Source organism: Lysinibacillus sp. UBA5994 (genome assembly GCF_002429725.1).
GTDB classification, from domain to species: Bacteria; Bacillota; Bacilli; order Bacillales_A; family Planococcaceae; genus Lysinibacillus; species Lysinibacillus capsici.
This window is the reverse complement of sequence record NZ_DJAU01000041.1, coordinates 1-99,327: the sequence shown is the minus strand read 5'-3', so window position 1 is coordinate 99,327 and position 99,327 is coordinate 1. Positions and strand designations below refer to the sequence as shown.

Sequence of the window (99,327 nt, the reverse complement as noted above, 5' to 3'; positions counted from 1 at the left end):
TAAATTAGAAGAAGAATTAGTAAAATTAGAAACTGAAACACGAAAAGAAATCGTTGAACGCATTAAAATAGCACGTGATTTTGGAGATCTTTCTGAAAACGCTGAGTACGATTCTGCTAAAGAAGAACAAGCCTTTTTAGAAGGTCGTATTTCAACATTAAAATCAATGATTCGCAATGCAGTGATTATTTCTGAAGACGAGACAGATAACAGTGTAGTATCACTAGGGAAAACGGTTACATTCGTAGAAATCATCAATGGTAAGCCATCAACAGATGAAGAATCTTATACAATCGTTGGTTCTGCTGAGGCAGATCCTATGGAATTCCGTATTTCGAATGAATCACCGATTGCAAAAGGTCTACTTGGTCGTGCTGAAGGTGAAGAGGTTGTCGTTCAAACACCTGGCGGCGAAATGAAAGTGAAAATTGTCTCAATTAAATAATATGTATATGTACAAGCAGTTAGCCTTTGGCTGACTGCTTGTACCATTTTTAGCGTGATAACTCTGTAGTAAAATAGTGAGTAGAATTATTTTGCAAGTGCTGTCGAACTTGATAGAATATTGCCTAGAGAGGGGGAGACATTATGAGTGAACGACAAACTCGAAGTGGTCGTCATTTGCAGCCATCTCGTAATAAAAAGCTAGATAAACTATTGAATGTTCTAATTGGTGTTGTGGTTGTACTCATTATTATCACAGCAACCTATGTGTTTAAATGGCAAGATGATGCAGATCAAGCAGTGAAAGAAGAACCCGTTCAAGAAGAACAGAGCGGTGATGATGAAAAAGAAGTAGAAAAAGAACCGACGGATGAAGAAAAAGAAGATCTTGCTGTAGAAGAAGATAAACCTTCAGAAGAAGAATCAGAACCTGAGACATCCCAGGAAGAACAAGGCACAGCAGAAGAATCAGCATCAGATAATCCTATTGTTGAGAAGGTCATCACGAATAAAAATTGGCAACCAACACCTACAACTCAAACAGGTCAGCATGTGTCTTCATATGACGACACGTCTGTAGACTGGGCTGAGAAAGTAGCAACAGTATCTACTGTGACAGGTATTGACCAAAGCAATATGATCATCTGGCGTATGCAAAATAATGGTGGTCCTAATTCATCCATTGCAACTGTTTCGACCAATGATAAATCTCAAATGTATCGTGTAAGCATGGAATGGGTTGATAATGAAGGGTGGAAGCCTGTGAAGCTAGAGCAACTAAATACATTAGAAGGCGCCTATTGACGAAAATCACTCTTTTGATTATTTTTAATAGAGTTGATAAAAGAAGGGAAGTAACAGTACATGAAAATTGCAGTAATTGGCGCAATGGAAGAGGAAGTGGAGCTTCTAAGAGCAGCATTAGACGATGCACATAGCACAACGATTGCAGGTAGTGAGTATACAACAGGAACTTTTGAAGGCAAGGAAGTCGTATTATTAAAAAGCGGTATTGGTAAAGTAAATGCTGCTATGTCTACGACAATTCTTTTACATGAGTTTAAACCAGATGTTGTCATTAATACAGGCTCTGCAGGTGGATATGATGAAGCTCTTGAGGTAGGCGCTGTCGTTATTTCTGATGAAGTTCGTCACCACGATGTGGATGTCACAATCTTTGGCTATGAAATTGGACAAATGGCTGGTATGCCAGCAGCATATAAATCAGATGAGAAATTGATGAAGGTAGCTGAGGAGGCTGTAAAGGCAGTTGGAGAGCACCAGTATGGCGTTGGTTTAATTTGCTCTGGGGATGCTTTTATGAATGATCCTGAACGTGTAGAGGCTGTTCGTCGCCATTTCCCTCAAATGAAAGCAGTAGAGATGGAAGCGGCTGCAGTTGCACAAGTTTGTTATCAATTTGCTACACCTTTTGTAGTCATTCGTGCATTATCAGATATTGCAGGTAAAGAATCGAATATTAGCTTTGATGAATTTTTACCAGTTGCTGCAAAACATTCGACACAAGTCGTATTAAAAGCAATTTCCTCACTATAAACTACACAGAATGGTCAAAATGTGTGGTTTATTCTGTGAGAAAAATCACAGTTGATACAAAAAACAAATGCTACACTGACATTAATAAATCTCTTCATAATAGAATGGGAGGCATTCATGATGTTATTTTTAACAGCAGGTGTAGTCATTATTACAACTTTAATAGGTACGTTGATTTCAGCAGAACTCTCTGAATCAGCACACTAGTATGACGGGAAAGCTCCTTTGCGACATAGTCATGTCGCAAAGGAGTTTTTTATATGCCATGAAATAGGCATCTTCCGCCATTGAAGGATTGAATTTTTTTCATAACCATTTTACAATATATTATTCAATAGTTTTTTGGTCTCGTTTATATAGTTGATAGAGTTTAATAAGTGCCCGTTTTTCAATGCGAGATACATAGCTACGTGAAATATTTAAGCGTGCTGCAATTTCCTTTTGCGTAAGTGCATCCTGTTGATTTAAGCCATAACGGAGTGTCACAATTTCGAGCTCACGTTCATCGAGCATATGCAAATAGTGGTATAGTTGTGCTACATGCTCTTTATGCTCTAGCTTCTCTGTGGCACTTTCTTCATCACACTGAAGTAAATCGCGAATTTGCAGTGCGTTCCCATCTTTATCAGTTCCAATCGGCTCAAATAGCGAAACGTCTTTTTGCACTTTCTTTTGGGTGCGTAGATGCATTAAAATCTCATTTTCAATGCAACGAGCTGCATATGTGGCAAGTCTAGTTTTTTTATCAGGGGTATAGCTCTCAACGGCTTTCATTAGTCCAATTGTTCCAATAGAAATATAATCATCGAGTTGCTCATGTTTTGGATGGAATTTTTTAACGACATGTGCGACAAGCCTCATATTACGTTCTATTAGATCAAGACGCGCTTGCTCATCGCCACCTAAAAATCGTTCAATACAAGCAGCTTCCTCTTCTTTTGAAAAGGGTTTATGGAATGTTTGCCCCTTTAAATAGCCAAGCAACGCAGGGATTTCAAGCCATAACTGCAACATCGATGTAAAAATTCCGCTCATTGAATGATTTCATCCTTTCCCCATTTTTCGACAGTATATGTTTAAAAGCCGTGGGAAATGAAAAAAGTGCAACAGCAAATGTGCTGTTACACTTTTTTTAACGTAAATGTACTAATCATGAGTAAAGCTAAAATGGGGAAAAGGAAAAGATAAAATGCCGGATGGAACGTATAAGCTGCGAAATACGTTAAAGTTAAGAACGTACCTGCGGCTGTAATTGGTAAACCTGTGAAATAACCGTTCGCTTCGCTAATATTGAAGCGAGCTAAACGCATCGCGCCACAGACGATAAATAATACGGCCATCATCATGCCGACAAAACCAAAATCAACTAGAACAACTTCATACATTAATAATGCAGGCGCCACACCAAATGATATAATATCACTCATAGAATCTAATTGTTTACCTAATTCTGACACTTGTCCGAGCGCTCTCGCTACCTTACCATCGTAGCGATCAAGAAGAGCTGCTATAAAGATAAACAAGACACTATAGCTATAGTATTCATGTAGAGTGGCCATAATAGCCGCGCCTCCAAAGGACATATTACTAATTGTTATGAAGTTAGCTGCGTGCGATTTCATTTTCTTAACCGTGGTATCCACCAACTTGTGATAAAAAAACAAGGGGGATCACTCCTTTGCACTTAAGATATTGTACCATTATACTTCGAATGCGAAAAAATTGACAGTCTAAATTAATGGATAGGGGTTTTACTGTATGAAAGAAAAACTATATCAACGCTTGATAGAACTAACGAATGGTAAGCAATCTTCCCATCTTTTGCAGACAATAGCAAAAGCGAAGTGGAGTAAACGTATAATACCAAGCTACATGAAGTTATACGATATTAACCTTGAAGAAGTTTCAAAAAAACAACAACAATTTTCATGTTTACATGATTTTTTTACAAGAGAACTTATTGAAGAAGCTCGACCTATTGAAAAAAATCCAACTGTCTATGCCAGCCCAGTGGACGCAAAAGTGGAATCCTTTGGACGTATTGAATGGGATATGACATTTCTTGTGAAGGGTAAGCCTTATGCATTACAAGATTTACTCGGCAATACAGAACGAGCTGCACAATATGCAGACGGACATTTTATTGTTTTTTATTTAAGTCCTGCTGATTACCATCGTATCCATAGCCCGATAGATGGAGAAGTCTTACGACAATATACACTTGGTCAGAAATCTTATCCTGTGAATCAGTTAGGTCTTACATACGGTAAAAAACCAATTTCTCATAATTATCGTTTAGTGACTGAGCTGAAAGCAGCAAATAATCAGCATGTTGCATTTATCAAAGTAGGTGCAACCTTTGTGAATTCCATTGTACTTACCAATACAACAACGAAATGGCAGAAAGGGCAGGAAGTTGGTTATTTCTCATTTGGTTCCACTGTTGTGATGCTGTTTGAAAAGGATACAATTAAATTTACGGATAATGTTGTAAAAGGAAGCCCAATTCGAATGGGTGAAGCCTTTGCAAATATGCTATAATGGTCGAATAATACGTTAAGATTAGGGGTCGCTATTTTGTATAATTTTTTATTACCGAACGAATTTGTGACGAATATTTTTGAAATTACGCCGGAAAAGTTACAAGAATTAGGGATTAGAGGAATCATTACGGATTTAGATAATACGCTTGTTGAATGGGATCGTCCAGATGCAACAGAAGAGCTAATCATTTGGTTACGCATTATGAAAGAATCAGGTATTCGTGTTATTATTGCGTCAAATAACAAGGAAGCTCGTGTAAAGCATTTTGCTGAGCCGTTAGGTATCCCTTATATTCACAAGGCGAAAAAGCCACTTCGTAATGCTTTTTATAATGCACTGATTCAACTAGGCTTACGTCCAAATGAAGTAGTAATGGTAGGAGATCAACTCCTTACGGATGTAATGGGCGCAAATCGCTTAGGCTTACACACAGTGCTCGTGAAGCCTGTTGCACAATCAGATGGGCTTGTAACAAAATTGAATCGTTTCATTGAACGTCGCGTATTTAATGATTTGAAACGAAAAGGAATTATAACTTGGGAGGAACAAGAATGATTGAAATGCCAAATTGTATTGGCTGTGGTACAACAATTCAAACAGAAGATAAAACAGCAGTTGGGTATGCACCCCCATCATCATTAGAAAAGGATGTGGTCATTTGCCAGCGTTGCTTCCGTTTGAAAAATTACAATGAAATTCAACCAGTATCGTTAACAGATGACGATTTTTTACGTATTTTAAATGGTCTTGGCACACAGCAAGGCTTAATCGTAAAAATTGTTGATATATTTGATTTTAATGGAAGCTGGCTACCAGGGCTTCATCGTTTTGTAGGGAAGAATCCTGTCCTATTGATTGCCAACAAAGCTGATTTATTACCAAAGTCTGTGAAGCCAAAAAAAGTTATCAACTGGCTGAAACGTGAAGCAAAGGCTCTTGGACTACAGCCTGTCGATGTCCTATTAGTCAGTGCCCATAAAGGCAAAGGGATGGCAGAAGCAATGGAAGCCATCGATGAATATCGTAAAGGACAAAATGTATATGTTGTTGGCTGTACAAATGTTGGAAAATCTACGTTCATTAACCGAATTATTAAGCAGGCAACAGGTGAGGGTGAAGTGATTACAACCTCACATTTCCCAGGTACTACTTTAGACATGATTGATATTCCATTGGATGATGGTAGTGCATTATATGATACGCCAGGTATTATTAATCATCATCAAATGGCTCATCATATTGATGCCAGTGAATTAAAATATATTATGCCGAAAAAAGAAATTAAGCCGAAAGTCTATCAACAAAATGCTGGGCAAACTCTATTTATTGGTGCATTAGCAAGATTTGATTTTATTCAGGGTGATCGTTCCGCCTTTACCATCCATGTGGCAAATGATTTACCAATCCATCGTACAAAGCTTGAGAAGGCCGATGCGTTATATGAAGAGCATAAAGGAGAATTATTGGCACCCCCAACTGCGGACTTTATCGACCAGTTACCGCCATTGGTTCGTCACGAATTTTCCATCAAAGAAGCGAAAACAGATGTAGTATTTTCTGGGCTTGGCTGGATTACCGTTCAACACGCGAATGTAGTAGTAGCAGCTTACGCACCAAAAGGTGTACAAGTTTCAATTCGTCCTTCGCTGATCTAAATGGAGGACATAGTAGAGAGAGGGACTAAAAATGAAGAAATGGTTTGCAGTTATGGGTGATCCAATTGAACATTCAAAATCACCTGCCATGCACAATGCTTGGTTTGAGGACATGTCAATTGATGCGACATATATTCCTTTACATGTAACGCCTGATCAATTAGAATCTGCTGTTGCTGGTTTGAAGACATTAGGGGCAAGTGGCTGGAACGTGACCATTCCTCATAAAACAGCAATCATTCCGTATCTAGACGAGCTAGATGAGCTGGCACAAAAAATGGGCGCAGTGAATACAGTGGTACGAACAACAGAAGGAAAGCTGAAAGGCTATAATACAGATGGTATTGGATTTGTTCGATCACTGGAAGAAGCCGTTGGGGTTTCTCATAAAGACAAGCCTGTATTACTTGTTGGTGCTGGAGGTGCTGCTCGAGGCATTGCCTTTGCTATGCAGCAACAAGGCTATCGTCATGTAACCATCGCCAATCGTACGGTGACGAATGCACAAATGATTATTGATGAAATGGGTATGGGACGTGCCATTTCATTACAACAAGCGGAAGAAACGCTAGCTGATTTCAGCATTATTGTGCAAATGACATCAGCTGGCCTTTCCACGGGCAATTTTTCAATGCCATTTTCATTAGATCGGCTGATGAAAGAAGCAATTGTTGCGGATATTGTGTATAATCCATTAATGACGCCTTTTTTACAAGCGGCTGAAGAAAAAGGAGCAACGATTGTCACTGGCTTAGGAATGTTTGTCCATCAAGGAGCCATCGCTTTTGAACACTGGTTAGGAAACTATCCAAATACAAATTCAATGATTGCGCAACTGAAGGCGCAATTAGGAGGAAACTAATTTTTATGTTAACAGGTAAACAAAAACGTTTTTTACGTGCAGAAGCACACCATTTAACACCTATTTTCCAAGTGGGAAAAGGTGGAGTTAATGATGAAATGACAAAGCAAATTCGCGAGGCATTAGAAGTACGTGAATTGATTAAAGTACGTATTTTAGATAACTGTGAAGAGGATAAACATGAAGTCGCAGAAGCATTAGCCACAGGCGCTCATGCGGAGCTTGTCCAATTAATCGGTCTGACAGTTGTTTTATATAAAGAGTCACGCAATCATAAAAAGATTGTATTACCAAAAGTAACGAAATAAGGTGAGACGATGAAAAGGGTCGGTTTACTTGGAGGTACATTTAACCCACCACATATGGGTCATCTTTTAATGGCAAATGAAGTATTTCATGCGCTAGAACTTGATGAAATCCGCTTTATGCCTAATGCCATCCCACCACATAAGCATGCACGTTTTGATGCTAGTAATGTTGAACGACTTGAAATGGTAAAACGTGCGATTCGTCCATTTCCTTATTTTTCAGTAGAGTCGTATGAGCTTGAGAAGGGTGGCGTATCCTATTCCTATGAGACACTTTCTGCATTGTGTAGAAGAGAGCCGAATGTGAAATTTTACTTTATCATCGGTGGCGATATGATTGATTCGCTACATACATGGCATTGTATAGATGATTTAGTGAAACTTGTTCAGTTTGTCGGAGTAAAGCGTCCAGGGACAGCCGCGGCAACAGAGTACCCTATACGTATGGTGGAAATACCTCAAATCGATTTATCGTCCACACTGATTCGTGAACGCCTGGCTACAGGAGGAACGGTGACATTTCTACTACCAGAAGCTGTAGAGACGTTCATACGAGAGGAAGGTCTTTATGGAACGCGAACAGTATTTAGCGGCGATTAAGCCAAGAATGCCTGAAAAACGTTATATTCATACAGTCGGAGTGATGGAAACGGCCATCAACCTAGCTCATAAATATGGCGAGGACGTAAAAAAAGCTGAAACAGCAGCTATCCTCCATGATATTGCTAAATATGCTGATATTGAGTGGATGGAGAATATCGTTCGTGATGAAAAATTAGATGAAAGACTAATTGGATGGGGTAGTGAATTACTACATGGTCCAGTAGGTGCATATATAGCACAAAGTGAGTTTGGTATCACAGACGAAGAGCTGTTGAATGCTATTCGTTTCCATACAACTGGGCGGGCTAATATGAGCCGTTTAGAAAAAATTATTTTTGTCGCAGATATGATTGAACCGAACCGTCGATTTGATGGAGTTGATCGTCTGCGCAAAAAAGCACAAAAAAATTTGGATAAGGCGATGAGTGCATGTGTACGCCATACTTTGGCATTTTTAATTGACACAAAGCAGCCGATTTATCCTTTATCTATAGAATGTTATAACGATATGATGAACAGAGAGGATAGTGAAGGATGACTTCAACTTTATTACAAGCAGCGTACAAAGCAATTGACGACAAACATGGTGAGGATATTGTCGTTTTAAATATGCAAGGAATTTCCCTTTTAGCAGATTATTTTATCATTGCTCATGGTAACTCAGATCGCCAAGTGCAAGCCATTGCACGCGAATTACAGGATGTAGCTGAACAACAAGGCTATGAAATTCGCCGTGTCGAAGGATTTGATGGAGCTCGTTGGGTACTAGTTGACCTAGGCGATGTTGTGGCACATGTATTCCATAAGGATGAGCGTGCTTATTATAATTTAGAGCGTCTTTGGGGCGATGCACCGCAACTAGACATGCCAGAGGCCTAACTAAGTGAGTTACGAACGCTTTGCTCATGTCTATGATGAGCTGCAAACGGATATTCCTTACAATCTTTATGTAGATTGGGTTGTACAGCATGCACCAAGCAGCCAGTACCCAAAACTGTTGGATATTGGTTGTGGCACTGGTGTACTTAGCTTGTTATTTGCAAAGTCTGGTTATCAAGTCAGTGGAATCGATTTATCAGAAGAGATGCTGTCCATTGCCGCAGAACGCTTTGCTGGTGCAGGCTACCATGCACCATTATACTGTATGTCTATGGTCGAACTAGATGGCTTTGAGGAAATCGATGTTGTCACAATCACAATTGATTCCTTGAATTATGTGGTAGAGGAGCACTCTGTTTATACGACATTAGAACGTATCTATACGGCGTTGCGTGATGGAGGTCAGCTGTTTTTTGATGTTCACTCGTTATTTAAAATGAATGAGATTTTTTTAGATGGTCCGTTCACGTATGATGATGGTGACATTAGTTATATATGGCATACGGAGCCTGCCGACTTTGAACATTCGGTTATTCATCAAATGACCTTTTATGTCCGAGTTGACGCAAGTGAATTATATGAGCGCTTTGATGAGGAGCACGTGCAACGTACTTACACTATCGAGCAGTATATGGCTTGGTTGCATGCCATCGGTTTTAGTCATGTGGAAATTACAGCAGACTTTACAGATGAGGCACCTGATGAGGAAAGTGAACGCATTTTTATTCGTGCGCTGAAATAAAGAAAAGGGAGCTACACTGTGTAATACGCAGTGTGGCTTTTTTGATGGATAGAAAAGCTAAAGTAGTGGATAGAAAGATTAAAGTAGCGGATAGAACACTTGAACAGGCGGATAAAGAGGCTAAATTGTCGGATAAAACTGGATATAACTAAGAGGATAGCTCTCTTCAACAGGTAAATTGAAACTCCTGATGTTTTTTTATCATTTTCAACCACCCATCCATAGTGTAAGATATATATAACTCCATATGATGACCTTTCGCAAGGAAAGGATGGTACTGTGCTACAATCTTTATGGCAAAAGTACAAAAAAAGTATGTTATTCCCCAGCATACTCGTCGTCAGTGGACTTTGTTACTTCTATTTTTCGAGTTCTGACTCTTCACCTCCCCAAGAAGAGCTCATCGAAACAATCCAACCTATTGAAGAAAAAAATTTGAGTGAATCTGCTGAGGAAGCGGTTATGCAGCAGGTATTTGTGGAAATAAAGGGTGCTGTAATGTATCCAGGCGTTTATGAACTTGAGCAAGACCAACGTATAAAAGATGTTGTACAGCTTGCTGGTGGCTATACAGAGAATGCTGACACACAATTTATCAATCATGCCCAAAAGGTACAGGATGAAATGGTAATCTATATTCCTATCATGGGCGAACAGCTAGAGGAAGGATCCTCTTCTTTGTTAACGTTACCTACTGAGACTAATAAGGAGCAAAAGATTAATATCAATAAAGCTGATGTAGCAACGTTAGCAACATTGCCAGGAATCGGTCCTTCTAAAGCACAAAGTATCCTTACGTATCGAGAGGAAAATGGGCAGTTTCAAACCATAGATGACTTAAAAAATGTTAGTGGTATTGGTGATAAAACATTTGAAAAGCTAAAGGATGCGATTACTGTAAAGTAATGCTTTTACAGGATGGTATATTGACGCCACTTTTCTAAAAGGGCTACACTATAGTAGAAAAGCAAGAGAAAGTTAATTAGTTAGACAATTTTTGGAGGTAGTCATATGGAGCGAATTACTTGGGATCAATTTTTTATGGCACAAAGCCATTTACTCGCATTACGTAGTACATGTACAAGATTAGCTGTAGGAGCAACTGTTGTACGGGACAAACGCATCATTGCAGGTGGTTATAACGGTTCCATTACAGGGGACGAGCATTGTATCGAAAAAGGGTGCTATGTGGTTGATAATCATTGCGTCCGTACCGTGCATGCTGAAATGAATGCCTTACTGCAATGTGCTAAATATGGAACACCTACAAAAGGTGCTGATTTGTATGTAACACATTTTCCATGTTTACCATGTACAAAATCTATCATTCAAGCTGGCATAGAACGTGTGTATTACGCAACAGATTATAAAAATAATCCATATGCACAGGAGTTATTTGCAAAAGCTGGAGTGGAAGTAGTTCATGTACCCTTTGATGAACGTAAAATTGATTTTTTACGAGATGACAAACTAGCTTTGTATACAGAAATGCTGCACGAGCTTCGCGAGAGTGGGGTATCTGCTGAAAAATTGCTCCCATATGAACAGAAGGTGAGTGCATTATTTGGCATCAAGCTTTAAAGCATAGATGGATTATGGTAGCTCTTGCTGTATTGATAGCTGCTATTGCAGTATACAAATCAGTATGGCTACTCATTTTTTTACTGCTACTAGTCCTGTGGCTCACCATAAAAGGTGAGTCACGTTTTCTTGCAATTTTTGTGCTAACTAGTGGTCTACTAACTTATTTTTTCCTTTCTATCAATCATCTGAGGGAACCTTCCCCTTTACCGTCAACCTTCCCTATAACTTGGTCAAGTGACTATAAAATAAACGGGCAAAAACTCCGTGGGTTTGCTACAACAACAAATGGCCAAAAACTTTACGTAGTTTATACCTTTTCCTCGGAACAAGAGAAAAATTTTTATGAAAATACCACATTAACTGGAATGACGTATTCTGCAAAAGGTGAACTCGTGACTCCCTCTCCATCTGCACATGCTTATGCCTTTTCCATGTCAAACTATTTAACGAGCAAAGGAGCAACAGGCGTTGTTGAAATCACGAATTGGCATTATGTAGGAAAACGAACCTCCATCTTCACTATTCTTGCCGAAGTAAGACACAAAATGAAAAAGCATATAGAGAGGACTTTTCCAAAATCACTTGTAGCAGAGGCTCAAGCACTTTTAATAGGGGTGCAAGATCAGATGGAGGATGAACTGCAGCGTGCCTATCAAAAGCTTGGTATTACCCATTTATTTGCGATTTCTGGGCTACATGTCGCGCTGATGTCTTGGCTCTTTTTTGAAGGATTACTTAGAATAAGAGTTCGCAAGGAAATGGCTACTGTCGTGCTATTGATCCTCTTACCGGTTTATGGAGTCATTGCAGGGGGAGCACCTTCCGTATGGCGTGCTGTTTCTGTAGTAGAATTGATGATGTTACTGCGCTTTTTTAAGTGGGTTCTTTCGATGGATGATGCATTAGCTATTAGCTTTATAGGCTTTGTTTTGCTTGAGCCAGGTGTTATTTTCCAAATTGGTTTCCAGCTATCCTATTTAGCAACCGCTAGTCTTCTTTATTCTGGTATTATTTTTAAGCAGACAAGAACTTGGCTAGGTCGTTCTTTTTTTATCACATTCGTGTGCCAACTGCTCGTTTACCCACTATTACTCCATCATTTTTATGAATTATCTTTATCCTCGTTTTTTGTCAATATTGTTTTTGTTCCACTGTTTTCCTTTATTATATTACCCTTTAACATGATTGCCTTTGTGCTATCTTATTTTTCTTTACCACTTGCTAATGTCCTATTTGCTGGCTATGAACCACTACGTAATTGGCTGACCGAAGTAATCTTTTATATGCAAGAGCTTCCTTGGCAATTATGGTCACCAGGCAAACCATCTATTTGGCTGAGCTGCGTGGCGATGTTAAGTGTTTTAGCAAGCTTCTATTATTTGGAAATAAAAAGATTCAGGAAAGCTATTTTGATCCTTGTCATCCCTGTTATTTGGATTCATTTGGCACCCATGTTGTATAACGAAACAAAGATTACCTTCTTAAATGTAGGGCAAGGAGATAGTATTGTCATTGAATTGCCTTTTAGACGGGCTGTCTATGTTATAGATACAGGTGGAGTATTGCGCTTTGAGCAGGCATCGTGGAAGAAAGCAGATAGTCCATATGAGGTAGGGAAGCAAGTCGTGGTCCCATTTTTAAAAGGCAAGGGTATACGAACTATCGATATTTTTATTGCTTCGCATGCAGACGCAGATCATATTGAAGGAGCAGAGGAAGTCTTACAAGAGATTAACATGAAGGAAATACACGTTACACCTGGTTCATTGAATGAGCCTTTAATGGATGATTTATTGCGAGAAGCAAATAAGCGACATATTCCTATTAAAGAAAAAATGAAGGGGACTTCGTGGCATGTAGGGGATACAGATTTTTATTACTTATGGCCTGATGACGCCTTGTATGAGGGAAATGATGATTCTCTTGTCCTGTACATGCAGCAAAAGGCGTTTACAGCGTTATTTACAGGGGATTTGGAGCAATATGGCGAACAACAGCTGATCAAGCGTTATGGACCTTTATTGGCCAATCTCACATTGCTGAAGGCAGGGCATCATGGGAGTAAGACATCAAGCACAGAAGAATTTGTCGAGCTGCTACAGCCCCAATTAACCGTTTTTAGTGCAGGTCTCCATAATCGTTATGGTCATCCACATGAAGAAGTAGTACAACGTTTTGTCAGTAGAGATTTAGTGACATGGACAACAGGGGTGAATGGATCAATCGAAATACGTATTCGTGATAATCGCTGGTCCGTTAGCGTAAATGAAAAGGGCCTTGTCCAATGACCAAGGCCCTTCTCCTGCATAAGTCCAATTACTGTGATACAAATTCTACTATAGTTGCAATAATAAACATAAGCGTGAAAACGCCAAATGATACACCGAAGCCAACACCAGAATCGATGGCATCGTTACGTCGACATTGTATGTTTTTTCCTTCAAATGGATTCATTGTTATCCCTCCAATTCTGTTATTTATTATAAGACAACATGGTCATAAAAGCTATATCGAAAAGGTGATTTCCCCGTCTGGCAAGGAATCGACACAATTCGGTCAAAGACACAAAGGACTATGAAATCATGTATACTAATAGTATTGCTAGATGGAGGGAAAATTATGATTTCAACGGTTTGGAATACAATAAAAAAAGGTGAGCTTGCACCAGTATATTTGCTTGTTGGTGAAGAAAGCTATTTTATAGATGAAACTATTAAACGTTTAAAAGAGGCAATGGGTCCAGAAGAAGATCTGGAGATGTCCACATTTGATTTAGAAGAAGTACCAGTAGATGCAGTCATGGATGAAGCAGATACCATTCCTTTTTTCTCAGAACGTAAGCTTATTATTGCTAAAAATGCTTCGTTTTTAAAGGCAACCGAGAAAGGGAAGGAAAAAATCGATCATGATGTGAAACGATTGGAAACATGGTTGTCGAATCCTTCTGATTTTTCCGTAACGGTTTTTATTGCTCCTTATGAAAAATTGGATGAGCGCAAAAAAGTGACTAAAATGATGAAAGAGCATGCATTATTTGTACAAGCAGAAACACCAAAAGAGCAGGATTTAGCCGTATGGATTCAAGGCATTGTCAAAACACAAGGTAATAGCATTACACAAGATGCTATTGAATTGCTTGTTACGATGGTCGGAGCCAACATGCTACAATTACAGATGGAAATTGACAAGCTAACCCTTTATTTAGGTGATGGTGGCGAAATTACAACTTCTTTAGTGGAGGATTTGGTGGCAAAAACATTAGAGCAAGATGCCTTTAAAATGCTTAACGCATATTTGGCAAATGACTCTGTCGGAGCCTTGTCTATCTATCATGATTTATTGCGACAAAAACAAGAACCTATTATGTTAGTGGGCTTGCTAGCATCCAATGTTCGTACCATGTCAAATGTTTTTTATTTATTGAAAAAAGGTTATCACCCTCAACAAATCGCTAAAAATTTAAAAATTCATCCGTATCGCGTCAAACTTATGATTGAGCAACGGCATCGGCCTTCAGAAGAAAATTTGCTACGGGCATTATATCAATTAGCAGAGGTTGATTTACAGCTAAAATCGTCTGGTGGAAATCGAGAGCGCTATCTAGAGCTATTTTTATTGCGCCAACTATAGGCAAAGAAAGCTGTCTAATAAGGGCAGCTTTTTTTGTTCTCTATAAAATTAAAAAGATCAGCTACTCCTAATAGAGTATCTGATCCTTTAAACAATTACGCTTTTTTAGCAAGGCGAGACTTTTTACGAGCCGCCGCGTTTTTGTGGATAAGTCCTTTTGAAGCTGCTTTATCTAATGATTTGAAAGCTGCTTGTAAAAGTTCTTGTTTGTTTTCAGCATTGTCAGCAACAGCGTTTTCAGCTTTTTTCACTGTAGTACGCATAGCAGATTTAGCTTGAGAATTAGCAATGTTAGCTTTTTCGTTAACTTTTACGCGTTTAATCGCAGATTTAATGTTTGGCATATATTTCACCTCCTAAATTAGGTACGAGATGATATCTTCTCATTGATTTCTTGTGTCAATACAACAAAAATCATTTTAACAAACGCTTGGCCAAATTGCAATAGATAAATGCAAAGAATATTTACTTGACAGTTTGAACAAACTACAGCTTGAGGTGAACTGTATGCAAAATTTTAATTGGCAACGAACAGATTTAATCGATGAATCAGAAGAGGTAGTTGTCCATCAGACCAAAGAGCAAAAAGAAAAGCTTGAACAATCAAGTGGCATTCAAATTGAAGATCGGAATGCTGGTAGAGTAAAAATTACAGATGTTCTTGTAGATGCTGAAGGGGAAAAGCAAATTGGTAAAAAAGAAGGGCAGTATATTACCCTTTCTGTCCCGACACTAACATTAGAAGATCAAGAAGGCTTTGCACAACTTGAAAAAGAATTGCTTGTAAATTTCAAAAAAATGCATGACGCACTTTCTTGGCAAGAAGACGATAAAATTTTAATAGTCGGTTTAGGAAATCGCACTATAACACCCGATGCAATAGGTCCCTATTTAATTGACCATTTGCATAGTTTAGATGTCATTGATGAAAAATTTGTCATGTATGCTCCTGGTGTAACAGGACAAACAGGCTACGAAACAGGTGAGTTTGTGGCTGCTATTGCTGAACGTTTGCAACCGAAATTAATCATTGTAGTAGATGCACTTGCTACAAGAGCGAGTAATCGACTCTGTAAAACGATTCAATTAACAGATACAGGCATACATCCAGGTTCAGGAGTAGGCAATCAACGGCAAGAGATTTCCTATGAGATGCTTGGCATTCCCGTAACAGCAATAGGGATCCCTACTGTAGTAGATGCACCTGTATTAATTGCGGATGCGGTAGAAACTATGCTACGTTCGATAGCTGCTCGTGTGGCTGAACGCAGTAAACCGTCATCAAAGCTTTCATTATCCTCATGGCAACCAGATATCAACAAGGAACTGGATATGACATTAGTACAACCTATATTTGGAGAATGGGCGACATGGACGAAAGAGGAGCGGCAGCAGCTGTTTGAGGAAACCTTCGCTGGCTCACACACACAACTGATGGTTACACCAAAAGAAGCAGACTATTGGATTGATCGCTATGCAAAATTAGTGGCTTCTATGCTAATGAATTGGGCAAGTGATTTATAAAATAATGAAGAAACAACGCAAAGAGTAGTCCTTCTAAAACACGCTTATTTATGCGTAAAACAAGAAATTTATTTTCGTTCTAATTAACATCCCCCCTCCATACGATATGGGGAGGAGGGTGTGACTTTGCTAAAAAAACTACAATGGTCATTTGGTATATTATTGTTCTTTTTCGTATTACCTGTCATTGCTGGGCAACTTCCGTTCAACAAGCAAGCATCGACTCCGATCAAACAATCAGAAGATAAGCAAGTCGTGTTTGCTGCTACCAATTTAGCTGAACAAAGTGTACTGGAACAAACGAAAGAACCTGAACCAGATCAAGCCCTAGACCCGGACCCATTTAAAGTGTTAGTGTTATTTACCCATACGCATGAAGCATATGAACCTATGGTGAAAGCAGTGAGTGGTAAGGTAGCGACTTCTCATGAAACGGTCAATATTATGAGCCTGAAGGATAAGATTGTGAATCATTTTAATGTAAATGGTTTAAAGACGGATGTTCTTGATGTAGATATTATGAAGAAATTACAAGAAGAAGGTAAAGGCTATCATGAATCTTATAATGTGATGAGGCCATATTTAAGTAAGCATTTAGAAACAAATAATTATGATTTAATAGTTGATTTACATCGTGACTCATTAAAACATGATCTTACAACGATCTCATATAATGGGGAAAATTATGCGAAAATCGCTATTGTTGTTGGGGCAGAACATGCTAATTACCGCTGGAATACAGCCTATGCTGAAAGTTTATCATCCACACTAAACGCCATTGTTCCGAAAATTTCCAAAGGTGTTATTTCTAAAAGTGGTGATGGGGTTGATGGGCGATACAATCAGGATTTAGCAAAGCAAATGATGATTATTGAGATTGGTGGAATTGGTAATACTGAGGAAGAGGTTAATCGTACGATTGCTGTAATTGGTAAGGCAATATCAAAAGCGTTTGTCAATGATTCAACAAAATAGACCAATCATATTAAAAAGTGGGACTCTTGTGGGCTCACTTTTTTAATATTGTATGATAATAAAATTTCCAGAAATAATTCTCATTAATTGTCTTTCCATTGCTCCATTCTTGTCTTATAATTTTCAAGTTGGCTCGCGAATTTCATGATAAAACGTTAAATGAAGGCATATGCAAATAAAGCAAACTTACTTTTGGAGTATATACCATTTTTGGGAATGCCTCTATAGCAAATATACATATGAATTTTTAGAAGACTAAAAATGATAACGTTTCATTTTTCTCTCAAACTTTTATCGTATTTCAATCGTCAAACATATAAGTGAATAAGCAAAAATAATAGAGAGGGGATGGTTATCAATCCAAAAGGTTCTATTACGTGACAACAGGTTTTATCTTGATGCAGAAGGGAATACCTTCAAAAAGCGATACTCCTTGTAGCATTTGGATGTAACTAACATCATTTAACCAAAGCCGTGTGCGGTTATTACAGATTGTGACAGCGCTTTTAGATTGACTTCTACTTTGTACAGCTAGAAAAAACCAACACATTATACCGAAACGAAATTGAGAGATTATTGAAGGAAGGAATAGTATGTCAGGCAAGTCATTAAATCATCGTTATATTCCTGGACTAGACGGGATTCGAGCATTGGCTGTATTAGCAGTTATTGCTTATCATTTTAACTTCAGTTGGGCTAGAGGTGGCTTTTTAGGAGTAGATATCTTCTTTGTATTATCGGGCTATTTAATCACCTCTACCATCTTACCTTTAAAGGGCAATCAATTAACAGTCAGCCTAAAGAAATTTTGGGTGGGACGATTTAGAAGGCTACTACCAGCTGCCTACGTTATGATTATTACATCATTTGTTTGGGCAATGCTCTTTCATAAAGAGCTTCTCCATACTTTGCGCGGGGATGCATTGTCCTCCATTTTTTATTCAAGTAATTGGTGGTTCATTTTTCATAAACTTTCTTATTTTGATAGTTTCGGTTCTCCATCACCTTTAAAAAACCTATGGTCATTAGCTATTGAAGAACAATTTTACTTGATTTGGCCATTGCTCTTAATGATTGGACTTTTTGTTGTTAAAAAACAAAATAAACTAGCAAATATCATCTTTTGTGGTGCCCTTTGTTCAGCATTCGTAATGGCATTACTCTATCAGCCAGGCGCTGATCCTAGTCGTGTTTATTATGGAACGGACACACGTTGTTTTGAATTATTAATAGGCTGTTGGCTAGCACTTGTTTGGCCAATGAAACGACTATCTTCTCAAAAATTATCAGCGAACCATGTGAAGAAACTAAATATTATGAGTTTCATTGCACTTACTATTTTTTTAGTAAGCATAGTGTATGTGGATGAATATCAATCCTTTCTTTATAGAGGAGGCATGTTTTTATTTTGCTTGAATGCTGCCGTTTTGATTGCATGTATTTCTCATCCGGTCAGCATACTAGGAAAAATATTAGCATGGAAGCCATTATGTTGGATAGGCTCTCGTTCCTACGGCATTTATCTATGGCATTATCCTGTCATGGTTTTAGGGACACCCATTCATGAAATTGGTAATCCTTCCTATTGGCGAATATTCCTGCAGCTTTTACTAATCCTGATGATTGCAGAGCTATCCTATCGCTTCATTGAGATGCCCATCCGGAAAGAAGGGTTCCGAGTCTATTGTCAAAAATATCTGATTTGTAATAAAAACAAGTGGGGAAGCCTTACTTTTCCACGAAAAATATCAACGGTTATGGTTCCTCTTTTTCTGTTTGTATTTTTCACAGGCATGACAGGTGTAGTGGGTGAAAGTCAGCAAAACCCATCTAAAACGCTGCCAACAACGATAAAAATTAATGGCGAAGAGCCTACAGCCAATCTGAACAAGCAGGACAAACAAGCTGAAGCCTCTACCGACAAGCCTTCTCAAAGTAAGGATGAGGGAGTAGAAGATGTTCAAAAGATAGAAACACCTAAGCAAGAAGAAAATAACACCATTATAGAGCCTGAAAAGGATGAGTTTTATCGTGGCATACTAGCCATTGGTGACTCCCTAATGATTGATATTGCACCGAGCTTACATAATATGTATCCGACTATTACAATCGATGGAAAAATAGGCCGTCAAGTTTCGCAAGCTGTAAAACTTGCACCAAATTATGCAAGTTTTAATCAACCTAATCATGCTGTCATTCTACAATTGGGGACAAATGGTTATTTTACGACTGACCAAATGGATGCACTCCTTGAAGCTTTTTCAAATGCCGATATTTATCTAGTGAATACACGTGTGCCGCGATCTTGGGAAGCAAAGGTGAATGAAGCTTTACTGCAAAAAGCACAGGAACATGAGCGAATAACACTAATTGACTGGCATGCAGCAGCAATCAATCACCCTGAATACTTTGCCCCTGACGGTGTACATTTAGAGAAAAAAGGGATAGAAGTTTTAACAAAGCTCATTCAACAAGCCTTAAATAAATAAAATAAAAAAGGTCAGTATACACAGTTTTGTCTGCGTAGCTGACTTTTTCTATATCTTAGAAAGGGAGCTATTTGCTCTACCTATATTTATTCTATTAGTTGTTCCTGTATGGTAAGCTTGATATTTGACCTGTCCTATTATATGGAAGATGGTGCGATGTCCATTCTTTCTTTTACTAATCATAGTTTAGGTTTAAAAAAATGGGATTGTGTTCACGCTTTTTAGCAATATGAATGATGATATCTTTTGGAGATAGCGTGCTTTTCTTGGTTGATCAGGCGAAGATTCATCCATCGAATCTCTCCTCATGTCGAGTAGACACATTTTCATTTCAACTGCTACACATCGAGTACTACTATAGCTGATTTGTCTGCATTTATATACTTAATACTGTAAAATTTAAAAACGACATGAAACACTGAAAGTATTGATATTATAGGCTTTCAAGTCTAGTTGCTGTTGTACTTTGCGTTATGTTCATAGTATAATTCATTATAGTTTAATTAGGAGTGGAAAAGATGAACCGAGAAGCACGTTTAAAACGACAAGAGAATATACGAAATTTCTCTATTATTGCACATATTGACCATGGGAAATCAACGCTTGCTGACCGTATTTTAGAGCAAACAAAATCTTTAACTTCCCGTGAGATGAAGGCACAGCTCCTCGACTCAATGGATTTAGAGCGTGAGCGAGGCATTACAATTAAGTTAAATGCAGTTCAATTAAAGTACGAAGCAAAAGACGGCGAAGTGTATACATTTCATTTAATCGACACACCAGGACACGTCGATTTCACATATGAAGTATCACGTAGTTTAGCTGCTTGTGAGGGTGCCATATTAGTTGTGGACGCAGCACAAGGTATTGAAGCACAAACACTAGCAAATGTTTACTTAGCACTTGACAATGATTTAGAAATTTTACCTGTAATCAATAAAATTGATTTACCTGCAGCTGACCCTGAACGTGTACGTCAAGAAGTAGAAGACGTTATTGGATTAGATGCATCTGAAGCAGTATTAGCGTCTGCGAAAGCAGGTATTGGTATCGAGGATATTTTAGAGCAAATCGTAGAGAAGGTACCAGCGCCAACTGGTGATCCAGATGCACCACTACAAGCTTTAATTTTTGACTCTGTTTACGATGCCTATAAAGGTGTTATCATTTCGATTCGTGTCATCAATGGTACTGTTAAGCCTGGCGATAAAATTCGCATGATGGCAACAGGTGCGGAATTCGAGGTTATTGAAGTTGGGGTACATACACCAAAAGTTGTGCCACAGGCTGAGTTAACAGTGGGTGATGTAGGTTACTTAACCGCATCTATCAAAAATGTAGGGGACACACGTGTAGGGGATACTGTAACCTATGCAAACCGTCCTGCAGCTGAGCCATTAGCTGGTTATCGTCGCTTAAACCCAATGGTCTACTGTGGTTTGTATCCAATCGATACAGCCAAATACAATGATTTACGTGAAGCGTTAGAAAAGCTAGAGTTAAATGATTCTGCTCTACAATATGAGCCAGAGACATCGCAAGCACTTGGTTTTGGTTTCCGCTGTGGATTCTTAGGATTACTACATATGGAAATTATTCAGGAGCGTATTGAGCGTGAATTTAATATCGACTTAATTACAACAGCACCTTCCGTAATTTACAATGTTCATATGACAGATGGTACTGAGCTGAAAGTCGATAATCCTTCCTTTATGCCAGACCCTCAAAAAATCGATCGTGTCGAGGAACCATATGTGAAAGCAACAATCATGGTACCAAATGATTATGTGGGAGCGGTTATGGAACTTTGTCAAATGAAGCGTGGTAATTTCATGACGATGGATTATATTGATACATCGCGTGTAAGTATTATTTATGAAATGCCATTATCAGAAATTGTCTATGATTTCTTTGACTATTTAAAATCAAATACAAAGGGCTATGCATCATTCGACTATGAACTTATTGGTTACCAGCCATCGAAATTAGTGAAAATGGATATTTTATTAAATGGTGAGCAAGTCGATGCCCTAAGCTTTATCGTACATCGTGACTTTGCCTACGATCGAGGTAAAATCATCGTAGAAAAATTAAAAGAATTAATCCCACGCCAACAATTTGAAGTACCAATTCAAGCAGCAGTTGGACAAAAAATCGTGGCGCGTTCAACAATTAAAGCCATCCGTAAAAACGTATTAGCGAAATGTTACGGGGGAGATATTTCCCGTAAACGAAAACTTCTTGATAAACAAAAAGAAGGTAAAAAACGTATGAAACAAGTAGGCTCAGTCGAAGTCCCTCAAGAGGCATTCATGGCTGTGCTGAAGATGGATGATTCGAAGTAATATTGATATAACAGGGTTTATAGGGGTTTTTAATAATTGATTGATTTTATATCAATTTGGGGGGGTTCCCCACCAATTCCCCACCATAAAAAATAAGTTAGAAATTCTTTTCTTATATATCTTGAGCAAATGAGTCAAAGATGTTCGCAGCATCTCTAGCCATTTTCTCAGTGAGGTGGACATAGCGATCTTCTGTTACAGTAGCTCGACTATGTCCTAATCTTTTTTGTCCTGTTTTAACAGGTGTACCATTTTAGATTAAAGTTGTAGCATGCGTGTGGCGTAAGGAATGATAGTTAAAACTAATATTTAACTTTTCGCTTATTTTTCTAGTANNTTTTTTTTACATACATAATCATGTTCAGAATCCTTTTGATAAAACTTACTATATTTTAAACGATTTTCTATTTGTGCTTTTTTAATACGTTTTAGCATTTCTGCGAGCATATTACCAAATGGAATTGTTCGATAACCAGCCTTTGATTTTGGAGGTCTAGGTTGCCATTGTGCTTTCCCATTTTCATCTTTAATACCAACTAATTGTTGTTCAACCTCCAATGTCATTTCTTCAAAATTTATGTGTTTCCATTCAAGTCCACAAACTCCTCCTACACGCAACCCGCAGTGGAAATGGAGATTTAAAAGGATTAGAAATTATCATTGCACAACGTAGCGCTTAACAGTAGGGGCCGGTTACCTTAATTGATAATGGTTTTTTTTTACAAACATAGAATCAAATTATGCAGTCCTACTTAATAAAAATACTGATGTTATCGATACAGTATATAATCAAAAAGAAAAGAAATTGAAATGGTTAAAAAGCAATTGGCAGTACCAAGGAGATATTAAGTAAAAAAGCACTACGGGAGATCCAGTATAAAGGTAATTCATATATAACATTACAACAATCCATGGTATAGTCACTGTGGATTGTTGTAATTTAGTTAATATAACTATTGCTAATAGTGTAAAGGGGTTTAAATTATGGCTTTATTAAAAGATTATAGTGATCAACCTAATTGTGAAGTTGAAATAAATTTAGTTTTAGTTAATGAATCTAGTGTGAAATTTAATATTCTATTTCGATCAGGTCATAGTTTTCCTGAAATAAGTTCTGAAATAGTTTGTATGAGAAGAGACTTTTTTAAATTATTAGAAGATCTAAGACAAATTGATACTAAACATCTAAGTATGTTAGAGGTCCATGATCCTGGTTTATGTATTTATCATATCCCACTATTTGGTTCTTATTATTACCCTGGAAATGGTTTTCTTCAAGTACCTGAACATGAAAGAGACGAATGGGAACCTTATTATAGACTAATTTTTGTGTTAGATGCAGGGGAGAGAAATAATCATAGTGCATCAGAAACTGGGCCTGCACTATGTTTAAAAGTGAAAATGGAGCAAATTAACGAATTTGTAGAGACCTTAATATCAGAGGCAAATAGATTTTGAGTTTATAATAAAATCAATGTAGTAGGATATTTAACAAATAGAACATAGTAAAGCCTTTAATATAAAAGTTGAATAATTTTTAATCAGTGACCAAAATAAAGACCAGGCGCTCATTTGAAAGTGAGTACCTGGTCTTTTTTTGTTTATTGTTCTTTTCTAATGATTCCTAAGCGTTCTTTTATGACGAACTGAAGTAATTGAGAGAAATTTATATTTTCATTTTCAGCAGCATCATTTAACCATTTAGGAATAGTTAAAAGACAATTGGTTGGAATGGTAAATGGAAATATTTATATTTATATTATTTTTTATGAGGTATGATTAAACTGAAAGAGTTTAATTAAGAAGTATATTATTTGTGAAAATCATATAGAGAGGGGAAGTTTAATGTAAATGAGAAAAGTGTACTTGTTATTTGCGATTATCGGCACAGTATTCCCGTATTATTTTTTGGTGCAATTCTTGAACAAAAACGGATTTGATTTAGGGTTATTAGTAGATTTATTATTTGCAAACTCGATATCGACCTTCTTCGCTGTTGACTTTTTTATTTCATGCTTTGTTTTTATAATCTTTATGTTTAATGAGTCAAGAAAGTATAACATTAAAGAAAAGTGGATATGTCTATTAACTTTGTTTACAGTTGGTTTATCGCTGGCATTACCGTTATTTTTGTTTTTCAGAGAGTCATACATAAAGAAAGAAGTGTTGTTAAACTCCAATGAAAGAACGTGAAAATCTTACATTTTCTATGGTGTTGTATTGATTTTGTGTTACATGGATGGCAAACGGAGCAGGTTAGTTTAACAACCGTAAATAATTCTACAGTCCTTATTTAGATAGAGATTACATTAATTAGGGGGAGAAAATGAGTGATTTTAGAGGGATAATCTTAGAAGGCTATTCGAATGCTGGAAAAACATCAGTCTTAAAAGCGTTGAAACAACTTCACGCAAGTGATGATGCCGAACGTAGTGTCATAGTTCTCAGTGAGCATTATTCGCAAGTATTACACAAAGTAAATGGTGAATTAAAGTCGTTAAGTCGAGAGGAACACTTACAGGTCTTAAGAGAAAGAGTCACGATGTTGAAAATGTTAAATAATTGGTCAAGAGAAATTGGACAAACTCAACGTTCAAAAGGCTTATTCTTTATTTTGGAAAGGTTTCATTTAAATCATCGAGTAGCATTTTCTCATTCAATATCAGATGACATTAAGGAATTAGAAGCCCAGTTACTTGGAATGGGAGCAAGATGTACTTTGTTAACTGTATCACCAGAGAATTTAGAGGAAAGAATAAGTAGTAGAAATCCCAATGAATGGGAAGGGAAAACCATGCAAGAAATGAAATTAGCGTGTGAATTATTATTAGACCAACAACAAGAGTATAGGAGTCAAGCTGAAAATTCAATCATACCTACAATTGAAATAAATACTGATAATAAAGATTGGGATTCCTACGCAAAACAGATTTACTTATTCAACTAACGGAATGCTTTAATTAAATACACCATAAAAGACCACTCCAAAATGGGTGGTCTTAAATTTTTCCCCATCAAACCAATAGCAAGGCTGGGGAGCGGTCTAATATGAAGTCTAATCATGCATTTCATATAAAAAACGTTCAGTACCTTTTTATAATTGATTAAATATAAGTGATAGTCTTCCAAAAAATATAAATAGACCTAATTTGGAGAATTGGCTTTTATAATAAATGGAAATAGTTATCCAAATAAACTTTATTTGAGGTATTATTAAAAGAGTTCGAACAAAATTGAACTAGAGGGAGGAGTATGTAATATGAAAATACAAAGCGTTATTATAACAATTGTCGCACTTTTATTTGTAATTATTGCAGGGTGTAGTTCAGAGACAGAAGAAGAGTCTATGGGCGAAGTTGAAAAGGAAATTCATACGCAAGAACTAGTAGAGTCTATGTTCAGTGAGGACAGCCTGGAGGCAGCGAAAGAAAGAATAGAGGAACGGGGCGGCTCAGTTTATATGATTCCACCACCTGAGCATACTGCTATCGGAGAAAATCAATCAACTGTAGTAGAACTTAAAGAGTCGGACATTTTAGACGGAGAAGATTCTAGTTTTGAAAATTATGACAACGTAGGAGAAATACGTCTTGATACGTTAGAGCTGGACTCTACTTTTGAGGAGCAAGATACATATATAAATGTCATGCTTACAGAACTAGGAATGGAGAAAGCTTATTATGCAATGCGTAAAACTTTATTGTGGACAGCCGGTAATCCTCCAGATGGACTCGAAAAACATAGTGATGGCACTCTATCTTTTTATCTAAGTAAATACTCTGAGCTTATTAATTGTCACTTTCAGAGCGCTAACCCTGACGTGAAAGAAAAAATTATCAGAAACATGCAGAACGCTTATAAAAACAATACACCTATAATTGTCTATGGAGAATTTGAGGAGTTTCTAGACGAAGAAGGATACTCTGGCTATCGTCTTATCATACATCGAATAGGCTTTAAAGAGGTCATAAATTAATAAAAGAATTTGATAAAAATCTTGAATTATTCATGGAAATGATGTTTAGAAACCTGCCAATTAAGACCACTCTGTTGTGGGGGACTTCAATGTTTTCTTCCACCTTCATGTCACCGTGTTGAGAGAAGAAACATGACCTATAGAAAAATATAATGAGCATTTCTGCGAGCTTATTGAAAATTGTGTTGGAAAAGGTAATCGGTAATATGATAAATGCATATAAAAAAGAGGAACTTCGGAATAAAATTTGGTGCTTCCTTTGATTCCAAAAAAACCATTATTTAACTCTTCAAAATGGTATAATACATACACAACATAGTAATTAGTCATAATAATGCCCAGTTACTTGTTTTTAATTGAGTACTTGGGCATTTTTTGTTTTGGCTACTATCCTCTGCTTTTTTTTCAGATAGTTTACAGTGAATCTTTTCAAAGGTCTCGAATCTCCTACTTTTAATTAAGTTATTTTTCCTTACTTTTTTCTTTTTCAATTTTTCTAAATAATAAATAAACTATTGAAATTATAATATAAAGTATGACAAAATTTAGAAGCACGCTATTTTCACTTTTACTGGCTATATATACGTATAACCCTATTACCACCGCTAATATGAATGATTTGTATATTGAAATCATATTAATTCCACCTTTTCTCAATATTAGAAATAATTTTATAGTACTTTCATATAATTTTATATTAATATCCCTTTGTAATTGCAATCTCTTTAATTTTCGGAAAAATCAAATTATTCACAAAGTGCAATTTAAAGATTTTACGAAACGATCCGTAGCTACTTGCTTTGAAATATGGAATTCAAATTCCTAACAATACATTCATCTAGATTATTTCTATTACTACGTAGGAGTTTATGAAATGACTATTAAATGGAACAGAGAAGAAATACTTTTCGATACTCTATATGAAGCTGACACCTGGGCAGATTCAATTGCAAATGAAATATATGGAAGAATTTATAACGGATATGATACACCAGATTACAAAATAGCCTATTCGCTTGCTTTTAGATTAGCTTCTATAAAAGAGTGTAGAGTTTATACAGAAAATAGCATTGAAGGTAGATATAAAGTTTGGGTCATTTTTGAAATTGAATAGTAAAGATGAGGTGCACATTTAAAATTGAGTAGTTAATTTTTAGTAATTTAAGGTTCTTCCTTTTCATTTATTTAAATGTAGTGGTGTAGAAACTAACGAAGCAACAGTATGTCCTGAGCTTCTCTCACTCTCTCTTTCATTTCCTGGAGCTTTAAGGTATATAGACACCCACAACTTCAAACGTTAGTTTGTCATCAACAATAATATATTTTATATCTATTTCTTTATCAGATTGGAACAACAGAATGTGTACTATTTGGATAACTGTTTCTACCTGAGCTTGCAGCATATTGCAGTTAATTATGGTCACAGTTAAGTAGAGTTATTATTTTGGAATTGTTGGTTTAAATAGTTCACATTTGTTTCATGAATAAATTGGGTGATTGTTTAAATGAAACCAAGCATAGAATTAGCTTGATGGTCATGTTGAAGAATTTTATAATATCGTTAAAGAACAGTATTTGGTAGTTGAGTTTAGATTAGCAAGTCAAGAAAGGTGAGAGGTCGTTGGGACAAATTAAAATTTATGGTGTTAAGGGAAGGTTAAATCCCATTAAGGAAACATTATCGAATATTATCCATTCTTGTATGGTGGACGCACTTGAATATCCATTAGATAAGAAATTTCATCGCTTTTTTCCTATGGACAAAGAGGATTTTTATTTTGCAAGTGAAAGAACTGAATCATATACAATAATAGAAATTAGTATGTTTGAAGGTAGAACGATTCAAGCTAAAAAACAATTAGTAAAGCTACTATTTGAACGCATAAATAACAAATTAAATATTTCACCTCAAGATGTTGAAATTACAATTTTTGAAACGCCTAAACATAATTGGGGAATAAGAGGGTTACCTGGGGATGAATTAGCACTTAATTACAAAGTAAATATTTGATATAAAGCCGCTATTTTTTTAGAGTTAATTCGACTATGTGAAATGTGCTCTGTCTTATTAATTATCTGACCACTAAAAATCGGTAAATGAAGAACCTATAAGGACTAAAATAATCTACATAACTTTATTTAATGAATGATTCTAAATAATGCTTGAAGCAATGGGTTTGTCGCTATTCATAATTTATTTACTATTTTTAGGGAGGAGAAAATTGTATGAGTTATATCATAGACATTTCACATCATCAAGGAGATATTGATTGGTCTGAAGCGGTTAAAGATGTTGATTTGGCTATCATCCGCACACAATATGGTACAAGCACAATTGACCGTAAATACGTTCAAAATATAGAAGCATGTATTAAGTACAAGGTACCTTTTGGTGTTTATATTTATGTTACCTTTAAAAATGGTACTGAGGCATTGGAACAAGCAAAAGACTTCTATAACAGAGCAAAAAACTATAATCCGCTATTTTATGTTGTAGATATCGAAGAAAGCTTTGGTGCTAGTGTCCAAAATATCGTACAAGGCACACAGGTGTTTATTGATTATTTAAAAAGTAAGGCTGTAAAAGTCGGGCTATATACAGGCCATCATTTTTACAAACCTTATCTGATGGATACCGTTAAAAATTATGATTTCCTATGGATTCCTCGCTATAGTGGCTCTAGCTCACCTGGACTAAAGCCAAACTTTGCTTGTGACTTATGGCAGTACACAGACAAAGGGATTGTAGCAGGTATTAAAGGAACTGTAGATTTAAACCAATTAAATGGATCTAAGTCTTTATCCTGGTTCACAGATACTGATAAGAAGAAGGAAATATCATTGTCTCAGTATGAAGAATTACAGAAAGAAAACAAACAACTAAAACAGGAACTTACTGAAATGAAAGAGTTATTAGTTGGGATAAAATCAAATGCTATGGTATCACCAGCACATAAAGAAGATTGGGAGTGGGCCATTGAAGAGGGAGTTATACGAGGCGATGGCAAGTGTATGAATCCTACAGATACACTCACAAGACAACAAATGGCAACGATGCTCAAACGGTTCTATGATAAATTTATTAAATAATAGCATTGTCTCGCCCATAAGTACCTGAGAACTAGCAACAAAATATTTAGCCTAATATTGAGTGTATTCGTCATAAAAGGAATCACTATTTATAGTGATTCCTTTTATAGTGCGACCAACCTGTTTGAAATTTAGTGAAACAATAGGAAAAACTTAGCTAATAAAAAAATGGGGACTCCTACAATTATTACGCCTGCAAAGAAATAACAAAACAACATAAAAACATCGAAAACCGCACCCGCTAAATCATCAATGAATTTTAACATTTCATTCCCCTCCAAACATAATAAGTATTAGCATTTATAATCTCTTTATTGCTTACCAATCATCATACTGATCCAAAGTCTTTTTTAGAGTCTTATCCCACATATCGAGAGTCCCGTAAATTTTTATTAGGATATTTTCATCAGATGGTAACACTTGAAAGCTAAGTGGAAATCATACTGAGTATTCATTGTAATTTGTCATACCCTAAACCACGAACCTTATGTGTAATTCCTAATAACACCCTGTAAATCATTTGGGAAAGTGTTTTATATTGTATGCATAAAGCATGTTATTGACTAAAGATTTGTTTTTTACATAGAGGTTCTTGTGTAATCTGATAGAGCATTTTTTACTTCTATATTTGAAATGGTAGTGTTCGTTTCCATATCATATGGTGACTATTTGCTCCCCAATAGTTTTCAAGGACAAAATCAGGCTGTCCAAATTTCTTCTGCCAGATCATTTGCGCTTGTTTATATCCACTATCTAAACAAAAACTAGGAACCCTTCGATTTTCTAACGTCAGGAGCATTTTCTGTAGTAGCATGGTGCCAATCCCACGATTTTGATAGTCAGGATGAACAAAAACGGTACCGATTTCTAGACAATTGAATAGTTCCTCTTTGATCGTTTGTTGAATGATTTCGTTGGCTGCACCGCATTCGATAGTGCCTATTATGTCATTGGTTTCTTCATTTAAAGCTAACCAGAAAAATCTTTTTTTGCCCTGGCTTTCTAAGTCCATTGCTACATACTGTTTTTTCGTTTCCCATTCATCCTGTTGATCGTCCACTAGCTCGGCAATTCCTTCTTTTTTATAAGTTTCCCGAATGACAAGATCAAAGAATTCGTGTAACGCCTGGATGTCCGACTGTTCTGGACGTCTAATAAGTAATTTCATGATTGCTTGCTCCTTATAATGGATGTCGTTGGTGGTTTAGTAGGGATCGAGCTCGTTGCACATCCACATCTAGTAAGTCATTTATATCTTGCTGTACTGCGGTCAATCGATCAAGTGCCAGCTGTAACCAATGATCGGAGGCATCATATTTTTCAGCGTGCCATAGCAACTCTCCATAACAAATGGCAGCACGAATAAATGTGATATGGTCATTCAGCAGATTTGCCAAATGGGTGGCTTGTTTGAGACATGCTTCTCCTTGTTTTACCTTGCCATAATCTAAATAGCGAAGTGCTTTCAAAAATTCCGTGTTGGCTTGCTGTATTATCTGTTCATTCGTATGTTGCATGACAGATCGCTCCCATCCGTTATTTTTGTTCACGTTATGCATACTACCAGTCTATTTTAATGATTATAACATGTTCCCCTTATTTGGTTAATGATGGGGTATGTTAAAATGCAAGAAAGACACTTGGTCATCAAAAGGAGAGAATTCCATTGAAAGATTTAGAAAAGAAACTCGATGCAGTATTACAGCAAATGCGTGATTTTATTGATGAGCTTCAGGAGCGGGAGTCAGCCTATCCCATGGTTTTTTATCATCAATCAGAAGAGGATATTAGCCAATTTGTGGATGGTGGGTGGTCATTGCCAGCAGAGTATGTTTATTTTTTGAGACATTATGTTGTTGAAAGGGTTACATGGGCTACAGGTGATTATATTAATCTAAATATCTATGGCGCAAGAGATTTAATACGTGGGCAGGAGGGCTATAATTATAATCCAGTGACAGATGAGATGATTGAGGATTGGCCACATGATTATTTAGTCATTGCCACAGATGAAGGCGATCCCTATTGTCTAGATCTATCAAGAGGTGATACGGCTGTTTTTACCGCTCCCCATGGGACAGGCAATTGGCATTTTTCAATGGCTTATGACAATTTAATTTTGTTCCTTGAAAGTGTACTGATTCCGCCTAGTTTAGAAGAAATGTTGCCTGAAGAAAGTTCTGTAGCGTACTATGAACTAACTATTACTGGGGAAGGAAAAGATAAACTAAAGACATTATTGTTGCTAAAAAAATTATTATCTTATGATTATTCACAAGCGAGAAAGGCTTTAGAACAGCCTCCGCTAGTAATTTATAGGGGAGTTGAAGCAGGTGCCTTAAAGTTAGAAGCCGAGTTACAGGCTATCCGTGCAGATTTTCAAAAAAGGAAAATTAGCTTAGCTGAATTTATTGAATGAGGGAAATTGACAAGAATGATGGATATCCCTCCTCTAAAGCAGGGAAGGAAGTGTAAGGATGAAAATTAACAAAGCATTAGCACAACATTATCAATGGGGAGCACAGTGTGATGGCTGGCATCTTGTACAAAATAGGGAGCTTAGTGTGATACATGAGCGGATGCCTGCTCAAACAGCTGAGGTAAATCATTATCACCATCATGCACAGCAGTTTTTCTTTGTTCTTTCAGGCACAGCTACAATAGAACTGAATGACCAAAGAATTGAGTTAAAGCAACATGAGGGAATTGAAGTACCTCCAAATTTACCACATCAAATGCGAAACGATTCACAAGAAGATGTAGAATTCCTCGTAATATCGCAGCCAAATAGCAGGGGAGATCGAGAGCTTCTCTAACTATACGAAAGTAAACTTCATTCTTTTGCATGAAGCCATTCTAATCAGCTACTTGTATAGTAGGGAGTGTAAAGGGGTGCTTAAAGATGAAGATTACGAAGGTAAAATTATATGTTCATGATATGCAAAAAATGGAGCAATTTTATGTTGATTTGTTAGGTTTTACTTTGTTAGAAAGAACAGCTGACTATTTTACAATAGCCGTGGGAGAAAGCAGGATGACATTTGAAAAGATGCCTTCTAAAATGCCAAAGCAGTATCATTTTGCATTAAATATTCCTAGTAACTTATTTCAACAGGCAAAGATTTGGGCAGAAGAGCATGTAGGCTTGCTGGATTCAGAGGGGCAGGATGAAGTCTATTTTGAGTTTTTAAAAGCATATGCATGCTATTTCTACGATCCAGAAGGCAATATAGTAGAGCTTATTGCAAGACAGGAAATAAATCCAAAACATGCTGAAGTTAATTTTTCTGTAGAGCAAGTGTTACATATTGGAGAAATCAATTTAACGTCAGATGACATTCAAACAATTGCTGAAAAATTAAAGAAGTATGCTATAAACCCTATAGCAAACAAGGAAATTCAACTGGATGGCCTTAATTTTCTAGGAAACTATGAAGACGGAGCCAATATCCTATTAGGACCGAGTGGACGTCTGTGGTATTTTTCCGATAAGAAAGCAGTTATCAGCCCGATTAGTATTGAAATAGACGAAGCTTTACAATTAAATATGGATGAAGAAGGGCAATTAAAGCTTCTGCAACTCTAACATCATAAATTTATTGTTGATTAAATATATGTTATTTTGTATATTTATTCAAAATAAGGAGGGTGTTATATGTATATAATCAAAGAAACAAATCCGACGATAGACTCGTATAAAGCATTGCACCAAACAACTGGCTGGAATGCAAAAGGGCAGTATACGTATGAACAATTATACAAGGCTATTTGTAATAGCTGGTTCAGTACATCTATATATGATGAAGGCAATCTAATTGGCTATGGACGTATTATCTCTGATGGTATCTATCAAACATTTATCTGTGATGTGATGGTGCATCCTGATTATCAACGAAAAGGAGTTGGCACAATGGTGATGGATGCTCTTTTAGAGCAATGTCAGAAAGAAAATATAAAATGGGTTCAATTATTTTGTGCCAAAGGTAAACAACCTTTCTATCAGAAGCTTGGATTTAAGGAACGTGAAATAGATGCTCCTGGTATGATGTTGTTCTATACAGAATGAATAAAGGAGCTAGGATCGTTGAAAGCAAAATGCCTAAAAATTTATGAATTTGGAAATCCGCAAGAGGTTGTAAGGCTAGAGAATAAAACAATCGAGCCTCCTCAAGGTCAAGAAATTCTTGTTCGCATGCTAGCCAGACCGATTAATCCCTCAGATTTAATACCAATATGGGGGAAATATGCTCATAGAATCACTTTACCAACTATCCCTGGCTATGAGGGAGTAGGAATAATAGAAGCTGTTGGACCGCTTGTTTCACCAAAGATTATTGGTCAGCGCGTATTACCGTTACGGGGAGAGGGAACTTGGCAGGAAGTAGTGAAAACGCAAGCAGATTTTGCAGTGACTATTCCTGACACGATGAATGATTTTACAGCAGCACAAATGTATATTAATCCAATTACAGCCTTCGTAACATGCTCAGAGGTACTTAATTTACAATCAAACGATGTCTTATTAGTAAATGCTTGTGGCTCTGCCATTGGACATCTCTATGCTCAACTTGCGAAATTGCTAGGCTATCAACTTATTGCTGTGACACGAAGTAATCAGCATACTGAAGAATTACTGCAACTTGGTGCAGCTTTTGTCATTGATACCTCTCATATGCCACTTTACGAAACCGTTATGGCATTAACAAATGGTAGGGGAGCAGATGCAGCAATTGATTCGATTGGTGGAGAGGCTGGCAATCAGCTTGCCTTCTGCGTAAAGCCCGAGGGTATTTTTTTAGCTATTGGTCTTTTATCGGGTATTCAGGTAAATTGGACAAACATTGTGAAGGAAGCAAAGGTACAAGCGAGGATGTTTCATTTACGCCATTGGCAACGTCAGACGTCAATTGAAAAATGGCAACAAACGATGCAACAACTTATACACCTTGTACAGGATGGCTCCTTAAAAATGATGAATGTACATGCTCGTTTTCCATTATTGGATATCCATAAGGCAATCGATGCTGTTGAGGGAACTAAAAAAGGAAAAGTATTTTTAACGAATGTTGATTAAATAACATACTACCGTCGTAGTTGAGCTACTACGTGTAGTATGTTTTTTTATAGGGACATGAGTGTTTTTAGCTCTGGAGAATATAGTTCATACATTGTCCTGCTCCAAAAAGTGAGCAAGTCGCTCAAAAGAAGTGAGCCTCCGCCCAGATTAAAGAATTCACTAGCAATAGTAGTAACATATCTTTAAAACTAACTAAATTAGTAATTTGAGGTAATAAAGAGGTATGATAAGGTTAGGTGTTTTTAAATAAAGGAGTACAGATGATGGAGAAGATCAACCAACTAAAACAGTCAATACAACGATTGAGTGAAGCTGATGCGAAGTCGATGCTTCTTTTAACTTTAATAAATGAACAGTCAAGAGATAGCATGTTACAGTTTTTATTACAGCAAGCTGAGGAGCGGGATGCTTCAACGGTACAAACAGTGCATATTGTATTCGGTCATTCACCTGGGGGGAGCTTGAAAGCAGCCTTTCGTAATCCTGACTATGCTAAGTCCGAGGAGATTATTGTTGTGCCAGGTAATTTTTCTGTTGGTCCTTTAAAAGATGTACATACAAGGGACGGAATTGAAGCTCGTTTTCAATGGTTGGAACAGCGCTATCTAATAGAAGATGATGGATTGATCATATGTGAGCGGGAGATGAAGGAAGCAATAGAGAAAATTAAAAATATCCCCCCTCATCAGGATATACTGATTTGGACTTGTCAAAATGCTCATGAGCAAATAGGGCTTCGACTCGTCTTGGCGATGCTCGAACAGAAAACAAATGATATCTATGTATTAGATACTTTTCAGTTATTTCATGAGTTATATACTTTACCACAGTTAGCAGAGGATCATTATCCAAGATCGACTGGAGAGGTCAGCACAGAGGATTTACTTTACTTTTTTGAACATTTCCAAAGATGGCCATTAAAAGAAGCATTGAGGCACTCCCTATGCAAAGAAGGGCTAAATCTGTTAATGGATGATTACGATTGCATACATACATGGAAATATCATGAACTTTGGGGAAATAATAATGAGGATAGAGAGGATGACTTGATCATTACCTGTGCTAAACGTTTACAGGAAGAACAAGAGGAAATTCATTACCAAGTTGCAGCTAGGTTAATTGGAGAGGTACTGGGGCATATGGAAGAATTGAGAGAGGTTGAATGGATTGACTATCGTCTGCGTCAATTAATTCAGCAAGGCATTTTTTCTTATGAAGGTGAGTTAAAGGGAATATTACACTATAAAGTAAAGTTAGCAGATGCAACGAACTATAATCCTTCATGATTTTTATGATATAATTTTTTTGATATAGACGTTAGAAGGAGTGAGATCATTGTTAAAAACAGAAGTATTTGAACAATTAAAAACGGCAATGAGAGAAAAAGATACGTTAGCGAAGGGTGTATTATCTCTTTTAAAGTCAGCATTAGATTCAGCTGAAAAAGAAAAGGGAGAGGCTTTAACAGCTGACGAAGAAATAGCTATTATTAATCGAGAGGTCAAACAAACAAATCAGGCTTTAGAAGGTGCACAAACGGCTGGGCGAGCAGACCTGATTGAAAAAGAGGAAGCCAAATTGACACTTTTGAGATCCTTTTTACCAAAGCAATTATCAGAAGAAGAAATTGCAGAGAAATTAGTGGCAGCGGGTGTTGGAAAAGGAATGAACATGGGAGAAGCCATGAAAATTGCAAAACCATTGCTGACAGGTCAGGCTGAAGGTGCCGTTATTTCAAAAGTTGTGAAAAATATTATTGCCTAAACTTTTACCATTTTGGTAGGAGAGTTTTTATGGAAAGAAGAATCCGCTATGCCGAAAATGTGCATAGCGGATTTGTTATTTTTATAACTGGAATTTTTGAATGATATTGCGAAGCTGTTGAGCCATTTCAGCTAAGTTATTAGAGGAAGCTGTTATTTCTTCGATACTTGCAGATTGCTCCTCAGAGGCAGCAGCTACGTTTTGAATATTGCCTGAAGCTTGAACAGCTACGACCCCCACTTGTTCAACAGAATTAGCAATACTGCTAACACCTTCATTGATATTGGACATCACGTTATTGACATGGTCCATTTCTCTCGTCAGTGCAGTGACTTGGGTATAAATTTCAGCAAATGCCTCTCCGGATGCATTGAATGTTGTTGAGCTTTCAGCAAGATTACTGCTACTGATAGCCATTGATTTGACGGCTTGTGCAGATTCTTCTTTAATCGTTTCAATGCGTGTACGAATACTGTTAGTTGCCTCTAAAGATTGATCGGCTAATTTACGGACTTCCTCCGCTACAACTGCAAAGCCTTTACCGTGTTCGCCTGCACGCGCTGCCTCAATCGAAGCATTTAATGCAAGTAAATTCGTTTGATCTGTAATTTGGGTAATCAATGTCACAATATCCCCAATTTCATTTGTGTATGTGCTTAAACGTTCTACTACAGCTGCTGACTCTTGAATAGCCTGAGATGTTACGGCCATTTTTTCAGTAGCATCTTGGATTGTTGTGTTGCCTTTTTCTGATATAGCAGATGCTTGGAATGCCTTATCTGTTACATCGGTTACACTTGTCACTACCTCTGACATTTTGTTAGAGATGGTTGTAATATGACTATCCACTTCTTCAATCGAAGAAGTTTGCTTTTCTGAACCCGCTGCAACCTCTTGCATAGAAGAGGTTATTTGCTGAATGGATGCACTTGTCTGTTCAGAGCTTGCTGTTAATTCCTCCGACATTGCGGCCACTTGTTCAGCATTTTGAGCGATTTGTTTAATTAACGAACGCAAATCTTCCGTCATGTTTTCAATGCCTGATGAAAGCTGGGCAATTTCATTGGAACCTTTTATTTGGAGAGGTTCAACAGCCAAATCTCCCCGTGCAACTTGACCAACATAACGCGTCATTTTTTTAATAGGCTTCGTAATGCCCACACTAATAAAGTAAGCAACGATTATACCAAAAATTACAAATACTATCGTTAAAATAATACAAATCCAAAGTGTTTCCGTTTGAAGTTTAGAAATGAAGGAAGCATCCATATCTAAACCGAAAATAATATCTGTATCTTTAAATGGGATAAAAATGGATTTATGGATACCATATTCATCCTTATAAATATCACTTGTTTGTGTGTTACCACTAGCTACGGCTTCATGCATTTCTTCACTAAATACATAATCTTGCTGATGATTGTCGGTATTACTTAGTGCGACGATATGTTCCTTACCATTTGCTTTAGAAAGGATATAGGCGTTTTCAACATCATATTTTTTAACCGTTGCATTCAATTGATCTAAAAGCTTTTTGTATTTGTCAGGGCTACCATTATCCGCTGCCTTTACATCATTTTTCTCAATATCTTCAAAAATTGTTGTCGATGTAATCTCTAAAGTAGATTCAAATTGTTTAATAACAAAGTTGTCAATAATGCGGTAAGAAACGGCAAATAACACAATACTAAAGAGCAAGGAAATAATCGCTATTGGAATGGTGAAACTGGCAATATATTTGTAGAGTAAAGAACTCTTAAATTTAGTGACGATACGCAATGTGGGACGCCTCCAGTACTTTAAGCTTTTGCTGTAAGAAATGAATCATATTAGAGATGTGTTCTGTCTCCGTATAAGGTGAGATAGAGAAAAATTTTGCCGCTGCAACTGGTACTTGTTGTGTTGTATCACTAGTACTAACCGTGCAAACACGCGTTGTGTCACCAAAGAATACTTCGTCTCGACCTTCTCCAATAATTTCAAAGAATGAAGCATTGATACCGTTTATGTGTTCTATTTGGTCTTGTGTATAGTGACCAGCTTGTTCAGCTTGCCAATTCATGCCGTCTGGATATAAACGAAACGCTGTGACTGGCCCAATATTGGATTCATTAACCACCTGTAGCATTGGCGTTTTCGCAGCTAATTGAGCACGGAATGCTAAATTCACACGTACATAATTAGCTAATAGTTGTTGATAGCCTTCCTTACCAAATGCCTGCAATGCAGCAAAAATAGCAATGGAGCTACCCATTCGAGAGCATTCTAATGTATAGCCAGTATGATAAGAGCCATAACCACGATTGCCTACATATGGCGTATCAAAGTCCTCAATATCTAGTAGCTGTAAACTTTTACCTTCCTTAATTAAAAATAGACTAGTTAAATAAGGTGTTTGGCCAAGCTTTTGGAAATCAAAGCATAGGCTATCCGCAATGGCTAGATGTTGCATACGTTCACGGATTTGTGCTAATCCCTGTAAAACCTCTGACTCGAATTGGAGTGGGTTTTTATTAAAATCATAATCATTAAAGAAGGCATAAAAACCACCTAAAGCCGAATCAGCATGAATATGTACTGGTTGTAAGTTGTATTTCTTCTCAAGGGTTGTTGTGACTTCTTTGATGGCTTGGACATCATCAATACCAAATTGATCAGTAGCACCTGTTGTCGCTACTACATAAACAGGAATACCGCCATTTTCGATGACGTCTGTCATGCGTGCACGTAAGTCTTCTACATCCATCGAATGATCTTTACCTGCTTTTACACGCACTAAATGTTTACTGCCGATACCCACGGCTTCTACTGATTTTAAAAGACTGTAATGGGCATTCTCTGAAGCAAAGCAATATAAATTAGTAGGAACACCATCTTCTTTTGCTTGAGGGAATTGTTTTGCAATGGCAAGACGAAGTCCACTAAAAACAGCACCTTGTCCACCCCATGTAGTATAGCCAAAACTTTTCGTATAATCATAGCCTACTAATTTAGACATCATTGCTACTACTTTAACCTCACACTCAGCAGCAGCAGGACCATAAACATCCCATAAATTATTGCCATTCAATAGCGCATTTGTAAACTGTCCTAACACTCCAGGAATACTTGCCATCGGTAAAACATTTGTTACAAAGTTACGTGTATGATAAGGGTGTCCTTGCATTAAATGTGTCAATTCTTTTACAACTTGATCGAGTCCGATCCCAGTTGTTGGCACTTGATGCTCTTGCATAAGCTCTTGATAAAAATTAGCAGATCGCTCTTTCATTGGACCAAGAGTTGTCTTATTTGGGTTCTTTAATTCATCTAATGAGGAAACAATTTTCTCTAATAGGGACAAAAAATTCTCTCTTTGTTGGATATTTCCATCTTCGCTCTGGAATAATTGTTGGATATTTTGCATATTCATCATCCTTTTGTAGTTCATATTTCCTCTATTTTTACTTTGATAAAAATAGGACATTATACTAAAGGTATAATAGCATATTTTAGCAGAGATGGTGATTATATTTTACTGAAAAAATATTTATAGACATTTCTGAAAAATCTAAGTTTTATTGACAAATTCTAACTATGTTACTGTAGCTTGATTTTTAAAGAAATATCTTAAAATGAAAAAGGATGATGATATTATTATAAGAAAAACTTTAAGAGCTATTACTTTTTATCTATTTGACTAGTTAAAAGAAAAAATCTGCACAAAGAAAGTGCAGATTTTAAGAATTTCGTTATAGTTTGTTTATTTTGTGGTTTCAAAATTATAGACATGCTGTGCTTGTTTTTGAATCATTACTTGGGGTGTTAATGTTAATAACTTATTTCTCAGGCTAATTAAAAAACGATTATTCATCTGAGCCATTTTGCCAATATTCCATGATTGCTTAGAGTAGTTGGCAAATGCTTGAGTGATATTTTTAAGATATTCATAGTAAACTCGATGAAAGCTATGGAAGACAAAGAAAAAGAAAAAGATATTTTAAAAACAGCAATCAAGATGGATAAGATTTTAGACAATATGGAATATATAAATGTTCCTGTTAAATACAAAGACATTCACAAAGACATACAAGTAGGGGTTACAGATGCAAGAAAAGCAACAAAGCTTATTAAAGACGCTAGTAAAGAGGATAAACCGAATATGCAAGAAGCTGTACTAAAAAGTACTCCACATTTATCGGGTGTAGATGGGGAAAATTGGGATAATGCACTTTATGAGTTAAGTAAGGAAAATAAAGATGCTTATCTTAAAGCACTTGATAAAATAATGAAAGAACATGCGGAATAATATAGTACTATACAACAATTATAAAGGAATTATTTCGTAAAATTAGTTCTTCAACTAACAGGGTGCTTTAGTTCAATAAGAATTAAACAACTTTAAAGAGCCTTACTACACGCTAGAGTGTAGCAAGGCTCTTATATTTTTATAATAATATTAAACAATTTTATTATCGGTTTACCTTTTAAACGTCCATAGAAGGGGATTTTTAATTAACTATTAATGGATTAGACATACCATAACATGAGAACCTAAACAACTAGCACACGCAACAGCACCTACAACATTGCCACCAAATATTACTGACGCACATGCGGCACTACAAATTTGTTTTGTTAGTTCAGGGGCATCATACCAATAGTTTTTTAAGCATTCCCATGAATCACTCCAATAACCTGCTTTAGCACTATTAGTTGATAAAAGGGAAACTTCTGAATTTTCATCGAAATAAACTTGTTTATCAATTACTTTATTTGTACCTACTTCAAGAGTCATACCAAGCATGTCTTCATTGTTTAATGTTGCATAAGTAACATTGATTTCATTATTCTCTATATCTAAAGTTGATTTCATAATGATAAATTCGCCAACTTCACCAGTGGTTTTATCATAAGTAGTCAATAATCGAATATCAAAACTTTCATTGTTCTTTTTATAAGGAATCATCAAACCATCTTTATTCTTACCGTAATCCATATACTCAGTATTTTGCCAATCAAAGTCTTATCTACTGTATTCACTATGTGTGAAATTCTCTGCAATATCTAAATCCTGTTTCACTTCATTTACAACTACTGAGTCATTAAGGAAACCATTCTTTTCAATTTGCAAAGGTGCTTGTTGTGAGCAACTATTACAATCAGTAGTGTCAGTAGTTTCATTTTTTTCTTTAGCTAAAGCACCTAAATTTACAGATAGGGGTTGAAATGCTAAAAACATAACCATTACAAAAAAGATCAATTTTTTCTTCATTTACTATTCCTCCTAAATTTAAATTTACTTTTTTTTGAAAAATTTGTACCACGGGGTACCTATAAAGAAAACAGCAAACAATAGGATAAGAAAATCATAGGTTTGTATCCCATCTGAAAAAAGGATAAGCAATACGGCTATAAATGCCAATACTCTAAGTAGGACTGATTTTTTCATTTAAGACCCCCATTCTTTTCTGATATTTCGGGAACGGTTGATATACAAAAACCATTCATGGAAAATTTTAATATAAAAAATATTTAATTACCATAAATATACCAATTATTTTATTTTCTTTTATACTACGAAGTATATTCTGTTCTACTAAATAGGTGTAACATTAGATATTATTTTTAAAATATATGTGATATATAATTTACATAAAGTAAACTATATTTTACTCCATATATATGGAGGTTAATATATGAAAAATCATGTAAAAATTGCACGTGTCAAAGCAGATTTGACACAACAACAATTAGCCGATGCAGTAGGAATATCAAGACAGACTGTACTACGGATAGAGAAGGGGAGTTTTAATCCATCCTTGAAGCTTTGTTTACTGATTTGCTATACAGTGAATGCGACATTGGATGAAATATTTTGGGTTAATCAAGGAGATTTTGAATAGAGATTCTAAATAACCTATTTTAATGTAGAAGGAGCAGAGGGAAATGAATGTAGAAACAACTTTGATAATGATGGAAGCTGAAAGACAACAGGCTCAGATTAAAGTGCTAGAACAAATTAAATTGGCAACATACGATAAAGTGATCGCCCAATTGGAGAAAATTTCGCAAGAATAAAAGAATTTAATTACAATTACAAAGGTTTAAAACAAAGACAAAATAAATCCGATTCCACTATAAGCTAGTTTCCTTTTCATTCACTGTGTCCCCTTTCATCCTAAAGATGTATGGTTTTAATGTATGTTATCTGAAAAACAATATCCATGTTGTTACGTATTGAACTTCATTAGCTGTTTGAATACCAAAAAAATACCCATACTACAATCGAGGTGAGAACATGTATAAATTATTATCACATAACGATTTAGACGGAGTAGGGTGTGGGATTTTAGCCAAGCTTGCTTTTAACGATAAGGTGAAGATACGCTACAATTCCATTACAGCACTTGATCGCGAAATCGAATTCTTTTTGGAGAATGATCAACAGAAAACATTTTTGTTTATTACAGATCTTTCTCCAAATGAAGAGAATGAAAAAAGGATTCATGATTATTATCAGGCGACTGGTAATGTGCAATTGTTGGACCATCATAAGACAGCACTCCATTTCAATCAATATGAATGGGGAAAGGTATTAATTGAGGATGAGCAAGGCTTTTTAACGTCAGCTACATCTTTATATTATCAATACCTGGTTATCCATGGACTATTAGAAAAAACAGAAGCCGTTTCTGAATTTGTAGAGTTAGTAAGACAATACGATACATGGGAATGGGAAAAGAACGGCAATTTACAAGCACAAAGATTAAATGCACTCTTTTTTCTAGTGTCTATTGAAGAATTTGAAGAGAAAATGCTTGAGCGTTTAAAAACAAGTGATCACTTTGACTTTGATGATTTTGAAAAGAAAATTTTAAGCATGGAAGAAGAAAAAACAGAGCGTTACATTCGGCGTAAGAAACGGGAGCTTATTCAAACTACTTTGGGAGAATACTATGCTGGGGTTGTCTATGCAGAATCTTATCTTTCTGAGCTTGGCAATGAATTGGGAAAGGAAAATCCGCATCTTGATTATATTGCGATGATTAATATGGGCAGTAAAAAGATATCCTTTCGTACAATCCATGATCATATTGATGTGTCAGCTATTGCTGCCAAATATGGTGGAGGTGGACATCAAAAGGCTGCTGGCTGCTCATTAACAGAGGAAGCTTACAGGCAGTATGTAGTGGCAACATTCCATATAGAGCCTATTCCAGAGGATGCAAAAAGAAATCGTTATAATGTAAAAGGGTCTACGTTTGGAACTTTCTATAAAAATCAGCAAGATGAAATGTTTATGCTCTATTCAAACGATGAGGTTGATTGGATAATTGAAAAAAATAACATGCTACTGACACAATCCTTTGCGAGTTTTAATGAAGCGGAGTGGTTTTTAAAGCGAAATAAACAAGCATGGCTAGTAAGAGATGATCTCTTTGTGGACTATTTAATGCGTGAAGTCAATAAAGGACGTCATCTACATAAAGGGATGTAATATCCTTTTATACATAAATGAATCTTCAACATAGAAGGTTATATAATGCATTATTGAGCACTACAATGAATCATAATGATTTTTATAAAAATGAGGTGTACGGTTGTCCAATGATATGATTCGAGTTGTGGATTTGGATAAGGAAAATCGGAGAAGTAAGAAGTGGCTTATTGTTGTGATCCTTTTATTAATGATTGCTAGTGGATCGACGCTGTATTTGTGGTGGGATCAGGATGTGAATTTTGAAGCCTATAAAACGGATGTAGGGAAAACAGCTAGCAATAGCTTAGGACGGTTAACATTAAATGAAGTGATTATAGATGACAATCAAATTTTACTAAATGCAACTTTCGAACCTGGAAAAGAGTTTAAGCCAGACCATCAAGTATTTTTCTTTCCGCAAATTCTTGTCAATGGGCAAGATTATATGGTTCGTAATGGAGGACAGTCCATAGCAAAGTCTGCCAACGTCTATACGATATATAATAGTATTAAAATGGATGATTTTCCGGCTGATGAACAATTAGAATTAGTTATTCGTTATAAAGATTGGAATGTTGAAACACCAATTGAGAAGCCATGGGAATTTCAGGTAGATGCTTCACAAGAGCAATTACAACAAGATCGTGAAATCTTTTCCATTGATAAAAAAGTGAAGCATGTTGATCAGCAGGAAATAACCATTGACAAAGTTGTCTCCACACCTATTTCCACAACGATTTATTTTCATGCTGAGGAAAGTGTTGTCAATGATGCGTTACACTTTAAAATCCAATCAAAATCTGGACAATCATGGGATTTTGCAGCACCCTATCCATTAAATAAAGAGGGTACAAGGTGGGGAAGTCGTGTAGATGCACTCTATCTAACAGAAAAAAAATACACTTTAATTCCAATCAATAAAGAGGGTAGTAAAGTAGGTTCTGCAATTAAAATAAAGAGAGATGAATAATGAAGTAAATTTTACAAACTCTTAATCTAAAAAAAACTGCTTTCCGTGTAAGATGAAATAAAAGATATGGAAAGTAGTTGAGAGTTTGCGAAGGCTTTGGGAGATTTTTTTTGTTGCTTTAAAATTGGGCTGTACCTCATTCGGAGGCCCAACAGCTCATCTAGGTTATTTTCAACAGGAATATGTACAGAAACGTAAATGGCTTTCTGCACATGATTATGGTCAACTCGTTATGTTAAGTCAATTTTTGCCTGGTCCTGCATCTAGTCAGGTGGGGATGGGGGTTGGTTTACTTAGAGGAGGAGTACTAGGAAGCTTTCTATCATTTCTTGGTTTTACCTTACCATCAGTTCTGATACTTATACTTTTTGCCTATTTCTCCAAGTATACAGAGTTTAAGATGGATTGGATTCATGGTTTGAAGTTAGTAGCAGTGGCGATTGTCGCTCATGCTATTTTTGATATGGGTAAAAAACTACTCTCGACAAAATGGCATTGGTTGATTGCTTTATTGACATTGATAACAGTATTGACATGGCTAAATCCATTGGCACAAATCGTAGCAATATTGATTGCTGCTTGTTTAGGCTTTCAACTACTGAAAAAAAGTGATGAGGGTAATACCTCAAAATTAGTTCATATACCCATCTCAAAAACCACGGGCATTGTTTTACTAGTACTTTTTTTCGTGCTACTCCTAGGTTTACCTCTATTAGCAGCTTTATGGCATCATGAGTGGATTTCTATGATAGAGAAGTTTTATCTTGCAGGTGCCCTAGTATTTGGTGGCGGACACGTTGTTTTACCTTTACTGGAAACACAATTTGTTCAAAGTGGTCAAATAAGTACCTCAGATTTTTTAGCTGGCTATGGTATGACACAGGCAGTTCCAGGACCTTTATTTACATTTGCTGCATATATCGGTATGGTCATTGCTGGCGTTCCGGGAGCTATTATTGCTACTTTCGCAATATTTTTACCAGCGTTTTTGCTAGTGGTTGGAGCGCTACCATTTTGGATTAGCCTAAGTCGAATTGCACGACTTAGAGGTGCGATGGCAGGCGCAAATGCGGCAGTCGTTGGCATTCTAGCCGCTGCTTTTGTACATCCCATTGTGACACAAACCATCATCAGCACGTTAGATATTTTCATAGTAGCTGTCTTTTTATGGTGTTTAATTCGATGGAAAATACAGCCTTATTTATTGGTGCTGTTAGGAATTGCTGTGGGCGTCATTTTTTATACATGAAAAATCTGCACTTTCGATTGTTAGATTCTAACTAATAATCGGAGGTGCAGTTTGTTTTGTCATTACAGAATCAATATTCATTAAAAGTACCTGTGAGGTTTCATAGCGTTCCTTCTATCGATTCGTTATAATGTAGAAATGGAAAAGACTTAACGCGAAAGAAGGGATTGCTATGGCACGAGGTGTTTACATTCATATTCCTTTCTGTCATCAAATCTGTAATTATTGTGATTTCAATAAATTTTACTTTAAAAATCAACCAGTGGATGAATATATAGAAGCACTTGGAAAAGAAATGGCCCTAACAACCGAAAAACATCCTGAAACATTCCGTAACATCGAGACGATTTTTCTTGGTGGCGGAACACCGACAGCCTTATCTCCTGAGCAATTGGACAAACTACTAACGTCTATTCATACGTATATTCCAATGAATAGTGTGACAGAATTTACATCAGAGGCAAATCCAGATGAATTGTCTGCAGCCAAATTGCAGGTGTTGTTCGACGGTGGTGTTAATCGTTTAAGCATGGGTGTACAATCTTTTGACCAGGGATTGCTACAGAAGATTGGACGCACTCATAGTAATGATCATGTCTATGAAACAATCGACTTGGCTAGAAAAATTGGCTTCCGTAATATCAGCATTGATTTAATGTATGGTTTACCTGGGCAAACGATGGCGCAATGGAAGGATTCATTAGCCAAAGCTTTTACTCTTGATTTGCCACATTTCTCTGCCTATTCTCTTATTGTGGAACCCAAAACGATTTTTTATAATCAGTACGCTAAAGGGAAACTGTATTTACCGACAGAAGATTTAGAAGCGGATATGTATGATGTGCTGATGCAACAAATGGCCTTACATGGGCTTCAACAATACGAAATCAGTAATTTTGCAAAACCAGGATATCATTCAGAGCATAACAAGATTTATTGGGATAATGATGAATATGCGGGGTTTGGCGCAGGAGCTCATGGGTATTTAGCAGGTATACGCTATTCTAATCACGGTCCATTAAAAAAGTATATGGAAGCTGTTGAGGCAAATGAGCTACCAATTGTCCACGCACATGAAGTATCACAAGTGGAAAAAAGAGAAGAACAAATGTTTTTAGGGCTAAGAAAAACAGAGGGTGTTATGCACTCTATATATGAAGAGAAATTTAAAACACCTATGACTGCGCATTATGATGTGGTAATAAAAGATCTAGTGTCAAAGGGGCTTTTAGAACAGGATGAGCTTGGTGTTCGCCTGACAAGAAAAGGGCGTTTTGTGGGCAATGAAGTATTTCAACAATTTTTGCTAGAAGAATGAGCGATATCGTTGACATAAAATGTGGGATTTGATAACTTAATAATAGTATTAGCACTCCTCTTAGTTGAGTGCTAACAGAGGTGATAATCATGCTAACAAATCGGCAGTTACAGATATTGCAAGTCATTGTAGACGACTTTATTGTGTCTGCGCAGCCGGTAGGTTCTCGCCAAATCTCCAAAAAACAAGGGATTACATTTAGTCCAGCCACTATTCGAAACGAAATGGCGGATTTAGAGGAATTAGGCTTTTTAGAAAAAACGCATACCTCCTCTGGTCGAGTGCCTTCGGAAAAGGGTTACAGATTTTATGTAGATCATTTGTTGAGTCCTCAAGGTATCAATTCCAAGGACATTCAACAAATTCAATCAATTTTTAATGATCGACTAGTAGAAGTAGAGCATATTATCCGAAAGTCAGCCAACATTTTATCAGAGCTGACATCGTATACTTCCATACTTTTAGGACCTGATGTCCAAAGGCATCGTGTTAAACGGTTTTCAATTGTCCCTCTTTCTAGCGACACAGCAGTAGCGATTATCGTGACGAATAATGGGCATGTAGAAAACCGCATGTTCAATCTACCACCTGACTTTACCGCTTCTGATTTAGAGAAAATGGTAAATATCTTAAATGATCGCCTTATTGGAGTTTCATTAGAAGATCTCCATAAAAGCCTTGAGGCTGAAGTGCTAGCAGTGTTACAGCAACATGTTCGATCAGCGGATGATTTTATTCGCGCACTTATCACAGCAACAATGCATAATTCAGAAAGTAAAATTTTCTATGGTGGGAAAACGAATATGTTCAACCAACCAGAATTCCATGACTTAAATAAAGTCCGAATGATTTTGGACTTAATGGAGACGACTAGCCAAGTGCAGTCACTTTTCCATCCGAATGAATCAGGTATTCATATTCGGATAGGCTCAGAAAATAAACAACTAGAAATGGAAAATTGCAGTGTCATTACCACTACCTATTCTATTGGTGATGATCAACAGGGAGCCATTGCTATTATTGGCCCTACACGTATGGATTATAAGCGTGTTGTGGCTTTATTAGACGTAATGCGCTTGGATTTAACACAAGCCTTTATGAAGAATCGTAGTGAATGATAATGAGGAGGATTCAAGTGACGGAAACAACGGAAAACAAAGATTTAGTACAAGAAGATGTACAAGCTGAAACGACAACTGAGGAAGTAGAGCAAACAGAAGTTCAGGAAGAAGTAGAGTTATCAATAGAAGAACAGTATGAGGCTAAGCTGGCTGAACTACAAGCAAAGCTGGCTGACGAAGAAAATCGTCACCTACGTTTACGTGCTGACTTCGATAATATGCGTCGTCGTAATCAGTTAGACCGTGAGGCAGCTGAAAAGTATCGCGCCCAAAGCTTACTATCTGATCTATTACCAGTCCTTGATAATTTTGAACGTGCTTTACAAGTAGAGACAACTTCTGAAGAGACTGCATCGATCATTAAAGGAATTGAAATGGTGTATCGCTCTTTAATTGAAGCAACAGAAAAAGAAGGTCTGCAAGTGATTAAAGCTGAAGGTGAGCAATTTGATCCAACGATTCACCAAGCTGTTATGCAAGAACAAGATAGTGAAAAAGAAACGGGTATCGTCTTACGCGAACTACAAAAAGGGTATATCTTAAAGGATCGTGTATTACGCCCAACAATGGTATCTGTGAACGAATAGTCTTTGCACTATTTAGTCAATTAAAATTAGTTAGAAAACGCATCCCTTGCGTTGACATAATAGGAGGAAATTTTAATGAGCAAAATTATTGGTATTGACTTAGGAACAACAAACTCTTGCGTTTCTGTACTTGAAGGTGGAGAACCAAAAGTAATTCCAAACCCAGAAGGAAACCGTACAACGCCATCTGTTGTTGCCTTTAAAAATGGTGAACGTCAAGTTGGTGAAGTGGCGAAACGTCAATCAGTAACAAATCCTAACACAATCATTTCTATTAAATCAAAAATGGGTACGGCTGAAAAAGTAACAGTAGAAGATAAAGACTACACGCCACAAGAAGTATCTGCAATGATTCTTCAATATTTAAAAGGCTATGCTGAAGACTACTTAGGGGAAAAAGTGACAAAAGCAGTTATTACAGTTCCTGCTTACTTTAACGATGCACAGCGTCAAGCAACTAAAGATGCTGGTAAAATCGCAGGTCTAGAAGTAGAGCGTATCATCAACGAACCAACTGCTGCAGCTCTTGCTTATGGATTAGATAAACAAGATCAAGATCAAAAAGTATTAGTATTTGACCTTGGAGGCGGTACGTTTGACGTGTCTATCCTTGAGTTAGGTGACGGTGTCTTTGAAGTACTAGCTACAGCTGGTGATAACAAACTAGGTGGAGATGATTTCGATGACGCAATTATCGAATATCTAGTAGCTGAATTCAAAAAAGAAAATGGCATTGACTTATCAAAAGATAAAATGGCGATGCAACGTTTAAAAGATGCAGCTGAAAAAGCGAAAAAAGATTTATCTGGTGTAACATCAACTCAAATCTCTCTACCATTCATTACAGCTGGAGAAGCAGGTCCATTACACTTAGAAATTTCTTTAACGCGTGCGAAATTTGACGAAATTACTTTACCATTAGTAAATCGTACAGTAGGACCAGTGCGTCAAGCATTATCTGATGCAGGTCTGTCAACTTCTGAAATTGACCAAGTTATTTTAGTGGGTGGTTCTACACGTATTCCAGCAGTACAAGAAGCAGTACGTAAAGAAACAGGGAAAGAGCCTCACCGTGGTGTTAACCCTGACGAAGTTGTTGCAATGGGTGCTGCAGTACAAGGTGGCGTATTAACAGGTGATGTGAAAGACGTTGTATTACTTGACGTAACACCTCTTTCACTTGGTATTGAAACAATGGGTGGCGTGTTCACAAAATTAATCGACCGTAACACAACTATTCCTACTTCAAAATCTCAAGTTTTCTCTACAGCAGCTGATAACCAACCAGCAGTAGATATTCATGTTCTACAAGGTGAGCGTTCAATGGCAGCTGACAATAAAACATTAGGTCGCTTCCAATTAGCAGATATTCCACCAGCACCTCGTGGTGTACCTCAAATCGAAGTAACATTCGATATTGATAAAAACGGTATCGTATCTGTAAAAGCAAAAGATCTTGGTACGAACAAAGAGCAAACAATTGTGATTCAATCTGATTCTGGTTTATCAGAGGAAGAAATTGAACGCATGGTAAAAGACGCTGAAGCTAATGCTGAAGCAGATGCTAAACGTAAAGAAGAAGCAGATCTTCGTAACGAAGCAGACCAATTAGTATTCCAAGTGGATAAAACAATTGCTGACCTTGGTGAGCAAATTACAGAAGACGAGAAAAAATCTGTGGAAGATGCTCGTGACGAATTGAAAAAAGCGCTTGAAGCTGGTGAATTAGAAGGTATTAAAGCAGCTAAAGAAAAACTAGAAGGCGTATTACAGCCACTAGTGATGAAAGTTTACGAACAAGCGGCAGCAGCTGCTCAAGCAGCTCAAGGCGGCGATGCAGGTGCAGACACTGGTGCTGGTAAAAAAGATGACGGTGTTGTAGACGCTGAATTCGAAGAAGTAAAAGATGATAAATAAGAAGTAACACAGTAAAGTGAAAAAGCCAAAGACCGCTTGCGGCTTTGGCTTTTGTCATGATGTGAGGTCACTTCACGTAAATGCACCATTTATGGGATAGTTGCATACGTTAGCTGCTAGGAAGTGAGTATCTTCATTTTTGGAACTTATAGAACCTTTAATCGAAAAAATGAGGCAGTTTTTTCAACTGCATGTTACAATAGATTTTATGCAAACAGAGCGGAGTGTGAATCATGGAGAAACGCGATTATTACGAGGTGCTTGGTTTAACAAAATCGGCTACAAAAGATGAGATTAAAAAAGCATACCGTAAATTATCAAAACAATATCACCCTGACCTTAATAAAGAGCCAGGTGCAGATGAAAAATTCAAAGAAATCGCTGAAGCATATGAAGTATTAAGTGACGACCAGAAAAAAGCACGCTACGACCAATTTGGTCATGAGGATCCGAATGCTGGTTTTGGTGGTGGCTTTGGAGGGGGCGGCTTTGGCGGCTTCGAGGATATTTTCAGTTCATTCTTTGGCGGAGGTGGTCGCCGTCAAGATCCAAATGCTCCACGTAAAGGGGATGATCTGCAATATCGTATGAACATCCAATTTGAGGAAGCAATTTTTGGAAAAGAAACAGAAATAGAAATCCCGAAAGATGAAACGTGTGAAACATGTCACGGTTCAGGAGCAAAACCAGGCACGCAACCAGAAACATGTTCGACATGTAAAGGTGCAGGTCAAATCAATCAAGCAGTGGATACACCATTTGGTCGTATGATGAATCGTCGTACATGCTCAACATGTCATGGAACAGGTAAAATTATTAAAGAAAAATGTACGACTTGTCGTGGAGAAGGAAAAGTCCAAAAACGTAAGAAAATTAAAGTGACGATTCCAGCAGGTGTGGATGATGGACAACAAATTCGTGTATCTGGTCAAGGTGAACCAGGTATAAACGGTGGACCTGCAGGGGATTTATATATTATGTTCCGCGTTCAAGGTCACAAGGATTTTGAACGAGATGGAGACGATATTTACTTCGAGTTGAAATTAACATTCCCTCAAGCAGCACTTGGGGATGAAATTGAAGTACCAACAGTCCATGGGAAAGTAAAATTACGTATTCCAGCTGGAACACAGTCAGGTGCTCAATTCCGTCTAAAAGATAAAGGTGTTAAAAATGTTCATGGTTATGGTATGGGTAATCAATATGTGACAGTAAAAGTTATGACACCAGAAAAATTAACGGAAAGACAAAAACAATTACTACGAGAATTTGCAGAAATTAGTGGCGATATCCCTGAAGAACAAGGTAGTTCACTATTCGATAAAATTAAGAAAAAATTCCAAGGTGAATAATTAGAGGAGCTGAAGAGCTACGTGAAGTGGTCAGAATTATCCATTCATACAAAAAATGATGCGGTAGAAGCAATTTCGAATATTTTGCATGAAGCAGGTGCAAGTGGTGTTGTCATCGAAGATTCTGCAGAGTTTGCGAAGCCACGTGAAGATCAATATGGTGAAATTTATGCGCTAAATGAAGATGATTTTCCGAAAGATGGCGTGATTGTTAAAGCTTATTTATCAGAGTCTAGTTTTTTAAATGAAACAGTCGAAGAAATAAAAGCAGCTATCACAAATTTAACGAACTTTAACATTGATATCGGTGAAAATGTGGTATCCATTGTGGAAGTCAATGAAGAAGATTGGGCAACGGCCTGGAAGCAATACTACCATCCTGTTAAGATTTCTGAACGCTTTACTATCGTACCGACATGGGAGGAATACACACCTGTTTCAACAGATGAACTAATTATTGAATTAGACCCTGGTATGGCATTTGGTACAGGTACCCACCCAACAACGGTAATGTGTTTACAAGGACTTGAAAAGGTCATTAAAGAAGGGGATACAGTTGTTGATATCGGTACAGGATCGGGTGTATTGTCTATTGGTGCAGCATTACTTGGTGCCAAAAGTGTGCATGCGCTTGATTTAGATGAGGTAGCTGTACGTTCAGCGCGAGAAAATGTAGCATTAAATAAAGTGGAAGATAAGGTGGCAGTGTTCCATGGTAACTTATTGGATACTGTAAAAGAACCAGCAGATGTAGTAGTCGCTAATATTTTGGCTGAAATCATCATGTCCTTCACAGATGACGCGTATACAATTGTAAAACCAGGTGGATTATATGTCACTTCGGGCATCATCGGTGCAAAACGAGATGATGTGAAAGTAGCACTAGAAGCTTCAGGCTTTGTGATTGAAGAAGTATTATTAATGGAAGATTGGGTAGCCATTATTGCCCGTCGTCCACTATAACATGACTGAGGAAGCGCCAAATCGTGAGCCGTGTGCTTGTGATTTGGCGTTTTCCTTTCTTGCTAGAAAGGACTGTGTGGCATGCAACGTTATTTTATTGAGACAGCTATCGAAAATGCACGTATTAGTGGAGAAGATGCACGGCATATTGAACGAGTGATGCGTATGAAGCAAGGCGACAACATTGTAGTTGTTGCACAAAACACTGCGTATATATGCACAATTGAAGGATTTGAAGGGGATGAGGTTGTCATTGAAGCGACTGGACAAACAATCCCTTCCCCAGAGTTACCCATTCAAGTAACAGTAGCATGTGGTTTACCGAAGGGTGATAAGCTGGAGCTTATTACCCAAAAAGCCACAGAGCTAGGAATGTTTGCTTTATTACCCTTTGAAGCTGAGCGCTCCATTGTGAAATGGGACAAGAAAAAAGGAGCAAAAAAGCAAGAAAGATTACAGAAAATTGCTAAGGAAGCTGCGGAACAAGCTCACCGTACGCATATTCCAACAGTTTTTGAACCTATATCATTTAAACAGCTAGTACAACAAATAGATCATTTCGATGCCGTTTTTATTGCTGATGAAGAGGATGCAAAGGCTGAAAAGCGCACAAGGTTTGCGGAGAAGCTAAAAAACGTGTATGATAAAAAGTCGAAATCAATGCTTATTATCTTTGGTCCTGAGGGGGGCATTTCTCGTCAAGAATCAGAAGCGCTATTACAAGCAGGCGCTCAAACGATGTCATTAGGACCGAGAATTTTACGAGCAGAAACAGCGCCATTATACGCACTGTCTGCCATATCCTATGAATTTGAATAACAGCTATGTATAATTTATTATCAACATAACTTAGAGAAAGCCACTTAATATTATTAAGTGGTTTTTTTACGTAAATCATATTTGAAGGGGGTCTGCGTTAAATCCCTGCTTAAATGGAGTTTTAGCCCATTGTGTAAGATCAACCGGGAAAATCACAACCTCAAACATTCCAAATAAAATATGTAAAAGAACAAGTTCAATGTCCATACATAGATTTAATTGCGACATACTCTAGCGATAGGAGAGCTCACTAATACTATATTGAAATGAGGGAATTTTTTGAGTGAACAATTTAATCAGATTCAACCTTGTCCAGTAACATCAACTGAACAAATACCCTTAACGAATGAGATTACACCACTAGTTACTACACCACTTACGACGCCAACTATTAAAATTCCAGTTGTACTGGCAGAACCAACACTGCAAATCGTTGTCGAGTCGGATATTACACTTAGTCCTGCAGCGACAGAGATTAAACGAGTGAAAAAGAATGTCTTTCTAAATCAAGTGAAATTGGTACCAGTTAGCTTTGCACGTATTGCTAACACTGATTTCTTTAGAGTAACACGAGCTAAATTATTTGTAGCAGGACATATTCGGAAAAATATCGAATATGCTTCATCAGCATGTAATGGGGCCCTTCAGGATAGAATTGCTGATGTTCCGTTTTCAGGTTTTACAGATCTTATATTTCCGCAAACAGCAGGAGGCGCTACACCAATTTTAGGCATTTCTGAGTTTGCCGAAGCGAACTTCCTTAACGAAAGAACACAAATGGATGCTCGATTAGATAAGGCTTTCTTCCAAAATCTCGTTAAATACAATGAACAACCATTTGGTGAATTAGTAGCAGCCAATTTCTTTGAACTTGATTTTTCACCGATTATGGCAGCTCCTGAAGAAGCATTCAGCACATTACGTGAAAAAATTGTATTAGAACTTACTGTAAAAGTATTGCAAGTACAACAAATCCGTTTGGGCGCTGGAAGTAGTGTAGTAACACCTGTTCTACCAGGGCTTACTCCACCAGCAACACCAATTGTTCCTGATATGATTCCGCCTACTGAGCCTTGTTAATTTTTTTATGTAGTGGAGCAAAAATGGTAACAATAATACTGATATAAAATCAAATATGTTGTTGGGCAGTTGAAAGTTCACTTTTACTCGAACTTTTAACTGCTTTTTTTTTGGCAAGATAAGGACATGCGCTTTCCAATTGTATCTCATGGTGGGGACTGTGACAAAAGTAAAAATATTGCATAATATGGATTGTAATTAGTATTGTAGATTTTCAATTGTCCTAACATAATCGCATCAGAAGAATTAGCTAATGGATTAAAACTTAAATAAAAATTGATTGTTATGCTTTTTTTTGTCAAATCATTATTTGGGAGTGAATGAATGGCAACTCCATGGATTAATTTTAGAGAGATGAAAAAAATATCCTCTAAACAAAATAAATACACTGAGTGGAGGTATCAAACTAAAATAGATGACGAATCTCCATTAGAACAGACTTTTAATGGAAATAATAATCTGCTTGATGAAAAAGAATATAAACCAATTACAGAGGAATCAACTTTAACAGACCATATAATCTCTAATGAAGAGCTCTCCGAACTTATGGAGCCGACTATTGAGGAAGAAAACGAACATCACCCAAATTTTGAGAACTTCAGGGAGGATGCTAGCTTAGCAGAGCTATTAGCATCTAATGAAGATCTACCTATATCTAAAGAAACAAATGTTGAGCAAGAAAACGAACATCCTCTAGATATCGATGAGAGTCACACAAAAGTGACCTTAATAGAGCAATTAGCGTCCATAACCATACCTATAGAAGCGAATGTTAAGGAGAACGAAGAAAATTTCCGACATATGGATGAGAACCATGTAGAGGAATTCACTTTAGACCAGATAGCATGCAATCAAATCGTACCCAGTCCAACAAAGGTAGAAATTGACCATCTACTAGATAGTGATGAGAACTCCCTTGAAGAACAAAATTCAACAGCCCAATCAGACAATAATCCAAAATCTTTCAATAGAGCGCTGTCAGAGGCTGAAAATAATATGCATTTGGATGATATAGCAGAAAAGGAGAAAAACAATCCTCCAAATCGTAATAAAGAGATTGCAAAGTCTTTACAAGGAGAAGTATGCACCATTATCCAAAAAAGTCCCTTTTCTACTTATGTAGAAATTAACGATTTTCTTCATGCTCCTATTTATGGTGAAAATGTTCAAAATACAATATTTGATTTTCTTGATTTAAATGATAACCTATCTCCCCAACTTCAGACGAAGCTACTCCAAACGATTTCGATTTACCCTGAACAACCAGATTGTCGTTTGGTTAGCTCCAACATTAATCAAATGATTTCTTTAATGAGAACGGATACTAATAAAAAAAATGGTAGTGAGCAGCATCCGTTTAAATCAGTAGTAGTTCCCTTACATAACTCACAAGCAATTAAAAAAGGAGAAATTAATTCCTCTGAGCCTTTTATACATATACGAGTTCCTGTTGTGCTAGGGGAATACAAAATAGAAATATGTATGGAGGAAAAAATTGCTTTTGATAAAGGAATTGAAGAGGTTAAAGAGATCACAAATGAGGTAGTACTATCCGATTGTAGATTTGTACCTATTCATAGATCCCAGTCATTGGGAAATGGAACAAGAACTGTATTAAAGGGGAATTTATTTATAGAAGGCTACATACAGCATAATATTGAGTATAGGGTATCTAATACGCAAAATAAGTCAGCCATTCATCCCAATCGATTGTGTCAAAATATAGTATTAGAATTAATTATCCAAATGTTACAAGTACAAAAAATTAAAGTACTGTTTGACTGGCAAGGTAATGGAGGGTTATAGAAATTTATCCCTTAATTCAAATAAAATGAATATAAAACTAATATATACGTCCATGTATAGATTTAAATGCTACATATTCTAGCGATAGGAGAGCTCTCTAATACTAAAAAAATGAAATGAGGGAATTTTTTGAGCGATCAATTAGAAAGCCAATTTCAACCTTGTCCTGTAACATCAACTGAACAAATTCCATTAACGAATGAGATTACACCAGTAGTCACTACTCCAGTTACAACGCCAACTATCAAAGTTCCAGTTGTATTGGCAGAACCAACACTGCAAATCGTTGTTGAGTCGGATATTACACTTAGCCCTGCTGCTACAGAAATCAAACGAGTGAAAAAGAATGTCTTCCTAAATCAAGTGAAACTTGTACCAGTTAGCTTTGCACGTATTGGTGGCACTGATTTCTTTAGAGTAACAAGAGCTAAATTATTTGTAGCAGGACATATTCGGAAAAATATTGAATATGCTTCATCAGCATGTAATGGGGCACTTCGAGATAGAATTGCTGACGTTCCGTTTTCTGGTTTTACAGATCTTATTTTCCCACAAACACCTGGAGGCGCAACACCAATCTTAGGCATTTCCGAGTTTGCTGAAGCGAACTTCCTTAACGAAAGAACACAAATGGATGCTCGATTAGATAAGGCTTTCTTCCAAAATCTTGTTAAATACAATGAACAACCATTTGGTGAATTAGTAGCTGCCAACTTCTTTGAACTTGATTTTTCACCGATTATGGCGGCTCCTGAAGGGACATTCAGCACATTACGTGAAAAAATTGTCTTAGAACTTACTGTAAAAGTATTGCAAGTGCAACAAATCCGCCTTGGTGCTGGCAGTAGCGTAATAACGCCTGTTCTTTTAGGACTTACACCTCCTCCTAGTCCTTGATAAATGCTAGTTTAGAGGACAGTAGAATATTATAATATATTAAGAAAGCTGGTAGTACAGATGGATATTTTGTTTGTACTACTAATTTTCTTATAGGAGCTGTCAATCTTTAAAAGCATTTATCAATATTATGAAAAATCAAATACAAGTGAATGATTAGCTTCATTAAAAGGAAAAAGGGTTGCCATATAAAATTGGCAACCCTTTTTTCACTATTTATTTCACTGTTTCTAAAACGCGTACAAATTGTCCTTTTGAGTGAGGGTAGCCTGCTTGTGTAATTTTTACTTTTACAAGTTGTCCGATTAGACTTTCTGGACCCTCAAAAACTACTTTTAAGTAATTGTCTGTATAGCCTGTTAGAAGGCCTTCTTCTTCACTGTCATCATGCACAAATTCTTCAGGGATAACTTCTAGCACTTGATCTTCAAAACGAGAAGCATACTCTTTTGCTAGCTGATCGTTTAAAGAGATGAGTCGATGCACACGCTCATTTTTAATGTCTTCATCAATTTGATCTTCCATACGTGCAGCAGGGGTTCCTGTACGAGGAGAGAATGGGAAAACGTGTAGCTCAGAAAATTTATGATCGCGAATAAAGTTATATGTGTCCATAAACTCTTCCTCTGTCTCACCTGGAAAACCAACGATTACATCAGAAGTAACAGCTAAATCAGGTAAAGCCTCATGTAATTTTGTTAAACGTTCACCGAAGAACTCCATTGTATATTTACGACGCATACGTTTTAATACCGTATCAGAACCAGATTGAATAGGGATGTGTAAATGATTCACGACAATCTTTGATTCACGTAGTACTTCAATTACTTCATCTGTTAATTGACTAGCCTCAATAGATGAAATACGAAGACGCTTTAAGCCTGTTACATTGGCCTCTAAATCACGTAGTAATTGAGCAAGATTATAATCTTTTAAATCCTGACCATAGCCACCTGTATGAATACCAGTTAAGACAATTTCAAGATAACCAGCATCTACTAATTGCTGTGCTTGATGTAATACCTCTTGTGGGTCACGAGAACGCATTAAACCACGTGCCCATGGAATAATACAAAATGTACAGAAATTGTTACAGCCTTCTTGGATTTTTAACGAAGCACGTGTACGGTCTGTAAATGCTGGTACATCTAATTCTTCGTATACTCGGTTTTTCATAATATTACGTACAGCATTAATCGGTTGTCGTTCCGCACGATATTGTTCAATATAACCAAGTAATTTCGTACGATCTTGTGTTCCAACAACAATATCAACACCAGGGATTGCCATAATTTCTGCAGGGGATGTTTGTGCATAGCATCCTGTTACACAAATAACTGCATCCGGATTTTGGCGAATTGCTCGACGAATAACCTGACGTGATTTTTTATCTCCAGTATTCGTAACTGTGCATGTATTAATGACGTAAACGTCTGCTTGTTGATCAAATTCTGTTCGATCATAGCCTTCTTCTTTAAACAGCTGCCAAATTGCTTCTGTTTCGTAATGATTTACTTTACAACCTAGAGTATGAAAACTCACGATTTTTGATCGCTCGTTACTCATGATATATATCATCCTTTCAATTCACATTACCTTGTGTTTCCAAACATTTAATAAGTTTTTCGTTGTACATATTTTAGATACGTGATTTATGATAACATAATCCTTATAAAATCAGTACATATAAGATTTTTTTGTGAAATAATTAAGTTATCACTTTCTATATAATCTTTTGAGGACTTCAGATAAACATGACTCGTTCTGGAATGTTTATATTTGGGTGTTCATTATATAGAAAGAAATTAGACGCCATCGCGAAAAAATGATATGATTCGAAGAGGTACGTACATCTTGTTTAATGAAGGAGCGTTCAACAATGGAAAAAAATTTTGCACGTATGATTGATCATACATTATTAAAGGCTGAGGCAACAAAAGAACAAATTGAAAAATTATGTGCTGAAGCTAAACAATTTAACTTTGCTTCTGTTTGTGTAAATCCAACTTGGGTAAAGCGAAGCAGTGAATTATTACAGGGTACAGACGTGTTAGTTTGTACGGTTATCGGCTTCCCACTTGGTGCCAATACACCAGCAGTCAAAGCATTTGAAGCAAAAGACGCCATTGCTAACGGTGCAAAAGAAGTAGATATGGTTATTAATATCGGTGCGTTAAAAGATAAAAACTATGACCTTGTACAAGCAGATATCGCAGCAGTGGTAGAAGCAGCTAAAGATAGCGCACTTGTAAAAGTCATTATTGAATCATGCTTACTAACAGACGAAGAAAAAGTGAAGGCATGTGAGTTAGCTGTAGCAGCGGGTGCTGACTATGTGAAAACATCTACAGGTTTTTCTACTGGTGGAGCAACAGCAGAGGATATCGCGCTTATGCGTAAAACTGTAGGTCCAGAACTTGGTGTAAAAGCATCAGGTGGTGTTCGTAGCTTAGAGGACATGAAAAAAATGGTAGAAGCAGGTGCGACTCGTATTGGGGCTAGCTCTGGTGTAGCTATTATGAATGGTTTAATTGCAGACTCCAACTATTAATATTATCTTTTTATAGAGCCATAAGCTCATGTGTACATTGACATGAGCTTATGGCTTCTTTGTGTTTAATCAGCATAATAATTTTCTATACACATATACTCCACTGATGAATGTAAATACAGAAAGGAGGATGTCATGTTTACACAGTATAAGTCTTGGAGGCCCTATATTAGCCCCTTTGATCCTTGTAAGCCTATAGAAGTTAAGTATTATGCAACACCCCCACAACTATATATGGGTTTTCAACCACCTGGACTTCCACAATTTCCAACCGCCAGAGAAGCGCTAATGGCAGGAACACTATGGCCACAGTTGTTTAGCCCATACCCATTTCCCCTAAAAGGAGGGAGGAAGCATGACTAAAAAGATGCCGCCCGAATTTTATAAGCAATTAGAAGAAATACAAGCAATTGATTTCGTCATTGTTGAATTAAACCTCTATTTAGACACTCATCCACACGATTATGACGCCATTCAGCAATTTAATGAAAATACAGAGAAAAGTATGAAACTTAAAATTGATTTTGAGCAAAAATATGGACCACTCATGAATTTTGGGAGAAGCTATTCGAATTATCCTTTTAACTGGATTGATACACCATGGCCATGGCAAGTCTAAACAAAAGACTAGGAGGAAAAATCTTTGTGGTATTATGAAAAGAAACTCCAGTATCCGGTAAAAGTTAGTACATGTAACCCAATGCTTGCAAAGTTTTTAATTGAACAATATGGAGGAGCGGATGGGGAACTGGCAGCAGCTCTACGCTATATGAATCAGCGCTATACGATTCCTGACAAAGTAGTAGGGTTATTGACCGATATAGCAACAGAGGAATTTTCACATTTAGAAATGATTGCCACGATGATTTATAAGCTAACAAAAGATGCAACACCAGAAATGCTGAAAGAAGCTGGATTGGGTGATCATTATGTAAATCACGATCGGGCTCTATTTTATCAAAACGCCTCGGGGGTACCATTCACAGCAACCTATATTCAAGCAAAGGGTGACCCTATCGCGGATTTGTATGAGGATATAGCAGCCGAAGAAAAGGCACGTGCCACATATCAATGGATTATTGACTTATCAGATGACACGGATTTAAATGATAGCTTGAAGTTTTTACGTGAACGGGAAATTGTTCATTCCCAGCGCTTTAGAGAGGCTGTTGAAATTTTAAAAGATGATAGAGATCAAAAGAAAGTTTTCTAAGACAAAAATGGCAGGCTGTATCAAGGTGAACTTGACACAGCCTTTTTGCGGTTACTGAATATTTGAGAATAAGCTAAGATCTTTTCGATGACCAATCATTACTAATAAATCTTCCTTTTCAATAATTTGCTCAGGAGAAGGGGAGATAATAATTTCACCTTCGCGCACAATCGCAATTACACTGACGTTATATTTTGCGCGCAAGTCTAAATCCCGAAGGTTTTGTCCAGCCATTTTGGAAGGAATCATAATTTCTTCAATGCTGTATTCCTTTGATAATTCGATATAATTCAACATATTTGGGGATAGGAGTTGATTAGCTACACGTTCACCCATATCTCTTTCTGGGTAAATAATCCAATCAGCTCCTACTTTATCTAACACTTGTCCATGTCTTTTACCAAGTGCCTTTGCGATCACTTTTTTGATCCCTAGCTCTTTTAATAAAGAGACGGTTAAAATACTAGATTGCATATCATTACCGATCGCTACGATAACACAATCGAAGTTACCAATACCAATCGATTTTAAGGCTTTTTCTTCTGTTGTATCTGCAACCACAGCGTGAGTCACATAGGGTTCGGCATCCTCTACTCTTTCTTCATTTATATCAATTCCTAATATTTCCTGTCCAGCTTCATGCAATCTGCGAGCGACGCTTGTTCCGAATCTACCTAAGCCAATCACAGCGTATTGTTTAATGGTCATAGCGTTCTGTCTTCCTCTCATTTGGTTATCCAATCATAATATTTCCTTTTGGGTGGCGGAAACTCTCTTTTTTTCTTCGTTTTGCAATGGCAAAAGCAATGGTTAATGGTCCTACTCTTCCTGCGAACATTGTAATAATCAGAAGAAGACGACCAGCAGGTGTTAGCTCTGGAGTTAGGCCCATCGAAAGACCAACAGTACCAAACGCAGAGGTAGCCTCAAATAAGTACATCATAAAGCTATGATGCTGTTCCGTGATACTGAGAATAATCGTCACGACTACAACAATTAATCCTCCACACATTGTAACCGTCAAAGCCTTTAAGATAGTTTCAGTAACAATTCTACGTTTAAAGAGAACGACATCTTCTTTTCCTCGAATTTGTGACCACATAGTAGCTACTAAAACAGCAAAGGTTGTGATTTTAATACCTCCAGCAGTCGACCCAGAGCCTGCCCCAATAAACATGAAAAGAATCATTAAAAATAATGTAGAATGCGTTAAGTCCCCAATAGCCAGTGTATTGGAGCCAGCAGTTCGTGGTGTAACCGCTTGGTAAAGGGAACCTAATACTTTACCCCATTCGGATAATGGTCCAAGAGTTTTTTGGTTGCCATACTCAAACAAAAATATCAAAATGGTTCCGCTAACAGTGAGCAAAAGTGTCGTTACTAAGACTATTTTTGAATGGACAGAAAGCCTTTTAGTTACACGATATTCATACAATTCATTCATCACAATAAAGCCTAATCCACCGATTGTAATAAGAGCACAGATGGTGAAAACAACAAAGGGGTCATCAACATAGGCAGTCATTCCGTTAAAGCCACCCATTAAATCGAAGCCCGCGTTGTTGAAGTTGGATATGGCATGAAAAAATCCAAAATAAAGGGCCTTTCCAATAGGCATATCAAAAGAAAAACGAATCGATAGAATTAGACCACCGATTATTTCAATACATGCTGTAAAGAGCAATATTCTTTTCACTAATCGAACAAGACCAGCAATGGAGATATTATTAAATGCTTCTTTAAGCAGCAGTCTTTCTTTTAATGAAATTTTCTTTCCAAGCAGTAAAAATAATAATGTGGCAAATGTCATAAATCCTAAACCGCCAATTTGGATTAAGAATAAAAGGACCACTTCGCCAAAAATAGAGAAGGTATCACCTGTATCAACTACAATTAAACCTGTGACACAAGTAGCTGATGTAGCAGTGAATAAAGCATCTAAAAAGGGCAAACCCTTCCCATCCTCAGTAGAAAATGGCATTGTTAAAAGAAACGTACCTATGGCAATGATAAGGGCAAAGCCCAATACAAGAACTTTGGGAGGATTTAATGCTCTTTTAAAATTGTTCATTTAATTTTCCCTCAATTCTGAATAGTAAACAACTGTTTGTTAGATGGCATAATAAAAAGACCTACGATTAGAGCATGAAAAGGGTAGAAAGCATGCTAATAATGGTGGTCAATAACGACCTCCTTCGCTTTAGCCGACGAAGTTAGCTGACGGGTAGGATGGCGAAAGAGCTTTCTCATCCCTTCTGCTAAAGCAGAATTAACCCCAAAAGATTGGTTCCTCCGTTCTCAAATAGTTGAGATTTGGCCGATATGAAATTGAATGTGATTATTCTACGCCCTTATTCTATTTTTTGTAAACCCCTTAATTGTTAGGAAAATGTAATTATTTTTATTGTGGGCGAATTGTGTATGAATAATTCGAGCAAAAATAAAACCAAAAATTCACTTGATAATTTCGCATACTTTCTATTGACCATTATTAGACAATACGATATAATTTTTTAGTACACAACAGAAGGTGATTTGCCTAATTGTGTATTGACGTGTGTTCGGAGGGAGGGAAAGAGAGATGTCAAAAACTGTCGTTCGCAAAAACGAATCGCTTGAAGATGCTCTTCGCCGCTTCAAACGTACTGTATCAAAAAGTGGTACAATTCAAGAAGTTAGAAAGCGCGAGTTCTACGAAAAACCTAGCGTAAAACGTAAAAAGAAATCAGAAGCTGCACGTAAACGTAAGTGGTAATTTAATTTCCCATTAAAAATCCCTACGTTCATAACACGCAATTGTATGATTCACTGAGCAGACAAAGTTATACCTGAAATTAATCACATTTTTGATTAATTTCAGGTATTTTACATTGCTCAACTTTACGTACATATGAAAAAGCCGAATGAAATCACTTTGATTCATTCGGCTTTTTTGCACATACTAAGTGTTAGTAATTGGCATTAGATCGAATGATAAATAATTAATAAATTTTTTAAGATTTGTGAAACTTTTCGCATGATTGACCGTATATACAGAGGAGAGGCATGTTAGAAGGGAGGGAAAAAGATGCGAAAACGGAGAATCCTCAGCTATTTACTAGTGATATGGATGACTCTTTTGTTAGCGTTTCCATTAACTTCGGCTTTAGCCAGTAATAAGGTTTATCATGTTCCGATTCATAATGAAGTAGAGCGAGGACTTCATGCATTTTTAGAACGAGCTTTTAAAGAGGCTGAAGAAAACAATGCAGAGGCGATTATCTTAGAAATACATACGCCTGGCGGTTTTGTGAATGCAGCAAGCGATATCGCCATGCTTATGGATGCAACGCAAATAAAAACGATTGCTTATATTAATAAGGATGCGCACTCAGCAGGAGCGTTTTTAGCCTTACATGCGGATGAGATCTACATGGTTCCAAATGGAACAATCGGTGCAGCGGCAGTTATCGATTCAGCAGGTAATGCAGCCGACCTAAAGGCCAATAGCGCTTGGCTTGCTCAAATGAAAGCAGCAGCAGAAACGTCAGGGCGCGACCCTAAGTATGCATTAGCAATGGCAGATACCAACTATGAACTACCAGAATACCGTGCTGGCGGAAAGAATTTGTTAACCCTATCAGCCTCAGAGGCAGCAAAGGTTAAATATTCTGAAGGGACGGTTAACGATTTTCAGGAGCTTTTAGAAGTAACCAACTTGAATGGTAGTGATGTTGTTCCCATTGAACCAACCTTTTCTGAAAAGTTAGCTCGTTTTATTACAAATCCCATCATTGTACCTATTCTATTGTCTATCGCTAGCTTAGGACTTGTGATGGAGCTTTATTCGCCAGGATTTGGTGTTCCAGGTATAATGGGCTTATCAGCACTTGGTTTATTTTTCTTTGGACATATGGTGGCCGGCTTTGCGGGATATGAAACATTATTGTTATTTATTGTTGGCTTAGCCCTTTTAATTGCAGAGTTTTTTGTCCCTGGTGGAATTGTTGGTATTTTAGGTGGTGTCTTAATAGTACTAAGTCTGATACTGGCAGGTGCAAATATGATGCAAATGATAGTAGCAATTCTCATTGCGCTTGTGATAGCGATGATAGGAATGGTGATTCTGATGAAATTTTTCGGGAAAAAACTGCATGTCTTAAACAGGCTTGTGTTAATGGATGCAACCACGACAGAAGAAGGGTATGTATCCAATGTGAATCGCACAGAACTGTTAGGAAAAATTGGGAAAACGCTTACACCACTTCGTCCATCTGGAACAATGGTACTTGGTAGTGAACGCATTGATATTGTATCAGAAGGTGGCTATATCGATGCCAATCAACATGTAGAAATTATTAAAGTTGAAGGCTCACGCATTGTTGTGAGACAAACAGATAAAGAGATGGAGGAATAGAAAATGGGTTTTGATTTAGCTTTGATTGGTCCTATTGCTGGACTAGTTATTTTATTCATTGTGCTTGCGGTATTCTTTACCTTTGTACCCGTTGCATTGTGGATTTCTGCATTAGCAGCAGGTGTACGTGTGAGCATTTTTACATTAATTGGGATGCGATTGCGTCGTGTAATCCCTTCTCGAATTGTTAATCCGTTGATTAAAGCACATAAAGCAGGTTTACCTGTAACGATTAATCAGTTAGAGAGTCACTATTTAGCAGGTGGTAATGTTGACCGTGTAGTGAATGCCTTAATTGCGGCTCACCGTGCCAATATTGAGCTGTCATTTGAACGTTGTGCAGCAATTGATTTAGCTGGGCGTGATGTATTAGAAGCTGTTCAAATGTCTGTTAATCCAAAAGTTATTGAAACACCTTTCATTTCAGGTGTAGCAATGAACGGGATTGAGGTAAAAGCAAAGGCTCGTATTACCGTGCGTGCCAACATCGAGCGTTTAGTCGGTGGTGCTGGTGAAGAAACAGTTATTGCCCGTGTAGGGGAAGGGATCGTTTCTACAATTGGTTCGGCTACTAGTCATACAGAAGTATTAGAAAATCCAGATATGATTTCACAAACGGTTTTATCTAAAGGTTTGGATTCAGGAACAGCCTTTGAAATCTTATCCATTGATATTGCGGATGTAGATATCGGTAAAAACATCGGGGCTGAATTACAAATTGAACAAGCACAAGCTGATAAAAACATTGCGCAAGCAAAAGCTGAGGAACGTCGTGCAATGGCTGTAGCAAACGAGCAAGAAATGATTGCACGTGTTCAAGAGATGAAGGCAAAAGTAGTAGAAGCAGAAGCGGAAGTACCACAAGCGATGGCTGAAGCCTTACGTTCTGGTAATCTTGGCATTATGGATTATATGAACTATCGCAATATCCAAGCAGATACAGCGATGCGCGACTCTATCTCAAAAGTAAGCAATGATAAACCAGAAAAAAATGAACCCAATGCTTAATAATAACGGAAAGGAGCGAAACTAACATATGGAACAGTTAATAATCTTCGCCATAATTGCCATAGTCAGCTCTATTTTCGGAAAATCAAAAAATAAAAAGCCTCAGAAGCAGATGCCTCCTTTTAATAAAGACACCGTGGTGGAGCCTCCAGTTACGGAGAAAGCACCACATCGTACTGGGAAAGCACAGAGTTTTGAAGATTTTGCACGAGAATTTATAGGAGATTGGATTCCAGAAAATGAGAAAGTCGAGGAGCCTAAAAAATTTGTTGAAGAACAAGTGAAAAGGGAAATACCAAGCTATGTTGCTCCAGCTGTCATTCCAGCAGATATCCCTAGCCGTTCTTCTAATCGAGAAGGTCGAGGACGATTAGCTGCTGGAAAAAAAGAAGTGCAATCAGTTGGCACAAATTTGACTTTACAACTACCTCAATCTAAAAATGATCTTATGCAAGCAATCGTGATGGCTGAAATATTAGGGCCACCGAAATCAAAAAGAAAATAACTAGCATGTCCTCCTTTTTCGATGCATATATTGCCGAAGAAGGAGGCATTTTTTATGAAAAAATTATTTCAATTAACGCCACTACTTGAGTTGTTAGAATACGAATCATTAAAAATTATTGGACCCTACCGTTTTATTCATGCAGATGCGACGACCTGTTCGTTTGTCTATGCAGATTATCATATTACTGTCAATGCGGATTCAGTGACAATCAATGCGCTCAAAGAAGAAATGCTACATCTCACTGTTGACAATCTACAGGAGCTTCATATGAAAATGACAAAGAATATGGGTGTGAGCTAAAATGTGGAATAATCGGCCAATCATTATACGTATAAAGCGCCATGAAAATGTTCATCCTTTTATTCAAGCATTGCACGCTCAACATGTCCCATTAAAGCGTGTTGTCTTTCGTGAGCAGGAAGTTTCCTTTGAAACGACGATGCATTATCTACCAAAAATTCGCCGTGTACGAAGACGTTTTCGCTTAAAAATGGCTGTATTTTATGCAGATGAGCTTCAAGTTTTTCGAGCGCAAATTTGGACTTTATTGGGCTTAGCCTTTATGATTGCTATTCCAATTCTTTGTGCACAAGTCATATGGCGAGTGGACATAGAAGCCGCAACACCAGAACTAGAGCAGCGTTTAGGTAAGACCTTTCATGAAACCTTTCAATTAGAAACCCCTTTATCTCAAAAAAAGTTACCTTCCAATACGGTTATACGACAAAAGCTGTTAGAGCAACACCGAGAGCTATCATGGGTTCATATTGATAAACATGGCGGACGAGTAATTTTGAGACCACAAGAATCACCTAAACAAACAGAGCAAACAACTGATAAATTAGCCTCCCATATAGTAGCAACGAAAAGTGGTGTCATTACACACTTTAATATACAGCATGGCGAGCGAAAAATTTCAGTAAATGATACAGCCTACGAGGGTGACGTCCTCGTAAGTGGTGTATTAGAAAGTGGCACAGATCAAGTTTTTGTAGGGGCGAAGGGAGAGGTTTATGCAGACTATTGGCTTGAATGTTCATTTAAAATTCCAACAAAAATTACCGTGGAAACCTTGCAGCAAAAGCAATGGCGAGTGTTGATAAAGGGTATACATGAGGAAAAGGTGGATTATGTACAAAGAAAGGATTTACCGAATTGGCTATCTCCCTATGTTTCAATTGTAGAGGAGCAACAGACGAAAACGATGCAAGTAGAGTTGGATGAATCGAAAATTGAGTCATTGCTGATTCCTTTATTGCATGAAAAAGTATTACGTTCGTTACCTGCAAAAACAATCATCAAGAAAGAAAACCTTTTACAGGCAAAGTGGGGGAATGGTACAGTTGAAGGGAAAGTTCTATTTTTAGTCAATGAAAACATTGCAAGTCCAATACAAGGCCTACAAGGAGAATGATTATGTCAGAACAGTTAACTGTATTACAGGTGGATAATCCAAATGAAGCGGTTATGCTACTAGGTATTTCCGATGCAAATATGAAATTAGTTGAAGAAGCACTTAATGTTCATATCATTACGCGTGGTGAACAAATTCAACTTGCGGGTGAAGAAAATGCTAAGGAACAGGCAACATTTCTTCTGCATGCTTTATTGAAGGTCATTCGCAAAGGAATTAATATTGATCAACGTGATGTCACAACAGCTATTGAAATGACACAAAAAGGAACAATCGAGTATTTTGCAGAACTATATGATGAAGAAATAGCACGCACGACGAAAGGTAAGTCAATTCGTGCAAAAACAATTGGTCAACGAGAATACATACAAGCAATCCGTCATAAAGACGTTGTTTTCGGTATTGGTCCAGCCGGTACTGGGAAAACGTATTTAGCGGTAGTCATGGCAACACAGGCACTTAAAAACGGCCATGTTAAGAGAATTATTTTAACTCGCCCTGCTGTTGAAGCTGGAGAGTCTCTAGGCTTTCTTCCAGGAGATTTAAAGGAAAAGGTCGATCCATATCTACGACCTCTCTACGACGCTTTAAACGACATCTACGGCTCAGAACAAACACAGCGGCTAATTGAACGCGGAACGATTGAAATCGCCCCTTTAGCCTATATGCGTGGCCGTACATTAGATGATGCCTTTGTTATTTTAGATGAAGCACAAAATACAACACATCAACAAATGAAAATGTTCCTAACTCGTCTAGGCTTCGGCTCTAAAATGGTCATCACAGGTGATAAAACGCAAATCGACTTACCCAAAAATACAGAATCTGGCTTGATTGTAGCAGAACGTACATTAAAGTATGTTAAATCTATTCATTTCCAAGTACTAGAACAAGGCGATGTCGTACGTCACCCAATCGTAGCCAAAATCATTCAAGCCTACGAAGAACAGCAACTTTAGAATTGCGTAGCAATTCTAAAGTCTGCCCCGAAAGCGAAGCGACAGGGGCAACGAGGTTTAAAACATCCATATAGTTAAAACCTAAACCACGAATTTAATCAAAATATGGAAAAAAATGTGACAGCTATGCGAAGATGCATAGCTGTTTTTTGCTTTCTTATACATTTTTCGAGAAAAATGTATGTTGAATTGGTATGATAGTAGGTAGATAGAGGAGGTGCCAGATGGAGAAACAACTTCGAAAATTTACAGAGCTTATCGGTTTTCGCTACTTTCTTATCATCATTCTCATTTTAACAGGTGGCCTACAATTTGGGTTCATGTATGGCAATGTTAAAGGAGTTACATATGATTTCAAACCATTACAGCTTGCGCCTGAAACCGTACGATCTACTAAAACGATTGAAGACACTTATAAAACACAGCTAGAGCGAGAAAAAGCTGCCAATGCAGTGGATTCAGTCTATCAATTTTCGGAGGATGTCGCCAAGCAAAGAGCAGCGATTGTAACATCATTATTTGATTATGTTTTGGAAGTGAAAAAAGATGTTGCAAATAGTAAGGAACCTATTCCTATTGCAGACCAGGTTACACAGCTTCGAAAAAAATTTGAATCCATTGACGAAGACCAGATGCCGTTAATTTTTACAGATTCTCAGCTGGAAGGTCTATTAGTACAAAGTGAAGATGATTTAACTAGAACAAGTACGCAATTATCTAAATTTGTAGAGGAATATTTACAAAAATCCATCCGACCAGAGAACGTCTTTGTTGCACAAAATGATTTTGAAACAAAGATTCGTGGACAAAGAGGATATCCTGATAAAATATTCAATACAGTCGTGTTAATAGGACGTACAAGCATTATTGAAAATGAAACAATTAACGAAGAACAAACAAAGATTCGAAAACAGCAGGCCAAAGAAAGTGTAGAGCCGACACGAATTTTACAAGGTCAGATTATTGTTCAAGAAGGCCAAATTATTGACAATGAGGCTTTTAGACAATTAGAGCTATTAGGGATGGTTAGTAATAAAGCCTCCTTTAAGCCGATAGCAGGGCTTATTATTTTAACGCTACTACAAATGATGTTTATGTATATTTTATTTGAGCGTTGGGAGACGAACGAACGAAAAAAACGTAATGCACTGTTAGTCACAGTGATTGTTTATAGCTTGTCTATTTTGCTAATGAAATTTATTAGCTTAGTTTCTAGTGGCTTTGATGTGACGATTGCCTTTTTATTTCCGACAGCACTAGCGACGATGCTTGTACGATTGCTAGCAGATGAGCGAGCAGCCGTATTAATTACAGTTATGACGGCTGCTTCAGCAGGGGTAATTTTTCAAGAAGGCTATTCCTCAGTTATGCAAATGGAAATTACGCTGTATATCATATTCGGAGGGTTTGCAAGCCTATTCTTTTTGCGTAGTGTGGAAAAACGCTCACATATTTTACATGCGGTTGGTGTGATTTCCCTTGTAAACATGGCATTTATTGCGTTTTATTTGTTAATGACACAATCATCCTATGGCTTACCAGAATTAGCATTTTACTTAATAGCGGCGATGTTATCAGCCTTGCTTTCAGGGGCATTAACGATGGGACTTTTACCATTCTTTGAATCGGCGTTTAGCTTGCTTTCGTCTTTACGCTTAATTGAGCTATCCAATCCCAACCATCCATTATTAAAAAAATTATTAATGGAAACTCCAGGGACATATCATCATAGTGTGATGGTAGCGAACTTAGCGGAAGCTGCGTGTGAAGAGATTGGTGCTGACGGTTTATTAGCGCGTGTAGGTTGTTATTATCATGATATTGGTAAAACCAAACGACCTTCCTTTTTCATCGAAAATCAGATGTCGGGCATCAATCCGCATGATTCGTTACCACCTGAAACAAGTGCAGAGATTATTATCGCCCATACGACAGATGGTGCCAATATGTTAAAACGTTATAAAATGCCCCAAGAAATTATTGATATCGCTTTACAACATCATGGCACAAGTTTGTTAAAATTCTTCTTGTTTAAAGCAAAGGAAGAAGGAAAAAATATTGATGAGGCAAAGTTCCGATACCCAGGGCCCAAACCACAAACAAAAGAAGCAGCTGTTATAAGTGTTGCGGATAGTGTCGAGGCAGCAGTACGTTCTATGAAAGAGCCAAATGCAGAGAAAATTCAGAAGCTAGTACGAGCGATTATCGATGATCGCGTCCAAGATAATCAGTTTGATGAATGCGATATTTCAATAAAAGAGTTAAAATGTATAGAGAGAGTACTTTGTGAAACGTTGAATGGGATATTCCATTCACGTATTGAATATCCAAAGGCAGATAAGTAGGAGGATCTATGATTTTAACAATTGATTTTACGGATGAAACAAATGAAGTGGGAGCACAACATATCGAACTTGTTGAAAAGCTATTACATCATGCTGCAAGTGTAGAAAATATTGAGCCAGAAACAGAGGTTTCGGTGACGTTTGTAACGAACAAGGCAATTCAAGATATTAATCGTGAATATCGTGGCAAAGATCAACCAACAGATGTCATTTCCTTTGCACTAGAGGAGCTAGGTGAAGGGGAAATTGAAGTAACTTTTGAAGGTATGCCACGTGTATTAGGTGATATCATTATTTCGACTGATCGTGCAAAAGAGCAAGCAGAGGAATATAATCATTCCTTTGAGCGAGAATTAGGCTTTTTAGCTGTACATGGTTTTTTACATTTACTTGGTTATGACCATATGGAGCCAGAAGAAGAGAAAGTGATGTTTGCAAAGCAAGATGAGATTCTCCAAACTTTTGGCTTAGGTCGAGATTAGATGAATTTGCGAAAATACTTGCGATCTTTTGGCTATGCTTTTGAAGGCATCATAACTGCAAGTAAAGAACAAAATTTGAAATCACATATAGTAAGTGCAATCATTGTTATACTGGCTAGTTATTTGACAGGTTTATCTCGTATGGAGTGGTATATTGTGCTACTATTAATAGCACTAATGTTTGCGCTGGAAATGATGAATACAGCTATCGAACGGGTAGTCGATTTAGCTTCCCCAGAGATACATCCGCTTGCTAAGCAAGCAAAAGATATTGCAGCAGGTGCAGTGCTTGTATTTGCGCTATTCAGTGCTATAATCGGATTACTCATCTTTCTGCCAAAATGGTTTTAATGGAAATGAGTGTCTTCTAATTGAAAATAAACCATAAATGTGAGGGAGAATTAGTATAGATGACAATGGATATGCATGCATTATTAGAAGAATCAAAAAAGGCACGTGAAAAAGCCTATGTTCCTTATTCAAAATTTAAAGTAGGGGCAGCTCTACTAACTAAAGATGGAGAGGTTATTCACGGTTGTAATATTGAAAATGCAGGCTATAGTATGACAAATTGTGCTGAACGTACAGCGTTTTTTAAGGCAGTATCGGAGGGGATTTACGAATTCGAGGCCATTGCCATTGTAGCTGATACAGACGGACCATGCGCCCCATGTGGAGCATGTCGCCAGGTCATGATGGAGTTTTGTGCTCCAACTATGCCTGTTTATTTAACGAATTTAAAAGGTGATGTGACGGTAACGTCAGTGGGCGAATTACTACCGTTTGCATTTACGACGGAGGATTTAGAGAATGCAGGAAACTAAAAATGGCTATAAATCAGGCTTTATCTCCATCATTGGTCGTCCAAATGTTGGCAAATCGACATTTTTAAATCGTGTCATTGGCCAAAAAATTGCGATCATGAGTGATAAGCCACAAACAACACGAAATAAAGTACAAGGCGTACTAACAACAGATGATAGCCAAATGATTTTTATTGATACACCAGGTATTCACAAGCCAAAACATAAACTAGGCGATTTCATGCTGAAGGTTTCTAAAAACACATTGCGTGAAGTAGACGTTATTATGTTTATGGTTAATGCTGAGCAAAAACTCGGTAAAGGTGATGAATTTATTCTAGAAATGCTAGCAGGAAACCCAACACCTGTCTTTTTGGTCATCAATAAAATTGATGCCATTCATCCAGATGAACTAATGGGAATTATTGAGAGCTATAAAGAGCGCTATGACTTTGCGGAGATTGTACCGATTTCTGCGCTACAAGGCAATAATGTTGAAAATTTATTAGTGACATTGGCGAAGTATTTACCAGAAGGACCTCAGTATTACCCAGCCGATCAAGTGACAGATCATCCTGAACGATTTATCATATCTGAACTTATTCGTGAAAAAGTCCTACATTTAACGCGTGAAGAAATTCCCCATTCTATCGCGGTGGTAATTGATAAAATTCGTCGTGATGAAGAAAATGAGGATAAAATTCATGTAGCGGCTACAATTATTGTGGAGCGTGATTCTCAAAAAGGGATAGTTATTGGAAAACGTGGAGCCTTGCTAAAAGAAGTAGGGACACGTGCGCGAAAGGATATCGAAATGCTTCTAGGGTCTAAAGTTTATTTAGAGCTATGGGTAAAGGTGCAAAAAGATTGGCGTAATAAAGCTACACATTTACGTGATTTTGGATTCCGTGATGATGAATATTAAGTTTTTACTGGCTTAGCCAATGAATTGTAACGTTGACGAACATGGCCCGTTGAATCAGGAATAGACGCCAAATTTTGACGTGACGGTTTTAGGTTAACTTCTTCTTGTAGGCACAAAAGGATCTAGAAGTATTTGATCATTTTTATTTTTGAGCTGTCCAAAATTATTTTGGGCAGCTCTCTTTGCATGGATAGTTCTTTTATGAAAGGAGGGGGATTATGCTTCATAAATGGGAGGGGATTGTATTAAAGGTTCGCGCTTATGGGGAATCTAATAAGATTGTTATTTTGCTAACTCGGGAAGCTGGTAAAGTGGCTACGATGGCTAGAGGGGCAAAAAAACCTTCTAGTAGATTGGCTTCCATCACGCAACCCTTTACCTATGGGATGTTTATGGTACAACATCATACAGGCATGGGAACTTTGCAACAGGGAGAACATTTAAATTCAATGCGCCATATTCGTGAGGATATTATGGCTACTGCTTATGCTAGCTATATTATGGAATTAGTGGAGCGAGTTGTGGAAGAAGGAAAGCCAGAGCCATTTGCGTTCGATGTTTTACTACATGCACTACAAGCAATTGAGGATGGCTACGATCCTGAAGCTATTACGCTATTTGTTGAATGGAAAATGTTGCCCTATACAGGTGTACAACCTATTTTACATGCCTGTGCTGCGTGTGGCGCAGTAGATGGGGAATTCGCTTTTTCCTTTGCTCAAGGAGGATTCTTATGCCATCGCTGTTATCAGCATGACCCCTATATCATTCGCTTAACGCCAACACAGCTGAAACTTATCAGGATGTTCTACACTGTTCCTATCGACCAAATTGGAAAAATAGAACTAAAAAAAGAAACAAAATATTTCATTAAAAAAATTATAACAACCATCTATGAAGAACAAACCGGTATTCGGTTTAAGACGAGAAAATTTATAGAGCAACTAGAACGTACCCCTGAACTGCAAATACGCTCGAAAGACAAAATGCCAGATGAATCATAATGTTCATCTGGCATTTCACGTTATTTAAAATTCATCCTCATCCTCTGTCACTAAAAAGGCCCACTGTCCAGCAATTTTTTTACTTTCAATATAAAGGTATGATGTTTCATTGTTTTTACCTGTTAAATGGAGAATCGCTAGACCTTCAGCTTTTGGCGTAATATGTAGTTGCCCGTCAAGAATTGTCGCTTTTACAGGCACTGGCTCAAAACCAAAGCTTTCGAGTGCTACATGTGTTGGTTCGAAAGGTAATTCTTGCGCTGTCAGTATTAATTCATCTGTCAAATGATATAAATCAATGCTGCGAACAAAATCATAGGAATACACATCTGCGGCCATCTTTTGTTGTTGCGTCCCATCTGAAAATCTAACAATGTATTGTCCATTTTGCGAAATGGACAGTGTTTGATCTTGTTGATTAAAGTTATAGAAATTTGAAGCGAGTGGCTGTCCATTCGCGTTTTGAACCGTCACCTCTGTTGGTATGAATGGTAATTTGCTCTCAGACAAATCGAGTGGTAAATTTTCGATATAATCATCTTCTTCTACTTCTTCAAGTGTTACCTTCAGCTTACCATTTACATTTTTGACATGTACTAAATAAAAAATGTCAATAAAGTCCTCTGAATCATCAGTCAATCCAGTAATCACTAATTTACCCGTACCTTCTTTTATAGGGGTAATTGTGATAGACTCTGTCATATCTTCCTCTTCATTCCATGTGAAAATATCCTCTGCTGGCTCAAGACCACCATAAGAAGCAAAAATATAGTCCTGTTTAAATTGACTTGCATAGACGGTTGCATTGCCTAGCAACTTTTCAGCTCGTACAACAAAAGCAGCCAGCTGAGAGCGCTTTACATTGCTTTTTGGGCCGAAAGTGGTTGCAGATGTTCCTTTGGTAATCCCATTTGCAAACAATGCTTTAATATGAGGCTCAAATTCATTCCCCTTTTTAACGTCTGTAAATGGTAATTGTGTGTTACTCGTACTTGTTAATCCAAAGCCTTTCGCAATCATTTTAGACATTTGCTCGCGAGTTATATTTTGAGTAGGGTAGAAATAACCATTTGCACCATTAATAATGCCAGCATTTGCTAATGCTGCAATGGCTCCGTAGTTTTCATCGCCAGGTTTGATGTCTTTGAATTGGGGATTTTTTACGTGAACTGTATCTAACTTTAAAATACCTGCTAAAATCTTCGCAGCCTGTGTACGTGTAATAGGATTAGCGGGTTTAAATGTCCCATCCATATAGCCTGAAATAATGCCACGCTCTGCTAATTGAATAATAGCCTTACCTTCTTCATTGGTTGGGTTGATATCAGGAAAAAATGATGCTGCGTGTGCGGGTGGTGCGATAATAATCGCACTTGTTGCTAAAGCAGAAGCCATAGCTAGTTGAAATAAACGTTGAGACTGCAATTAAATTCCTCCAAAAAGTACAATAGAAAATTTTATAGTATATATATTTCTGGTCAGACCTTCCTATGTATCAGTTCAAACTTCCGGACGAATGAATGTTAAAAGGTGATGTGTCTTTAGCCTGTCAATTATTCATTATTTAACAGCTAATACTAACTATAATAACTTATTTATACCAAAAAGATGGAACAACGCATAGAGGGAATTTCATCCATATCATGACTGTTCGGTAATCGATTATACCTTATGTAAAAAGGGGGAGCTAAAACTAATTAACTTGCATAGCACAGAACTCGCTTCATTTTATCTTTTAAATAAAAAGAAATACCTTTGATTTTATAGGAGGATACAACTAGATTACCTTTCTTTTTAATGAATAAATTTCAATTTTTACAAAATAAAATTATTGCGTAAATTTAATTTTATTTGTTATTTTTCCGTCTTTAAATGAATAATATGAAGTCTTATTTATCTATATTTTTATTTATTTATATATTTATAAGTATTTTAATAGGTAAAAAGATTTGTATTTTTGTTTAGTTTTCATTATATAAGTGGTAGAAACTGTTCATTCGAGACCCATATACTAGTTGAAAAGGCATTTTAACCTATGATATTGTAAATGGTATAGATAATGGTAATTATATTTTTTAAATATAATTAAGTCGTTTAATCTCCATCGAAACTGATGTACGCTAGATCACTTTAGACATGCCTATGAAATATAAAAGCCTCTATCAGCAAAACGTATTGTTATACGTTTATCAGAATAGCGCAGTCCTATGGAAGAAGGAGGGAGTCACATAGTGCTTAGTACATTGCGTATGTGGCAAAATATATGCTACGAAAAGTAACCTTAAGTATTCATGAAGTTGAAGCAAATGATATATTAGCAGAAGATATTTTTTCAGAGTATCGTTTATTGGCTAAAAAGGATTTAGTTTTAACGGAGCGAATTATTGCCTTACTTAAACTTCGTAAAGTAGATGAATTATCTGTCTATTTGCCATCTAATTCAGTTCGAGTTGTACATGATTTAAGTGCTCAACGAACAAGAGAATATGAAGATCTATTTGCCCCATTAATTGAAAAAAGAGATCCTGTGGATGATTATAAAGAGACAGTTAGTCAGCTTTTTATGACAACGTTGGAGAATGTCGTGCACGAATTACGCTATGGACAAATTCTTAAAAGCATACAGGATACGGCTTATGTAAGAGGTGTTTTTGAAAAGATTTTGGAAAAAAAACATCGCTATGAGCTACTTATGCGTTTAAAGGAATGGGACGAGTATTCATTTGTCCATTCATTTGATGTGTTTGTATTAGGTACAATTTTTGCTAGATACCTAGGTTTAACAGATATTGAAACATTAGCTAGGGGCTACCTGTTCCATGATATCGGGAAGGTTTTTATACCCCAAGAAATATTAAATCTGAAACGTAAACTCTCTGAAGATGAGTTCGATATTGTAAAGACGCACACAACAAAAGGCTACGAGCTACTCATGGAACATAACGAGGAAGACATTGCCTATTTGGCAAGAGATCATCATGAACGTTTTGCGGGAAAGGGCTATCCAAATCAACTTTGTGCGGATGATATGAGTGAGGGTGTACAATTATTACAAATTGTTGATGTATATTCAGCGATGACATCCAAGAGAGTCTATCATGTTGGCTATGGTGCTACAGATGCTTTAGCTGTCTTATACAGAGATCGACATTTATATAATGAGAGCTTTATGCATAAATTTGTAGAATGTTTAGGGATTTACCCAGTAAACTCTGTTGTTATGTTATCCGATAATCGCAGTGCACAAGTAGAACTTGTTTATGATTTATTTCCAACATTACCAAAAGTAAGATTGTTAGATGAGCAAAAATCAATGAATCTTCCTTTGAACTATAGTGTGAGAATTACGAAAATGATCGACTATCGAGCGAATAGCTTTGAAGAGATTTTCAACTTATTTGTAGAGCAATTAATCCGCTGTGACGAAAATAATCTGAGAATTCATTTTAATAAATTAATTGACCATTTACATCCTAAAGAAATTGTCTTAAAAATTTTTCTGCCAGCCTTTCGTATTTTACGTTTACTAACAAGGGAAATCCAAACGGATATGACAAAGTATCGCAATTCTATTGGTATTTTAAAAACGCTCCTAGAGGAGCAATTAAACGTTTTATATATGGATTATCAACATGAGCAAACGACCATATTAGTTGTGGAGACATCGTTGCGTGAAAATTTCTTCATTAAGCTTGTTCAAAGTATTTTGTATATTGATAAAATTGTGCCATTCTTTATAAACCCAGGTGATGATCAACGTATTACACAATTGATGGAACATTGTGATGTTAATGTCGCTTACTTTATTGAAGATGAACTAACTTTTGACAAACGGGTTCGTCCAATGCGAGAAGGTACATTCCTTTATTACTCACTAGCGGATATTGAGGAGCTATTAGTAAGCTTAATAGGTTTGAGCATGAAAAAGTTTTCATTCGAGGAAAAAATGCAAGAGCGTTTATTTTCAACATTTAAAGCATAAGAAAGAGGGAGTTGCCTGCTGGCTACCCCCTCTTTTTTAAGTGATTAGAATTGTAGGTGTTTTTCAATATATGCTTTTACTTCAGCAATAGGCATACGAACTTGTGTCATAGAGTCACGATGACGTACTGTTACTTGGCCATCCTCTTTTGAATCAAAATCATATGTGATACAGAATGGTGTACCAATTTCATCTTGACGACGGTAACGTTTACCAATTGATTGTGATTCATCAAAATCAACAGGGAAGGCTTTACGCAGTTCAGCCCAAACATCTGTAGCTTCATCAGATAATTTTTTAGAAAGTGGTAGCACAGCAGCTTTAAATGGAGCCAGAGCAGGGTGGAAACGTAAAACCGTACGTTTATCATCACCTTCTAGTTCCTCTTCATCATAGGCATCACACAAGAAAGCTAATGTTACACGATCAGCGCCTAATGATGGTTCAATACAATAAGGAACATAACGTTCATTTGATACAGGATCAATGTAAGTGAAATCTTCACCAGAGTGCTCCATATGTTGTTTTAAGTCGTAATCTGTACGATCTGCTACACCCCAAAGCTCTCCCCAGCCAAATGGGAATTTGAATTCGATATCTGTTGTAGCGTTAGAGTAGTGAGATAGCTCATCATCCTCATGGTCACGAAGGCGCATCGAATCTTCTTTCATGCCTAGGTTTAGTAACCAATTTTTACAGAATTCTTTCCAATATGCATGCCATTCAAGGTCTTCACCAGGTTTACAGAAGAATTCAAGCTCCATTTGTTCGAATTCACGTGTACGGAATGTGAAGTTACCCGGTGTAATTTCGTTACGGAAAGATTTACCGATTTGTGCGATACCAAATGGTGTACGTTTACGCATAGAACGTTGAACGTTTTTAAAGTTCACGAAAATACCTTGTGCCGTTTCTGGGCGTAAATAAATTTCATTTGTAGAGGATTCCGTTACACCTTGGAATGTTTTAAACATGAGGTTGAATTGGCGAATATCTGTGAAATCAGCCTTTCCGCAATCAGGGCATACTACGTCATATTTAATCATTGTTTCTTTCATTTGGTCGAATGTCATACCATCAACAATGATTTCATCGCCTTTCGCTAATGCAGCGTCTTCGATAATTTTATCTGCACGGTGGCGGGCCTTACATGATTTACAGTCGATCATTGGGTCATTGAAGTTTCCTACGTGACCAGAAGCAACCCAAGCTTTTGGATTCATCAAAATAGCAGCATCAATACCTACATTGTATTCAGATTCCTGAACAAACTTTTGCCACCATGCTTTTTTAATATTATTTTTTAATTCGACACCTAGTGGACCATAATCCCACGTGTTTGCTAAACCTCCGTAGATTTCAGAACCAGGGAAGACAAAGCCTCGATGCTTCGCTAAAGATACGATGGTTTCCATTGATTTGTTAGCCATAAAATAGCCTCCTTTAAATTTTTAATACGTTGTTTTAGCGGTAAAAACGCCATAGTTTTTTCATTCAGTTGCAACTAAATGAAAATAGCACCCGTCTCCGGGCACAATGTATGCCCAGGGACGAGTGCTAATACCCGCGGTTCCACCCTGATTGTTTTAAACGAGTAGTTTAAAACCTCTTTTCAAAAAGTTAGCTCAGGGAGTGCCTTTTCTCTGTTGCTGTGTAGACTTTCACCATCTTCTACTCGCTATAGAATGGAACAGATACTTTTTTCCCATCATCGCCTGTATAACGCAATTTGCTCGAAAATACTGATAGAGCAAGCGTATGTGTCAATATTGTAGCATGTAGTTCTTTAATTCGCAATAATTATTAAAATAGTATATAATAATTGAGCATAAGTATAACACTATTAGATTTGAGGCGGTGAGTCCAATCGAACTCAATAAACGTCAGGAAGACATATTACAAATTGTGAAAGAAAATGGCCCTATTACGGGGGAACATATTGCCGAACGTCTCAATCTGACAAGAGCAACTCTAAGACCGGATTTAGCAATCCTAACAATGGCAGGATTTCTGGATGCAAGACCAAGGGTTGGTTATTTTTATTCAGGTAAGAAGGCATCTGTTACATTAATAGATAGTATTCACAATTTAAAAGTGAAGGATTTTCATTCAGGGCCAGTAGTTGTCCCTGAAACAATGACGGTTTATGATGCAATTTGCTTTATGTTTTCAGAAGATGTTGGTACACTCTTTGTCGTAGATAAGAATGAGTTTTTGACAGGCGTACTATCTCGCAAAGATTTACTGCGTACAAGTATTGGCACGCAGGATTTAAATAAAATTCCAGTACATATTATTATGACGCGTATGCCAAATATTTCGTACTGTGAAAGATCAGATTCTTTAATTGTTGCAGCGAACAAACTTATTGAACGTGAGGTTGATTCACTACCAGTAGTTGAACCGCAAGAGGGTGGTTTAACGATTGTTGGTCGTCTTACAAAAACAACGATTACACGGGCTTTCTTATCTCTTGCACAAAATGTCTAAATGAAGGAGAGCTGCATGAAAAGACTACGCGTATTTGTTGTATCTGATTCTGTCGGTGAAACTGGTGATCAAGTTGCAAAAGCGGTTATTAGCCAGTTCCGACCGGGTCTTGAAAATACTGTGATTCGTCGATTTCCACATATTCAATCAGAGGAGCTTATCCGTAAAATTGTTTTTCTTGCTTCGCAACAGCGAGCATTCATTGTTTATACACTTGTTCGCCAAGAAATGCGTAAATTATTACATGATTTATGTGAACAAGAAAAAATTCAGGCTGTTGATATTTTAGGGCCAGCCTTACAATCAATGGCAGCTTTTATGGAAGAAAATCCATTGGAAACGCCTGGTATTGTTCATCTGCTGGATGATGATTATTTCAAAAAAATTGAAGCGATTGAATTTGCGGTAAAATATGATGATGGTAGAGATCCAAGAGGATTATTACAGGCTGATATTGTACTAGTTGGTGTATCACGAACTTCTAAAACACCACTATCACAATATTTAGCCCATAAAAAATATAAAGTGGCGAATGTACCTTTAGTGCCAGAGGTAGAACCACCAGAAGAGCTATTACAGATAGACCCTAAAAAATGCTTTGGATTGATTATTTCCCCTGAGAAGTTAAACTCAATTCGGAAAGAAAGATTAATGTCTCTCGGCTTGAATGATGATGCTATCTATGCACAGCATGAAAGAATTCTTGATGAGATTCAGCATTTTGAAAAAATTGTCGGTAGAATAGGTTGTAAAGTTATCGATGTGACAAATAAAGCTGTTGAAGAGACAGCAAATACGATTATCGAACATATTTTGACCTGTAAATAAGGATAGAATTTTAAACCACCTCGGTTAGCAGAGGCGGTTTTTTTGAGTGGATTTTGAAAATGGTATAGATAAAAACTAATTTTTGTTTTATAATAATAAAATTGTGGTAAAAATATTTATAAGAGAAAAATCCTAATTTTTTGTCGAGAAATAAAGGAATTTTAAAACGAATAGCGAATTGTGTTTCTAGAACGCAAATATTAAAGATGGTGATGGATTTGGCAGGGAAGATTCCAGAAGAAGTAATTGAGCAGATTCGCACACAATCAGATATCGTTGATGTTATTAGTGAATACATGCAGCTTACTAAGCGTGGGCGAAATTGGTTTGGTCTCTGTCCATTTCATGGAGAGCAAACACCGTCTTTTTCTGTATCTACAGACAAGCAAATTTTTCATTGCTTTGGTTGTGGTGCAGGGGGCAATGCCATTACTTTTGTAATGGATATTGAAGGCATTTCTTTTCCTGATGCAGTTGTGAAACTTGGGGAACGTGTTGGCATACACTTAGATGTTGAGCCAAGTTTCCCTGGAGGAACGAAAAAGATATCTAAAGCGGAAGAAAGGATGAAAGAAGCACACGCTTTTGCAGCAGATTTTTTTCATCATTTACTGTTGAATACAGAAGATGGTGAAGAACCTTTAAATTATTTGCTAGAAAGAGGATTTACAAGGGAACTTATCGAATCTAATAACATTGGTTGGTCTCTCCCAAGCTTTGATGCATTAACAATATTGCTTGAAAGAAAAGGTTATAACTTACAAGAAATTGCCGAAAGTGGCTTAATCATCAAAAGAGAGGGAGAAGAGCGTTATTTTGATCGTTTTAGAGGACGTATCATGTTTCCTATTCGAGATGAGAATGGTAAAATTATTGCCTTCTCAGGACGTATCCTTTCATCCAATGGTGAGGAAGCAAAATATTTAAATAGTCCAGAATCACCAATTTTCCAAAAAAGTGAAGTGCTGTATAACCTAGATAAAGCACGAACTTCTATCAGAAAAAATCGTCAAGTAGTATTGATGGAAGGATTTATGGACGTTTTAGCAGCCAACTCTGTAGGTGTCATGAATGTTGTTGCGACAATGGGTACTTCGTTAACAAATCAGCATATCACAAAGCTAAAGCGCTTAGTAGAGCAAATTACGATTTGCTATGATGGTGATAATGCTGGATTTGATGCAGCGAAACGAGCGGCGCAGCTACTGCATACAGAGCGATTGAAAGTCGATATTGCCGTGTTGCCAGAAAAATTAGATCCTGATGAATACATTCACACTTTAGGTGGACAAGCATTTAAGGAACAAATTTTGGAAAACCCTCATGCGTATATTGCTTTTATGATGATGCATGCTAGACGAAATAAGAACTTTCAATTTGAAAATGATACGCTTCAATATATTCAAGAAGTTCTTGAGCAGCTAGTGGGAAGATCTTCACCAGTTGAACGAGATTTGTATATACGACAGCTATCAAATGAAACAAACATCTCGGAAGAAGCCATTTATGCCCAATTCCGAAAACTGGAGGCTAATCAGGTACGTTCTGCTAAAGTAGAAATGCCTACACAGATACCTTCAATGCCAGTCACGCAACAACAAAAGCCTATGGACGCAGCCGAACGTGCCGAACGTTTATTACTGGCTCATATGCTTCATAATATAGATGTAGTGGACAGGGTATTACGTAGTGAGCAAAAAGAGCCATTTGTACGAGATGCCTATATGGCAGTTTTTGTTCGCTTAGTTGGATTTTATGAGGAGTATGGTCATCCTGATTATCAACGTTTTGTGGAAATTTTGGATGACGCTGAATTACGAAAAATTGTCATGGAAGCGGCTTTAGTTGAGCGAGATCCAGATCAAGCAGAGGCAGAGGTTATGGACTCTATCCGTCAGCTTCAAAAATATAGAATTGAGCAAGAAATTTATCAAAAGATGCATGAGTCAAAGGAAGCGGAGAAGATGCATGAGTATGCACGTGCACTTGAAATCGCCCAACAGATTATTCATTTAAGAAAATCGTTATCGGCGATTTAACCCGATTCGGTTGTTTAGAAGGAGGAAGGTTTATGGCGGACAAGTCAGAACGTTCAAAAGAGATAGAAGTAGAAATTACATTAGATGATGCAAAAAAATTCCTACAAGAAAAAGCAAAAACAGAGGGTGAAATTTCAATGAAAGAAATTTCAGAGAAACTAACACCTTATGAATTGGAAAATGAAGAAATTTTCCATTTTGCTGAGGATCTTGAAAAGCATAAAGATATTCAAATCATTGGAAAAGAAGAATTTGAAGAAGAAAGTCTAATGAAAGAAGAAGCGAACGAAGAAACTTTCGACTTAAATGATTTGAGTGTGCCACCAGGTGTTAAAATCAATGACCCTGTACGTATGTATTTAAAAGAAATCGGCCGAGTAGATTTATTATCTGCTGAGCAAGAAATTGCACTTGCTGAACGTATTGAGCAAGGGGACGAGGAAGCGCGTAAACGCCTTGCGGAAGCGAACTTACGTCTAGTTGTATCGATTGCAAAACGCTATGTTGGTCGTGGAATGCTATTCCTTGATTTAATTCAAGAAGGAAATATGGGTCTTATTAAGGCTGTTGAAAAATTCGATTATCGTAAAGGATTTAAGTTCTCGACTTACGCTACATGGTGGATTCGTCAGGCGATTACACGCGCAATCGCTGACCAAGCGCGTACGATTCGTATTCCTGTTCATATGGTCGAAACCATTAATAAATTAATACGTGTACAACGTCAACTTTTACAAGATTTAGGTCGTGAGCCTTCTCCAGAGGAAATTGGAGAAGAAATGGATTTAACACCTGAAAAAGTACGTGAAATTTTAAAAATTGCACAAGAACCAGTATCTCTTGAAACACCAATTGGAGAAGAAGATGATTCCCATTTAGGAGACTTTATCGAGGATTCAGAAGCACAATCTCCTTCCGACCATGCAGCCTATGAACTGTTAAAAGAACAATTAGAAGATGTACTAGATACGTTAACAGACCGTGAGGAAAACGTACTTCGTTTACGTTTTGGGTTAGACGATGGTCGCACACGTACATTAGAAGAGGTTGGGAAAGTCTTTGGCGTAACGCGTGAACGTATTCGTCAAATCGAGGCGAAAGCACTAAGAAAATTACGCCATCCTTCTCGTAGTAAACGTTTAAAAGACTTCTTAGAATAAAATTTAAAATAGCTGGAGCTATCCAAGTAGTGAGAAAATGACTAATTGGTATAGCTCCTTTTTTATAGAATTGAAAAGTCAACAAAAAGAAATTAGCCCTGCTATTCACCTATCGATGCTATGCAATCATAGATAATTAGAATGAGGGAAATGCTAGATTTGCGACTTTATACAGATGTGTTTTCAAATAGTGTGAGATAAAATTGTAATACAACCATTATTAAGCAATGTTTGGAGCTAACACTATGACAAATCCTCGCAAAAAAATAATCCTTAATGAAATTTTGTTTTGGAAGCAAAATAAACTTTTACCTGAGCACTATTGTGACTTTTTAGCAGCTCTTTATACGGAGGGGGCTGACATAGAGGAGTTAGAACCAGTGCAACATCCTAAACAAGCGGTCTTGCCATCAGAAAAAAGAAAAATGATCCTATTGGTAGTGGGTCTATGTATCGCCATAATGGCTGTTTTGGCACTCTATTTTACAATGCAATCTTTAACATTGATTTTTACAGTAATCGTGGGAGTAGGTGCATGCATCTTATTTATTGCTGCGTGGCAAATGGCTCGAAAAAAACATCTACTAGCTCCCATTTTTCATGTACTAGCGGCCATCCTGTTATTTAGTATGTCGATCCGCATTTGTACTACATATTTTAGTGGAAATAATACGGTTTTATTTTGCTTGATTGCAGCAAATTGTGTCATTTGGCTTTTGTCAGGTATTAAAATGAAACTTCTATATTTCACAGTCTCAGGTGCTTTAGGATTAATAGCACTAGTTGGGTACTATATCATAAATTTATCCTGATTTAGCAAATGGTATTTCTATCGATGTACAAGGAACTCCATCTACTAAATCAGGTTAGAAACTTAATTGATCTTTAGTGTTTATATAAAACCATAATTTGTGACAATTTATCTATAATAGGGTCAGTATCATGTTAAAGTTTTTACCTCAGAAGATTCAAAATCTGTACGCTAATTAAAAACGTACAGATTTTTTAATTTTGGGTATATCAATGAGTGAAAAGGGTATGATAACAGCATAAATATAATGAAAAAGAAATTGTATAAAAGGATAAATTTGACCAATTTTGGATGTTGGCAAGACATATTTTATCCAATAGATACAGAAATGTCGAATTTGTTACAAACAAAGGAAAACTTAGCGAATAGGGCTTTTCGTTTCTTTGTTAATGAAGTACAATATTAGATGTTGACTGATTCTATATTATAATAGAAGTAGACTTAAAATGAGGAGGGGAAACTTATGAAAAACAATCCAGTCGTTCCTTACATCTTAATTCTGGCATTTGGTATTGGTCTTATTTTCTTCATGTCTTTACAAGGTGCAGATAACAAGAAAGAAATTGCTGCTGAACATGAGGGTGGTGGCGAAACTACTACAGAAACAACAGATGCAGAAGCTGATGGTTCAGCACTAGTACAATCTTGTATCGGTTGTCATGGTGGTGACTTAACTGGTAGTATGGGTCCAAATCTACATGGCTTAGATGAAGCACATATCGTAGAAGTTTTAACAAAGGGTATCGAAGGTACTCCAATGCAACCAAACATGAAAACTGAAGAGGAAGCAAAAGCAATCGCTGAATACATTTCTACTTTAGAATAGTAAAACTGACAAGTAGCTGTACTGAAATAGTACAGCTACTTTTTAGATTTAAGCATCATGAAGATGGGGTTGTCCACATAGAAATGTGAGACAACTCCATTTGTTTTTTTTCACGACATCATCCATACTATTAATGGACTCTATTGAAGATAGGCGGTATAAAAATGAACGCACAAAAACTTTCAAAGCGATTAGAAGCAGTAGCGAAATTTGTTCCTACAGGAGCAGTCATGGCGGATATTGGTAGTGACCATGCCTATCTACCATGCTATTTAATTCACAAAGGGACTGCCTCATATGCCATAGCAGGGGAAGTTGTAAAAGGACCCTATGAATCGGCGGTAGGACAAGTACAGAAGGAAAACTTAACTGAAAAAATTACAGTACGCCTTGCAGACGGTTTAGCAGCGATAGAAGAAGCTGACCATGTGGATACGGTGACAATAGCAGGCATGGGTGGACCATTAATTGTTTCCATTCTAGAGAAGCATCCAGAAAAGCTTCAAGGTGTCACACGTCTAATCCTACAGCCAAATATTCACGCCAAGGTTATCCGTGAGTGGGCTTTAGCACATCAATGGGCGATTCTTGATGAAGAGATTTTAGAGGAAGATGATAAAATCTATGAAATCCTTGTGTTACAAAGAGGGCAAATGGAGCTCTCTACAGCAGAGATTTTGTTTGGACCTAAGCTAAGCCTGCGTAAATCGCCAGCATTTACGAAAAAATGGTTGCGTGAAAAAGACAATTGGCAACGTGTACTACAATCCATTGAAGGAGCAGAACAAACACCTGAAATTGAAGAAAAGCGTGCAGAGTTAACGGCTCTGATACATTTAGTAGAAGGAGTTTTGTAAGATGAAAACGGTAAATGGCCAAGAAGTTATTCAAGTGTTCGAAGCATGGTCGCCCAAAAAACTAGCTTGTATGGACAATGATCCAATTGGACTAGCGATAGGGACCCTCAACAAACCTGTAAGTAAAGTTTTGGTGACGTTAGATGTCAATGAAGCCGTGGCAAATGAGGCAATAGAAAAAGGCTGTGAGCTGATTATCGCACATCATCCACCAATCTTTAGACGCCTAGCGAATATCCGCACAGATCATCCAGCAGGGCGCTTATATGAAAAGCTCATTAAACACGATATTGCTGTATATGCCGCTCATACAAATTTAGATGTAGCCGAAGGTGGGGTAAATGATTTATTAGCAGATGCCCTACAGCTAAAAAACCGGTCAATATTAGAAGAAACGTATGCTGAGAATTTGTTGAAGCTGGCAGTCTTTATACCAACTGCTAATGCCCAAGCATTACGTGAGGCGCTTGCAAAAGCTGGGGCGGGTCGTATTGGCGACTATGAAGCATGTAGTTATACAACGACTGGAGAAGGTCGGTTCCGTGCATTAGCAGGAGCTAATCCGTTCGTTGGCTCTGTTGGTGAATTACATGTGGAGGAAGAAGTAAAGGTAGAAGTTGTTTTTCCTGAATCTATTAAAGGCCGCGTGTTAAAGGCCATGCTTACTAGTCATCCTTATGAGGAGCCTGCCTATGATGTGATACGTCTTGAGCAGCAAACAAATGTGATGGGATTAGGGCGTGTAGGTTACTTAACAAAGGACATGACGTTACAACAATTTGCTGAATTCGTTAAACAGCAACTAGATGTGCCAGCTGTGCGTGTAGTGGGTGATTTACAATCGAAGGTCAGCAAGGTTGCGCTTGTTGGTGGAGATGGTAATAAATATATCTATGCGGCAAAACGTGCAGGAGCTGATGTTTTCTTAACAGGCGATATGTACTTCCATACAGCTCAGGACGCACAAGCCATTGATCTGCAAATAGTAGATCCTGGTCATCATGTAGAAAAGGTAATGATTGCAGGAGTAGCAAAAAAAATGGCTGAACTATGTGAGGATAAAAAATATTTGGTTGAATTCATCCAATCAACGATCCATACAGAACCATTTTTATTTGTATAAGTGAGGGAACTAATATGGCTAATGAAAGACCAGCTGGTAATAAAGCAGGCAAGCTATGGATCATGATTGGTTTATTCATCGTTGTTTTTGGTATTGGTATGACGGTGATGACCAATATGGTCAATGATAAGAAAATCGATGCAATGACACAGCAATGTGAAGATGATGGTGGACAAGCAATTGTAGCAAAGGAGAAAAACTTTTTATCCACTAGCTACTCATTTGAATGTAAACAATGAGATGGGGCTGAACGCTAGCAGTACTAGTGTTTCAGCCTTTTTGAATGCAAGGAATCTATGAACAGTGATAAGATGTAGAGAAAATTGATTAACAGAAGTGGAGAGAGTTGTCTTGTTTATTCGTTTATCTAAAGATCAGCAGGAAATGATTCTTGCTGATATTCAACGTTTTTTTTATAATCAGCGTGATGAAGACATTAGTGAATTTGAAGCTGAACGTATGTTAGATTTTATCAAAGAGCATATTGCCCCCTATATTTATAATGCTGCCTTGTCAGATGCCAAGTATGTTGTGGAAAGACAATACGCCTCTATTGAAGAGGAATTAGAGGCATTGGAGCAGCCCATTAAAACAAAATAATCCTCTTTATCCCTCTAGATTAAATATTTGACAGGAAAGAATGGTTGATGATACCTTAATCTTGAATTAGAGATAATTCAATTCTAACTATTCAGAGCTAATTAACGGGTGATGAATAAAGGGATATTTTTCTGACCAAAATGGTTACGAGTGGCGAACACGTACGATAAACCGTGATGGAGTCACAAGAATGGATGATAAGAGGAGGCGTCATATGTTAAAAATCGGTATTATTTTAGGAAGTACGCGAGAAGGTCGTGTAAGCCCACAAGTTGGAGCTTGGGTAAAGGAAGTTGCGGAAAAACGTCGTGATGCGGAATATGAAATAATTGATATCGCTGAATTTAAATTACCATTTTTAGGGGAACCAGGTGGAGATACTTCTGGGGTAGCTGCATGGTCAGAAAAAGTAGCAGCTTGTGACGGCTTTGTCTTTATTGTTGCGGAGTACAATCACTCCATTACAGGTGCATTAAAAAATGCATTAGATTATTTACGAGTTGAATGGAACAATAAAGCTGCTGGTATTGTCTCTTATGGTTCTGTTGGAGGTGCGCGTGCAGCAGAGCATCTACGAGGAATTCTCGGAGAATTGCTAGTTGCAGATGTTCGAGTACATCCAGCATTATCATTATTTACTGATTTTGAAAACGGCTCTGTCTTTAAACCAAAAGAGGTGCAAGCAGATTCAGTTCATCAAATGTTAGATCAGCTTGTGCCATGGTCAACTGCTTTGAAAACAATTCGATCCTAAACTTAAAGCTTTGATTCAGACGGCCGCTTTCAGAAAGCGGTCGTTTTTTGATGAGGTAAAATCCATTAATGTTTGATTTCTTCAAGGACTTTTTCCTTTAAATCATTCTCCATCGAAGATAGTTTTACTGTATTGGTGAGACGCTCTTTTAGTTCTTTATCTGTCATAATGCCACGTTCCTCTAAGATTTGTACAAGCAGATTTAATGTTAGTATATTTTTAATATCCGCTGCTTTTGATGCCATATAAAACCCTCCATAATGATAGAATTACTACTTCTTAAGTGTACTCCTTTTTGAGAAGCATGACACAGAAAGGACAAAACAAAGCAAATTTATTTCGCGTCCCGGAATATATAGGGAAAAATAAGCGATACAATTTCCCTTATGAAAAGTGGAGATACTGTATGGACACTGCATTTTAATATGAAAAGTATGTGCTGTTTCAAGCTAGAAAAGCGAATATTGTAGTAAAAGGGGACATACCTTCCTATCAGGAGGGATTCAATGGGTAAACGGTTTGGGCTTGTCATCGGACTGTTGGTAGTCATTATATCTATGTTGGTCCTATTTGATAGATTTGCAGGAGAAAAAAGGTCAGAAGCAAATAAAGAGGCTCAATCGCTTATAACAAATGAAGAGTTGAGTCTGGCTCGATTGAAGGATAAGCTACTTGAAAAGTATGTCGGCATTGACGTTAAAACGACGGAAGAAAAGGAATTAGTAATCCAAGTTGTAGGCGGAGAAGACTATTTCCAGTCAATTAAAAAAGATATGGAATCCATAGCAAAAAATGCTTTAAAAACGTCTCCCTTAAAGGACTATCCCATAGTTTTTGAAAGATGGGAGTTTACCTCCTTGCTTGATAACAACAAGATAATGGGGGATGATATGAACCTTTTGATGGAAGATTTAATTGCGGGCTTAGAAGCTTTTGACGTATATGAATATTTAGTTATTGAAAATCGAACAACCATTACCATACAAACAACGATAAAGGGCGCTACGCATGAGGCACTTGAGTTAGCTTTAAGAATGGAAGAAGCCATCAAGAAGATTGTACAAGCAAAAGCATCACAAAATGCTTCCTATGTTATTAACATATTAAATGCCCAACGAGAAAAAATAAATTAGCTGTGTAGAAAAATAACATAGGATTAAGGCATCGAGATTTTAATGCTCGATGCCTTTGACATGTTTAAAGCAGCTATGTAGTTGTTGCAAAGAGAGCTTGATAAAGAGTTGCTAGGAGTGCAACAAAGCGCATATCATCCGCATGGAAAAGCTTAAACTGTATACCTATCTGTACTAGCTCAGTCTCAATAGAGCTTGCACTCGCAATCTTTTCATCATTGCAATATAAATAAGCAGTAGAGGTAAAATCCTTTTCAAAACGAAATTCTAAATCGTCCATTGTAAATGAATAAGAGGATTCTAATAATTGCACTGTTTTCCGTTGAATGGGTATCAAGCTGCCATCAGGCATAACAATTTGATGGCTGACTCCTTTTGTTAACAGGGTAGATTGTACTTGAAAAAGTGGTGCACCTAAAGTAGTTCGTGTCTCATAACGGTACGGTAATGTTTGCTGTGCAGCTACCAGCAAGACAGCATTCAGTACTTTACCAGCAGAGGTACGCTCCATTTTTTGAAGTACACATACTGTTTCGTTCTGTTCATTCACGATTGGAATATCAGTGAAGCTTTTAAAGCCCTTCGGATAGGTAAGTGTAAAAGTTGTCATAAAGAAACCTCCAGTCATTATTTATACGAGTAGGTAGTCGATGAGGTTTCAAGAAACTAGCTCTACGGTGTTTTTTATCTACTTGCCTCTTTAAAAATAAAAGAACAGGCTGCTGAAGTAGCAAATTATTTCCGCTTTCAGCAGCCTGTTCATTTTATGACATTTGGGTATGACCGGATAGAGCACGCTTTTCCTGCTCTGTATCAAATTCTTTTTCCATTTTTGACACGACCACTGTAGCTACACCATTACCAATTAGATTTGTAACTGCACGTGCTTCTGACATGAAACGATCTACGCCGATTAAAAGGGCAATCCCCTCTACTGGGATCATCGGGAAGGCTGCTAATGTTGCTGCAAGTGTAATAAAGCCAGAGCCTGTTACACCAGCTGCCCCTTTAGAAGTAAGCATTAAGATGGCTAATAGCGTAATTTGATGCCAAACATCTAAATCCACACCATAGGCTTGCGCAATAAAGATAGCAGCCATTGATAAGTAAATGGATGTTCCATCTAAGTTAAATGAATAGCCTGTAGGAATCACCAGCCCAACCACTTGCTTTGAACAACCATAGTTTTCAAGCTTACGCATCATGGAAGGTAATGCAGATTCAGATGAAGATGTTCCGATAACGATAAAGATTTCATCTTTAATGTACTTGATAAATTTAAAAATACTAAAGCCAAAGTAATGGGTAATCAATCCAATGATCACAACAATAAAAATGAACATTGTAATGTAAACAGATAGCATTAAAAATCCTAAGTTTCCTAATGATTTAAGTCCAAAATTTCCGATTGTATAACTCATGGCACCAAACGCACCAATAGGAGAAATTTTCATCACCATGTTAACGATTTTAAAGAAAATATCTGCAACTTGCTCGAAAAATTTAATAACAGGTTTAGCTGGTTCTCCAATCGCCGCCGCAGCTAGTCCAAATAAAACAGCTGAGAACAAGACTGGTAATAATTCACCATTTGCTAAAGCACCAACTACATTTTCAGGAATAATTTGCATAATAAATGCACCTAAACCATGCTCTGCAGCCGCCGCGTCTGTATATTGTGAAACATCAGCACCGCTTGCTGCATCTGTATTAAAACCTTTACCTGGTTGAACAATATTGACAACGATTAAGCCAATTGCAAGGGCAAAAGTTGAAACAATTTCAAAATAAATTAAAGCTTTTCCACCAATTTTACCAACCTTTTTGACATCCCCCATGCTACCAATGCCGATTACGACTGTTAAGAAGATAATTGGTGCTATTAACATTTTAATAAGTTTAATAAATATATCCGCCAAGATTTTGAGCTTTGCCCCGAATTCTGGGAATGTTGCTCCGACGATAATCCCTAGTACAATGGCAATCAATACTTGTACTGTTAAGTTTTTAAAATTTATCCGCATATAGTTCTCCCCCTACAACATCTATGAATATTGTGTGAACGCTTTCATGTGGTTATCATAGCTGAAATTTTCCGACAATAGTGTTTATGACCGTAATGGTTGTATTGTTCATTTTGTTCATTCTGAGAGAAAGGGGTATTAAGGCTAGTAATATCAAGGGTTTTAAGCTGTTTTATAGTAGTTGTGAGATTCGCGAATCTATTATAATACAATAGAAAAAATCCTTACGTTTTGTAAGGATTTTTCATTAATGAACAAAAGTATTAGGGATCAACGATTTTTTCAATCTCTGCTAAGATTTGATCGTTTTGAATATGGGCTCTATAAAAATCATAAACAGGTGCAAGTTGTTCCTTAAAGCGCTGTCTTTCTTGGGGACTCATTGTATACACATCAAAATCATCTAGCTGTTTCAGCTTGTCCATATCTTGTTCATTCATAAGTTCAGCCTGCTCAAATTGCCAATCGGTTGTTTCTTTCATAGCATCCAACAACTGATGCTGAATTTTGATAGGTAGAGAATTCCAAAAGGTTTCATTCATTAACACAGCATAGCCTAAAATCCCATGCTGAGTGATAGTCATATGCTTTTGTACTTTGTAAAAACCCTTTGAATAGATATTAGAAGCGGTATTTTCTTGTGCGTCTATTGCATGCTTCTCTAAATCCGAAAAGACCTCACTAAAAGAAATAGGTATAGGTGTTGCTTTGACCACTTCAAATTGCTTTTCTAATGTTTTACTTGGCATCGTACGCACTCGTAAGCCCTGTAAATCTTCAAAGTTATGAATAGGCTGCTCAACAGAGGTTAGATGCTTAAACCCATTGTACCAAAAGCCAAGCCCTTTAATATGGAACGGCTCTAGCTCATTAACCAATTGTTCACCAATAGAACCCGTTAGGACTTCCTTTACTTCCTCATTTGTATTAAACAGAAAGGGTAAATCAAGCACCTGCCAATTAGGAACATAAGCTGTCATTTTAGAAAAAGTAGGGATGATCATTTCCACTTCTCCCTTTTGCAATGCCTGAAATTCATTTTCATCATTAAATAAAGAGGAGTTGGAGTAGACATGTACTTTGACCTTCCCGTTTGTTTTTTCTTCTACTAGCTCAGCAAATTTGTTGGCAGCTTGGCCTTTAGGGGTATTTTCAGCGACGACATGACTTAAATGAATTGTTATCTGTGTGTCTAAACCCTTTTGCTCATCATCATAGGGAAGTGGCTTGGCGAATAGTAATCCTTGTTGAACACTGATAGTGAGGATTAACACAAGCACAGTTATAATCGTACCAATAATAAATTTTTTCATTGTATACACCCAATTAATTCGTATTTTCTGATGTTTTTGTTATTCTAACATATGGAGTAAGCTAAAATATAGTAGGAGGGAGGCGGTCAGTTGAAATTTCAGAAGTTATCCATGCAAAGAAAAATTATGTCTCTGACTTTTTTTATTCTCATGCTTTCCTTTAGCATTGGCGGTACTTTTTTGTTAGGTTTTGTCATGAATGAGCAAAAGACCAAACTAAGTGATCAAGCACTCCTTGTAGCAAAAACCGTCTCTCAGCTTCCTGAAATAAAAACATATATTGCTAGTGAAAATTACTATGATGCCGTACAGCATATTAATCCTGTTGTAGAGGAAATCCGTGATATCAATGGGGCAAAATATATTGTTGTTCTTGATATGCAACGACGAAAATATTCCCATCCTAATAGCCAGGAACTTGGTCGAATATCTCAATCTGGAGATTTAAACGCCGCTTTTTCAGAGCATTACTATACGTCGATTGCACGTGGAGAACACGGTAATATGGTTCGTGCGTTTGTTCCGATTATGAACCATGAAGGACAACAAATAGGTGTTACAGTAGTAGGGTACAGTGTTCTTACGGTAGTGGAGTTACTGCAAACAATGCAAACCGAACTAATGGTTACTTTACTATTATCCTTACTATTTAGTGTATGGGGAGCACGAACATTGGGGCTTCATATGAAAAAGCAAATGTTTGGGTTAGAGCCGCATGAAATTGCCAAAATGTATGTAGAACGGACAGAAACGTTTAATGCCATGCACGAAGGCATCATTGCTATCGATAATGATTTGACCATTACGATTTTTAATGAAAAGGCCTGTGATATCTTAGGCGTTTATGAAAAACCCTCTACATTGATTGGACAGAAAATTTTTCATGTCTTGCCAGATACACGACTTCCTGAAATTTTAGAGCTGGATCAGCCGTTATTTAATCGTGAGCTGTATATTAATAATCATAGTATTATGAGTAATCGAATTCCGATACAGGTTAATGGCGAAACTGTTGGGGCAGTGGCCATGTTTAAAGACCGTACGGAAGTGAAAAAGCTTGCCGAAGAATTAACAGGCGTTAGAGCATTTGTCCAAGCCCTTCGTGTACAAACACATGAACATAAAAATAAACTGCATACGATAGCGGGTCTTTTACAGCTAGGTCATCATGAACAGGCACTTTCTTACTTAACACAAGTGAAGGAAGAGCATGATGAAATCACTAACTTTTTAAACGAACGAATAAAAAATGAAAATATTTCTGGGCTATTGCTCAGTAAAATTTCCTATGCGAAGGAACAAGGAATTCGATTGGAAATTGACCGTGAAAGCCGATTTACATCATTTCCAGCTAATTTGGATCATCATGATTTCGTCATTCTCTTTGGTAATTTGATAGAAAATGCGTTTGATGCATTAAAGGATGTACAGGTCGAGGAGAAGGTGATTCATGTTTCTGTGGATGAAGATGATGACGTATTAGCCATATTAGTAACCGATAATGGTGTTGGCATGACGGAAGAGGTCAAGCAGCACATTTTTGATAATGGTTATTCTACAAAAGAGAAAAACTACCGTGGAATAGGGTTATTTTTAATAAAGGAAATTGTCGAAAAAGGGCAGGGTGACATCGAAGTCATCAGTGAGCCTAACAAAGGAACAAGTTTTTTAATCACCTTTTATTATTCATAATGGGATGGAGGGCTAGCAGTGACACAGATTAGAGTATTATTAATTGAGGATGATCCAATGGTACGAGAGGTAAATCGTCAATTTATTGAAAAGGTAGAGCATTTTCAAGTGGTTGGACAGGCACCTAATGGGTTAGAAGGCATTACGCAAATTTGTCAACTGAAGCCTGATTTAGTTTTTATGGATATTTTTATGCCAGAGCAAGATGGTATTACAAGCTTACGCAAAATACGTGAGCTTGATCTACCAGTAGATGTTATTACCGTGACGGCCGCAAATGATATGGAGACAGTGAAACAGATACTGCATCTAGGTGTTTTTGATTATATTATGAAGCCCTTTTCTTTTGAACGTGTTAAAGGGACACTTGACAATTATTTACGCTTTAACAAGCAAACTCAAACAGAACGAGAGCTCACACAGGGAGAATTAGATCAGTTATTTCATTATCGTGATGGACAAACTATGTTGGATCAATCTGTTACATTGAAATCCGAAAAAAATCTCCCAAAAGGTTTTAATCGTACAACACTTGAAAAGGTTGTGCACTTTTTACAATCGGTGGATGGTGCCTCAGCGGAAGAAGTAGCCAGTGGAATTGGCATTGCCCGCGTAACAGCTAGAAGATATTTAGATTACCTTGAAAAACAAGAGGAAATCACAATGGATGTCCATTATGGTGGCATTGGTCGTCCTATAAACTATTACTTTAGTAAATAAAGAAAATCCTGATTGTCATAATAACAATCAGGATTCAGACTGTAGACAAAAGCCCTCGAGAAGTTCACTCTCGAGGGCTTTTATCATTTTTCTTCCTATGTCGGCTTGATATTTGGTAATAGATTACCAAATCCAACATACTCTTCGAGCATAGTTGCTCTCTTAAGCTACTTGCCACGTCCAAGTAGCCAGTTTCTTTAAATTCATGGCAGCAAAAGTAAGCATCGCCTGCATGGACAATTTTTTCAGACCTCTTAAGGTTGTCCATCGCATACCATGCTTTTCTTTTGCATCGGCAAAGACACGCTCAATCGTTTCTTTGCGCTTTGCATAGATTTGTTTGATGTCATAGGAATGGCGTAAATGTTCAGCTTCCTCCACATACGACTCCCAGATATGGCGTTGAATGAGTTTTTGATGATGCTTACTTTCTGTACACTTGGAAAGGCTTGGACACTTCGCACAAATCAAAGGATTCGATTTATATTGCCGATATCCTTCTTTCGTCGTTGTTGCATACTTCAATATCTGCCCTTGTGGGCAAAGATAACAATTATAGTGCTCGTCATATATATACTCATGCTTTCGGAAGAATCCATCTTTCGTTTTAGGACGTGTATACGGAAGAACAGGCAACATTTGATTCTCTAATAAAAAGTTCGTAATCGCTGGTGTTTTATAGGCTGCATCTGCCGCAACAGCGATTGGTTTTTGAACGTTTTGAATGACTCTTTCAACAAGTGGCTGCAATACATGGCTATCGTGCACATTTCCCGGAGTCACAATGGCACCTAAGACAAAGCCCTTTTCATCTGTCGCTGCATGAAAAGAATACGCAAACTGTTTCGTACGTTCATCCTTCACGTAATACCCACTTTCAGGATCTGTCGTGCTTTCCTTTATTTCTTTCCATTCTTCTTTTTCAAATTTCTCCGGGGAAAAGGGCTTTTTTCCGTGTTCCTCACGATCAATATTTAACTCTAATTGAAGTTTCTCTTCATAAGCCCGTGTTTCTTTTCGCACAACTTTTTTATCATACTTTCGTTTATTCGCACTCGCTTTCACATGCGTAGAATCGATAAATAAATGGTCTGCATGGAGGAGTCCTTGATGCATAATCTCTTTTAATATACGATAGAATATCTGCTCAAATATATCAGTGTCTTGAAAGCGACGGACATAATTTTTACCGAAGGTAGAGAAATGCGGGACTTCTGTCTGGAAGCCAAATCCTAAAAACCAACGATACGCCATATTCGTTTCAATTTCTTTGATGGTTTGACGCATGGACCGTATACCAAAAACGTACTGAATAAACGTCATTTTAAAGAGAACAACAGGATCAATACTAGGGCGTCCTTTGGCAGAGTAGAGGTTTTCTACTAAAGGATAGATAAATGAAAAATCAATAGCCGCCTCTAGTTTTCGTACTAAATGATCTTGGGGAACTAATTGATCAATCGTTAGCATTTCTAATTGTTCACGTTCATTGATTTGATTTTTCGTCATCATGGTTGATCACCTCGAAAGTGTACTTTTTATCAATAGATGAATAAGGAATTCTTTATGTAGAAGTTGATTGGAACGAAGGGTGGCGACTCCTGCGGGAAAAGCGGGAAAGTCGAGATCCTGGACTGAGCGAAGCGAGGGAAGCAGCTAGACCCCGCCCGCGGAAAGCGTCCGCCCGTAGTGGAAATCAACGGCTTTACTTTATTTTATTGTAAAAGAAAAAAGACTGTAGGCAAACTCAAAATTCATTGAGTTTGTCTACAGTCTGA

General features: G+C 37.2%; 104 protein-coding genes, 2 pseudogenes and 1 riboswitch. Of the genes and pseudogenes, 83 read left to right on the top strand and 23 right to left on the bottom strand.

Annotated features, from left to right (window positions below; genetic code table 11):
* From greA to B3D98_RS13925, 4 genes are all read left to right on the top strand, one after another.
* A partial coding sequence (gene greA, locus B3D98_RS13940) for a transcription elongation factor GreA (protein ID WP_288583671.1) occupies window positions 1-445 on the top strand: 445 nt, incomplete at its 5' end.
* A gap of 143 nt (window positions 446-588) precedes the next feature.
* Window positions 589-1,248 carry a YrrS family protein gene (locus tag B3D98_RS13935; protein ID WP_048392147.1) on the top strand — a complete coding sequence of 220 codons (660 nt, stop codon included), beginning with the start codon at window positions 589-591 and terminating at the stop codon, window positions 1,246-1,248.
* A 60-nt stretch (window positions 1,249-1,308) separates the two neighbouring features.
* Entirely contained in the window at window positions 1,309-2,001 is a 693-nt protein-coding gene (gene mtnN, locus B3D98_RS13930; protein ID WP_016994157.1) for a 5'-methylthioadenosine/S-adenosylhomocysteine nucleosidase, read from the top strand.
* A gap of 51 nt (window positions 2,002-2,052) precedes the next feature.
* Window positions 2,053-2,208 (top strand): hypothetical protein, encoded by a 156-nt coding sequence (locus B3D98_RS13925; RefSeq protein WP_026023469.1) that lies wholly within the window; start codon window positions 2,053-2,055, stop codon window positions 2,206-2,208.
* A 120-nt stretch (window positions 2,209-2,328) separates the two neighbouring features.
* Here B3D98_RS13925 and sigK read toward each other — a convergent pair whose 3' ends face one another.
* Together sigK and pssA are read right to left on the bottom strand one after the other, a co-directional pair.
* Entirely contained in the window at window positions 2,329-3,036 is a 708-nt protein-coding gene (sigK, locus tag B3D98_RS13920) for an RNA polymerase sporulation sigma factor SigK (protein WP_004226867.1), read from the bottom strand.
* Between the two features lie 86 nt (window positions 3,037-3,122).
* Window positions 3,123-3,623 carry a CDP-diacylglycerol--serine O-phosphatidyltransferase gene (pssA, locus tag B3D98_RS13915; RefSeq protein ID WP_048392670.1) on the bottom strand — a complete coding sequence of 167 codons (501 nt, stop codon included), beginning with the start codon at window positions 3,621-3,623 and terminating at the stop codon, window positions 3,123-3,125.
* Between the two features lie 136 nt (window positions 3,624-3,759).
* Between pssA and B3D98_RS13910 the strand changes: the two genes are divergently transcribed.
* The 12 genes from B3D98_RS13910 (at window position 3,760) to B3D98_RS13855 (ending at window position 13,466) form a co-directional block, all read left to right on the top strand.
* Window positions 3,760-4,542 (top strand): phosphatidylserine decarboxylase, encoded by a 783-nt coding sequence (locus B3D98_RS13910; protein ID WP_048392148.1) that lies wholly within the window; start codon window positions 3,760-3,762, stop codon window positions 4,540-4,542.
* A gap of 36 nt (window positions 4,543-4,578) precedes the next feature.
* Complete coding sequence (locus B3D98_RS13905; RefSeq protein WP_016994153.1) at window positions 4,579-5,100, top strand: YqeG family HAD IIIA-type phosphatase; 522 nt, start codon at window positions 4,579-4,581, stop codon at window positions 5,098-5,100.
* Window positions 5,097-6,200: a ribosome biogenesis GTPase YqeH gene (yqeH, locus tag B3D98_RS13900; protein WP_054550069.1), complete on the top strand. Its 1,104-nt coding sequence runs from the start codon at window positions 5,097-5,099 to the stop codon at window positions 6,198-6,200. The genes B3D98_RS13905 and yqeH overlap by 4 nt, the downstream gene beginning before the upstream one ends.
* 31 nt (window positions 6,201-6,231) lie before the next feature.
* The gene (gene aroE, locus B3D98_RS13895; protein ID WP_054550070.1) at window positions 6,232-7,062 is read left to right on the top strand and encodes a shikimate dehydrogenase; all 831 of its coding nucleotides are present in this window, start codon (window positions 6,232-6,234) and stop codon (window positions 7,060-7,062) included.
* Between the two features lie 5 nt (window positions 7,063-7,067).
* The gene (yhbY, locus tag B3D98_RS13890; protein WP_048392151.1) at window positions 7,068-7,370 is read left to right on the top strand and encodes a ribosome assembly RNA-binding protein YhbY; all 303 of its coding nucleotides are present in this window, start codon (window positions 7,068-7,070) and stop codon (window positions 7,368-7,370) included.
* A 9-nt stretch (window positions 7,371-7,379) separates the two neighbouring features.
* Window positions 7,380-7,970 (top strand): nicotinate-nucleotide adenylyltransferase, encoded by a 591-nt coding sequence (locus tag B3D98_RS13885; RefSeq protein ID WP_221679999.1) that lies wholly within the window; start codon window positions 7,380-7,382, stop codon window positions 7,968-7,970.
* Window positions 7,939-8,511, top strand: coding sequence for a bis(5'-nucleosyl)-tetraphosphatase (symmetrical) YqeK (yqeK, locus tag B3D98_RS13880; protein WP_048392153.1), 573 nt, complete (start codon window positions 7,939-7,941; stop codon window positions 8,509-8,511). Before B3D98_RS13885 ends, yqeK begins: the two co-directional genes overlap by 32 nt.
* Window positions 8,508-8,852, top strand: coding sequence for a ribosome silencing factor (rsfS, locus tag B3D98_RS13875; protein ID WP_004226890.1), 345 nt, complete (start codon window positions 8,508-8,510; stop codon window positions 8,850-8,852). Before yqeK ends, rsfS begins: the two co-directional genes overlap by 4 nt.
* A 4-nt stretch (window positions 8,853-8,856) precedes the next feature.
* Window positions 8,857-9,594 carry a class I SAM-dependent DNA methyltransferase gene (locus tag B3D98_RS13870; protein ID WP_288583663.1) on the top strand — a complete coding sequence of 246 codons (738 nt, stop codon included), beginning with the start codon at window positions 8,857-8,859 and terminating at the stop codon, window positions 9,592-9,594.
* A 279-nt stretch (window positions 9,595-9,873) separates the two neighbouring features.
* On the top strand, window positions 9,874-10,500 hold the full coding sequence (locus tag B3D98_RS13865; protein ID WP_288583661.1) for a helix-hairpin-helix domain-containing protein: 627 nt from the start codon (window positions 9,874-9,876) through the stop codon (window positions 10,498-10,500).
* Window positions 10,501-10,605: 105 nt separating this feature from the next.
* Window positions 10,606-11,175, top strand: a complete 570-nt coding sequence (locus B3D98_RS13860) for a ComE operon protein 2 (protein WP_004226897.1) — start codon at window positions 10,606-10,608, stop codon at window positions 11,173-11,175.
* Between the two features lie 14 nt (window positions 11,176-11,189).
* Complete coding sequence (locus B3D98_RS13855; RefSeq protein WP_288583658.1) at window positions 11,190-13,466, top strand: DNA internalization-related competence protein ComEC/Rec2; 2,277 nt, start codon at window positions 11,190-11,192, stop codon at window positions 13,464-13,466.
* A gap of 28 nt (window positions 13,467-13,494) precedes the next feature.
* Here B3D98_RS13855 and B3D98_RS13850 read toward each other — a convergent pair whose 3' ends face one another.
* Window positions 13,495-13,632 carry a YqzM family protein gene (locus tag B3D98_RS13850; protein WP_004226902.1) on the bottom strand — a complete coding sequence of 46 codons (138 nt, stop codon included), beginning with the start codon at window positions 13,630-13,632 and terminating at the stop codon, window positions 13,495-13,497.
* Between the two features lie 165 nt (window positions 13,633-13,797).
* On the opposite strand from B3D98_RS13850, the gene holA reads away from it, so the two are divergent.
* A complete protein-coding gene (gene holA, locus B3D98_RS13845; protein WP_131520524.1) occupies window positions 13,798-14,808 on the top strand; it encodes a DNA polymerase III subunit delta in 1,011 nt (336 codons plus the stop codon).
* A 95-nt stretch (window positions 14,809-14,903) separates the two neighbouring features.
* On the opposite strand, the gene rpsT is transcribed toward holA, so the two are convergent.
* Window positions 14,904-15,152, bottom strand: coding sequence for a 30S ribosomal protein S20 (gene rpsT, locus B3D98_RS13840; RefSeq protein ID WP_008180898.1), 249 nt, complete (start codon window positions 15,150-15,152; stop codon window positions 14,904-14,906).
* Window positions 15,153-15,315: 163 nt separating this feature from the next.
* On the opposite strand from rpsT, the gene gpr reads away from it, so the two are divergent.
* The 4 genes from gpr to lepA all read left to right on the top strand — a co-directional run bounded on the left by gpr (window position 15,316) and on the right by lepA (window position 22,141).
* Window positions 15,316-16,332, top strand: a complete 1,017-nt coding sequence (gene gpr / locus B3D98_RS13835) for a GPR endopeptidase (protein WP_048392158.1) — start codon at window positions 15,316-15,318, stop codon at window positions 16,330-16,332.
* A gap of 120 nt (window positions 16,333-16,452) precedes the next feature.
* Entirely contained in the window at window positions 16,453-17,307 is an 855-nt protein-coding gene (gene spoIIP / locus B3D98_RS13830; RefSeq protein WP_225340378.1) for a stage II sporulation protein P, read from the top strand.
* A 593-nt stretch (window positions 17,308-17,900) separates the two neighbouring features.
* Window positions 17,901-19,796: an acyltransferase family protein gene (locus B3D98_RS13825; protein WP_288583647.1), complete on the top strand. Its 1,896-nt coding sequence runs from the start codon at window positions 17,901-17,903 to the stop codon at window positions 19,794-19,796.
* A gap of 518 nt (window positions 19,797-20,314) precedes the next feature.
* Window positions 20,315-22,141: a translation elongation factor 4 gene (gene lepA / locus B3D98_RS13820; protein ID WP_004226914.1), complete on the top strand. Its 1,827-nt coding sequence runs from the start codon at window positions 20,315-20,317 to the stop codon at window positions 22,139-22,141.
* A gap of 321 nt (window positions 22,142-22,462) precedes the next feature.
* Here the strand turns inward: lepA and B3D98_RS13815 are convergent, their stop codons facing one another.
* Window positions 22,463-22,789, bottom strand: a complete 327-nt coding sequence (locus B3D98_RS13815; protein ID WP_288583679.1) for a tyrosine-type recombinase/integrase — start codon at window positions 22,787-22,789, stop codon at window positions 22,463-22,465.
* A 336-nt stretch (window positions 22,790-23,125) separates the two neighbouring features.
* Here B3D98_RS13815 and B3D98_RS13810 point away from each other — a divergent pair, with 336 nt between their 5' ends.
* Window positions 23,126-23,599 carry a hypothetical protein gene (locus tag B3D98_RS13810; RefSeq protein WP_288583645.1) on the top strand — a complete coding sequence of 158 codons (474 nt, stop codon included), beginning with the start codon at window positions 23,126-23,128 and terminating at the stop codon, window positions 23,597-23,599.
* 143 nt (window positions 23,600-23,742) lie between these two features.
* Here the strand turns inward: B3D98_RS13810 and B3D98_RS13805 are convergent.
* Window positions 23,743-23,856: pseudogene (locus B3D98_RS13805) on the bottom strand (type II toxin-antitoxin system HicB family antitoxin); the annotation flags it as partial.
* A 136-nt stretch (window positions 23,857-23,992) separates the two neighbouring features.
* On the opposite strand from B3D98_RS13805, the gene B3D98_RS13800 reads away from it, so the two are divergent.
* The 6 genes from B3D98_RS13800 (at window position 23,993) to B3D98_RS13775 (ending at window position 29,207) form a co-directional block, all read left to right on the top strand.
* Window positions 23,993-24,334: a DUF2834 domain-containing protein gene (locus tag B3D98_RS13800; protein ID WP_081011009.1), complete on the top strand. Its 342-nt coding sequence runs from the start codon at window positions 23,993-23,995 to the stop codon at window positions 24,332-24,334.
* A gap of 133 nt (window positions 24,335-24,467) precedes the next feature.
* Entirely contained in the window at window positions 24,468-25,088 is a 621-nt protein-coding gene (locus B3D98_RS13795) for an AAA family ATPase (RefSeq protein WP_288583640.1), read from the top strand.
* Window positions 25,089-25,400: 312 nt separating this feature from the next.
* Window positions 25,401-26,117 (top strand): hypothetical protein, encoded by a 717-nt coding sequence (locus tag B3D98_RS13790; protein WP_048392161.1) that lies wholly within the window; start codon window positions 25,401-25,403, stop codon window positions 26,115-26,117.
* 874 nt (window positions 26,118-26,991) lie between these two features.
* A complete protein-coding gene (locus B3D98_RS13785) occupies window positions 26,992-27,231 on the top strand; it encodes a hypothetical protein (RefSeq protein ID WP_036076270.1) in 240 nt (79 codons plus the stop codon).
* 507 nt (window positions 27,232-27,738) lie between these two features.
* A complete protein-coding gene (locus tag B3D98_RS13780) occupies window positions 27,739-28,128 on the top strand; it encodes a tautomerase family protein (protein WP_036076271.1) in 390 nt (129 codons plus the stop codon).
* A gap of 215 nt (window positions 28,129-28,343) precedes the next feature.
* A complete protein-coding gene (locus B3D98_RS13775) occupies window positions 28,344-29,207 on the top strand; it encodes a GH25 family lysozyme (protein WP_103118462.1) in 864 nt (287 codons plus the stop codon).
* Between the two features lie 131 nt (window positions 29,208-29,338).
* Here B3D98_RS13775 and B3D98_RS13770 read toward each other — a convergent pair whose 3' ends face one another.
* The 3 genes from B3D98_RS13770 to B3D98_RS13760 form a co-directional block, all read right to left on the bottom strand.
* Entirely contained in the window at window positions 29,339-29,473 is a 135-nt protein-coding gene (locus B3D98_RS13770) for a hypothetical protein (protein WP_004226973.1), read from the bottom strand.
* Between the two features lie 356 nt (window positions 29,474-29,829).
* Window positions 29,830-30,375 carry a GNAT family N-acetyltransferase gene (locus B3D98_RS13765; protein ID WP_376748064.1) on the bottom strand — a complete coding sequence of 182 codons (546 nt, stop codon included), beginning with the start codon at window positions 30,373-30,375 and terminating at the stop codon, window positions 29,830-29,832.
* Between the two features lie 13 nt (window positions 30,376-30,388).
* Window positions 30,389-30,724, bottom strand: a complete 336-nt coding sequence (locus tag B3D98_RS13760; RefSeq protein WP_103118461.1) for a hypothetical protein — start codon at window positions 30,722-30,724, stop codon at window positions 30,389-30,391.
* 149 nt (window positions 30,725-30,873) lie between these two features.
* On the opposite strand from B3D98_RS13760, the gene B3D98_RS13755 reads away from it, so the two are divergent.
* The 7 genes from B3D98_RS13755 (at window position 30,874) to B3D98_RS13725 (ending at window position 36,048) form a co-directional block, all read left to right on the top strand.
* Window positions 30,874-31,626 carry an SMI1/KNR4 family protein gene (locus B3D98_RS13755; RefSeq protein WP_288583635.1) on the top strand — a complete coding sequence of 251 codons (753 nt, stop codon included), beginning with the start codon at window positions 30,874-30,876 and terminating at the stop codon, window positions 31,624-31,626.
* A 58-nt stretch (window positions 31,627-31,684) separates the two neighbouring features.
* Window positions 31,685-32,023, top strand: coding sequence for a cupin domain-containing protein (locus B3D98_RS13750; RefSeq protein ID WP_054550083.1), 339 nt, complete (start codon window positions 31,685-31,687; stop codon window positions 32,021-32,023).
* A gap of 86 nt (window positions 32,024-32,109) precedes the next feature.
* A complete protein-coding gene (locus tag B3D98_RS13745) occupies window positions 32,110-32,793 on the top strand; it encodes a VOC family protein (RefSeq protein ID WP_036076277.1) in 684 nt (227 codons plus the stop codon).
* Between the two features lie 69 nt (window positions 32,794-32,862).
* Window positions 32,863-33,273 carry a GNAT family N-acetyltransferase gene (locus B3D98_RS13740; protein WP_036076278.1) on the top strand — a complete coding sequence of 137 codons (411 nt, stop codon included), beginning with the start codon at window positions 32,863-32,865 and terminating at the stop codon, window positions 33,271-33,273.
* Window positions 33,274-33,291: 18 nt separating this feature from the next.
* Window positions 33,292-34,281: a zinc-dependent alcohol dehydrogenase family protein gene (locus B3D98_RS13735; RefSeq protein WP_288583628.1), complete on the top strand. Its 990-nt coding sequence runs from the start codon at window positions 33,292-33,294 to the stop codon at window positions 34,279-34,281.
* A gap of 266 nt (window positions 34,282-34,547) precedes the next feature.
* Window positions 34,548-35,570: a DUF1835 domain-containing protein gene (locus B3D98_RS13730; RefSeq protein WP_288583626.1), complete on the top strand. Its 1,023-nt coding sequence runs from the start codon at window positions 34,548-34,550 to the stop codon at window positions 35,568-35,570.
* A gap of 49 nt (window positions 35,571-35,619) precedes the next feature.
* Window positions 35,620-36,048: a GatB/YqeY domain-containing protein gene (locus B3D98_RS13725; RefSeq protein WP_048392170.1), complete on the top strand. Its 429-nt coding sequence runs from the start codon at window positions 35,620-35,622 to the stop codon at window positions 36,046-36,048.
* Between the two features lie 81 nt (window positions 36,049-36,129).
* Here B3D98_RS13725 and B3D98_RS13720 read toward each other — a convergent pair whose 3' ends face one another.
* Both B3D98_RS13720 and B3D98_RS13715 read right to left on the bottom strand, forming a co-directional pair.
* Window positions 36,130-37,827, bottom strand: a complete 1,698-nt coding sequence (locus B3D98_RS13720; RefSeq protein WP_288583623.1) for a methyl-accepting chemotaxis protein — start codon at window positions 37,825-37,827, stop codon at window positions 36,130-36,132.
* Complete coding sequence (locus B3D98_RS13715; protein WP_054550089.1) at window positions 37,811-39,454, bottom strand: pyridoxal phosphate-dependent decarboxylase family protein; 1,644 nt, start codon at window positions 39,452-39,454, stop codon at window positions 37,811-37,813. Before B3D98_RS13715 ends, B3D98_RS13720 begins: the two co-directional genes overlap by 17 nt.
* 546 nt (window positions 39,455-40,000) lie before the next feature.
* Here B3D98_RS13715 and B3D98_RS13710 point away from each other — a divergent pair.
* A pseudogene (locus tag B3D98_RS13710) lies at window positions 40,001-40,336 on the top strand (hypothetical protein); the annotation flags it as partial.
* 213 nt (window positions 40,337-40,549) lie between these two features.
* Here the strand turns inward: B3D98_RS13710 and B3D98_RS13705 are convergent.
* Together B3D98_RS13705 and B3D98_RS13700 are read right to left on the bottom strand one after the other, a co-directional pair.
* Window positions 40,550-41,026: a hypothetical protein gene (locus B3D98_RS13705; protein WP_288583619.1), complete on the bottom strand. Its 477-nt coding sequence runs from the start codon at window positions 41,024-41,026 to the stop codon at window positions 40,550-40,552.
* Between the two features lie 27 nt (window positions 41,027-41,053).
* Complete coding sequence (locus tag B3D98_RS13700) at window positions 41,054-41,302, bottom strand: hypothetical protein (protein WP_288583617.1); 249 nt, start codon at window positions 41,300-41,302, stop codon at window positions 41,054-41,056.
* Window positions 41,303-41,726: 424 nt separating this feature from the next.
* Between B3D98_RS13700 and B3D98_RS13695 the strand changes: the two genes are divergently transcribed.
* The 15 genes from B3D98_RS13695 to B3D98_RS13625 all read left to right on the top strand — a co-directional run bounded on the left by B3D98_RS13695 (window position 41,727) and on the right by B3D98_RS13625 (window position 57,589).
* A complete protein-coding gene (locus B3D98_RS13695; protein ID WP_054550090.1) occupies window positions 41,727-41,933 on the top strand; it encodes a helix-turn-helix transcriptional regulator in 207 nt (68 codons plus the stop codon).
* Between the two features lie 43 nt (window positions 41,934-41,976).
* Window positions 41,977-42,108 (top strand): hypothetical protein, encoded by a 132-nt coding sequence (locus tag B3D98_RS13690; protein ID WP_255501587.1) that lies wholly within the window; start codon window positions 41,977-41,979, stop codon window positions 42,106-42,108.
* Window positions 42,109-42,328: 220 nt separating this feature from the next.
* Window positions 42,329-43,528, top strand: a complete 1,200-nt coding sequence (locus B3D98_RS13685) for a DHH family phosphoesterase (RefSeq protein WP_054550091.1) — start codon at window positions 42,329-42,331, stop codon at window positions 43,526-43,528.
* Window positions 43,529-43,631: 103 nt separating this feature from the next.
* Window positions 43,632-44,480, top strand: coding sequence for a DUF4179 domain-containing protein (locus B3D98_RS13680; RefSeq protein ID WP_048392177.1), 849 nt, complete (start codon window positions 43,632-43,634; stop codon window positions 44,478-44,480).
* 85 nt (window positions 44,481-44,565) lie between these two features.
* Window positions 44,566-45,729: a chromate efflux transporter gene (gene chrA, locus B3D98_RS13675; protein WP_081011011.1), complete on the top strand. Its 1,164-nt coding sequence runs from the start codon at window positions 44,566-44,568 to the stop codon at window positions 45,727-45,729.
* Between the two features lie 172 nt (window positions 45,730-45,901).
* On the top strand, window positions 45,902-47,047 hold the full coding sequence (hemW, locus tag B3D98_RS13670; protein WP_288583612.1) for a radical SAM family heme chaperone HemW: 1,146 nt from the start codon (window positions 45,902-45,904) through the stop codon (window positions 47,045-47,047).
* A gap of 89 nt (window positions 47,048-47,136) precedes the next feature.
* On the top strand, window positions 47,137-48,165 hold the full coding sequence (gene hrcA / locus B3D98_RS13665; RefSeq protein WP_004227036.1) for a heat-inducible transcriptional repressor HrcA: 1,029 nt from the start codon (window positions 47,137-47,139) through the stop codon (window positions 48,163-48,165).
* Window positions 48,166-48,182: 17 nt separating this feature from the next.
* Window positions 48,183-48,755 (top strand): nucleotide exchange factor GrpE, encoded by a 573-nt coding sequence (gene grpE, locus B3D98_RS13660; protein ID WP_004227038.1) that lies wholly within the window; start codon window positions 48,183-48,185, stop codon window positions 48,753-48,755.
* A gap of 75 nt (window positions 48,756-48,830) precedes the next feature.
* Window positions 48,831-50,672 (top strand): molecular chaperone DnaK, encoded by a 1,842-nt coding sequence (gene dnaK / locus B3D98_RS13655; RefSeq protein ID WP_048392179.1) that lies wholly within the window; start codon window positions 48,831-48,833, stop codon window positions 50,670-50,672.
* 233 nt (window positions 50,673-50,905) lie between these two features.
* Window positions 50,906-52,024, top strand: coding sequence for a molecular chaperone DnaJ (dnaJ, locus tag B3D98_RS13650; protein ID WP_016995416.1), 1,119 nt, complete (start codon window positions 50,906-50,908; stop codon window positions 52,022-52,024).
* A 21-nt stretch (window positions 52,025-52,045) separates the two neighbouring features.
* On the top strand, window positions 52,046-52,987 hold the full coding sequence (gene prmA / locus B3D98_RS13645; protein WP_004227050.1) for a 50S ribosomal protein L11 methyltransferase: 942 nt from the start codon (window positions 52,046-52,048) through the stop codon (window positions 52,985-52,987).
* Between the two features lie 81 nt (window positions 52,988-53,068).
* Window positions 53,069-53,806: a 16S rRNA (uracil(1498)-N(3))-methyltransferase gene (locus B3D98_RS13640; protein ID WP_066036450.1), complete on the top strand. Its 738-nt coding sequence runs from the start codon at window positions 53,069-53,071 to the stop codon at window positions 53,804-53,806.
* Between the two features lie 279 nt (window positions 53,807-54,085).
* On the top strand, window positions 54,086-54,886 hold the full coding sequence (locus tag B3D98_RS13635; protein WP_048392182.1) for a CsxC family protein: 801 nt from the start codon (window positions 54,086-54,088) through the stop codon (window positions 54,884-54,886).
* 324 nt (window positions 54,887-55,210) lie between these two features.
* Window positions 55,211-56,692 (top strand): BC_2427 family protein, encoded by a 1,482-nt coding sequence (locus B3D98_RS13630; RefSeq protein ID WP_288583602.1) that lies wholly within the window; start codon window positions 55,211-55,213, stop codon window positions 56,690-56,692.
* A 129-nt stretch (window positions 56,693-56,821) separates the two neighbouring features.
* The gene (locus B3D98_RS13625) at window positions 56,822-57,589 is read left to right on the top strand and encodes a CsxC family protein (protein WP_054550096.1); all 768 of its coding nucleotides are present in this window, start codon (window positions 56,822-56,824) and stop codon (window positions 57,587-57,589) included.
* Window positions 57,590-57,805: 216 nt separating this feature from the next.
* Here the strand turns inward: B3D98_RS13625 and mtaB are convergent, their stop codons facing one another.
* Complete coding sequence (mtaB, locus tag B3D98_RS13620) at window positions 57,806-59,155, bottom strand: tRNA (N(6)-L-threonylcarbamoyladenosine(37)-C(2))-methylthiotransferase MtaB (protein ID WP_048392185.1); 1,350 nt, start codon at window positions 59,153-59,155, stop codon at window positions 57,806-57,808.
* Window positions 59,156-59,468: 313 nt separating this feature from the next.
* On the opposite strand from mtaB, the gene deoC reads away from it, so the two are divergent.
* The 4 genes from deoC (at window position 59,469) to B3D98_RS13600 (ending at window position 61,353) form a co-directional block, all read left to right on the top strand.
* Entirely contained in the window at window positions 59,469-60,140 is a 672-nt protein-coding gene (gene deoC / locus B3D98_RS13615) for a deoxyribose-phosphate aldolase (RefSeq protein WP_048392186.1), read from the top strand.
* Between the two features lie 135 nt (window positions 60,141-60,275).
* The gene (locus B3D98_RS13610; protein WP_004227061.1) at window positions 60,276-60,503 is read left to right on the top strand and encodes a spore coat associated protein CotJA; all 228 of its coding nucleotides are present in this window, start codon (window positions 60,276-60,278) and stop codon (window positions 60,501-60,503) included.
* The gene (locus B3D98_RS13605) at window positions 60,496-60,759 is read left to right on the top strand and encodes a spore coat protein CotJB (protein ID WP_016994107.1); all 264 of its coding nucleotides are present in this window, start codon (window positions 60,496-60,498) and stop codon (window positions 60,757-60,759) included. The genes B3D98_RS13610 and B3D98_RS13605 overlap by 8 nt, the downstream gene beginning before the upstream one ends.
* Before the next feature lie 24 nt (window positions 60,760-60,783).
* The gene (locus B3D98_RS13600) at window positions 60,784-61,353 is read left to right on the top strand and encodes a manganese catalase family protein (RefSeq protein WP_004227065.1); all 570 of its coding nucleotides are present in this window, start codon (window positions 60,784-60,786) and stop codon (window positions 61,351-61,353) included.
* 51 nt (window positions 61,354-61,404) lie between these two features.
* Here B3D98_RS13600 and B3D98_RS13595 read toward each other — a convergent pair whose 3' ends face one another.
* Window positions 61,405-62,061 carry a potassium channel family protein gene (locus B3D98_RS13595; protein ID WP_004227067.1) on the bottom strand — a complete coding sequence of 219 codons (657 nt, stop codon included), beginning with the start codon at window positions 62,059-62,061 and terminating at the stop codon, window positions 61,405-61,407.
* Between the two features lie 25 nt (window positions 62,062-62,086).
* The gene (locus B3D98_RS13590) at window positions 62,087-63,424 is read right to left on the bottom strand and encodes a TrkH family potassium uptake protein (RefSeq protein WP_048392187.1); all 1,338 of its coding nucleotides are present in this window, start codon (window positions 63,422-63,424) and stop codon (window positions 62,087-62,089) included.
* Window positions 63,425-63,540: 116 nt separating this feature from the next.
* A riboswitch (cyclic di-AMP (ydaO/yuaA leader) is annotated at window positions 63,541-63,682 on the bottom strand.
* A gap of 252 nt (window positions 63,683-63,934) precedes the next feature.
* Between B3D98_RS13590 and rpsU the strand changes: the two genes are divergently transcribed.
* The 13 genes from rpsU (at window position 63,935) to recO (ending at window position 75,197) form a co-directional block, all read left to right on the top strand.
* Complete coding sequence (rpsU, locus tag B3D98_RS13585) at window positions 63,935-64,108, top strand: 30S ribosomal protein S21 (protein ID WP_004227078.1); 174 nt, start codon at window positions 63,935-63,937, stop codon at window positions 64,106-64,108.
* A 312-nt stretch (window positions 64,109-64,420) separates the two neighbouring features.
* Window positions 64,421-65,749, top strand: a complete 1,329-nt coding sequence (locus tag B3D98_RS13580; protein WP_066036448.1) for an NfeD family protein — start codon at window positions 64,421-64,423, stop codon at window positions 65,747-65,749.
* Between the two features lie 3 nt (window positions 65,750-65,752).
* Window positions 65,753-66,757: a flotillin-like protein FloA gene (gene floA, locus B3D98_RS13575; protein ID WP_016994103.1), complete on the top strand. Its 1,005-nt coding sequence runs from the start codon at window positions 65,753-65,755 to the stop codon at window positions 66,755-66,757.
* A 28-nt stretch (window positions 66,758-66,785) separates the two neighbouring features.
* The gene (locus B3D98_RS13570; protein WP_288583555.1) at window positions 66,786-67,262 is read left to right on the top strand and encodes a hypothetical protein; all 477 of its coding nucleotides are present in this window, start codon (window positions 66,786-66,788) and stop codon (window positions 67,260-67,262) included.
* A 54-nt stretch (window positions 67,263-67,316) separates the two neighbouring features.
* Window positions 67,317-67,565 (top strand): hypothetical protein, encoded by a 249-nt coding sequence (locus tag B3D98_RS13565; RefSeq protein WP_221680076.1) that lies wholly within the window; start codon window positions 67,317-67,319, stop codon window positions 67,563-67,565.
* Between the two features lies 1 nt (window position 67,566).
* Entirely contained in the window at window positions 67,567-68,679 is a 1,113-nt protein-coding gene (locus tag B3D98_RS13560; protein ID WP_048392191.1) for a sporulation protein YqfD, read from the top strand.
* Between the two features lie 2 nt (window positions 68,680-68,681).
* Window positions 68,682-69,638 (top strand): PhoH family protein, encoded by a 957-nt coding sequence (locus tag B3D98_RS13555; protein ID WP_016994096.1) that lies wholly within the window; start codon window positions 68,682-68,684, stop codon window positions 69,636-69,638.
* Between the two features lie 224 nt (window positions 69,639-69,862).
* Window positions 69,863-71,983, top strand: coding sequence for an HD family phosphohydrolase (locus B3D98_RS13550; RefSeq protein WP_004227107.1), 2,121 nt, complete (start codon window positions 69,863-69,865; stop codon window positions 71,981-71,983).
* A gap of 8 nt (window positions 71,984-71,991) precedes the next feature.
* Window positions 71,992-72,465, top strand: a complete 474-nt coding sequence (gene ybeY, locus B3D98_RS13545) for an rRNA maturation RNase YbeY (RefSeq protein WP_066036447.1) — start codon at window positions 71,992-71,994, stop codon at window positions 72,463-72,465.
* A complete protein-coding gene (locus B3D98_RS13540; protein ID WP_048392193.1) occupies window positions 72,466-72,816 on the top strand; it encodes a diacylglycerol kinase family protein in 351 nt (116 codons plus the stop codon). It begins immediately after the preceding gene.
* 59 nt (window positions 72,817-72,875) lie between these two features.
* On the top strand, window positions 72,876-73,289 hold the full coding sequence (locus B3D98_RS13535) for a cytidine deaminase (protein ID WP_081011012.1): 414 nt from the start codon (window positions 72,876-72,878) through the stop codon (window positions 73,287-73,289).
* Window positions 73,276-74,193, top strand: coding sequence for a GTPase Era (era, locus tag B3D98_RS13530; protein WP_004227129.1), 918 nt, complete (start codon window positions 73,276-73,278; stop codon window positions 74,191-74,193). Before B3D98_RS13535 ends, era begins: the two co-directional genes overlap by 14 nt.
* Window positions 74,194-74,411: 218 nt before the next feature.
* Window positions 74,412-75,197, top strand: a complete 786-nt coding sequence (recO, locus tag B3D98_RS13525; RefSeq protein WP_048392194.1) for a DNA repair protein RecO — start codon at window positions 74,412-74,414, stop codon at window positions 75,195-75,197.
* 24 nt (window positions 75,198-75,221) lie between these two features.
* Here recO and B3D98_RS13520 read toward each other — a convergent pair whose 3' ends face one another.
* A complete protein-coding gene (locus tag B3D98_RS13520) occupies window positions 75,222-76,622 on the bottom strand; it encodes an S-layer homology domain-containing protein (protein WP_048392195.1) in 1,401 nt (466 codons plus the stop codon).
* An 838-nt stretch (window positions 76,623-77,460) separates the two neighbouring features.
* On the opposite strand from B3D98_RS13520, the gene B3D98_RS13515 reads away from it, so the two are divergent.
* Entirely contained in the window at window positions 77,461-79,179 is a 1,719-nt protein-coding gene (locus B3D98_RS13515) for an HD-GYP domain-containing protein (protein ID WP_054550114.1), read from the top strand.
* A 44-nt stretch (window positions 79,180-79,223) separates the two neighbouring features.
* On the opposite strand, the gene B3D98_RS13510 is transcribed toward B3D98_RS13515, so the two are convergent.
* Window positions 79,224-80,609 (bottom strand): glycine--tRNA ligase, encoded by a 1,386-nt coding sequence (locus tag B3D98_RS13510; protein WP_004227145.1) that lies wholly within the window; start codon window positions 80,607-80,609, stop codon window positions 79,224-79,226.
* Between the two features lie 427 nt (window positions 80,610-81,036).
* Here B3D98_RS13510 and B3D98_RS13505 point away from each other — a divergent pair, with 427 nt between their 5' ends.
* From B3D98_RS13505 to B3D98_RS13455, 11 genes are all read left to right on the top strand, one after another.
* On the top strand, window positions 81,037-81,669 hold the full coding sequence (locus tag B3D98_RS13505; protein ID WP_004227151.1) for a helix-turn-helix transcriptional regulator: 633 nt from the start codon (window positions 81,037-81,039) through the stop codon (window positions 81,667-81,669).
* 15 nt (window positions 81,670-81,684) lie between these two features.
* Window positions 81,685-82,497 carry a pyruvate, water dikinase regulatory protein gene (locus tag B3D98_RS13500; protein ID WP_066036445.1) on the top strand — a complete coding sequence of 271 codons (813 nt, stop codon included), beginning with the start codon at window positions 81,685-81,687 and terminating at the stop codon, window positions 82,495-82,497.
* Between the two features lie 206 nt (window positions 82,498-82,703).
* Window positions 82,704-84,536 (top strand): DNA primase, encoded by a 1,833-nt coding sequence (dnaG, locus tag B3D98_RS13495; protein WP_288583674.1) that lies wholly within the window; start codon window positions 82,704-82,706, stop codon window positions 84,534-84,536.
* 32 nt (window positions 84,537-84,568) lie between these two features.
* A complete protein-coding gene (rpoD, locus tag B3D98_RS13490) occupies window positions 84,569-85,696 on the top strand; it encodes an RNA polymerase sigma factor RpoD (protein ID WP_004227165.1) in 1,128 nt (375 codons plus the stop codon).
* A 245-nt stretch (window positions 85,697-85,941) separates the two neighbouring features.
* On the top strand, window positions 85,942-86,508 hold the full coding sequence (locus B3D98_RS13485) for a hypothetical protein (RefSeq protein ID WP_004227167.1): 567 nt from the start codon (window positions 85,942-85,944) through the stop codon (window positions 86,506-86,508).
* Window positions 86,509-86,970: 462 nt separating this feature from the next.
* Window positions 86,971-87,333: a cytochrome c550 gene (gene cccA, locus B3D98_RS13480; protein WP_016993532.1), complete on the top strand. Its 363-nt coding sequence runs from the start codon at window positions 86,971-86,973 to the stop codon at window positions 87,331-87,333.
* A 164-nt stretch (window positions 87,334-87,497) separates the two neighbouring features.
* Window positions 87,498-88,190 carry a tRNA (adenine(22)-N(1))-methyltransferase gene (locus tag B3D98_RS13475; RefSeq protein WP_048392198.1) on the top strand — a complete coding sequence of 231 codons (693 nt, stop codon included), beginning with the start codon at window positions 87,498-87,500 and terminating at the stop codon, window positions 88,188-88,190.
* Between the two features lies 1 nt (window position 88,191).
* A complete protein-coding gene (locus tag B3D98_RS13470; RefSeq protein WP_048392199.1) occupies window positions 88,192-89,313 on the top strand; it encodes a Nif3-like dinuclear metal center hexameric protein in 1,122 nt (373 codons plus the stop codon).
* 14 nt (window positions 89,314-89,327) lie between these two features.
* A complete protein-coding gene (locus B3D98_RS13465; protein WP_048392200.1) occupies window positions 89,328-89,552 on the top strand; it encodes a hypothetical protein in 225 nt (74 codons plus the stop codon).
* A 112-nt stretch (window positions 89,553-89,664) separates the two neighbouring features.
* Window positions 89,665-89,913 (top strand): DUF2164 domain-containing protein, encoded by a 249-nt coding sequence (locus B3D98_RS13460; RefSeq protein WP_048392201.1) that lies wholly within the window; start codon window positions 89,665-89,667, stop codon window positions 89,911-89,913.
* A 214-nt stretch (window positions 89,914-90,127) separates the two neighbouring features.
* Window positions 90,128-90,667 (top strand): NADPH-dependent FMN reductase, encoded by a 540-nt coding sequence (locus B3D98_RS13455; protein ID WP_048392202.1) that lies wholly within the window; start codon window positions 90,128-90,130, stop codon window positions 90,665-90,667.
* 65 nt (window positions 90,668-90,732) lie between these two features.
* On the opposite strand, the gene B3D98_RS13450 is transcribed toward B3D98_RS13455, so the two are convergent.
* Window positions 90,733-90,912, bottom strand: coding sequence for a hypothetical protein (locus tag B3D98_RS13450; RefSeq protein ID WP_054550103.1), 180 nt, complete (start codon window positions 90,910-90,912; stop codon window positions 90,733-90,735).
* Window positions 90,913-91,173: 261 nt separating this feature from the next.
* Here B3D98_RS13450 and B3D98_RS13445 point away from each other — a divergent pair, with 261 nt between their 5' ends.
* Entirely contained in the window at window positions 91,174-91,800 is a 627-nt protein-coding gene (locus B3D98_RS13445) for a hypothetical protein (protein ID WP_048392204.1), read from the top strand.
* 73 nt (window positions 91,801-91,873) lie between these two features.
* Here B3D98_RS13445 and B3D98_RS13440 read toward each other — a convergent pair whose 3' ends face one another.
* The 3 genes from B3D98_RS13440 to B3D98_RS13430 all read right to left on the bottom strand — a co-directional run bounded on the left by B3D98_RS13440 (window position 91,874) and on the right by B3D98_RS13430 (window position 95,137).
* A complete protein-coding gene (locus B3D98_RS13440; protein WP_048392205.1) occupies window positions 91,874-92,410 on the bottom strand; it encodes a tubby C-terminal domain-like protein in 537 nt (178 codons plus the stop codon).
* Between the two features lie 154 nt (window positions 92,411-92,564).
* The gene (locus tag B3D98_RS13435) at window positions 92,565-93,824 is read right to left on the bottom strand and encodes a dicarboxylate/amino acid:cation symporter (protein WP_048392206.1); all 1,260 of its coding nucleotides are present in this window, start codon (window positions 93,822-93,824) and stop codon (window positions 92,565-92,567) included.
* Between the two features lie 263 nt (window positions 93,825-94,087).
* On the bottom strand, window positions 94,088-95,137 hold the full coding sequence (locus B3D98_RS13430; RefSeq protein WP_048392207.1) for a TRAP transporter substrate-binding protein: 1,050 nt from the start codon (window positions 95,135-95,137) through the stop codon (window positions 94,088-94,090).
* 111 nt (window positions 95,138-95,248) lie between these two features.
* Between B3D98_RS13430 and B3D98_RS13425 the strand changes: the two genes are divergently transcribed.
* Both B3D98_RS13425 and B3D98_RS13420 read left to right on the top strand, forming a co-directional pair.
* A complete protein-coding gene (locus B3D98_RS13425; RefSeq protein WP_422655543.1) occupies window positions 95,249-96,829 on the top strand; it encodes an ATP-binding protein in 1,581 nt (526 codons plus the stop codon).
* Window positions 96,830-96,847: 18 nt separating this feature from the next.
* Complete coding sequence (locus tag B3D98_RS13420) at window positions 96,848-97,549, top strand: response regulator (RefSeq protein ID WP_112118225.1); 702 nt, start codon at window positions 96,848-96,850, stop codon at window positions 97,547-97,549.
* A 162-nt stretch (window positions 97,550-97,711) separates the two neighbouring features.
* Here the strand turns inward: B3D98_RS13420 and B3D98_RS13415 are convergent, their stop codons facing one another.
* Window positions 97,712-99,061 carry an IS1182 family transposase gene (locus tag B3D98_RS13415; protein ID WP_288583520.1) on the bottom strand — a complete coding sequence of 450 codons (1,350 nt, stop codon included), beginning with the start codon at window positions 99,059-99,061 and terminating at the stop codon, window positions 97,712-97,714.
* Window positions 99,062-99,327: the final 266 nt, after the last annotated feature.

Bases quoted from the DNA above. Each gene is read 5' to 3' on its own strand.
- B3D98_RS13935 (WP_048392147.1), top strand. From the start codon at position 589: ATGAGTGAACGACAAACTCGAAGTGGTCGTCATTTGCAGCCATCTCGT.
- mtnN (WP_016994157.1), top strand. From the start codon at position 1,309: ATGAAAATTGCAGTAATTGGCGCAATGGAAGAGGAAGTGGAGCTTCTA.
- sigK (WP_004226867.1), bottom strand. From the start codon at position 3,036: ATGAGCGGAATTTTTACATCGATGTTGCAGTTATGGCTTGAAATCCCT.
- pssA (WP_048392670.1), bottom strand. From the start codon at position 3,623: ATGAAATCGCACGCAGCTAACTTCATAACAATTAGTAATATGTCCTTT.
- B3D98_RS13910 (WP_048392148.1), top strand. From the start codon at position 3,760: ATGAAAGAAAAACTATATCAACGCTTGATAGAACTAACGAATGGTAAG.
- yqeH (WP_054550069.1), top strand. From the start codon at position 5,097: ATGATTGAAATGCCAAATTGTATTGGCTGTGGTACAACAATTCAAACA.
- aroE (WP_054550070.1), top strand. From the start codon at position 6,232: ATGAAGAAATGGTTTGCAGTTATGGGTGATCCAATTGAACATTCAAAA.
- yhbY (WP_048392151.1), top strand. From the start codon at position 7,068: ATGTTAACAGGTAAACAAAAACGTTTTTTACGTGCAGAAGCACACCAT.
- B3D98_RS13885 (WP_221679999.1), top strand. From the start codon at position 7,380: ATGAAAAGGGTCGGTTTACTTGGAGGTACATTTAACCCACCACATATG.
- yqeK (WP_048392153.1), top strand. From the start codon at position 7,939: ATGGAACGCGAACAGTATTTAGCGGCGATTAAGCCAAGAATGCCTGAA.
- rsfS (WP_004226890.1), top strand. From the start codon at position 8,508: ATGACTTCAACTTTATTACAAGCAGCGTACAAAGCAATTGACGACAAA.
- B3D98_RS13860 (WP_004226897.1), top strand. From the start codon at position 10,606: ATGGAGCGAATTACTTGGGATCAATTTTTTATGGCACAAAGCCATTTA.
- B3D98_RS13855 (WP_288583658.1), top strand. From the start codon at position 11,190: ATGGTAGCTCTTGCTGTATTGATAGCTGCTATTGCAGTATACAAATCA.
- B3D98_RS13850 (WP_004226902.1), bottom strand. From the start codon at position 13,632: ATGAATCCATTTGAAGGAAAAAACATACAATGTCGACGTAACGATGCC.
- holA (WP_131520524.1), top strand. From the start codon at position 13,798: ATGATTTCAACGGTTTGGAATACAATAAAAAAAGGTGAGCTTGCACCA.
- rpsT (WP_008180898.1), bottom strand. From the start codon at position 15,152: ATGCCAAACATTAAATCTGCGATTAAACGCGTAAAAGTTAACGAAAAA.
- gpr (WP_048392158.1), top strand. From the start codon at position 15,316: ATGCAAAATTTTAATTGGCAACGAACAGATTTAATCGATGAATCAGAA.
- B3D98_RS13825 (WP_288583647.1), top strand. From the start codon at position 17,901: ATGTCAGGCAAGTCATTAAATCATCGTTATATTCCTGGACTAGACGGG.
- lepA (WP_004226914.1), top strand. From the start codon at position 20,315: ATGAACCGAGAAGCACGTTTAAAACGACAAGAGAATATACGAAATTTC.
- B3D98_RS13810 (WP_288583645.1), top strand. From the start codon at position 23,126: ATGGCTTTATTAAAAGATTATAGTGATCAACCTAATTGTGAAGTTGAA.
- B3D98_RS13800 (WP_081011009.1), top strand. From the start codon at position 23,993: ATGAGAAAAGTGTACTTGTTATTTGCGATTATCGGCACAGTATTCCCG.
- B3D98_RS13795 (WP_288583640.1), top strand. From the start codon at position 24,468: ATGAGTGATTTTAGAGGGATAATCTTAGAAGGCTATTCGAATGCTGGA.
- B3D98_RS13790 (WP_048392161.1), top strand. From the start codon at position 25,401: ATGAAAATACAAAGCGTTATTATAACAATTGTCGCACTTTTATTTGTA.
- B3D98_RS13785 (WP_036076270.1), top strand. From the start codon at position 26,992: ATGACTATTAAATGGAACAGAGAAGAAATACTTTTCGATACTCTATAT.
- B3D98_RS13775 (WP_103118462.1), top strand. From the start codon at position 28,344: ATGAGTTATATCATAGACATTTCACATCATCAAGGAGATATTGATTGG.
- B3D98_RS13770 (WP_004226973.1), bottom strand. From the start codon at position 29,473: ATGTTAAAATTCATTGATGATTTAGCGGGTGCGGTTTTCGATGTTTTT.
- B3D98_RS13765 (WP_376748064.1), bottom strand. From the start codon at position 30,375: ATGAAATTACTTATTAGACGTCCAGAACAGTCGGACATCCAGGCGTTA.
- B3D98_RS13760 (WP_103118461.1), bottom strand. From the start codon at position 30,724: ATGCAACATACGAATGAACAGATAATACAGCAAGCCAACACGGAATTT.
- B3D98_RS13750 (WP_054550083.1), top strand. From the start codon at position 31,685: ATGAAAATTAACAAAGCATTAGCACAACATTATCAATGGGGAGCACAG.
- B3D98_RS13745 (WP_036076277.1), top strand. From the start codon at position 32,110: ATGAAGATTACGAAGGTAAAATTATATGTTCATGATATGCAAAAAATG.
- B3D98_RS13740 (WP_036076278.1), top strand. From the start codon at position 32,863: ATGTATATAATCAAAGAAACAAATCCGACGATAGACTCGTATAAAGCA.
- B3D98_RS13730 (WP_288583626.1), top strand. From the start codon at position 34,548: ATGGAGAAGATCAACCAACTAAAACAGTCAATACAACGATTGAGTGAA.
- B3D98_RS13715 (WP_054550089.1), bottom strand. From the start codon at position 39,454: ATGCAAAATATCCAACAATTATTCCAGAGCGAAGATGGAAATATCCAA.
- B3D98_RS13705 (WP_288583619.1), bottom strand. From the start codon at position 41,026: ATGGATTACGGTAAGAATAAAGATGGTTTGATGATTCCTTATAAAAAG.
- B3D98_RS13700 (WP_288583617.1), bottom strand. From the start codon at position 41,302: ATGAAGAAAAAATTGATCTTTTTTGTAATGGTTATGTTTTTAGCATTT.
- B3D98_RS13695 (WP_054550090.1), top strand. From the start codon at position 41,727: ATGAAAAATCATGTAAAAATTGCACGTGTCAAAGCAGATTTGACACAA.
- B3D98_RS13690 (WP_255501587.1), top strand. From the start codon at position 41,977: ATGAATGTAGAAACAACTTTGATAATGATGGAAGCTGAAAGACAACAG.
- B3D98_RS13685 (WP_054550091.1), top strand. From the start codon at position 42,329: ATGTATAAATTATTATCACATAACGATTTAGACGGAGTAGGGTGTGGG.
- hemW (WP_288583612.1), top strand. From the start codon at position 45,902: ATGGCACGAGGTGTTTACATTCATATTCCTTTCTGTCATCAAATCTGT.
- hrcA (WP_004227036.1), top strand. From the start codon at position 47,137: ATGCTAACAAATCGGCAGTTACAGATATTGCAAGTCATTGTAGACGAC.
- dnaK (WP_048392179.1), top strand. From the start codon at position 48,831: ATGAGCAAAATTATTGGTATTGACTTAGGAACAACAAACTCTTGCGTT.
- dnaJ (WP_016995416.1), top strand. From the start codon at position 50,906: ATGGAGAAACGCGATTATTACGAGGTGCTTGGTTTAACAAAATCGGCT.
- B3D98_RS13640 (WP_066036450.1), top strand. From the start codon at position 53,069: ATGCAACGTTATTTTATTGAGACAGCTATCGAAAATGCACGTATTAGT.
- B3D98_RS13630 (WP_288583602.1), top strand. From the start codon at position 55,211: ATGGCAACTCCATGGATTAATTTTAGAGAGATGAAAAAAATATCCTCT.
- mtaB (WP_048392185.1), bottom strand. From the start codon at position 59,155: ATGAGTAACGAGCGATCAAAAATCGTGAGTTTTCATACTCTAGGTTGT.
- deoC (WP_048392186.1), top strand. From the start codon at position 59,469: ATGGAAAAAAATTTTGCACGTATGATTGATCATACATTATTAAAGGCT.
- B3D98_RS13610 (WP_004227061.1), top strand. From the start codon at position 60,276: ATGTTTACACAGTATAAGTCTTGGAGGCCCTATATTAGCCCCTTTGAT.
- B3D98_RS13605 (WP_016994107.1), top strand. From the start codon at position 60,496: ATGACTAAAAAGATGCCGCCCGAATTTTATAAGCAATTAGAAGAAATA.
- B3D98_RS13595 (WP_004227067.1), bottom strand. From the start codon at position 62,061: ATGACCATTAAACAATACGCTGTGATTGGCTTAGGTAGATTCGGAACA.
- B3D98_RS13590 (WP_048392187.1), bottom strand. From the start codon at position 63,424: ATGAACAATTTTAAAAGAGCATTAAATCCTCCCAAAGTTCTTGTATTG.
- rpsU (WP_004227078.1), top strand. From the start codon at position 63,935: ATGTCAAAAACTGTCGTTCGCAAAAACGAATCGCTTGAAGATGCTCTT.
- B3D98_RS13580 (WP_066036448.1), top strand. From the start codon at position 64,421: ATGCGAAAACGGAGAATCCTCAGCTATTTACTAGTGATATGGATGACT.
- floA (WP_016994103.1), top strand. From the start codon at position 65,753: ATGGGTTTTGATTTAGCTTTGATTGGTCCTATTGCTGGACTAGTTATT.
- B3D98_RS13570 (WP_288583555.1), top strand. From the start codon at position 66,786: ATGGAACAGTTAATAATCTTCGCCATAATTGCCATAGTCAGCTCTATT.
- B3D98_RS13565 (WP_221680076.1), top strand. From the start codon at position 67,317: ATGAAAAAATTATTTCAATTAACGCCACTACTTGAGTTGTTAGAATAC.
- B3D98_RS13560 (WP_048392191.1), top strand. From the start codon at position 67,567: ATGTGGAATAATCGGCCAATCATTATACGTATAAAGCGCCATGAAAAT.
- B3D98_RS13555 (WP_016994096.1), top strand. From the start codon at position 68,682: ATGTCAGAACAGTTAACTGTATTACAGGTGGATAATCCAAATGAAGCG.
- B3D98_RS13550 (WP_004227107.1), top strand. From the start codon at position 69,863: ATGGAGAAACAACTTCGAAAATTTACAGAGCTTATCGGTTTTCGCTAC.
- ybeY (WP_066036447.1), top strand. From the start codon at position 71,992: ATGATTTTAACAATTGATTTTACGGATGAAACAAATGAAGTGGGAGCA.
- B3D98_RS13540 (WP_048392193.1), top strand. From the start codon at position 72,466: ATGAATTTGCGAAAATACTTGCGATCTTTTGGCTATGCTTTTGAAGGC.
- B3D98_RS13535 (WP_081011012.1), top strand. From the start codon at position 72,876: ATGACAATGGATATGCATGCATTATTAGAAGAATCAAAAAAGGCACGT.
- era (WP_004227129.1), top strand. From the start codon at position 73,276: ATGCAGGAAACTAAAAATGGCTATAAATCAGGCTTTATCTCCATCATT.
- recO (WP_048392194.1), top strand. From the start codon at position 74,412: ATGCTTCATAAATGGGAGGGGATTGTATTAAAGGTTCGCGCTTATGGG.
- B3D98_RS13515 (WP_054550114.1), top strand. From the start codon at position 77,461: ATGCTACGAAAAGTAACCTTAAGTATTCATGAAGTTGAAGCAAATGAT.
- B3D98_RS13510 (WP_004227145.1), bottom strand. From the start codon at position 80,609: ATGGCTAACAAATCAATGGAAACCATCGTATCTTTAGCGAAGCATCGA.
- B3D98_RS13500 (WP_066036445.1), top strand. From the start codon at position 81,685: ATGAAAAGACTACGCGTATTTGTTGTATCTGATTCTGTCGGTGAAACT.
- dnaG (WP_288583674.1), top strand. From the start codon at position 82,704: ATGGTGATGGATTTGGCAGGGAAGATTCCAGAAGAAGTAATTGAGCAG.
- rpoD (WP_004227165.1), top strand. From the start codon at position 84,569: ATGGCGGACAAGTCAGAACGTTCAAAAGAGATAGAAGTAGAAATTACA.
- B3D98_RS13485 (WP_004227167.1), top strand. From the start codon at position 85,942: ATGACAAATCCTCGCAAAAAAATAATCCTTAATGAAATTTTGTTTTGG.
- cccA (WP_016993532.1), top strand. From the start codon at position 86,971: ATGAAAAACAATCCAGTCGTTCCTTACATCTTAATTCTGGCATTTGGT.
- B3D98_RS13475 (WP_048392198.1), top strand. From the start codon at position 87,498: ATGAACGCACAAAAACTTTCAAAGCGATTAGAAGCAGTAGCGAAATTT.
- B3D98_RS13470 (WP_048392199.1), top strand. From the start codon at position 88,192: ATGAAAACGGTAAATGGCCAAGAAGTTATTCAAGTGTTCGAAGCATGG.
- B3D98_RS13465 (WP_048392200.1), top strand. From the start codon at position 89,328: ATGGCTAATGAAAGACCAGCTGGTAATAAAGCAGGCAAGCTATGGATC.
- B3D98_RS13455 (WP_048392202.1), top strand. From the start codon at position 90,128: ATGTTAAAAATCGGTATTATTTTAGGAAGTACGCGAGAAGGTCGTGTA.
- B3D98_RS13450 (WP_054550103.1), bottom strand. From the start codon at position 90,912: ATGGCATCAAAAGCAGCGGATATTAAAAATATACTAACATTAAATCTG.
- B3D98_RS13445 (WP_048392204.1), top strand. From the start codon at position 91,174: ATGGGTAAACGGTTTGGGCTTGTCATCGGACTGTTGGTAGTCATTATA.
- B3D98_RS13440 (WP_048392205.1), bottom strand. From the start codon at position 92,410: ATGACAACTTTTACACTTACCTATCCGAAGGGCTTTAAAAGCTTCACT.
- B3D98_RS13435 (WP_048392206.1), bottom strand. From the start codon at position 93,824: ATGCGGATAAATTTTAAAAACTTAACAGTACAAGTATTGATTGCCATT.
- B3D98_RS13430 (WP_048392207.1), bottom strand. From the start codon at position 95,137: ATGAAAAAATTTATTATTGGTACGATTATAACTGTGCTTGTGTTAATC.
- B3D98_RS13425 (WP_422655543.1), top strand. From the start codon at position 95,249: ATGCAAAGAAAAATTATGTCTCTGACTTTTTTTATTCTCATGCTTTCC.
- B3D98_RS13415 (WP_288583520.1), bottom strand. From the start codon at position 99,061: ATGATGACGAAAAATCAAATCAATGAACGTGAACAATTAGAAATGCTA.